The following is a 110773-nucleotide window of genomic DNA, read 5'->3' as shown; positions in this document are numbered from 1 at the left end:
TTCATCTTTCTATAGAACGGGGATGGGAAGGCAACGGAAGGAGCCCCGCGCGGCGGCGGGGCCCCGGCAAAAGTAGGGCCCCCAGCGAGCCGCCGCCCCGGGGCCCTAAAAACGCGGCTTCGTACAGCGCCAGGTGAAAAAACGGTGTCTTTTACGCCTAACTTGCCGGCAACATTCACAGTTTCTCATTCTTTCTTCTGATGATGCAAAAAAGACTCTGGCTGATGGGCCTGGGTACGGCGCTGGCCCTGCAGCCGGCCGCCGCCCAAACCAAAAAATCGCCCACCGCCAAGCCCAAGACCGTGGTGGCCGCCAAGCCCACCGCCACCGGTGCCCGGCTGGTCGAAACCGTGACGCGCAAGCCCGGGGCCCTCACCATCCCCTACAGCAAGTACGTGCTGCCCAACGGCTTGACCGTGGTGGTGAGCGAGGACCACTCCGATCCGCTGGTGCACGTGGACGTGACCTACCACGTAGGTTCGGCCCGCGAGCAAATCGGCAAGTCAGGCTTTGCCCACTTCTTCGAGCACATGATGTTCCAGGGCTCCGACCACGTGGGCGACCAGCAGCACTTCAAGATTGTGACGGCCGCCGGCGGCACCCTCAACGGCAGCACCAACCAGGACCGCACCAACTACTACGAGACGGTGCCGAGCAACCAGGTGGAAACCGCGCTGTGGCTCGAAGCCGACCGCATGGGCTTCCTGCTGGACGCCGTGAGCCAGAAGAAGTTTGAAATTCAGCGCTCGACGGTGAAAAACGAGCGCGGCCAGAACTACGACAACCGCCCCTACGGCCTGGCCAGCGAGTACGTGGCCAAAACGCTCTACCCCTATGGCCACCCCTACTCGTGGCTGACCATCGGCTACCTCAAGGACCTCGACGCCTCGAACGTCAACGACCTCAAGAACTTCTTCCTGCGCTGGTACGGCCCCAACAACGCCACCCTGACCGTGGGCGGCGACGTGAAAACGGCCGACGTGATTAAGTACGCCGAGAAGTACTTCGGGCCCATTAAGCGGGGCCCCGCCGTGCAAAACCAGCACCTGCCCGAGCCCGTGCTCACCGCCGACCGCTACGTGAGCTACGAGGACAACGTGCGCTTCCCGCTGGTGGAGCTGGTGTTCCCGACCGTGCCACAGAACACGCCCGACGAAATTGCGCTCGACGCGCTGGCCGAAATCATCGGCCAGGGCAATAACTCGATTATCTATAAAAACCTGGTCAAAACCCAGAAGGCCGTGGCCGCCGCGGCCTACAGCAGCACCTCGGAGCTGGCCGGCGAGTTCATCGTGCAAGCCCGCGCCTTTCCCGGCAAAGGCCTGGACAGCACCGAAGTAAGCCTGCGCAACAGCTTGGCTGAGTTCGAGAAAACCGGCGTGAGCGACGCCGCCCTCCAGCGCTTCAAGGCCAGCCGCGAAGCCCAGGTGGTGAACGGCCTGGCCAGCGTGCAGGGCAAGGTGAGCCAGCTGGCCGCCTACCAAACCTACACCGGCAACCCCAACTACCTGGCCGTGGAGCTGCAGCGCCTGCGGGCCCTCACCAAGGCCGACGTGCAGCGCGTGTACGACAAGTACCTCAAGGGCAAGCACGCCGTCATCCTGAGCGTGGTGCCCAAGGGCAAGCCCGAAATGGTGGCCAAAAAGGACAACTACACCGTGGACCCTTCGGGCTACCAGGCCCCCAAGGACCAGTACACGGGCCTGACCTACGTGAAGGCCCAGGACACGTTTGACCGCAACGTGCAGCCCAAGAGCAGCGGCAACCCCGTGGTGAAGGTGCCCACGCTGTACGAAACCACGTTTGACAACGGCCTGAAAGTGGTGGGCACCCGCAACACCGAAATTCCGGCCGTGACGATGCTGCTCACCATCCGCGGCGGGCACCGGCTGGAGCAGGCCAACCCGGGCAAGGCCGGCGTGGCCGCCCTCACGGCCGCCATGCTGAACGAAGGCACTCAGAAGTACACCAGCGAGGAAGTGGAAGCCGCCCTCGACAAGCTGGGCAGTGCCGTGCGGGTGGGCGCCGGCGACGAAAACACGACCGTGTACATCCAGTCGCTGACCAAGAACATCCCCGCCACCCTGGCCATCGTGCAGGAGGTGCTGCTGCACCCGCGCTTCGACGCCGCCGATTTTGCCCGCCTCAAAAAGCAAACCCTGGAGGGCATTGCCAACCAGGTGACGCTGCCAGTGGCCATTGCCAACAACACCTACAGCCGCCTGCTGTACGGCCCCAACAGCATCATGAGCGTGCCCAACAACGGCACCACGGCGTCGGTAACGAGCATCACGCTCGACGACGTGAAGGCCTTCTACGCCGCCAACTACGCGCCCAACGTGGCGTCGCTGGTGGTGGTGGGCGACGTGGCCGAGGCCGACGTGCTACCCCAGCTGGGCTTCCTGAAGACCTGGGCCAAGAAGGACGTGGTGGTGCCGCCCACGGTGGCCGCCATTGCGCAGCCCGACAAAACCCGCGTGTACTTCGTGGACAAGCCCGGCGCGGCGCAGTCGGAAATCCGGGTGGGCTACCTCACCGCCCTGCCCTACGACGCCACCGGCGACTACTACAAGGCCTACCTGACCAACTACGTGCTGGGCGGCGCCTTCAACTCGCGCATCAACCTGAACCTGCGCGAGAACAAGGGCTACACCTACGGGGCCCGCTCGGGCTTCCAGAGCACGCGCAACCCGGGGCCCTTCACGGCCCAGGCCGGCGTGCGCGCCGACGCCACCGCCGCCTCGGTGAAGGAATTCATGAGCGAGCTGACCGGCTACCGCACCGGCATCACCGACGAGGAACTGGCCTTCCTGCAATCATCAGTAGGCCAGAGTGACGCGCTGAAGTACGAAACCGGCGGCCAGAAAGCGGCCTTCCTCGCCCGCCTGGTGGAGTACGACCTCAAGCCCGACTACGTAACGCAGCAGGCCAGCATCCTGAAAAACCTGACCCGCGCCGACGTGCAAGCCGCCGCCCAGAAAGACCTGCCCGACAACATGTACATCGTGGTGGTGGGCGACAAAAAGCAGTTGCCCGCCGTGCAGGCCCTGGGCTACGAAGTGGTAGAGTTAGACGCCGACGGCAAGCCCGTGGCCGCCGCCGCCCCCGCCCCTACCGCCGCGGCCCCGGCCCCCATGCCCGAGCCCGCCCCCACGGGCAAGGTGAAGCGCAAAACCAAGGACGCTGACGGCAAAACTACCAAGGAGAAAATGCGGCCGACTGACACTAAGTAGGGCCACTAACCCGTTCACTAAAAAGCCCCCGCCGGATGTTCCGGCGGGGGCTTTTTTTGTGATTAAAGGAAGCCGTTTAGGGGCCCCGGCTACCGCATTACTACCGCATCGGGCGTGGCGGCGCGGGTGAGGGTGCGGAAGGCATGGGCGCTGTCGCCCTGCACGTTGCGCAGCTCCTCGTCGGAGAGCTGGCGGATTTTGGTTTGGTAGTCCTGGTAGTAGGCCACGAACACGGCCAGCTCCAGGGCCCTATTTTCAAAGGGCACCATGTTCTCGATGACCTGCGTGAACAGGTGCGGGCTGTGGGTGGTGATGAAAAACTGGTTGCCGCTGCCGCCCACGATGCGGCGCACCAGCTCGGTGGCGTAGTCGGGGTAGAGGTGGGCTTCGGGCTCTTCGAGCAGCAGCACGGCCCGGCGGTTCGATTCGAGCACGGCCAGCAGGAAGCCGTAGTGGCGCAGCGCGTCGCCGGTGCCCTGGTAGGGGTAGGCGTAGCTCAGGCCGTCGAGTTCCTTGGTGATTTCCAGCCGGCCCGCGTCCACGCGCACGCGCAACGACAAGCCCTGGGCAGCAAACAGGCCCATGAACTCGCGGCGCAGGTCGGCGTTGGTTTCCAGCACCCGCACCAGGTTGTCGCCGTGGGGCGGAAACAGGGCCGAGCCCGGCCGGGCCACGGCCAGCTTGCCCCCGCTGCGGAAGCGGTAGGCCTTCACCGCCTGCGGGTACCAGGGCGAGCCCGACGACAGGTAGCGGGCCTCAGCGGGGGCCCCCAGGCCGGGGCGGCCGCGCTTGTCGAGCTCGGTGTAGTAGTAGCCGCCGGGGGTGGGCGGGGCCCCGGCGCGCAGCAGGTAGGGCCCCAGGCGGTCGAGCAGGGCCCCGTCGTCGCCGGCGCGCGAGAGGTGACCGCCGGCCAGGGGCGTGCCCATTTGGGTGCGCAGCTCGCGGTAGGCCTCCTGGCTAAAGCTGGCGTAGCGGTAGCCGGGGCCCTGGCTGCTTTTGCCCAGCAGGCACAGGTCGCGGTCGGTTTCGATGCGGACGGGGCTGCCCGTCAGGTTGTCGTGGAACAGCTGGCGGGGCTTGTCGTAGCGCACGAAGCTGCCCACGAACTTGTCCTGCTGCTCGTAGGGCACGCTGCCCAGCAGACTCATGGCCTCCAGCACCGTCGACTTGCCGGCGTTGGGCTGCCCGATGATGAGGTTTACCCGCCGCGGGTGCAGCAACGCGCTGCGAATCGACTTAAAATTCTGGATGTGCAGCGTGTTGATGGCGGAGTCCATGCAAGGGCAGGCGGTGACTTGGGCGACAGGAAGCCGGGCTGCCCCTTACGCGAAAAACAGGGCGCTAGACTTCACAGCAAGCCGACAAACATACTACCTGAACAATGAAATAATTGAATCTTTAAGCTTCTCCTTCAACGCCTTAGCATCCTAATGTTCAAATACTTGCAGCCAATGGTATTCCTCCGCCCAGCCCCTTGAAACCCTCCTATTTATCCCTAAAAAAAGCCACAAAAAAGCCCCGGCCGAATCGGCCGGGGCTTGCTGCTGGGGGCCCTGGGGCCCTATTCCTGCCCGATGGGGTAGAAGGATTTGCGGCCGTCGGGGTACACGCCTTCGACGAGGGCTCCCGAGTTGTCGCGGGCCTGGTCGAGGTAGGCCTGCACGTCGGCGGGCTTGCGCACCAGGTTCTTGTCGATGCGGGTGATGATGAAGCCGTCGGCCATGCCGGTCTCGCGGAAATTGCTCCCCTTGATGCCCGTGATGACGGCCCCGCCTTTGATGTCGAGCTTGTTTTGGAGCTGCGTGGGCACCACCGAGAGGGTGGCGCCTTCGTACTTCACACTGGCGGCCAAGGCGGGCTCGCGCACCACGGCCGTGGTGCCGGTGGCGTTGCGCAGGGTGGCCGTCACGGTAGTGGGCGTGGTGCCGCGCAGGTAGGTCACCTTAATCTGGTCGCCGGGGCGGAAGCGGGCTACTTGCTCCTGCAGCTGCGACGACGTGTTGACGGCCAAGCCGTTGATATCGGTGATGATGTCGCCTTCCTTGAGGCCGGCGGCGGCGGCGGCGCTGTTGGGCGTGAGGCCGGCCACGTACAGGCCGTTCAGGTTGGCCAGCTTTTTCTCCGAGGCCAGGGTGGCGTCCACTTCGCGCATTTGCACGCCGAGCAGGGCGCGCTGCACCACTTTGTACTTCAGCAGGTCGGCCACCACCTTGCTCACCAGCGCGCTGGGAATGGCGAAGGAGTAGCCCTCGTAGCTGCCCGTGTGCGAGGCAATGGCCGAGTTGATGCCCACCAGGTCGCCGCGCAGGTTCACCAGGGCCCCGCCCGAGTTGCCAGGGTTCACCACGGCGTCGGTCTGGATGAACGACTCGATGCCCATGCCGTCTTCACGGCGCAAAATGTTGATGTTGCGGCCCTTGGCCGAAATGATGCCGGCCGTCACGGTCGAGTTGAGGCTGAACGGGTTGCCCACGGCCAGTACCCACTCGCCCACCTTCACGTCGTCGGAATTGCCGTACTTCACGAAGGGCAGGTTGTCGGCTTTCACCTTCAGCACGGCCAGGTCGGTGTTGGGGTCGGCGCCCACCAGCTCGGCCTCGTAGCGGCGCTTGTCGTCCATCACCACCGTGATTTTCGAAGCCTTGTCAATCACGTGGTTGTTGGTGACGATGTAGCCGTTGGCAGCAATGATGACGCCCGAGCCCGAGCCTTCGCCCCCGCCGCGCGGCTCCCGCTCTTCGCCCTGGCCCTCACCCCCGTCGCCAAAGAACTGGCGCAGGAAGGGGTCCATCTGCATGCGGCGGCGCTGCTGGCTTTGCGGCGCGGCGGCGTACTCGGTCATCACGTGCACCACGGCGGGCGTCACGGCGGCCGCGGCAGCCACAAAGTTTAGGCCCTCGGGGGCGGCGTAGGTGCTGCTGCGCATGGCCGACGTGTAGCGCACGTTCGGGTCAGCCGCCACCACGGTTTGCGTAGGGAGGGGCGCGGGTTCCAAAAGCTTGTACCCGCCCACGGCCACGCCCCCGCCCAGAATGGCGGAACCGAACAGGCCGAGCATCATTTGTTTTGCTTGCATGGTTGGTAAAGAGGAAGTTAGTTGAATAGAAAACGAAGCCAGCCGGCCCAAACGCGCCGCCCGCCGGGGGCCCCACAACGCACACAAGAGTCGAATTCGTGTGGCGGGGTGGCCTGCTTACTAAAGCAAATTGGGCCCCCAATGGTTCGGCCCCGCAGGTACCAGCTCCGGCCCACCAAACTACAATACTTGGGCCAATAAAAAAAGCACCCCGGCGGGGTGCCTTTTTTACCGATATGCAACGAATAGGGCCCCGGCGGGCGGCAACTTCGTCAGGCCGCGGCCGGACCCAACCTAGTGCTGGGTAGGCAGTTGCTGGCGCTCGGCCGCGCCCCGGCCCGCCCCAAAGGTGTAGCGTAGGTCGAGGCCCAGCAGCGGGGTGCGCTGGTTGACGTTGCCGCCCGCCGTTTGCTGGCCCATGTTGTCGTACTGGGGCAGCGTGGCCAGGTAGTCGGCGCCGTAGGCAAACCAGGGCGTGAGGTCGAAGCCAGGGCCCGTGCGCACCCCCACTTCGGCCCGCAGGCTGGTGTACTGGATGAAGCGCTCGTCGGGGTCGGCGGCGTCTTTTTGCAGGCGCAAGTGGGTGGCGGCTTCGAAGCTGACGCGCGGGCGCAGGGCCAGGCCGGTGGCCGGGTCGGCCCCACCGAGGGGGATAATCTTCTCTAAATCGAGCCGCAGCCGCACCCAGTTTTGGTTGGAGGAAGGCGAGAAGTTGCCGGTGTAGAAGCGCCGCTCCAGGCCCAGGCGCTGCCCGAAGGTGAGGGGCCCCAGGGCCGAGCGGTGGCGCAGCAGCACCTCGGGCACCAACGCCGAGCTGCCGCTGCCGTAGCGCAGGGCCATGGCGCGGCCGCCCCAGCTCCACTTGGGGCCCCAGAAGTGCTCGTAGGCCACAGCGGCGAAGGTTTGATTTTGGTAATTAGCGCTCGTGAACTGGGCCGTGCCCACGTTCAGGAGCAGGTAGTCGCCGTTGCGCAGGGCCAGCTCGGCCTGGGCGGCGGGCACCAGGGCCAGGGGGGTGGTGGTGCGGGTGGTTTGGGCGCGGGCGGGCAGCAGGGCCCCCACGAGGGGCAACGTTAGTAATAGTAAGCGGTGCATAAAAGGGATAATAATTGGGATAGAATAAGGGCTATTTACAAATAAAACCGCACGAATAAAGAACGTCAGGCAGGGCGCAGCGAAGCATCTTTCCCGCAGCAGTCATCAGAGCTAATTACGTGGAAAAGATGCTTCGCTGCGCCCTGCCTGACGGCCCAAGATATTCTCCAAATATCCTAAAGCTACTGCCCGGCCAGCGCTTGCAGCTCGCGCACGGCCAGCCAGGCCATCAGGCCGGGGCCCACAGCGAGGGCTTTTTCGTCGATGTCGAAGGTGGGCGTGTGCACCGAGGCGGCGAAGCGGCCATCAGGGGCCCGGGTGCCGAGGCGGTAGAAGCAGGCCGGGGCCGCCTGCGAGAAGTAGGCAAAGTCCTCGGCTGCCATCCACTGGTCGAGTTCCACCACGTTTTCGGGGCCCAAGTAGGCTTCGGCGGCGGTACGGGTGCGGGCCGTGAGAGCGGGCTCGTTTTCGAGGTACGGGTAGCCGCGGCGGATTTCCAGCTCGCACACCGCGCCCATGCTGGCGGCCAGGCCCTCGCAGAGCTGGCGCAGGTGCTGGTGGGCCTCGTTGCGCCACTCCTCGTTCAGGGTGCGGAAGGTACCCTCGATGTACACCTCGTTGGGGATGACGTTGGTGGCGCCGTTGGCGATGACTTTGCCAAAGGAGAGCACGGAGGGCAGCTTGGGGTTGGCGCGGCGGCTCACAATTTGCTGGGCCGCCACGATGATGTGGGCGGCCACCAGCACGGGGTCCAGGTTTTGCTCGGGCATGGCCCCGTGGCCGCCCTTGCCCTTGATGGTGAGGTACAGCTCGTCGGTGCTGGCCATGTAGCGGCCGGGGCGCAGGCCGATTTTGCCGGCCGGCAGCTGCGGAAACACGTGCTGCCCGAGCACGCTGCCGGGCGCAGGGTTTTCCAGCACGCCCTCTTCAATCATTAGCGAAGCGCCGCCCGGCAGGCGCTCCTCGCCGGGCTGAAACAGCAGCTTCACGGTACCGGGCAGCTGGCCGGCGTCCTTCAGGGCCACAAAAATGCGCGCCGCGCCCAGCAGCGAGGCCGTGTGCACGTCGTGCCCACAGGCGTGCATCACGCCGGGGTTCTGCGATTTATAATCGACCTCGTTTAGCTCTTGGATGGGCAGCGCGTCCATGTCGGCGCGCAGGGCCACGGTGGGGGCCCCGGCGGGGCCCTCCACCAGGGCCACCAGGCCGGTGCCGGCCACGGGCTGCGGGTTGAGGCCCAGCTTGCGCAGCTCGGCGGCTACGTAGGCGGCGGTGGCGGTTTCCTCAAACGAAAGCTCGGGGTGGGCGTGCAGGTGCCGGCGCACGGCCACGGTATCGGCGGCGTGGGCGGCGGCGAGGCGCTGGATTGTCTGCACCACGGATTTATCGGATTGGTCGGATTGCACGGGTTTCAGGGACGATTTAAGGACGATGCTTTTCAGGTATTAGCCAATTTATCGAAAAGCAGCTGTTGTATAAAATGAACAAAAGTTACTTGGCACAACGGCTACGCAAATGAATGCCCCAGCATAATTGTCCCCAAAATCCGGGCAATCCGATAAATCCGTGGTTCAGACAATTACAAATTCTTGTTCAATATCACCTGCGTGGCTTCTACCTCGGCGCGCTGGGTGAGGCCGCGCAGGCGGGACTTGGCGCGGGCCGCCTCCAGCCGCGTGAGGTAATCACCCACGTAGAGGCGGTACACGGGGGCCTTAAAGGTGAGGTAATCCGTCTCGTCGGGGTAGCGCCCGATGACGGCCCGGCGGATGGCCATGGCCTGGTCGCGCTCCAGGCCCAGGTACACCAACAGGCGGTAGCCCTGGGCATACTTCACGTTCTGGTTGGTGAAGGCTTGGTCGCGCAGTCGCTGCTCGGCCTGGGCATTCACGTGGGCGGTGGGCAGCGGGGCGGGGCGGGCGGGCACGGGCGCGGCCGGCCGCGCCCCGGGGGCCCCGGCGGGGGCCGGCGGCACGGGCAGGCGGTAGGCGCGCAGGTCGTCGGCGGGCATGGGCGCGGCCTTGGCCACGGGCACAGTATCGGCCGCGGCGGTGGCGCGGGGGCCCCCGGGGGCCGTGCTGGCGCAGGCCCCCAGCCACAGCATGAGCGGAACGGCCAGCACGTTAACGGGGCGTATTTTCATCATCCACGAGCAAAGTCAAGCTATTGGAGGCCCCCAAACGGTCAGCCCCAGCGGCCACCAGCGCCAGCGCCGCCGCCCGCGTGCGGATGCCACCCGAGGCCTTGATGCGGACGCCGGCCGGCAGCACCCGGCGCAGCAATTCCACGTCGGCCACCGACGCGCCGCGGCTGGCAAAGCCGGTCGAGGTTTTCACGAAGTCGGCCTCGGCGGCGGCGCACAAGCCGGCGGCCACGGTTATCTCGTCGTCGGTGAGCAGCGCTGTTTCGATGATGACCTTCAGCAGGGCCCCGTGCAAATGGGCCAGGTCGGCCAGGTCCTCCACTTCCTCTTGCACGGCGGCCGTCTCGCCCGATTTCAGGGCCGACACGTTCAGCACCATGTCCAGCTCGTCGGCCCCGTCGGCCAGGGCGGCCTCGGCCTCGCGGTACTTCACCAGGCGCGTCGAATACCCCAGCGGGAAGCCGATGACCGTGCACACGGCCACGCCGCTGCCCTCCAGCAGCCCGGCGGCCAGGGCCACGTAGCAGGGCGGCACGCAGGCGCTGGCGAAGCCGTGGTCGCGGGCCTCCTGGCACAGCTGCCGGATTTCGGCCGCCGTGCAGTCGGGCCGCAGCAGGGTGTGGTCGAGGTAAGGAGCAAGGTTCATGGGGCAAAGGTAACGGGTGGCGGGGGCCCCACTGGCCAAAGAAAAACCCGTTGGCGCGGGGCCAACGGGTTTTCCGGTTTCAGCTTCTTGGTGCGGTTAGTCCACCAGCACGCAGCGCTGCTCCAGCACGTCCTGCTCCACGGTTTTGTATTTCACGTCGCGCACCACGCGGCCGTCCATGTACTGCACGCTCACTTTATCGTTGCGGTTGGCCACTTTCTGGCTGCGGGCCGGGGCCTGCTTTTCGGCCACGGCGGGGGCATCGGGGCCCATGTCCTCGGGGCCCGCGCCGAGCGAGTCGAGCATCGACTCCTTCGTTTCAGTCAGCTTGGGCTGGGGCAGCTCGTCTTCGTAGTAGAATTCGGCGTCGTGGTTGGTGCCCACGGCTTCCTCCTGCACCGGCACGTCGGCGTGGAACAGGAAGGTCGACGTCTCCTCGTTCACCTTGCCAATCATGCGCTTGAACAGCTCAAACGACTCGAATTTGTACACCAGCAGCGGGTCTTTCTGCTCGTACACGGCGTTTTGCACCACCTGCTTCAGGTCGTCCATCTGGCGCAAGTGCTGCGTCCAAGCCGTGTCGATGGTGCCGAGCACGGCTACCTTCTCCATGCCGCGCAGGATGTCGTGGCCGCCCGTGGCCTGGGCCCGGCGCAGGTTGGCCAGCGCCGTAATGTGCTTGCGCCCGTCGGTAAAGGGCACGGCAATGTTCTCGTAGGCGTCGGGCTGGCTAAGCAGCTCGTTCACCATCGGCAGGGCATTGGCGGCAATGTGCTCGTTCTTGCTTTCGAAATAGGCCAGGGCCTCGTCGTAGAGCTTCTGGGTGAGCTGGGGCCCCTGCAGGGCCCCCAGCTGGCCGGCCGTGATTTCGGTGTCGTAGCCGAACGTTTTAATGACGGACAGCTTGAAGTCGGCGTGGTCGCCGGTTTGCTTGTGGCCCAGGGCGATGTCCTCGGCCACGTCGTAGATCATGTTCAGAATGTCGACCTCCATGCGGTCGCCGTGCAAGGCGTTGCGGCGGCGCTTGTACACCACCTCACGCTGGGCGTTCATCACGTCGTCGTACTCCAGCAGGCGCTTACGGGTGCCGAAGTTGTTCTCCTCCACCTTCTTCTGGGCGCGCTCGATGCTGTTGGTAATCATCGAGTGCTGAATTACTTCGCCCTCTTCCATCCCCATCTTGTCCATGAGGTTGGCAATGCGGTCGGAGCCGAACAAGCGCATGAGGTTGTCCTCCAGGCTCACGAAGAACTGCGAAGTGCCCGGGTCGCCCTGGCGGCCGGCGCGGCCCCGCAGCTGGCGGTCCACGCGGCGGCTCTCGTGGCGCTCGGTGCCGATGATGGCCAGGCCCCCGGCGGCGCGTGAGGTGTCGCGCAGCTTGATGTCGGTGCCGCGGCCGGCCATGTTGGTGGCGATGGTCACGGTGCCGGGGTAGCCGGCGGCGGCCACAATCTCGGCCTCGCGCTGGTTCTGCTTGGCGTTCAGCACCTGGTGCGGAATGCCCTTAAACTTCAGCATGCGGCTCACCAGTTCGCTGATTTCCACGCTCGTGGTGCCCACTAGCACCGGGCGGCCGGCTTCCACCAGCTTCTGGATTTCGAGGGCCACGGCGTTGTACTTCTCACGCACCGTTTTGTACACCTGATCGTGGGCGTCCTGGCGCGAAATGACGCGATTGGTGGGAATTACCACCACGTCGAGCTTGTAGATTTCCCAGAACTCGCCGGCCTCAGTTTCGGCCGTACCGGTCATGCCGCACAGCTTGTGGTACATGCGGAAGTAGTTCTGCAAGGTCACCGTAGCGTAGGTCTGGGTGGCGTCTTCCACGCGCACGTTTTCCTTCGCCTCAATGGCCTGGTGCAGGCCGTCGGAGTAGCGGCGGCCCTCCATCACGCGGCCGGTTTGCTCGTCCACAATCTTCACCTTGCCGTCGTCGGTGAGGATGTACTGGTCGTCCTTCTCAAACAGCGTGTAGGCCTTAAGTAGCTGGTTCACCGTATGGACGCGCTCCGATTTCTCGTTGTAGTCCTGCATCAGCTGCTCCTTGCGCTGGAGCTTTTCCTCGGCGCTGAGGCCGGGGGTTTTCTCGATGGCAGCAATTTCCATCCCGATGTCGGGCATGATGAACAGGTGCGGATCTTCGCCCTGGGCCGTAATCAGGTCGATGCCCTTTTCGGTCAACTCGATCTGGTTGTTCTTCTCGTCGATGGTGAAGAACAGGGGCTCGTCGGCCTTGGGCATCTGGCGCGAGTTGTCCTGCAAGTAGAAGTTTTCCGTCTTCAGCAGCACGGCGCGGTTGCCGGTTTCGGAGAGGTACTTGATGAGCGGCTTGCTCTTGGGCAGGCCGCGGGCGGCGCGCAGCAGCAGCAGGCCGCCGTTGCCGTTCTTGTCGTCGTCTTCGGGACCGTCTTTTCCTTCGGCGATGAGCTTACGGGCCTGCACCAAGTAGTTCTGCACGAGCTTCTTTTGCTCGTCCACCAAGCGCTGGATGCGCGGCTTGAGCTGGTAGAACTCGTGCACGTCGCCGCGGGGCACGGGGCCCGAGATGATGAGCGGCGTCCGGGCGTCGTCAATCAGCACCGAGTCCACTTCGTCGACCATCGCGAAGTGGTGCTTGCGCTGCACCAGCTCCTCGGGGTCGCGGGCCATGTTGTCGCGCAGGTAGTCGAAGCCAAACTCGTTGTTGGTGCCGTAGGTGATGTCGGCGGCGTAGGCGGCGCGGCGGGCGTCGGTGTTGGGCTGGTGCTTGTCGATGCAGTCCACGGTCAGGCCGTGGAACTCGAACAGCGGCGCGTTCCATTCGGAGTCGCGCTTGGCCAGGTAGTCGTTCACCGTTACGAGGTGCACGCCGCGGCGCGAGAGGGCGTTGAGGAACGAAGGGAGCGTCGAAACCAGCGTTTTGCCTTCGCCGGTGGCCATTTCGGCAATCTTGCCCTGGTGCAGCACCACGCCACCGATGAGCTGCACGTCGTAGTGCACCATGTCCCAGGTGATTTCGGCGCCGCCGGCCAGCCACTTGTTGGACCACACCGCCTGGTTGCCCTGGATGACGACGTTGCCCTTGCGGGTAGCAATCTCGCGGTCGAAGTCGGTGGCGGTCACCGTCAGCTGGCCATTTTCCTTGTAGCGGCGAGCGGTTTCCTTCACAATAGCGAAGGCCGACGGTAGTACCTCGAGCAGCACAGCTTCGAGATCTTTGTTGCGCTGCTTTTCCAGGGCGTCAATCTTCTCGAAGCGCACTTCCTTCTGGGCCACGTCCATCGTGGGGGCATCGGCCATCTGCTGTTGCAGGGCCCCAATCTGCCCGTCGATGCCGGCCAGGCGCTCGTCAATGCGGTTGCGCACGGCCTGGGTCTGCTCGCGCAGCTGGTCGTCGGTCAGGCCGGCCAGTTTGGCATATTCGGCATTGATCAGGCCCACGTAGGGCACGATTTCCTTCAGGTCACGCTCCGATTTGGAGCCGAATAGCTTGGCGACGGTCTTGCCGAGAAAATCTAACATCGGGTAGTTTTTTTAACGAATAGGCGCCGGGGCGCTCCCCAAATTTACGGCTTCTTAGCCAAAACCGCCCCAAACAAAAAGCTCCGCCAGATTGGCGGAGCTTTTTGGCAGCAGTGAATTAGGGCCCCAGAGGCCCCGGCGGGCTATGCTTTGGGGGCGCGGCTCACCAGCTTATCCACCAGGGCAGTGCTGCCCGATATGGCGGGGCGGGCGGGCTTGCTGGCTTCCTCCTTTTCTGTCAGGCGCTTGTATAGCGTCAGGGCCTGGGCCACTACTTGGTCCATGTTGTAGTACTTGTAGGTGGCGAGGCGGCCCACGAAGTGCACGTTGGGGGTTTCGTCGGCCAGCTTCTTGTACTTGTTGTACAGCTCGGCGTTTTCGGGCTGGGGCACGGGGTAGTAGGGGTCGCCCTCGGCCTGCGGGTACTCGTACACGATGGCCGTTTTGCTGTGCTCCTGGCCGGTGAGGGCCTTAAACTCGGTGATGCGGGTGTATGCGTGCTCGTTGGGGTAGTTCACCACGGGAGCCACCAAATGCTTCTCCTTGCTCAGGGTTTCGTGCTTGAACTCGAGCGAGCGGTAGGGGAGCTTGCCGAACTGGAAGTCGAAGTACTCGTCCACGGGGCCCGTGAAAATCATTTCCTTGAAGGGAATGAAGTCCATGATTTCGTGGTAATCCGTGTTCAGCATCACCTTGATGTTCGGGTGGTCGAGCATCTTCTCAAACATCCGGGTGTAGCCGTGCAGCGGCATGGCCTGGAACGTGTCGGTGAAGTAACGGTCGTCGCGGTTGGTGCGGGTGGGCACGCGGCTGGTCACGCTCTTGTCCAGCTGCGAGGGGTCGAGGCCCCACTGCTTGTTGGTGTAGTTCTTGAAGAATTTATTGTAGAGCTCGCGGCCAACTTTGCTCACCACCACGTCTTCCGACGTTTTGATAACCGGCACGTCCTCAGCTACCGACTCGAAAAATTGGTCCAGTTCGAAGCTATTGAGCTTCAGGCCGTACAGCGAGTTGATGGTATCCAAGTTGATGGGCATCGGCACGAATTGGCCATCAACCGAGGCGAGCACGCGGTGCTCGTAGGGACGCCAGTCGGTGAAGTTGCCCAGGTAATCAAACACATCCTTCGAGTTGGTGTGGAAGATGTGGGGGCCGTACTTGTGGATCAGGATGCCGTCCTCGTTGTAGTGGTCGTAGGCGTTGCCGCCGATGTGGTTGCGCTTGTCGATGACGAGCACCTTCTTGTTGCTGCGGGTGGCCAGCCGCTCGGCCAGCACGCTACCGGCAAATCCGGCCCCTACTATGAGGTAATCAAACATACGGAGAGTAGAAAAGAGGGAGGATTATAGAGGAAAATACGTGTTTTGAGGTACTGTGCGGCTGCTTATGCCACGGTTGCAGCAGCCATGCCAACGGGCGCTGAAGCCTTGGCAGCCAGGCGGTTTTGCATCAGGTCCACCATTTGCTGCCAGGTCTGGTCCCACGAGATGGTGGCCAGGTATTCATCGGTGCGGCGGCGCCAGTCGGCGTCGTCGCGCTGGGTGAGGGCCCGGCCGATGGCCGCGCCAAAGGCGTCGGCATCGGCAGCGATCTGCACCAAGCCAAGGTCTCCGTAAGGACGCACCACATCGCGAATGGGCGTGCTCACCACGGGGTTGCCAGCGGCCAGGTACTCAGGGGTTTTGGTGGGCGAGATAAACTTGGTGCTTTCGTTGTCGGCGAATAGCAGCGTCGCCACATCCCAACCCTTTAAGTAGGCCGGAAGTTCTAAATAATCCTTGCCGCCCAAGTAATGCACGTTGGCTGGGCGTGGCAGGATGGCAGGGTCAATCTTTACCACCGGCCCAATGATGACAAATTGCCACTCGGGGTGGGCAGCGGCCAGTTGGCCCAGCAGCTCAATATCCAGCCGCTCGTCTACCACGCCGAAGAAGCCGACGCGCGGGTGGGCAATGCCGGCCTGGTCGGCGGGCTCGGCCATGGGGCCCCGGGCCTGCCCGAAGTGGGCCTTGTCGATGCTGCTGGGAAAGGGGTGCGCGTCGGGGTGTTGCTCGCGCTTAGCTTCGTAGATGGTCATGCCGCCGGTGAAAACCAGGTCGGCGCGCTCGAACAGCTCCTGCTCGCGCTGGCGTAGCTCGGGCGGGGCAAACTTGAAAGCCGCCAGCTCGTCCATGCAGTCGTACACCGTCAACACGGGCTTGAAGTGACGCGACTTGTTCAAGGCCATCGGCGTGTAGTACCAGAACACGTAGCGGCTAATGCCCTGCTCGGCGAAGTACTGGCTCAGCAGCCCGGCTTGGATTTCGTCGGCCTCGGCTGCCGACAGGCCGGCCGGCAAGTGGGCCACCACCACGCGCAGGCCGTTTTGGCGCTCCTTAATTTCGAGGTGCGGCGCTACCTGGTCGGGGTGGTAAAAGGCATCCTCAACGTAGAACACGCGGCCGTGCTGGGCAAAGCGCGAGAGCAAGTGCTGGGGGCGCTGCCACACGAAATCCCAGTGCAAGTGCGCAAAGCACACGAGGTCGGGCAGGGCGTAGGGGGTTACGGTAGGGGCAGCAGCAGCCTGCGGCAGCGCGGCGGGGCGTGCAGCAACCTCCGCCAAAGCAGCGTGGGGCATGGGAAACGACAAGAAGAAGATGCGGAACTGCGAATAATATAATTGCCGATAACCGGCCTAGCGTGCAGCGTTGCTTTATTATACGGGCCCCGGGGTCAAAAGGATACGCCCGGCGGGCGGCGGCGCGGGGGGGCCGGCTCAGCCGGCGGGCGACAACACGAGCTGTAGCTCCACGGCATCGAGCCACTGGCCCGGCGCGGGGCCCCGCAGCCAGGCCCGCCGGGTGCCCACCCGCCGAAACCCCGCCGCCCGGAACAGCCCCAGGCTGGCGCGGTTAGCTGCCGCTACGGTGCAGTGCAGCTGGTGCAGGTGCAGCACGTCGCGGGCGTGGGCCACCAGCAGCGCGAGGGCGTGCTGGGCGTAGCCCTGCCGCCGCGCGGGGCCCAAAATAATTATGCCGACGGCCGCCCGCTGGTGCAGAGGCTCGAAGTTGAACAGGTCGACCACCCCCACCTGCTGCCCCCAATCGTACGAATCGGCGACGAGGCGCAGCTGGCGCACCTCGTGGAAGTCGGCGGTGGCGTGCTTGAGGTACTCGCGCAGGGCGTGGCGCGACACGGGGGCCAGCGTGTCGGACACGGCCCACACGGCGGGGTCGTTTTCCAGGGCGTAGAGGAACTCGAGGTCGTCGGGCTCCAGGGCCCGCAGCACCACCCGGGGCCCCGCCGCGGGCCCGGGCCCGGCAAGTGCGGCGGCCACTACAGGCTGATTTCGCCGCCGAACACGCGCACGGCGGGCCCGCTCAGCCACACGTCGGCGAAGCCACCGCCGGGCTGCGCCTGGAAGGCTACTTCGAGCAGGCCCCCGGGGGTTTGGAGGCGCACGGGCGAGGCCGCACCGCGCTGCGAGGCGGCCAGGGCCACGGCCGTGACGCCGGTGCCGCAGCTCAGGGTTTCATTTTCCACGCCGCGCTCGTAGGTGCGCACCGGCCAGGGATGGGCGGGGTCGGCGGGCACCTCCACGAAGTTCACGTTCACGCCGGCCGGGTCGTAGGCCTGATCGTAGCGGATGTCGTGGCCCGCGCCGTACACGTCGAACTCGGCCAGCGTGTAGCCCTCCTCGGCGTCGAGGAAGTGCACGTGGTGGGGTGAGCCGGTGTGCACAAACACGTCCGCCTCCCCTACTTCGGCCAGCTGCGGGGCGGCGGCGTCAATCATCTTCAGGCGCACGGTGCCGTCGGCTTCCACGCGGGCGGCGTGGGGCCCGTCCACGGCCAGAAAGTAGGCGTCGTCGGCGACGACGCCCAGGTACTTGGCGAAGGCCACCAGGCAGCGGCCGCCGTTGCCGCACATGGTGCTAGGGTGGCCGTCGGCGTTGAAGTACACCATCTCAAAATCGTAGCCTTCGCGGTTGCGCAGCAGCATCAGCCCATCGGCCCCAATGCCAAAGCGGCGGTCGCAAAGCCGTGCAATGCGGGCGTGGTCGGCGGTGTCGAACTGCGCGGCGCGGTCGTCGAAGATGACGAAGTCGTTGCCGGTGCCTTGGTATTTATGGAACGTGAGGGTCATGGGGCCGGGGTTTGCACAAATTTCGGCAAGCCGGGCCAATGTTGCGCACTCGTTACGCAAGTATTGGCACGAGTACCAGCACAAAGCTTACGGCCGGGGCCCCTAACGTCAAGTGCTGCACCGGGCCACGGCCCAGGCCACACCCGCCACGGCCAGCAGCGTGCCCAGCCGCAGCACTAAAAACACCCACGCGGGCAGTTCCGGGTCTTTGCGAATGCCAAACATACTGGCTTATACGGGCCCCGCGGCCAAGCCGACGGGAACGCTACCGGCCTTCGGGCGCGGCCACCGGAGGCACGGCAATCGGCGGCACCACCGGCGCGGGCGGCGGGCGCTTGCGGCCCAGGCGGTGCGCCAGCTCGTAGGACCGGCCGCGGTACTGCATGCGGCGCTCCCAGCGCTTGCGGCGGGGGGCAATGCTGCCGCGCAGGTATTTCTCGATGACCAGGGCGGCGCAGGGGGCCGCGGCGGTGGCCCCGAAGCCGGCGTTTTCGAGGTACACGGCCACCGCGATTTTGGGGTTTTGGGCGGGGGCGAAGGCCACGAATGTGGCGTGGTCGTCGCCTTCATCGTTCTGCACGGTGCCCGTTTTGCCGGCGATGGTGATGCCCACATCGGCCAGGCTGGAGGCCTCGGCGGTGCCGCCGCGGTGCATCACGGCCAGCATGCCGGGTACCAGGGCCTCGAGGTTGGCGCTGTCGACGAGGGTGTGGTGCTTTACCAAAAAGCGCGGCAGGGGGCCCCCGGTGCCCACGCCGCGCACAAAATGCGGCGTGTAGTACCAACCCCGATTGGCGATGATGGCCACCATGTTGGCCATTTGCAGGCCCGTGAGGTTGATTTCGCCCTGCCCCACGCTGAGCGAGTAGATGGAGCGAAACCGCCAGTTGCGGGTGTGCCGCGCCTTATCGTAATAAGCCGGCGTGGGCAGAAAACCGGCCTGCTCGCGGGGCAGGTCCACACCGAGCAGCGTGTCGAGCCCAAACGACTGGGCGTAGCGCTGCCACTGGGCCAGGTTGGCGTGGCGGGCCCCCACGGTGTCGGCCACCAAGCTGTCGGGCACGTGGTCAATCACGGCCCGCATGGTTTGGTAGAAGTACGGGTTGCAGCTGTATTGCAGGCCCAGGGTGAGGGTGCGGGCCTCCGGGTGGTGGTGCACGCAGCTGATGAGCGACTGGTCGCACGGGAACCCGGTGCCGGGCGTGATGGCCCCGAGCTGCAAGGCAATAGCGGCGTTAACGAGCTTGAACACCGAGCCGGGCGGATTGGCCAGCACGGCAGGCCGGTTCAGCAGGGGCAGGTCTTCGTTTTCGAGCAGTTGGCGGCGCACGCCGGCCTGGTCGGGGGCGGTGAGGGCAGCCGGCGCGTAGGTGGGGGCCGACACCGAGCAGAGGATTTCGCCGGTGCGCGGGTCGAGAGCCACGAGGTAGCCCTTGCGGCCGCCCAGCAGGCTTTCGGCGTAGGCCTGCAGCTTGGCGTCGAGGGCCAGGTGCAGGTCCTGCCCGTCCTGGAAGGCCGTGTCGGGGGCCCAGCTGCCGTGGCGCCCGCCGGCCGCGTCCACCAGCGGGTGCAGGTAGCCGCGGTGGCCGGTCAGCAGGCCGTTGTAGTAGGTTTCGACGCCGCCGTTGCGCAGGCGGTAAAACCGGCCGCGCCGGTACTTTACTATCTGGTTGATAAAGGGTTGGGCGTTAGCGGCCTGGTAGCCCAGTACCGGGGCGGCCGTGCCCACGGTGTAGGTGCGGCGCTCGGCTTCGGCCAGGGCCAGCTCGGGCCACTCGGCCTGGTGGCTGCGCACGCGCTCGGCCTCGGCCGGGGTGAGCACGAGCTGGATGGGCCCCGGGGTGCGGGCCCCGGGGTAGGGCCGGGCCTCGGCCAGGCGGCGCACCAAGGTGCTATCGGGCCAGCCCAGCAGGTCGTTCAGGGCCACGGTGGTGGCCGAATCGAGGCCCGGGCGCTGCGGCACGGCCAGCAGGTAGTTCAGCCGGGTGTCCACCAGCACCGAGTCGTGGCGGTCGAGGATGCGGCCGCGATGGGTGGGTGCGGCGGTTACCTCGCGGCGGCGGGCGTAGGTTTCGGCGGCTTCGTCGGCGGCCGGGCCGGAGGGCGACGAGCACGCACCCAGCCCAAGCCCCGCGAGCACTAGCCAGCCACAAACCGTTATCAGCCAATTTTTTCCAGCCATTTTCTAAAGTTACGCCCCCTTTCGCTCGACTTACGCACCAGTTCGGTGAATGAGGCCCAGCGCCTTACGAGTGGCCCCCGGTAACGGATAAAGCGGCCGGAGGTTTTTTCGACACCGTTTTGCCAGGAACCCCACTACATACGAGGAGCCGCGCCGAATAGCTTGACCCGGGCGGCGCTGGGGCCCCGGGGGTCCGCCCCTACCTTTGCGGCCTGCTTATGTACGACTTCCTCACCACCTCGCCCTGGCCCGACTACGAGCTGATTGATTCCGGTAATTTCCAGAAGCTGGAGCGCTTCGGCCCCTACGTGCTGGCCCGGCCCGAGCCCCAGGCCATCTGGGACCCGCACCTGCCGCTGAGCGAATGGGAACGGGCCGACGCCGCCTTTGCTAGGGCCCCCGGCAGCACCGAAAAGGGCCAGTGGCGCCTCAAGCCCGCCATGCCCGAGCAATGGGTAATTGCCTACGAGCGGCCCGACGGCTTGCGGCTCAAGTTTCGGCTGGGCCTCTCGTCGTTCAAGCACGTGGGGCTATTTCCGGAGCAGGACCCCAACTGGCAATTTATTTACAACCAGACCAAAGCGCGCCGCGCCGCCCAGCCGCGGGTGCTGAACCTGTTTGCCTACACCGGGGCCGCCACCCTGGCCGCCCGCGCCGCCGGGGCCGACGTGACGCACCTCGACTCGGTGAAGCAGGTGAACTTCTGGGCCCGCGACAACATGGAGGCCAGCCGGCTCGACGGCGTGCGCTGGCTGGTGGAAGACGCCATGAAGTACGTGCGCCGCGAGGTGAAGCGCGGCAGCAAGTACCAGGGCCTCATCCTCGACCCGCCCGCCTACGGCCGGGGCCCCAACGGCGAGAAGTGGCAGCTGGAGGACGAACTCAACGAGCTGCTCAAACTCAGCCAGCAGCTGCTCGACCCCGCCGACCACTTCTTCGTGGTGAACCTGTACTCGCTGGGCTTCTCGGCGCTGATTTTGGACAACCTGACCACGGCCATCTTCCCGGGGCCCAAAGCGGTGCGCGAGCTGGGCGAAATTTACCTGCACGACGCCGGCCAGCGCAAGCTGCCGCTGGGCACGTTCTGCCGGTTCGCGAATTAGCCGTTCTAGTCCGGGGCCCCCGGGGGCCCCGGCGGACGGTTCAGCCAGTAGTGGAAGCCCAGGGTGCCGGCCGCGTAGGCTAGCACGTCGAGCGGGTCGGCCACGGCCCGGGCCGACCACAGCGGCAGCAGGCCCTCGAACCACACCGATACGCCGAGCCACGCGCCCACCAGCCACGCGCCAGGCAAAGTGCCGCGCGGGGCGATGAGCCAGCGGTGCGCCGCTAGCGCCAGGCCCAGCATAAGGGGCAGGGCCAACAGATCGGCCAGGTGCGCGGTAATCAGGGCGGGCAGCGGCCAGTGCAGCCAGTGCCTATTCAGCCACAGCCCCCCGTAGAGGCCGGCCGCGCCCAGCAGCAGCGGGTGGCGCAGCGCTGGGGCCCCACCCACGGCTAGGCGGCGATGGCCGTGGCCACCCACACAAAAAACGAGAGCAGCGCGATGAACAGCAGCTGCCCGCCCCGCCCAATCCACTTAAAAAAGGACAGCACGGGGCCGTCTTCGGGCCGAATTTCGATGAGGCGCACGGCCGATTTCTGCTGCTGCGCCGCCACCACGGCGGCGGCTTCGGCGCGCTGGTGGGCCTGCGGGTCGAGCAGGTGGCCGCAGTGCGTGCAGCGGTCGGTGGGCCGCAGCCCCCACTCGGACCACTGCTGGCAAAAGGGGCACTTTTTGGTGGAAACGAGCGGAGTAGCGGCCATTGCGAGGGCATACGCAGGCGGCCAAAGGGGCGTTGCGTGCCGCTAGCCGGCTTACTTTGCGCCTGCCCGCCGCCGGGCCCCTATTCTGCACCGCATGCCCACGCCCCGCCGCCTCGCCCTCATCGACATGGGCACCAACACGTTTCACCTGCTGATTGTGGAGCTGCCCGCCGCACCCGGCCAGTCGCCCCGCGAGCTGCTGCGCACCAAGGCCGGCGTGCGCCTGGGCGAGGGCGGCATCAGCAAGGGCGAAATTGCGCCCGCGCCCTACGCCCGCGCCCTGCACACGCTGGCCGGCTTCAAGGAAGAAATGGAGCTGCACGGCGTGACGCAAGTGCGCGCCACGGCCACCAGCGCCATGCGCGTGGCCCGCAACGGCCCGGCCCTGGTGCGTGAAATTGCCGACCAGTTCGGCATTGAGGTAGAGGTGATTGCCGGCGGGCGCGAGGCCGAACTGATTTGGAAAGGCGTGCGCCAGGCCGTGCCCCTGGGGCCCCAGCGCCAGCTGATTATGGACATCGGCGGCGGCTCGGTGGAGTTCATCATCGCCAACGACCACGAGATTTTCTGGAAGCAGAGCTTCGAGCTGGGGGCCCAGCGCCTGCTCGACCAGTTCTTTCCCGACCCCAGCGGCGTGCTGCCCGCCGCGGCCGTGGCCGCCGAGCAAGCGTATTTTGATACCGTGCTGGGGCCCCTGGTGGCGGCCGTGAACGAGCTGAAACCCGTGGGCCTGGTGGGCGCCTCGGGCAGCTTCGACAGCCTGGCCGACATGCAGCTCGGCCGCCTGCGCACGGAGAAGGAGCTGCCGCCCCGCACCGAATTGGCCCTCAGCAGCTTCCAGCACAGCTACGCCCAAATGCTGAGTCGCGACCACGCCCAGCGCCTGGAGCTGCCCGGCATCCTGCCCATGCGGGCCGACATGCTGGTGGTGGCCGCTGTGCTCATCGATTGGGTACTGGGCATCAGCGGCATCACGCAAATCCAAACCTCGGCCTTCGCCCTGAAGGAAGGACTACTGGCCGAGATGCTGGAGGCGAAGTAGACCGTAGCGTGGACGCTGCGAGTCCGCGGCTCTCGCTTCGTCCTGCCGATTAATAGTTGGGCGACCGGGCAGCGCCGCGGACTACAAAGTCCGCGCTACAGTACTGGCGCTACCCGGCCTTGGCGGCGCGGCAGACCCTGTGGATGAACGCCAGCTTGGGCACCACCGCCGGGCCGATGACGAACGGGTACGGGTCGGGCTGGCCCATGCTGCGGTTGAGGCTGTTCATGGCGAAGGTGAGGGGCAGCCACGCGGCCATGATGGGCTCGAATTCCTCCTCCGAGTACGGGTCGGGGATGGTGGCGCGCAGGTGCAGCTCGGGATCTACGCCGCGCGGGGCCACGCGCAGGCCGTAGGCGTGGGCGGTTTCCAGCGTGTCCATGATGTGCAGGTAGTGGGCCCAGGTTTCGGCCCAGTCTTCCCAGGGGTGGGTGGTGGCGTAGGCGCTGATGTGGGTGGCCATCCAGTCGGGCGGGGGGCCCTGGGCGTAGTGCTTTTTCAGGGCCTCGGCGTAGTCCTCCCGGTCGTCGCCGAACAGCGCGCGGCACTCCTTTAAGAAGGGCGTTTTGTCAATCAGCCGGTCCCAGTAGTAGTGGCCCACCTCGTGGCGGAAGTGGCCGAGCAGCGTGCGGTAGAGCTCGTCCATCGACTTGCGGGCCATTTCGCGCTCGATGTCGTCAGCCTCGGCGATATTGATGGTAATCAGGCCATTGTCGTGGCCGGTGAGGATGCGCTTGTCGGGCTCGGGGCCCTCGTCGGCCTTGAAGTCGAACCAGAGGCCGGTTTTGGGCGCCACGTGCTTGCTCACCACCGGCAGGCCCAGGCGCAACAGGCTGTACACCAGGCGGTGCTTGGCCACCTCCAGGCGCTGCCAGCGGCCCAGGTACTCGGGCTGGCTTAGGTCGGGGATGGTGCGGTTGAGGGCGCAGGCCGCGCAAAACGGCGTAGGGGCCCCCACCGGCACCAGCCAGTTGCAGGCCTGGTAGCCGTGGTTGGCGCAGTACACGTAGCCCGGGGCCGCGGGCGGCGCGCCGTAGAGGTGCACCGTGCCCTCGGTGGGGGCCCCGGGCGTGGCCACTAGCGGCTCCAAGGCCAGCTTCTCGGCCTGGAAGCCCAGCGGGTAGTGGCACTTTTCGCACCGGTTGTTTTCGAGGTAGAGCAGCTGGCCGCAGTGGCGGCAGGTAAAAAGTTTCATGGCAAGGCGGGGGAAGGGGGGCGCGGGGCCCGGTGCGCTTACGTTTTTGGGCCGGGGCCCGCCGGGGCCGGTGGCCATTTTGCGTTATTTTATTTTTTTTAAGCTGGGCCATCATTTTAGGGGCCCCGGCCGTAATTATTACATCTTTTCCTGGCCCAGCCCATTTTATTTTGGGGCCCTTGGCGAATTACTGGCCAGTCGTCGCTAGTTTGCCCCTCCGCTGGGCCCCATTTGGCCTGGCGCCCTTGCTTTAACTAACCCGCCCCACTTATGTCGGCCAACGCGCTGCTTCGCTCTTACCAGGAACAGGCCCACGTGTGGGACGAGATGTTCAGCGCCGGGGGCATCCGGCCCGAGTACCGGCAATTTGTGGCCGCCCTCGAAACCCTGGAAAGCCAGGAAATGACCCACAAAGACGAGCTGGCCAAAAAGCTCTTCATGAGCCAGGGCATCACCTTCACGGTGTACAGTGACGGCGAGGGCATCGAGAAAATCTTCCCCTTCGACATCATTCCGCGCATCATCAAGCACGCCGAGTGGACGACCATCGAGGCCGGCATCAAGCAGCGGCTCAAGGCGTTGAACATTTTCCTGAAGGACATTTACCACCAGCAGTTCATCATCAAGGACGGCATCATTCCGGCGGCGCTGGTGTACTCGTGCCCGCAGTTTTTGCGCGAGATGGTGAACGTGCACGTGCCGCACGACGTGTACACCCACGTGGCCGGCGTGGACCTGATCCGCGACCACGACGGCGAATTTTACGTGCTGGAGGACAACCTGCGCACGCCGTCGGGCGTGTCGTACATGCTCGAAAACCGGAGCATCACCTACCGCATCTTCCCCGACCTGCTGCCTAAAAACAACGTGCAGCCGGTGAAGGACTACCCCGACCTGCTGCTGCGCAACCTGCTGGCCCTGGCCGACCGCCAGGTGAGCGAGCCTACGGTGGTGCTGCTCTCGCCGGGCATTTTCAACTCGGCGTACTTCGAGCACAGCACGCTGGCCCGCCTCATGGGCATCCGGCTGGTGGAGGGGCGCGACTTGCTGGTGCACAACCACTTCGTGTACATGAAAACCACCAAGGGCCTGGCCCGGGTGGACGTCATTTACCGGCGCGTGGACGACGAGTTTCTCGACCCGCTGGTGTTCCGGCCCGACAGCACCCTGGGCGTGCCCGGCCTGTACTGGGCCCACCGCAAGGGCAACGTGGCCATCGTGAACGCCATGGGCAACGGCGTGGCCGACGACAAGGCCGTGTACTGCTACGTGCCCGACATGATCCGCTACTACCTCAACGAGGAGCCCATCCTTAAGAACGTGCCCACCCACCAGATGGCCGACGCCGACGCCCGCCAGCACGTGTTCGAGCGCATGGACCGCATGGTGATCAAACGCACCAACGAGAGCGGCGGCTATGGCATGCTCATCGGCAGCGCGGCCACCGAGGAGCAGATGGACGACTTCCGCCAGGCCATCATCGCCGACCCGCGCAGCTTCATTGCCCAGCCCATCATCAGCCTCTCGGCCACGCCATGCTACATCAACGGGGCCCTGCAGCCGCGGCGCGTAGACCTGCGCCCCTTCGCGCTGTGCGGCCCCTCGGGCATCGACATCGTGCCCGGGGGCCTCACGCGGGTGGCCCTGCGCGAAGGCTCGCTGGTGGTGAACTCCTCGCAGGGCGGCGGCAGCAAAGACACCTGGGTGCTGGGGCCCGAAAACCACTAAGCGAACCGCCGGGGCCCCGGGGGCCGTTGGTTTTTGTTCGTTTTCACCGTTGATTATCAAGCACTAATGCTAAGCCGCGTTGCCGAAACCATTTACTGGCTGGCCCGCTACATGGAGCGCACCCACACCATGTTGCAGGTCGTCCGCATCCACTACATCGCCAAGCAGGACGAGCAGCACTACCCCGGCTGGCAAGCCCTGCTGCACAACTACGGCGACTTGAGCGACGCGGAAATTGAGGCCGTGGCGCCCTACACGGCGCGGGTGCTGCACCACTTGCTGCTCGACAAGGGCAACGGCGCCTCGGCCTTCAACGCCATTGGGCAGGGGCGCGAAAACGCCCGCGCCGTGCAGGACCACATCAGCAAGGAGGTGTGGCAGAGCCTGAACGACTTCTACCACGTCATTCGCCAGCCCGAAATCGCCCAGCAAATTCTGGCCGACGACCCCGTGTCGGGCATCGACGCGCTGCTGCGCCAAAACGTCATCTACGTCGGCACGGTGCAGAACGCCATGCCGCGCGACGAGGGCTACACGTTTCTGAGCCTGGGCAAATTTTTGGAGCGGGCCCTGCAAACGGTGGCCATCCTGCAGCTGCACCGCGCCGCCCTGATGCCCGACGCCGCCGAGGCCGCCGGGGGCCCCCAGGTGCGCTACCTGCTGCTGAGCCTCTACGGCTACGAGCAGTACGTGAAGACTTACAAGGGCCAGTTCAGCCCGGCCCACGCGCTGCAGTTTGCGGTGCACGACCCCGATTTCCCGCACTCACTGGCCTACGCCCTGGGCCAGCTCGTACGCTTCGGCGAGCGGCTGCTGGGCCGCACCGTGCCCGAGCACTACGAGCAGGTGCGCTTCCTGCTGGGCCGGGTGAAAACCAACGTGGAGTACCACCGCTTTGCCCCCGGCGACGCGCCCGCCCTCGACGCCTTTTTGCAGCAAACCCGCCAGGAGCTGCTCGACGTGGCCGCCGCCTTCGGCACGTATTACTTCGGCCACAGCTAATTTGCCCGCGCCATGCCTTCCTATAAAATCAAGCACCTGACGCGCTACGCCTACGGGGCCCCCGTGACCGACTGCACCAACCAGCTCATGATCTATCCGCTGGCCGATGACCGGCTGGAGGTGAAGAGCCAGGAGGTGGCCGTGACCGGCAGCCCCGACGTGGCCCTGTTCACCGATTACTTCGGCAACCAGGTGGGCGTGTTTTCGCTGGTGGCGCCCCACGCCGAGCTGCGCATCGAGTCGAACGTGGCCGTGGTGACGCACGCCATCCAGTTTCCGATGGACGAGGCCGACGCCCCCACCCAGTGGCGGCACCTGGCCGAGGTGGCGCACGAGGCGGCGTTCATCGACTTCCTGTACGTGGACAACCCGGCGCTGCAAGCCGAAATCCGGGGGGCCCTGGCGGGCGTGATTGACCTGAACGACAAGCCGCTGAAGAACGCGCTGGTGCTCTCGGAGTACGTGAACGAGCACTTCCAGTACGAGAAGGGCGTGACGAGCGTGGAAACCCCGACCGAGGAAATCTGGCGCCTGCGGGCCGGCGTCTGCCAGGATTTCACCCACCTGCTGCTGTTTTTGCTGCGCATGCACGGCATCCCGGCGCGCTACGTGAGCGGCTACGTGTGCCCCAAGGACGAGGGCGTGCGCGGCACCGGTGCCACCCACGCCTGGGTGGAGGCCTACATCCCGTTCTACGGCTGGCTGGGGCTGGACCCCACCAACAACTGCATCGTGAACGACGGGCACGTGCGCATGGCCCTCGGCCGCCACTTCGCCGACTGCACCCCCGTGAAGGGCACTTACAAGGGCACCGGGGCCCATACGCTGGAGGTGTCGGTGCACATCGAAAACGGCCACCCCCTCCCCACCGACGACTTCCCCGAAATGCCCGTGTACGTGCAGCAGGCCCCCCTGCCCAAAATCGCCGTCAACTCCTACCGCAAGTACACCGACTGGGAACAGCAGCAGCAACAACAGCAGCAATAGGGCCCCCAGCCCACCCAAAAGTTATCCACAAAACCTATGTGGATAACTGGATAACTTCCTAAAAGCCGGGCCCCGGCGCTGCGCAGCGCCGGGGCCCGGTTGGTTTTCTACCAGCGCCGCCGGCTTACGGCTGCCGTTCGAATTTGATGGGCACGGTGAAACTTACGTTCACCGGGATGCCGTCTTGGCGGCCGGGCAGGAAAGCGGGTAACTTAGTGACGGCCGTCACCACAGCCGCGTCGTAGGCGGGCCCCAGGCCTTTGATTATTTTGGGTTCTTTCACGGCGCCGTCTTTGGTCACAACGAAGGAAACGAATACCCGGCCGTCCTTTTGGTCGGCCGCGGCGAGTGTGGGGTACTGAATACTTTCCTGAATAGCCGTCACGATGCCGGCAACGCCATTCCCACTGGGCAGATGCGGCATTTCCTCCACGTACTGGTAAACCTTAGAGCCACCACTCAACTCGTTCAGGTGCGCTTGAGCGTCTGACGAGGCAACGGGCGGTGAGGGCGGCGGCACCATACCGGCCGGCGTTTGGACATCAGCGGCGGGCTGGCAGGCTACGGCCAGCAGGCCCGCCACAACGGGCAGGGCCAGCCACTGCTTCCAGCGGCGCACGGGGTGGGACGACTTTAACATGGCAATGCGGGTAAGGGTGAGGGAATGGGTGAAGGAATGCAGCAGCGGCAGCGGCGCCTCGGGCAGCGTGATGCGGCGGGTGGCCAGCCGGGCCAGCAGCGTGGCGTAGGCCGTGGGCCCAGGCTGGGGCCCTGCGGCGGCGGGTGCGTTGGTTTCGGCTAGCGCAGCGCGGTCGGCCAGCAGCTCGTGGGTGAGGGCCAGGGCACGTACCAGCGGGTAGATGAAGGGGTTGAACCAGAGCACGGCGCGCCAGCTTTCCAGCCAGAGCACGTCGTAGGTGTGGCCCTGGCGCACGTGGGCCGCCTCGTGGGCCAGCACCTGGGCGGCCTCGGCGGGCGCGAGGGCGGCCGTATCGTCCCAAAAAATGGTGCGCCCGAACGAACTGGTGGGCAGCCGGCCGCCAGTGTGGGCCAGCGCGTAGTCCGGCCCCGCGGTGCGGGGCAGGCCGCGGGTGGCCCGGTGCAACCGCCCCAGCCGCCACGCCAGGCGGCCCAGGCCCAGCGCCACGCCGGCCGCGTACAGCCACACCAGCGGCGAAACCCCGCCCCAGTCCGCCGCCCAGCCGCTGGCCTGCACGTGCAGCGTAGGCAACACAAATGCCGGCGCGGCCCCAGCCGCCGTGGGGGCCCCGGGGGCCGGGGCGCTGGCCAGCCACCCCAGCGCGGGGCGCGGCAGCAGCGGCAGCCCGGCCGCCACCAGCGGCGCCAGCAGCAGGAACACGCGGTTGTAGCCGAAGCAGCGCTCGGCGCGCAGGGCCCCGCGGTACAGGGCCCAGGCGGCGCCGAGCCCCAGCACGGAGCCCAGCATCCAGGTCAGCAAGTCGTTCATGGTTGCGGAGCGTTAGGGGTGGCAGCAGAATCTGGAGCGGCGGGCGTATCGTCGTCGTCAGCCCCACCGGCCTGGGCTTGGCGGAGCAAGGCGTCGAGGGCGGCGGCGTCGAGGTTTTCCTCTTGGGCAAAAAAGGAGAGCAGCCGGCTGAACGAGCCGCCGAAGTGCCCGCCCAGCAGCTTGCGCAGCGAAAAGCGGCGGTAGTCGTCCTGCCCTACTAGGGCGTGGTAGCGGTGCGTGCGCCCAAAGGCCTCGTAGCCCACGAAGCCCTTTTGCTCCAGGATGCGCACGATGGTGGACACCGTGGTGATAGCCGGCGCCGGGGCCGGTAGGGCCCCCTGCACGTCCTTGACGTAGCTGGGGCCCTCGCGCCAGAGGATTTGCATCACCTGCTCCTCGGCGCGGGTAAGTTCGGGAAAGGAAGGGTTCATGGACAGCAGGAATCAGTATGAAAGCAAATATCAACTAATATTTTAGTTAATTAACTAAAATATTAGTTGATATAGTTAAATAGCTGACCTACAGCAAATAAATTTTCAACTCTGCTGGTATATGGGCGCAATTATTCGACCGACGCCACCACGCTGCCGCCCGGTGTCACCGTCACTGGGGCCCCTTAGGCCGCGTCGGGCAGCTCCCGCTGGAAGTGCTGCTGGAGCAGGGCGTTGATTTTGGCCCGGGTCAGGGGCTTGCTGATGAGGCCGGACACGGCCTGCGACTGCTGCAAGTCGCCCAGGTCGCGGCCGAGCAGCGTGGTGGTGAGCAGGATGATGACGATTTTCGAAGCCGGCGGGTCGGGCTGGAACGCCTCCAGGAAATCAATGCCGTTCATCACGGGCATGTTCACGTCCAGCAGAATAAGCGCGGGGCACGCCGCCCCGACGGGTGCGCAGGTGCGGGCCAGCACCTCCAGGGCCTCCGCGCCGTTAGTGGCCACCAGGCACTCCTCCGTTACGCCCAGGGTGCGCAGTAAGTGCTCGTTGAGGAAATTGGTGGTGGGGTCGTCGTCGACCAACAAAACGCTGGGTAGCTTCTGCATAAACACACGTACTGGGGCCCGGGGCAGCGGGAAGTCCACTATATAGATAAATGGTACTATCCGGGGCAAGATACGGTAAATAGGGAATCGACGCCAGCGTTCCCCAGGAACAGGACCAACGGTGTTGTCTGCCCCCTGCTCTGCCCCGTAATACCCGCTGCCCAGGCCCAGCGCAGACGTGCGGGCCGCGCTGGTAGCCCGCCTCGCCGCCCTGGATGTCTAAAAAGACCTGGATCCACGGTTGCGGCAAACGCCTAAAAAGCTGTTTGAGCTATTTAAGAACGGTCATACAGAGCGCAGCGCAGCACGACCGTTTCAGGCGAGATTTCCACCAACTCAAACAGCTTCTAAACGCCGGTCTGCTGGCGCCGCGGGGCCGCCCCGGTGTTCCCGAGCCGTCCGGCACGCTGGGCGAAACGGGCGCGGCCCCGGGGCCCCAGCCGGCCGCGCAACGGCCCTCGGGGCCGCATCTTTGCGGGGCACCGCCCACCCGGGCGTGCCCCTTCACCATGCCCACTTTTGCCTACAACGAGCTTTTTGCGTTCACCGAGCGCGTATTCCAGGCCATCGGCTGCCCCGAGGCCGACGCCACCCTGGCCACTGAAACCCTGCTGGCGGCCGACCTGCGGGGCGTCGATTCGCACGGCGTGGCCCGGCTGGTGGGCTACGTGCGCCTCTGGGAAGCCGGCCGCATCAACGCCGCGCCGCGCGTGGCCGTTAGCTACGAAACGCCCAGCACGGCGGTGGTAGACGGCGACGGCGGCCTGGGCCTGGTGGTGGGGCCCCGGGCCATGCGCGTGGCCATCGAGAAGGCCCAGCAAGTGGGCACCGGCTGGGTGTCGGTGAAGAACTCCAACCACTTCGGCATTGCCGGCTACCACGCCATGCTGGCCCTGGCCCACGACATGATCGGGGTGGCCATGACCAACGCCTCGCCCCTGGTGGCCCCCACCTACTCGCTCGACCGGCTGCTGGGCACCAACCCCATTGCCGTGGCCGTGCCCGCCGGCGAGCAACCCGATTTTGTGCTCGACATGGCCACCACCACCGCCGCCAACGGCAAGCTCGAAATTGCGCAGCGCAAGGGCCTGCCCCTGCCCGAGGGCTGGGCCCAAACCGCCGACGGCCGCCCCAGCACCGACGCCAACGCCGTGAAGGACGGCGGGGCCCTGCTGCCGCTGGGCGGCGCCACCGGCTCGCACAAGGGCTACGGCCTGGGCGCGGTGGTCGACATTTTTTCGGCCGTGCTAAGCGGGGCCAACTACGGGCCCTGGGTGCCGCCGTTTGTGGCGTTTTTGCAGCCCTCGGCCAACCCGGTGGGTCAGGGCCTGGGCCACTTTTTTGGGGCCATGCGGGTCGATGCGTTCCGGCCAGCCGATGAATTTAAAGCGCACATGGACAACTGGATAACCACCTTCCGCCAGGCCCACGCCGTGGAAGGCAAGCAAGTGCTCATCCCCGGCGACCCCGAGCGCGACACCGCCGCCCACCGCCTGCTCGACGGCATCCCACTGCTCGACGCCGTGGTGCAGGACCTGCAAGGCGTGGGCGTCAAATTTGGCGTGAAGCTATAGGGCCCCAAGGCGGCCCGTAACAACAGAAAAGAGGCCTTGCGCACGGTGCGCAAGGCCTCTTTTCTGTTGTCTATTGTTGCTAACCGGCTGGCTCTACACCTGCGGCGCGGCGGCCGTCAAGGCTTGCATGGCCACGTGCTGGTTGAGGAATTTCGAGTTGTAGCCAGCGTTCGACTTATTGATGAACAAGCACGTGCCGCCGTTCACGGCGTCGATGATCTGGGCGTACTGGTCCATGGGCAGCGCGGGGCAGCCGAGGCTGCGGCCCAGGCGGCCGTTCTGGCGAATGAAGTCTTCGCTCACGTATTCCGCGCCGTGCATCACCACTGAGCGCATGGCGGCGTTCGTGTTGAAGCCTTCGTCGAGGCCCTGGAGGCGCAACGAGTGGCCGTGCTTGCCCTGGTACTCGCTGCCCGTCACATAGAAGCCGAGGCTGCTCATGTTGCTGGCGTCGGTGTTCGAGAAGTTGGTGGCCTGGTTCTCGCCCGAGTTGTGGCCGTGGGCCACCAGGGTGTGGAAAATGATTTGCTGGCTGGCCAGGTTCACCACCCACAGGCGCTTTTCAGTACTGGGTAGGTCGAAGTCCACCACCGTCAGTAGCTGCTTGTTATCAGCCAAGCGGCCGCCTTCTTTCAGGTTGAGGTAACCGGTCATGGCTTTCTCAAACACCTCAAACTTCAGGCCCTGGGCCTGGGCCCCGAGGGCGTCGTAGGTTTCGTGCAGCTTTAGGTCAAACAGCAGCGCTTTGGTGGGCGCCACGCGGGCGGTCTGGTGCGTGCTCACGATGGTATTGCCCGCCAGCGAACGGCTCACGGGGCCCGCTACGGGCGTGGCGAGGAACAGCGCGGCCAAGAAGGGCAACACGCGCCGCACGGCGCGCTTGGTGCGCCGGTAGCGGCGCTGGCGCAGAACAACGCTAACATGATGCTTTTCCATAGACGAATGCAATCTGTTGAATAACAAGGACGAATTGATAAGCAAATTAGCCCGAAAAGGCTAACCAGTAGCAAGTCATCCAAGGCATATACGCAAAAAAAGCGGCGGTGGAGGAATGCAGATTTAGGTAAACCCCAAAATCAGCCAAAACATTCCCGGTGGAGTACCGGCCAGGCCCCTAACCCCAGCCGCGGGCCAGATAACGGCGGGTGGCCACGGGCCCATCCAGCCAACGCGAGTGCAGCCCCGGGCCACTTAGCAGCAGCGTGGTGCCGCCCTGCACGGTGCTGATGATGGCCTTGAATTGCTCGGGCGGCAGGGCCGGGCAGCCGCGGCTGTAGCCCAGGTGGCCGTGCTGGCGCACGTAGGCGGGGCTGGCGTAGTCGGCGGCGTGCAGCACCACGTAGCGGTTGTAAGCGTTGGCATTTTCGCCTTTGTCGAGCCCCTCCAGGCGGCGCGAGTAGCCGTGGATGCCGTCGTAGCTGCCCGCCGTGCGGTAGAAGCCCAGCGACGTGCACGCCGATGCCTCTTTATTAGAAAAGCGGCGCGCGCGCAGGTGGCCCGAGCCTTCGCCGTGGGCCACCAGGCTGCGGTGCAACACTTTGGCATTTTTCAGGTCGAGCACCCACAGGCGCTCCTCGGTGTTGGGCAGGTCCATGTCGGCCACGGCCAGCAGGCCAGCGCGAAAGCTGGGGTCGGTGCGGCGCAGGGTAAGGTAGCCCACGCAGGCCTGCTCGAGCACGGCGGGGCGCAGGGCGGCGGCCTGGGGCCCCAGGGCCGCGTGCAGCTGGGCAATGGCCCGGCGCAGGGTGTCGGGCACGTCGGCCACGGCGGGCACGGGCGTGAGCACCAGCGAGTCGGGCAGCGCGGCCGGGGCCCCCAGGGGCAGCACCGCCGGGGGCCCGGCCGCGGCGGCGGCTTGCAGCGCCACGATGGCCGGCGGCACCGCGGTGGCGGGCACATCGGTGGGCCGCTGGCAGCCGGCGGCGCCCAAAAACACGGCCAGGGCCGCGCCGGTTAGCAAAGCGGGAAAGTGCATCATATCCCGAAACTACGGCTCCCCGGCAGGAAAACCGGCGGCGGGGCGCTAGTTTTTCTTGCTTTCATGCAACGGGACCGGCCGCCGCCAACCCCAGCCCGGGCCGCGCCGTTGGACTAGGGGCCCGGCCCCGCCCGCGGCGCCGGGCGTATTTTTGGGCCCGCCCCGGCCGACGCCGGGCCGCTTGCTTCTTCGCTTTTTTTCGTGCCGCCTCCGCTGCGGCGTTTTGCTCTTATGGCCAAAGTCGCCATCAACCTCGCCACCGGGGCCCTCCAGCAGGAGGAGCTCATTGTCGGCATCGACCTAGGCACCACCAACAGCCTGGTGGCCTACGTGCACCCCGAAACCCGCCAGCCGCTGGCCATCAACGACCTGGGCCGCGGCACCATCGTGCCCTCGGTGGTGCACTTCCCCGCCGACGGCCACGACCCGGTGGTGGGCACCGACGCCAAGGAATTCCTGCTCACCGATCCGCAGCGCACCATTTACTCGGTGAAGCGCCTGCTGGGCAAAAGCTACCGCGACCTGGGGCCCCACGCCGGCCAGCTGGGCTACAAGGTGATTGACGACAACGCCGAGGGCTTGGTAAAAATCCGCGTCGCCGACCGCTTCTACTCGCCCATCGAGCTGTCGGCCGACATCCTGCGCGAGCTGCGCGCCCGCGCCGAGCACGCCCTCAAAACGCCCGTCAACCGCGCCGTTATTACTGTGCCGGCGTACTTCAACGACTCGCAGCGCCAGGCCACGCGCGACGCCGGCCGCCTCGCCGGCCTGGAGGTGCTGCGCATCGTGAACGAGCCCACCGCCGCCGCCCTGGCCTACGGCATCGGCCTGAGCCCCGACGAGGAAAAAACCGTGGCCGTGTACGACCTCGGCGGCGGCACGTTCGACGTGAGCATCTTGCGCATCCAGCAGGGCATTTTTGAGGTATTGAGCACCAACGGCGACACGTACCTGGGCGGCGACGACTTCGACCGCGCCATTGCCGAGCACTGGCAGGCCACGGCCGGCCTGCCCGCCGCCTTCGCCACCGACCCGCACTTGCAGCAGCAGCTGCGCCTGGCCGCCGAAATGGCCAAGCGCTACCTCAGCCAGCACGACGACTTTACGACCCAGCTCACCGACGCGGCCGGCGCGGTGCTCCCAGTCACGCTCACCAAGGCGCAGTTCAACGAGCTGGTGGGGCCCCTGGTGGCGCGTACCATCGCCGCCTGCCGCCAGGCCGTGGCCGACGCCCAGCTGGACCTGGGGGCCCTGGACGCGGTGCTGCTCGTGGGCGGCTCGACGCGCGTGCCGCTGGTGTTCGACGAGGTATCGAAGTTCTTTGGCCAGCCGGCCAACAACTCGCTGAATCCCGACGAAGTGGTGGCGCTGGGCGCGGCCATCCAGGCCGACATCCTGGCCGGCAACCGGCGCGACGTGCTGCTGCTCGACGTGACGCCGCTCACGCTGGGCATCGAGACGCTGGGCGGCCTGCTCGACCCCATCATTCCGCGCAACTCGAAGATTCCGACTAAAGCCGGGCGCCAGTACACGACGAGCATCGACGGGCAGGTGAACCTGAAAATTGGCGTGTACCAGGGCGAGCGGGACTTGGTGAGCCAGAACCGCAAGCTGGGCGAGTTCATTTTGAGCGGTATCCCGGCCATGCCCGCCGGCTTGCCCAAGGTGGACGTGAACTTCCTGCTCAACGCCGACGGCATCCTGCAGGTGGAGGCCATCGAGCTGCGCTCGAACACGCGCCAGCAGGTCGAAATCAAGCCCCAGTACGGCCTTACCGACGAGCAGGTGGAGCAGATGCTGATGGACTCGCTGGTGAACGCCAAGGACGACGTGGCCGCGCGCCTGCTCATCGAGGCCCGCACCGCGGCCGAGCAGCTGCTTTACCAGGTCGAGAACTTCACCCGCAAAAACCGCGCGCACCTCACCGAGGAGGAGCTGGCCGCCACCGGGGCCCAAGTGGAGCGCGTGCGCGAAGCCCTGGCCGGCACCGAGCGCGACCCCATCCTGAAGCGCATGGACGAGCTGGACGAGCTGACGCGGCCCTACGCCGAGCGGGTGATGAACATTTCCATCCAGCAGGCCATGGCGGGCAAGAAGATCGGGTAGCAGCGCGGTTGGCCGGCGGTGTGCTTTCTTGCGGCTCGCTGGCCGTGCCCGCGCCCCGTTTTAATCCTTGCCGCCCGATTATCGACATGATTTCTCCGCGTTTTCGCTCGCTGCTGCTGGGGCTGTTCTATGCTGCCCTGGCCAGTTTGCCGCTGTCCGTCAACTGGCTTTCGCCCTGGGGGCATTTCGGGCTAATGGTGGCCGCCGAGCCCCTGATGGTGGTGGCCGTGGGCCTGGCGGGCCTGGGCGTGCTGGCCGGGTGGGTGGCCCGGCCGGGGTCCCTCTCGTTGCTTGATAAGCTGGTGGGGCTGCACCTGGGGGCCCTGCTGCTGGCCACGGCTTGCTCGAGCGACGTGCGGGTATCGGCCAAATACGTGGCCACGGTGCTGGTGTTTGTGGGCTTTGGCTACGGCGTGCCACGGGTGCTGCGCCTGGGCCGCCGCGAGTGGCAGCGGGCGGGGGCGGCGCTGGGCGCGGGCACTGCCGCGCTGGCGCTGTTTGTGCTGGCGCGCCACGTGCAGCTGGGCATCTCGTACGCGCTGTCCTACGCCATTGCGCAGCCGTTTTTGCCGCACGGCCACACCAACCTGACGGTGCTGCTCGAGCCCCTGGTGCTGGCCCTGAGCCTGGGGCTGCTGCTGCTGCCCCGGGCCCAGGCCCCCCGCGGCCGCCTGCTGGCCACGGCCCTGCTCGCCGCCGTGCTGATGGTGGTGGCGTTTTCCTACTCGCGGGCTTCTTACGTGTCGCTGGCGGTGCAGGCGGTGCTGCTGCTGGTGCTGCTGGGCCGCCCGGCCGTGGCGCGGCTGTGGCTGCCCTGGGCGGTGGCCGGGGCCCTGGTGCTCGGCGCGTGGCAGGGCATTACGTGGCGGCTGGCCCCGTCTGCGCCGGCCCCCGTGGCGGTAGCCAAGGGCCCCGGCGCGGGGCCTCTGGCGGACCCAGACAAGCCCCCCACCCTACTGCACGAGCTGGGCTCGGTGAGCGACTTCACGCCCGCCAACGAGTCGAACGCCGAGCGCCTCAACCGCTGGAAGTACGGCTTGGTGATGTACCAGCAGACCCCGGTGCTGGGCATCGGGCCCGGTACGTTTCCCGACCGCTACCTCGATTTCATGACCCGCACGACCGCCCACGACCGGCGGCACCCCACCTTCTTCTACACCACTTTCCGCCGCATGAACGTGCACAACCTCTACCTCGGCTGGCTGATCGAGGCCGGGGCCCTGGGGCTGCTCACGGGCCTGCTGGTGCTGGGCTACGCGGTGGTGCGCCAGCTGCGCCGCGTGTGGCACGGCGAGCGGTCGGCGCTGGACGTGGGCCTGGCCCTGTACTTCGTCTTCTTTTTATTGCATTCCTTTGCCCAGGATTTCTGGCAGGAGCCGCGGGTGATTGTGGTGTTTTGGCTGGCCGTGAGCTTGCAATGCTACGCCGCCCGCGCCGCTAGGGCCCCCGCCGAGGCTCCCCTACAAGCGTAGCGGAATTGCTGGCCTTGTGCTTAAAGCTTGTGAGTTAAAACACTGTTTGCATGAGCCTTAACCTCTGACTCTCAACTCTTAACTCCCACTAGAGCCCCCGGCGGACGCAGCGGTGGGCAAGCCCCGATGCCGGCCAGCAGCACAAGCGGGCACAAAACTCCTTTTGTACTTCCCCAAAGGTTCTTAAAGGCGCAAGAATGAACGCAGCTATTGCCCGCCTCTGCCACCTGGCCCAGCAACCTAGCCGCCGCATCGTGGGGCTGATGTCGGGCACCTCGCTCGACGGGCTCGACGTGGCGCTGTGCCGCCTCACGGGGCACGGGGCGGCCACGCAGCTGGTGCTGGAGCACTTTGCCACGGTGCCGTACGGCGACGACGTGCGCCGGCGCATCCGGCAGGTGTTTGCCCGCGAGCAAGTAAGCCTGGAGTACCTAACCCTACTGAACCCCTGGCTGGGCCGCCTGCACGCCGGCATGGTGCTGGATTGCCTGCGCACCTGGCAAGTGGCCCCGGCCGCCGTGGACCTGGTGGCCAGCCACGGCCAAACCGTGTACCACGCCCCCGCCCACCAGCACAGCCAGGCCGATTTTGCGGGCCTGAACGCCACCTTGCAGCTCGGCGACGGCGACCACGTGGCCCAGGGCACGGGCATTATCACCGTCAGCGACTTTCGCCAGAAGCACCTGGCCGCCGGCGGCGAAGGGGCCCCCCTGGCCACCTACGGCGACTACCTGCTGCTGAGCAGCCCCGCCGAGGCGCGCCTGCTGCTCAACCTGGGCGGCATCGCCAACTTCACCTACCTGCCCCGCGCCGGGGCCGACGCCAGCGCCGCCTTCAGCACCGACACCGGCCCCGGCAATACGTTGCTCGACGCCGCCGTGCGGGCCCACCGGCCGGGCTTGCAATACGACGAAGGCGGCCGCCTGGCCCGGGCCGGCCGCGTACACGCGGGCCTGCTGGGGGCCCTGCTCGGCCACCCGTTTTTCGCCGCCGCCCTGCCCAAAACCACCGGGCCCGAGCTGTTCGGCCCCGCCTACCTGGCCGCCGCGCAAGCCGCCACCGGCACCACCGCCCTGGGCCTGGAGGACCTACTGGCCACGCTGGTGGAGCTAAGCGCCGTGGGCGTGGCGCGGGCCGTGCAGCAGGTGTTCGGGCCCGGGGCCCCGCTGCCGGCCGTGTACACCAGCGGCGGCGGGGCCCACAACCCAGCCCTGCTGGGGGCCCTGCGCCGCCACCTGCCGGGCGCGGCCTTTGCCAGCACCGCCGCGCTGGGCGTGCCGCCCGATGCCAAGGAGGCCATCCTGTTTGCGGTGCTGGCCAACGAGGCGGTGGCCGGCCAGCCGGTGGCGCTGGGCGCCGGGCGGCAGCGCGTGCCGGCCGTCACGATGGGCAAAATCTCGTGGCCGGGGTAGTTGGGGCCGGCAATCAGCAGCCGCTGGGGCAAATGGATTGAGCGGGCCCACTGGGCGGCCACCTGCTGCATTCGCAAGCCTTGCAAAACTGCTTATTGGGGCCCTAGCGCCTGATTGCCATTAGCGCAGTGCCCGTTTACTACCTATCCGGGGCCCCATTTCGGCTGAAATAGGGCCCCGGGCGGTTGGGCTTGATGCTCGGCTATGGCGCGGTGTGCACCTTGATGAAGCAGCCGGCGGGCGCGGTGGTGGTGGCCCCGCCCATCAGCAGGGCATCGGTGCTCGACCAGGCCACGAATTTGTCGCCGCCCACTTCGGTGGCCGTGCCCACGGCCTGCACCCGGCTGCGGCTGCTGTTGCCCGGGACAGCGCTCCAAACGGGGCCCGGCTCCTGCGCGACCCACAAAAAAGCGGGCAGGTAATGCAGCGCCAACGTGCGCGCAACGGTAGGGGGTACAGTTGTTTTCATAAAAAATTTGGGGAAGTACAGGGCTGTGCCAGCCGCTCGGTTAAAACTATGCACTACACAAAGTTTCCCCTGAATTAAGGTTCTAGCAATACCTACTTATGGGTAATTTTTGGGGCCCCGGGCCGCTGCCTACAGGCCGTGCTCGTGGGCGAAGCGCACCAGCTCGGCCACGCCGTGCAGGCCTAGCTTCTGCATCAGGTTGCGGCGGTGGGTGGCCACGGTGGCCTCAGCCAGCGAGAGGCGGGCGGCAATGGCCCGGCTGGGCAGGCCGGCGCAGACGAGACCGATGATTTCGCGCTCGCGCGTGGAGAGCTGGTGGAGGCGCAGCAGGGCCTCGGCGGCAGGCTGGGGGGCGGCGGCCCGGGGCCCCGGGCGGGCCGGAAACACCTGCTGCCCCGCGTGTACGGCCCGGATGGCGGCCAGCAAATCGGGGGCCTCGGCCGATTTATCGAGGAAGCCTTGGGCCCCGGCCGCCCGGGCCTGCGCCACCAGCCCGGGCGAAATGGCGCTGCTGAACACCAGCACCCGCAGCCCCGGCCACTGGCGGCGCAGGCGCGGCAGCAGGTCTAGGCCGTCGTGGGGCGGCGGCAGGTGCAGGTCCAGCAGCAGCACGTCGGCCGGCAGCGCGGGGGCCCCTTCCAGAAACGCCAGCAGGGCCCCGCCGGTGGCAAACTGCCCGTGCACCGCCAGGTCCGGCTCTTGGTTGAACAGCGCGGCCAGGCCCCGGGTCAGGGCCGGGTGGTCGTCCACGAGCAGTAAGCGACAGATCATAGGCAGGAAAAGGGTAATAATCAGCAATAAAGGCCAGGATTATTGATTTCCCAAGGCCCAGCTTGGCGCTAAAACACCGGCAGCTCGACGGTGACGACCGTGCCCTGGCCGGGCTGGCTGCTGATTAGTACCTGGCCGCGCAAGTAGCCGGCGCGGGCCTGCACGCCGCGCAGGCCCAGGCCGCCGCGGCCCACCAGGGCCGGGCCGTGGGGGTCGAAGCCCCGGCCGTCGTCGGCCACGGTGATGCGCAGGCCGGTGTGGTGGCAGCGCACGCCCACTCGCACGTAGCTGGCCTGGGCGTGGCGCAGGGCGTTGTGCAGCAGCTCAGCCACAATGCGGTAGGCGGCCTGGGCCAGGGGCGCGGGCAGGCCGTCGGCGTCGGCATCGCACTGGGCCGTCACGCGGGGGCCGTCGTCGGTCAGGGCCAGGGTTTCGACGAGCAGGGCCAGGGCGGCGGGCAGGGGCGGCAGCTCATCGGCCGGAATGGGCAGCAGCACGTGGCTGAGGGTGCGCACGTCGTGGCGCAGCTGGCGCAGCAGGGCCTCGGTGTGGGCGTGGGCCTCGGCCAGCAGCGGGGGCCCCTGGGCCAGGGCCTGGCGCACCAGCCGCCCCTGCCAGGCCAGGTGCAGGGCGGTGAGGCCGGGGGCCAGGGCGTCGTGCAGCTCGCGGGCCAGGGCGGCGCGCTCCTCCTCCTGGGCCCCGATGAGGCGCTGGCCGGCCACCGCCCGCTCGCGCAGCTGGCGCACGCGCAGCTCGGCGTTCTGGCGCAGGGTGTGGCGGAAGCGGCCCGTGAGCAGGGCGCTGAGGGCGAGCAGCTCCAGGGCCAGGCCCCAGGCCAGGGCGTTGGGGTTGGCGAGGTGGATGTTGGTGAGGCCCGAGCGGTTCAGCAAAAAGTTGGCGCAGCCCGCAAAAAAGCAAGCGTAGGTGAGGCCGTAGAGCGCCGCCAGCCGCCGCTGGGGCGGCCGCCCCCGCACGCCCACCACGGCCAGCACCCCCACGCCCGCGGCCAGCAGCGCCCACAGCAACGCCTCGCGGGTGCCGTTCAGCCAGGCCAGGCCCCCGGGGCCCTGCGCCAGCACCGGCCCAAATAGCACGGCGTAGGCCCCAGCGCACGCAGCAGCGCCCACGCTCAGCCCCGCGCTGAAGCGGTACAGGCGCGGCCAGCCCTGCCGCAGCCGCACAAACAGCCCCATGATGCGCAGCCCACAGGCCAGGGCCAGCAGCAGCACGCTGTATTGCCCCAGCCGCCAGCCCAGCCCGTAGGCCCACGGCGGCAGCAGCCAGGCATCGATGCCGTCTTCCATCAGCAAAAACCAGGTGCTGAAGAACACGTAGGCCCCGTACCAGAGGTGGATGCGGTCGCGCAGAAACGCATATAGGATGAGGTTGAACAGGGCGCTGCTCAGGTACACGCCCAGCAGCCACACCCAGTTCTTGGTCATGAAAAACCCCGATTCGTAGGCCAGGTAGTCCTCGGCCGTCGTGAGGTCGGTGGGCAGGTACAGGGCCCCGGTGTGGCTGTCCACGCGCAGGTACACCACGGCCTGGGCGTGGGCCTCCAGCCAAAACGGCAAGCAGCTGGCCCGCGCCGGAAACCCGCGCTGCGTGGCCACCACCCGCCCACTGGTGGCCGCCACGAAGCGCGGCGCCCCCCGCCCGCCGGGCTGCACATATAGCGTGGCACTGTCCACAAACGTGTACAGGCTCCACACGAAGCGGGTGCGCTGGGGCAGGGTGTTCACCACGGTGGCCCGCAGCCACAGCCGGTCCTGGGTGTAGCCCACCTGGAACACGCGCCCCGGCGGCATCCCCCGAAACCGCCCGGCGGCCCACAGCGCCGCCGCTTCGGCCCCGTTGTTAGGCCGGGCGCAGTCGTCGAGGCAGTAGGCGAAGTAGTGGTTCCAGGGCCCGTCGTTGACGGCTTTTAGGAACAGCGTGTCGGCTGGGGGCCCCGGGTGGGCCCCGGCCGGTCCCGCCAGCAGCCCGGCCCACCCCAACCAGCTAAGCAGCACGAAAAAACGCATGGGGCAGTGGCCGCCGCTGGTTGACGCGCGGGCCCCACAATATAGAACAAAGTTTTTTTATTAATTTCCCAAGCGCCGCACCACCACCCCAAACCCCAGCGGCCGGGTGGCCAGCGAGTCCCGAAACGTGACGTCGAGCACCGCGTGGGGCCCCGGACGGGCCGAGTCGGCGGCAAACCGGAACTGGTAGAACAGCAGCGCCGGCTGCCCCTCGGGCAGGCGCCAGCCCAGCTTGTAGAGCTCGATGGCGGGGCCCCAGCGCCGGGCCTGCGCCCGCAGCGCCGCCACCTGGGCCGCCGCCTGCGGGGCCGTGAGCGCCGCCCCGGCCGCTAGCGCGGCGTGCGCGGCGCGGGGCCGGCCGGCCAGGGCTTTCAACAGAAATTGCCGGGCCAGGTAGGCCTGCGGGGGCCGCGCCGCGGGGGCCCCCAGGCCGGCCGCGGCCCAGGCCAACAGGCCAAACAGGGCCCCGGGGGCCCTGCTCACTTGCCGTCGGCGTCCTCGGGCACCATAATGAATAGGTCTTCGCCGGGGCGCTTCATCAGGTATTTTTCGCGGGCAAATTTCTCCAGTAGCGCGGGGCTGCTCATCAGCTCGGCGCGGTCTTCCTTCACCGTTTTGATGTTGTCGAGGTAGTACTGCTTCTCGCCGAGCAGGTCCTGGTACTTGCGGTAAATGTCGAACTGCTTGCCCAGGTCGTTGGCGTCGAACACCAGCATCCACACCAGAAAGGCCCCGCCCACGAGGAAGTAAAAGCTGCGCACCACGCGCAGCACCGGCACCAGGAATCGGGGTATTGTCATCGGTCGTTCGCCGTTTAGGGGCCCCTAAAGCTACGCAAAAGCCCCCGCTGTTTGGCACAGCGGGGGCTTTTTCAGTTGGTAAAACGTTCACGGGCGCGGACTTACCCCGCCCGCGCCGCCCTACATCTTGCGGCCGGGGAAGTAGGCAACTTCGCCCAGCTCTTCCTCGATGCGCAGCAATTGGTTGTACTTGGCCATGCGGTCGGAGCGCGAGGCCGAGCCGGTTTTGATCTGGCCGGTGTTCAGGGCCACAGCCAGGTCGGCGATGGTCGAGTCCTCGGTTTCGCCCGAGCGGTGGCTCATGATGGACTTGTAGCCGTTGCGGCGGCCCAGGTTCACGGCGTCAATCGTTTCGGTGAGGGTACCGATCTGGTTGACTTTGATGAGGATGGCGTTGGCGATGTGCTCGTCGATGCCGCGCTGCAGGCGCTCCACGTTGGTTACGAACAAGTCGTCGCCCACGAGCTGGATGTCCTTGCCCACCTGGTCGGTGATGCTTTTCCAACCCGCCCAATCGTCCTCGGCCAGGCCGTCTTCGATGCTGATGATGGGGTACTTCTTGGTCCAGTCCACCCAATAGCTCACCATCTGCTCGGGCGTCAGCTTGTCGCCGGTGCTCTTTTTGAAGTGGTAGTGGCCGTCCGAGAAGAACTCCGACGCGGCGGGGTCGAGGGCAATCATCACCTGCTCGCCGGGCTTGTAGCCGGCCTGCTCGATGGCTTGCAGCACAATCTGGATGGCCTCCTCGTTGCTCTGGATGTCGGGGGCAAAGCCGCCTTCGTCACCCACGTTGGTGCTGTAGCCCTTCTTCTTCAGCACCGTTTTCAGGGTGTGGAAGATGTCGGTGCCCCAGCGCAGCGCCTCGCTGAACGAGCTAGCGCCCACGGGCATCACCATGAATTCCTGGAAATCAATCTTGTTGTCGGCGTGCGAGCCGCCGTTCAGGATGTTCATCATCGGCACGGGCAGCGTGGTGGCGCCCACGCCGCCCACGTAGCGGTAGAGCGGCATGCCGGCGTCCTGGGCGGCGGCGCGGGCCGCGGCCAGGCTCACGCCCAGGATGGCGTTGGCCCCGAGGTTGCCCTTGTTGGGGGTGCCGTCGAGCTCACGCATGATTTTGTCGATCAGTCCCTGCTCGTACACCGAGAAGCCCACCAGCTCTTCGGCGATGGTGGTATTCACGTTTTCAACCGCCTTGAGCACGCCCTTGCCCTGGTACATGGCCTTGTCGCCGTCGCGCAGCTCCACGGCCTCGTGCACGCCCGTGCTAGCCCCGCTGGGCACAGCGGCGCGGCCGGTGGCCCCGCTGTCGGTGGTCACGTCCACTTCGATGGTGGGGTTGCCGCGCGAATCAAAAATCTGGCGGGCGTGAATTTGCGAAATGATGCTCATTGAAAATGAGGTTTGGTTGGGGAGGAAATTTTCAAAAGCGCACCCCGGCGGCCCCAATGCCCGCCGCGGCGCGTTGTGGCGGCAAGGTACTCATTCCGTTTTTTAGCACCCGCCGCCGTCCAGCAAAACACGGTAAAATAATACGCGCCGGGCCCCTACCCTTCCAACCAGCGCCGGAACTCGGGCGTTTGGGCGGCGCTGGTGGTGAGCACCGCCGCGGGCTGGGTGCGCAGCTGCACCACCAGCCGGTTGTTGAAGTAGGCTTCCACGCACCCCACGAAGGCAATGTTCACCAGCTCGGAGCGGTTGAGGCGGCCGAAGTGAGCGGGGTCGAGCTGGCGCTCCACCTCGGCCAGGGTGCCGGCCAGCGGGTAGCGTGCGCCGGCCGCGTCTACGGCGAAGGCCACACCCGCGTCGGCCTGCACGTAGGCCACATTGGCCTCCGGCAGCACGTAGAGGCCGTTGCGCATCCGAACCGAAAACCGCTGCTTGTCCTGGGGCCCCGGCGGCGGGTGCAGGGCCTGGACCAGCACGCGCAGTACCTCGGGCCCCAGCGCGAGGGCCCCGGCGCCGGCCGCGGGGCCCCCGGCCAGCAACTGGTACTTGTCCAGGGCTTCGCGAAATTGGGCGTAGTCGAAAGGCTTGAGCAAGTAGGCAATGCCGTTGCCCCGGAACGCGGGCAGCAGAAACTGGTCGTAGGCGGTGGTGAAAATGACCGGGCACGTCACCCGAAACTGCTCGTACAGCGCAAACACGTTGCCGTCGAGCAGCTCGATGTCGGAGAAAATCAGGTCCGGCATGGGGTGCGTTTCCAGCCAGGCCAGGGCCTTGGCCACGCTGCGCAGCACGGGCGGGGCCGGCGGCGCCAGCCCGGCGCGGGCCAGGAAATCCACAGTTTGGCGGCCAGCTCCTCGTCTTCCAAAATCAAAATGTTCATCGCACAACGGGCTTGGGGGCCCCGGAGCCAGCGCCACCAGCGGCACGGCCACGGCAAAGGTGGCGGCGGTGGCCGTCATGGCAATTTCCTGACCGGCTAGCAGCCGGTACCGCTCGCGCAGGTTGGCCAACCCCGTGCCCAGCGAGTCCACGGCCGCGTGGTACTTGGGCCGGCGCGGGTGGGCCACAGCAAGGGCCCCAGCGGCGGCCCCGATGGTGACAACGAGCGCGTCGTCGTCGTCACCGGCGTTGTGCTTAATTGCGTTTTCGACCAGCGGCTGCACCGTACCACTAGCAGCCGACGCAGCTCGGCCGCCGCGGGCAGCTCCTGCCGGAACCCGTAGGCCGCCCCGAAGCGGTGACGCAGCAGGTACACGTATTCGTACACAAATTGCAGCTCCTCGGCCAGCGTTACAAAGTCGTCGTCCTTGTGCCGGATCAGGAAGCGGTAGAGGTTAGCAAAGCGGTTCAGGTACGCGTGGGCCTCAGCCGGGTCGTGCTGAATGAGGCCCCGCAGCACGTTGAGGTTATTGAACAGAAAGTGCGAGTCGATCTGGGCCCGCAGTTGGCGCAGCTCGCTTTCGGTCTGGGACTGCCGCAGCTGTGCCACCTTTTGCTGGGCCTAGAAGTAGCGCTTACCCGTGAGCAGCACCGCTAGGCCGTAGCTTTTGGCATGGACCACCGCCCCCAGCACCAGCCGCGCCCCCGACAGCGGCCCCCCATGCCCCAGCAGGGCCCCGTAGAGGCAGACGTAGGACCAGCCATTCAGCAGCAAAACAGGGGCAGTAACGCCAGGCCCAGCCAGTACCGGCGGCTCATAAACAGCGGCAGCAGCCCACCCATACGCCTTGGCGCAATCCACTTCTGCCGCGTAGGTGCGCACCCCTGCCCGGGCATTCAGGTACTTCAGCAGGGCAAAATCAACGTCCTGGGGCCCCGCACCTCGTGCGCCTCGCCCAGCAAAAACAACTGGTTAGTGTAAAACTCCTTGTCAAGCAGCACAGATGCTTCCTTTCTCACCTCAATGCTTTCCAGTGGGGCCCCATCAAATACCGACTCCGGCCTGGCAGCTTGCGCCCGGGCCCCTGGGGCCCCCAGCAGCAGCAGCGTAACCCAAAGCAAGGTGCAACGCAAGCGTGGAACGAGTTTCATAACGCAAAGCAGCTTGGACGTACAAAGGGTGATGGAATACTTCAAAGCACGCCTCCCCCGCCATTACCCCCACTCCGCTACCCATCAATCCACTGAAAATTCCGTTGAGCTGCCGCAAAAATTCCACGAGCTTTTTTGCCCAAAACCCAATAAAAAAAGGGATGCCCCTTACAGAGCATCCCTCTTTTTATTGGGTTTCGAAAGCTTACGCGTCAGCCTTGGCTTCGTCGCGGCTCTCGCCATCCTTCACCGTTTCGGTGGGGGTGTCTTCCGGGGCCGACTGCTGCACAGTAGCATTAGGAACCACGGCCTCACCTGTCACTTCGGTAGCCGAAGTCACAGCGGCGTCACCAGTAGCCGGCGTAGCACCACCCGAACGGCGGCGCGAACGGCGCGTCGTAGTAGCTTTCTCAGCAGTAGCGTTTTTGGCTTCCAGCAGGGTGTCATTGTAGTCCACCAACTCAATCACGCACATATCGGCGTTGTCACCGAGGCGCGAAGCACTCAGTTTGATAATGCGGGTGTAACCGCCGGGGCGATTGGCAATTTTGCCTGCCACTTCACCGAACAATTCCTTGATGGCCTCTTTCTCCTGCAACTGAGCAAACACCAAGCGGCGCGAGTGCGTCGTGTCTTCTTTCGACTTGGTGAGCAGCGGCTCTACGTACTGGCGCAGGGCCTTGGCCTTGGCGACGGTCGTAGTCACGCGCTTGTGCATGATGAGCGATGTTGCCATGTTCGACAGCATTGCGTGGCGGTGGGCGGTAGTCCGGCCCAAATGGTTAATCTTTTTTCCGTGCCGCATGGACTGAAAAGTAAGTGTGCGCTTGCGGGTAGCGACCACGGCGGGTCAAAACCTCATTAGAACCGCTGCCCCTCGGGCGCACTGGTTGAAAATGTGAAAAACAAAAAAAGTGGAGCAGTACCGCAGTGGCTACCCACTGTCGCACTGCTCCACAGCATTACTAGTCTTCTTCGAGGCGATACTTGCCAAGGTCCATACCGAACTCCAGGCCGCGCTCCTCTACCAGGTTTTCCAGCTCGGTCAAGCTCTTCTTGCCGAAGTTGCGGAACTTCATCATGTCGGCAATCTCCAAGGTCACCAGCTCACCCATCGTCTTGATGTCGGCCGCTTTGAGGCAGTTTTTAGCACGCACGCTGAGCTCCATGTCTTCCAACGGAGTTTTCAGCATTTTGCGCATCTGCATGGTTTCCTCGTCGATGGGCTCATCTTCTACCACACGGGCCCCTACGGTAGCCATCGTGCTGTCCGAAAACAGCATGAAGTGCTGAATCAGGATGTTAGCCGCGCCCTTCAGCGCCTCCTCCGGGTGGATAGAGCCGTCGGTCTGAATTTCGAGAACAAGTTTCTCGTAATCAGTCTTTTGCTCCACACGAGTGTTTTCAATGCTGTATTTCACGTTTTTGATGGGCGTGTAAATAGCATCGATAGCAATCTGACCAAATACTTGGTCAGTCTGCTTGTTTTCATCAGCCGGTACGTAGCCACGACCACGGTTGATGGTAAACTCAAACTCCAACTCCTTGCTCGGGTCAACGTGGCAAATCACGTGGTCCGGGTTCAGTACCTGAAAGCCACTGGCAAACTTGCTGATATCAGCGCCCGAAAAGGTATCCTGGCCTTTCACGCGCACCGTAATTTTATCCGGGATAGCATCGCTCACTTTCTTGAAGCGTACCATTTTCAGATTCAGAATGATTTCGGACATGTCCTCAATCACCCCCTCAATCGTCGAGAACTCGTGCAGCACGCTGTTGGTGCGTACCGACGTAATGGCAAAACCTTCCAGCGACGACAGCAGAATGCGACGTAGCGCATTGCCAATGGTCACGCCGTAGCCCTTCTCGAGCGGTTTAAATTCAAACGTCCCGGTGAAGTCGTCGGATTTCTCCATCACTACTTTCTCCGGCATCTGAAAAGCTAAGATTGACATAGATGAGGCGTTAAAAACTAAAAAAAGATGAGGGAGGCATTACGCACGAATGCGGCCCGGCAAATTGCCGGGCCGCACCCTATCGGCGCTATGCAGATTACTTCGAATACAGTTCGACGATGAGCTGCTCCGTGATTTTCTCCGGAATCAGCTCGCGCGAAGGCGCATTCACAAATTTGCCAGCCAACTCCTTGCCATCCCACTCCAGCCACGAGAACTGACGCGAGTTGCGAACCGAAAGGCTCGTAGCAATAGCTTCCAACGACTTCGACTTCTCACGCACGGCAACAACGTCGCCAGCACGCAAGTGGTAAGAAGGAATGTTAACCACTTCGCCGTTTACAGTGATGTGCTTGTGACCTACCAACTGGCGTGCAGCACGGCGAGTCGAAGCAATGCCCAATCGGTAAACCGTGTTGTCGAGGCGGGCCTCCAGCAAGCTCAGCAAGTTGTCGCCAGTGATGCCAGGCAAGCTAGCTGCTTTATGAAACAGGTTCTCGAATTGCTTTTCGAGCATCCCGTACATATACTTCACTTTCTGTTTCTCCATCAGCTGCACAGCGTATTCTGACTGCTTCTTACGGCGGCCGCGGCCGTGCTGGCCCGGAGGGTAATTCTTTTTATTGAGCGCCTTGTCCGGGCCGAAAATCGGCTCGGCAAAGCGACGGGCAATTTTGGACGTGGGGCCGGTATAACGTGCCATGTTGTTATAAAATCAGAGGTGAATAATCAGACGCGACGGCGCTTAGGCGGGCGGCAGCCGTTGTGCGGCAGCGGCGTTACGTCGCGGATGGTCGTCACTTCAATGCCCACATTACCCAAGGCGCGAATAGCCGATTCACGGCCCGAACCGGGTCCCTTCACGAATACTTCGGCTTTACGCATACCCAAGTCGTGAGCAACTTTACCGCAATCGCTCATCGCCATTTGGGCGGCGTAAGGCGTGTTCTTCTTTGAACCGCGGAAGCCCATTTTGCCAGCCGAGGCCCACGAAATTACTTGCCCGTTGTTATTAGTGATAGAGATAATGATGTTGTTGAACGATGCACGAATGTGCACTTGGCCAATCTGCTCCACCACGACAACGCGCTTCTTGGCTTTGTCTTTTCTTTTTTGTGCCATTTGGTTATCGCGAAAAATGTGGGAGGTGTTGGTTTTGATAGCTTAAGTACATTACCAGTAGCCACCAGCGCCGATTCCCACTAATGTTTATTTCGTTGCCTTCTTCTTGCCGGCTACGGTCTTACGCTTGCCCTTACGGGTACGTGAGTTGTTTTTAGTGCGCTGGCCACGCACAGGCAGCCCTTTGCGGTGGCGCAAACCACGGTAGCAACCAATATCCATCAAACGCTTGATGTTCGTGGTTACCTCTGAACGCAACACACCCTCAGTTTTATGCTCAGCAGCAATAATGGCGCGAATAGCACCGGACTCTTCTTCAGTCCAGTCCTTCACTTTTTTATTGATGTCAACACCTGCTTTCACCAGAATTTTCTGGGAGTTGCTCCGGCCAATGCCGAAAATATAAGTCAGGGCGATTTCGCCGCGCTTGTTGTCCGGGATATCAACCCCTGCGATACGAGCCATGTGGTTTTATTATGTGTTTGCGGACAGAAGCCCGGCAGCATCTTGGAAGGCGACCATCATGATGGTCAGTACCCAAGGCTCCGGGATTCCTAAAAAGGTTGATTAACCCTGACGCTGTTTGTAGCGGGGGTTCTTCTTGTTGATGACGTACAGCTTGCCATTGCGGCGGACGAGTTTACAGTCCACGCTGCGTTTTTTCACCGAGGTCTTGACTTTCATGACGAGGTTATTTGTAACGGTATTTAATTCGGCCCTTCGACAAGTCGTAAGGTGACATTTCCAGCTTCACTTTATCCCCAGGCAGAATTTTAATATAGTGCATCCGCATCTTACCCGAAATGTGGGCAATTAGCTGGTGACCGTTTTCCAACTCCACGCGAAACATAGCGTTGGAAAGGGCTTCGAGGATGGTACCGTCCTGCTCAATAGAGGCTTGTTTGGCCATAAGGGGCTACTGCAATGCTTTTTCGATGTATTCAAAAGACGTGAGAATCTCCGCCTTATCTTTTCTAACAACAACTGTATGCTCAAAGTGCGCTGAAGGCTTACGGTCTTTTGTGCGAATAGTCCAGCCATCCGCTTCCTGCACCACGTCCTTCCTCCCCAAATTTACCATTGGCTCAATAGCCAATACTAAACCTGTCTGGAGAATAGGGCCGGATCCCCGCTTACCGTAATTCGGCACCTCTGGTTTCTCATGCAATTTCGCTCCTACGCCGTGTCCGACTAACTCGCGCACCACGCCGTAGCCTAAAGGACTTACGTGGTTCTGTATTGCGTAGCTAATATCACCGACGCGATTACCACTTACTGCTTTCTCAATTCCTTTATATAAGCTTGCCTTAGTTTCCTTGAGCAATAGGAGCACGTCTGGATGCACATCGCCTATTGGGTAAGTGTAAGCACTATCAGCGTGGTATCCATTCAGAAAAACACCACAATCAACAGAAATAATATCTCCACTTTGCAGCGGGACGTCAGTAGCAAAGCCATGGACTACTACTGAATTAGGTGAGAGGCAAAGGCTAAACGGAAACTTATTATATCCTTTGAAAGAAGGTATTCCACCATTATCTCGGATAAATTCCTCAGCTCTTTGATCTAACTGACATGTAGTTACGCCTTCCTTTATTAAGGTCGCAACTTCACCATGGGCCCTAGCCAACAAATGAGCGCTGGTTCGGATAAGATCAATCTCCTCTTCTGTTTTATATTGAATGCTAGCGCTTGCCATGATAAGATCCTACGAAGCTAAAGCTACGTTTTGCGATCGACCACGTACACGACCAGACTTCATCATACCATCGTAATGCTGCATTAGTAAATAGCTCTGCACTTGATTAACAGTGTCAAGTACTACCCCAACCATAATGATAAGCGACGTACCACCGTAAAATGCTGAGAACGGACGAGTAACGCCCATTAGCAATGCGATGGCAGGAAAAATGGCTATGGCAGCAAGTGCCACTGCACCTGGAAGTGTAATACGGGTCAAGATTTCATCTATGAATTCCGAGGTATCACGACCAGGCTTGACGCCAGGAACAAATCCACCACTGCGCTTTAAGTCATCAGCGATTTGATTAGGATTAACACTAATTGCCGTATAGAAGTAAGTGAATACGATAATTAGAATCCCAAATGTCAAATTGTATTGCCACGAAGTATAATCCGAAAATTTTACTCCGATGTAACTTGCAAAATCGCTTTTGTTTTGCCAAACAGAAGCAGCAATTGCTGGGACAAACATCAACGACTGAGCAAATATGATTGGCATTACGCCAGCAGCATTCACTTTTAACGGTATGAACTGACGTTGGGCATCAAGTTGAGTAGTACCGCCGACTTGTTTAGCATACTGGACTGCAATGCGGCGTACCGCTTGAGTTAGTACAATTACTGCCATTACAACTAAGAAGAGAACGACTAATTCAAGGAGAAAAATCAACGATTTATTCACTCCTTTAGCAGCTGCCTCACCAATCATTGCACCAGGTAATCGTGATACAATACCTATCATGATAATCATGGAGATACCATTGCCGATTCCTTTATCTGTAATCTTTTCACCGAGCCACATGCAAAACAGCGTTCCAGCCGTAATGATGAGCATAGTTGAAACAGTGAAAAAAGTACCTGGATTTGTAATTGCCTCTGCGTTAATAGTGGCGATAAAACCTACAGACTGAGCTAAAACAATAGGTATTGTTAGTATCCGAGTATATTGGTTTATCTTTTTACGGCCTGACTCACCCTCTTTTTGTAATTTCTGAAAATAAGGTACTGCAATTGTAAGAAGTTGCAAAACAATACTAGCAGAGATATAGGGCATTATACCCAACGCGAAAATAGAGGCATGACTAAATGCTCCACCAAGCAATGTATCCAGTATACCAAATAAACCAGCTGCACCCGTCTTCAAACGGGTAGGGTCAACTCCTGGAAGTACTACATAAGAGCCCAGCCGATATATAGCAATGAAAAAAAGCGTATTGAGGATTCGCGTACGCAAATCCTCAATCGCAAAAATGTTCTTTATCGCAGTGATAAACTTATTCATTGCTTAAATTAAGCTTTAGAGCGTTACCGCTTTGCCGCCCGCCTTTTCAATAGCTTCAATAGCTGATTTAGAAAAAGCGTGAGCATGAACTTCTAGAGCCGTGGTGATTTCACCGCGTCCTAATACCTTAATCTTTGCGTTCTTAGATACTAACCCACTTGCTACAAAATAGGCAGCATCTAAAGTACTGTCTTGCGTACCTTCAACTAACGAAGCCAATACGTCCAAATTAATGGCTTTGTACTCGATCCGATTAATGTTTGTAAAACCAAATTTAGGCACCCGGCGCTGTAGCGGCATCTGACCACCTTCGAAACCAGATTTACGCTTATAGCCTGAACGTGACTTTGCACCCTTATGACCACGAGTCGATGTGCCACCACGGGTAGAGCCTTCGCCCCGGCCAATCCTCTTTTGGTTCTTTGTAGAGCCAACGGCAGGTTTTAGATTGCTAAGATTCATAACGTTTAAAGGACTACAGTTCGGTTACTTGCACCAAATGCTGCACGCTCTTGACCATACCAAGGATGGCAGGGTTTAATTCGTGCTGAACAGTGCTATTCATTTTACCCAGACCCAACGACTTTACAGTACGCTTCTGGCGCTCAGGGCGGTCAATGACACTGCGCACGAGCTTTACTTGAATTTGTGCCATCGTCAATTAACCGTTAAAAACACGAGACAAGGAGATACCACGTGCCTGAGCGATTTGCAATGGGTCACGCATTTTAGCCAGAGCATCAAAAGTAGCTTTTACAACGTTGTGAGGATTTGATGATCCTTTTGACTTAGCCAAAACGTCCTTTATACCTGCGCTTTCGAATACAGCACGCATAGCACCGCCAGCAATTACACCGGTACCGGCTGCAGCTGGCTGTACCAATACAAAACCACCACTGTATTTACCCTGCATTACATGAGGCACAGTGTGTTTGTACATGGGTACTTTAACTAAATTCTTTTTAGCATCATCGATACCTTTTGCGATAGCATCAGTTACTTCGTTGGCTTTGCCAAGACCATAACCTACAGTACCATTACCATCGCCTACAACCACAATAGCGGAGAAGCTAAAACGACGGCCACCCTTAACCACTTTTGCTACACGGTTGATAGCAACGACCTTCTCTTTGAAGTCGGAATCCGGGCCCATACGGCTGGCTTCTTTGTTGCGGTCCCGGTCGTTGCTGCGCTGACGATCTCCGCCAGGACGATTGTTGTCGCGTTCTTGCGCCATGATAATTTAGAAATTGAGGCCGCCTTCGCGGGCTCCTTCTGCCAATGATTTTACGCGGCCATGGTATAGGTAACCCGAACGGTCGAACACCACTTTCGAAATACCTTTTTCCTGAGCTACCACTGCCAACTGCCGGCCAACAGCAGCAGCCAGAGCCACACCGTTACCACCTTCAGCAGTCACTTGTTTCGAAGAGGCGGAAGCAAGAGTGCGACCAGCCGTATCATCGATAATCTGAGCGTAGATGCCCGTATTACTACGGAACACCGACAACCGCGGCCGCTCGGACGTGCCAGACACCTTTGTTCGGATGATGCGCTGGATCCGCTTTCTGCGGGTTGCTTTATCAAAAGCCATGATGCAAAATTATTTAGAGGCTGTTTTACCAGCTTTGCGACGGATAATCTCGCCCACGAAGCGTACGCCTTTGCCTTTGTATGGCTCAACTTTACGCAGCGAACGAATCTTGGCGGCTACCTGGCCTAGCAGTTGGTTATCAATGCTGGTCAATGTAACAATCGGGTTTTTACCTTTTTCCGTAACTGCCGTAGCTGTTACTTCTTTTGGCAAAGCGATATACACATTGTGCGAATAACCAAGCGCTAGTTCTAAGGTAGTACCAGCTAGTGTAGCCTTATAACCTACCCCTACCAATTCCAACTGCTTAGTGAAGCCGTTACTAACTCCAACTACCATGTTGTTAATGAGCGAACGATACAAGCCGTGCATGGCTTTATGACGCTTTTGCTCGGTAGGACGGGTTACGGTGAGAGTACCTTCTTCAACTGCAACGGCAATATCGCGGTCCACTTGCGTGGTCAGCGAGCCTTTGGGGCCCTTTACCGTCACTGCGTTGTCCTTATCAACCGAAATGTCGACCCCAGTGGGAACAGCAATCGGTAATTTACCAATACGTGACATAGTTCTATTATCTAAGCAGGTTCCGAATTAGTATACGAAGCACAATACCTCGCCACCCACATTCTCAGTTTTTGCTTCTTTCTCCGTCATCACGCCTTTAGAAGTCGAAATGATGGCGATGCCTAAACCACTGAGTACACGCGGCAAGTTATCAGCTGCAACATATTGACGCAGGCCTGGTGTCGAAACACGCTGGAGCTTGGTAATTGCCGGAGCTTTAGTAGTAGGATTGTATTTGAGCGCGATTTTAATCGTACCCTGTACTGCCGTATCATCAAAGCGGTAACTCTGAATGTAGCCTTTGTGGTAGAGCACTTTCGTGATTTCCTTCTTGATGTTGCTGGCCGGAATTTCTACCACCCGGTGATTTGCCTTAATGGCGTTACGCACCCGAGTCAGGTAGTCGGCGATTGGATCAGTATTCATTGAGTGCTAAGTACGTCCGCTTTTTTCGGACCGCAAAGATAAGAAAATTTCGCCGGCCCCTCAATGGGACCAACGAAATTTCGGTTAAGACTACTTGGCTTGTCCAGCGGTGGTACAGCCAATGGTTTCTTTCGGCAACCTGCCAAAGTGTTTAGGATCTCTCCCAGCTTTTCGGAGTGCAAAGGTAGTCAAGGATCGGAACTTATGCAATCATTTTAAACATGTTTAACCAATAGAGCACTTGTTACAAGCACTTGCCTTATGCGTTCACTTACCCTTGGATGAATCATCAGTGATAAACATCTAAGAAGGGAATCACTCATTTTTAACAGACATCATACTAACAAAAAAATCCCGGGCTAAAGTCTAGATAGACTTTAGCCCGGGATTCAAAGTTACCGAGAGGTTAAACTTACCAACTCGACTTAGTTACGCCGGGAATTTTCCCGGCCAAGGCCATTTCGCGAAAGCGTACGCGGCTAATGCCAAACTTACGCATGTAACCGCGAGGGCGACCGTCAATCATGTCCCGGTTGTGCAGACGCACTGGCGAGGCATTCTTAGGCAACTTATCGAGACCTTCGTAGTCGCCTGCAGCTTTCAAAGCCTTACGCTTTTCAGCGTAGCGGGCCACGGTGGCAATGCGCTTGCGCTCCCGTGCTTTGATTGATTCTTTAGCCATAGATTCGGGAGATTAAGCTTCTTTCTTAGCGTTAGCGAATGGCATACCGAATGCTTTGAGCAACTCGTAGCTTTGCTCGTCATTCTCGGCAGTAGTCACAAAAGTGATATCCATGCCCGAAATACTCTTTATTTTATCAATAGAGATTTCAGGAAAGATGATCTGCTCTTTTATACCTAGCGTATAGTTACCACGGCCATCAAAACCTTTATCATTGATGCCTTTAAAGTCACGCACGCGGGGCAAAGCTACCGTTAGCAGGCGGTCCATAAACTCGTACATTCGCTCACCGCGCAAAGTCACTTTCGCGCCAATGGGCATGCCTTCACGAAGTTTAAAGTTAGAAACTGAACGTTTGGCAATTGTAGGAACAGCTTTCTGACCAGTGATAGTCGTTAGCTCTTCTACACCGTTGTCTACCAGTTTCTTATCAGCAACAGCCGCGCCAATACCGCGGTTGATGCAAATTTTGGAGATACGTGGTACCTGCATGATGCTCTTAAACTGGAATTTCTCCTGAAGAGCCGGTACCACATCCTTTTGATATATATCTTTCAGTCGGGCCATGATGCGAGGGGCTAATTAAGCCTGTTTGGTGGCCGATACGCTTTTGCGGACCCGCTCACCAGTTTTTGGATCAACAGCCTGCACATTGCTTACGTGCATAGGCGCCTCCATCTTGGTAATGCCACCCTGCGGTGACTTGGCGCTCGGCTTGTTGTGCTTAGTCACCAAGTTAAGACCATCAACGATTACGCGCTGGGTCACTCGGTTCACTGATTTGATGACACCGGTTTTGCCGCGCTCATCACCGGCAATCACCTTTACGGTGTCTCCCGATTTTACGTGCAGCTTAACGGGCAATTCTTTCTTGATAGCCATGGCTTACAGTACTTCGGGGGCCAGAGATACAATTTTCATAAACTGGCGCTCACGCAATTCACGGGCTACGGGCCCAAAGATGCGCGTGCCGCGCGGTTCGTCGTTGTTGTTGAGCAATACGGCAGCATTATCGTCGAAACGAATGTAGCTACCATCTTTGCGGCGTACCTCTTTTTTGGTCCGCACAACTACGGCTTTGCTTACGGTGCCTTTTTTAGCGTTACCGGAAGGAATAGCCGACTTAATGGCTACCACAATCTTATCGCCAACACTGGCGTATTTCTTGCCCGTGCCACCCAGAACGCGGATGCAGAGCACTTCCTTGGCACCGCTATTGTCGGCCACCGTCAGGCGGGATTCTTGCTGGATCATCGGTCTGGATTATTTAGCGCGTTCAATGATTTCGACCAAGCGCCACCGCTTAATCTTGCTCAGCGGACGGGTACTCATGATGCGCACCGTATCGCCTTCGCCACACTCATTCTTTTCGTCATGAGCGTGAAACTTCGTAGTCTTTGTCACAAACTTCCCGTATTTGGGATGTTTCTGCTTTTCGACTACAGCTACCGTGATGGACTTTTCCATCTTACTGCTAGTCACTTTACCAACGATTTCCTTGCGCGCATTGCGATCAGAAGCAGGATCGTGGACAGGCAACAATTTTTCTTGAGTTGGTTCCATTATTGAGCGGGGTTAGTGGCCTGCTCGTTATTGCGGCGAGCTTGCTCAGTAAGCAAACGGGCAACACTTTTGCGGCTAGCCTTCAAACGGGAAGGGTTTTCGAGCGGCGATATGGCGTGGGCGAAACGCAATTGTTGGCCCTGAGCACGCTCGGTTTTAATTTGCTCTTTCAGCGCATCTGCGGAAAGGCCTTTGAGGTCGGTCTTGTTTTTCATACTATGCAGCGGCTTCAACGTAATCGCGGCGTACCACGAATGTCGTCCGAACCGGCAATTTTTGAGAAGCCAAGCGGAGCGACTCCTTCGCTACCTCCAGCGTCACACCATCCGATTCAAACATAATCTGACCTGGTTTCACGCAGGCTACCCAATACTCGGGCGAACCTTTGCCCTTGCCCATTCGCACTTCAGCAGGCTTCTTGGTGATAGGCTTATCTGGGAAAATTCGGATCCATACTTGCCCTTCGCGTTTCATGGCGCGGGTCATGGCAATACGAGCTGCTTCAATTTGACGAGCCGTAATCCAAGACGTTTCCAGCGACTTAATAGCGAACGAACCGAAGTCTATGGAGCTGCCGCGGTAGGCTAGGCCAGTCACGCGACCCTTTTGCATCTTGCGATACTTGGTCCTTTTCGGTTGTAACATGAGAAATTAAGTAAAAAAAGATTAATAGGGATATGCGGATTATATCCGCAAAAAGTCCATTTCGAAATGTTAAGCCAAAAGAGCTAACATTTCGAAATGGTCTCTTATTCTGCGAAACTAGCGACGAGGGCCACGAGCGGCTCCACCACCTTGAGCGGGACCGTTACGACGAGGACCATTGCTGTCGCCACGGCCAGCACCACCAGCAGGAGCACCACCAGCGGGGTTACCGCCACGGTCACGGCGTGGACCACGATCACCGCCACGGTCTCCGCGCTCACCGCGAGGACCACGATCATCACGACGTCCACCTGCATCACCGCCTGGATTTGTTTGCTGCTGGTTGGGCGACAAGTCGGGCTTACCAAAAACTTCACCACGCATTACCCACACTTTAATGCCGATTTTGCCATATACCGTCTGAGCTTCAGACAAGGCATAGTCAATATCAGCGCGCAAGGTATGCAACGGAGTACGTCCCTCCTTGTACTGCTCTGAGCGGGCAATTTCAGCACCGCCCAAACGACCTCCGCACTGAATTTTGATGCCCTCAGCACCAACCCGCATAGCAGCTTGGATAGACATCTTCATAGCACGACGGAACGAGATACGAGCAGCTAATTGCTGAGCGATGCTTTCACCCACCAATTTAGCATCCAGTTCGGGACGCTTGATTTCAAAGATGTTGATCTGAACATCCTTGTTGGTGATTTGCTTCAGTTCATCTTTAATCTTATCAACTTCCTGACCTCCTTTACCAATCACTACACCTGGACGAGCCGTGTTGATGGTAATGGTGATTCGCTTCAGGGTGCGCTCAATCACAATGCGGCTGATGCCACCTTTCTGAATACGGGCATTGATGTACTTACGGATTTTTTCATCCTCCACCAGTTTCTCGGCGAAGTCTTTGCCGCCATACCAGTTCGAGTCCCAGCCTTTGATGACTCCCAAACGGAAACCAACCGGATTTACTTTCTGTCCCATACGATTTATGAGTTGGCCTCGGCCTGATTTTCGGTGGTGGTGGAATTGGCAACCTGCGCTTGCGCAGCTTTGCTACCAGCCTTTTCAATCATCGTGTCGATTTTCAGCGTCACGTGGTTGCTACGCTTGCGGATGCGGTGGCCACGGCCTTGGGGGGCTGGGCGCAGACGCTTTAATTGCCGACCTTCATCAACAAAAATTTCGCTGATGTAGAGATTTGCCTCTTCAATACGCTGATCTTCGTTGTGCTGCTGCCAGTTGGCTAAGGCCGAAAGGAGCAGTTTCTCTATTTTCTCGGCACCGCTATTAGCTTCAAAGCGGAGCAGGCCTAAGGCGCGCGTCACTTTTTGGCCGCGCACCAAGTTGGCTACCAAGCGCATTTTGCGCGGCGAGGTAGGCACATTGCGGAGTTTTGCTACTGCTTCCATCTTAGCGCTTGCCTTTATCTTTTTTGGCGACGTGACCACGGAAGTTGCGCGTCGGGGCAAATTCGCCCAGTTTGTGCCCTACCATGTTCTCGGTCACATACACCGGGATGAACTTATTGCCGTTGTGAACAGCGAAGGTGTGGCCCACGAAATCTGGCGAAATCATCGAGCGGCGCGACCAAGTCTTTACCACTGATTTTTTACCAGCCGTTTCGAGTGCCGTGACTTTCTTTTCCAGCCGGAAGTCAATGTACGGCCCTTTTTTGAGTGAACGTGCCATATATTACTTCTTGCCTTTGCGGCTCACAATCAGGTTCTCCGAATACTTGTTCTTGTCGCGGGTTTTGTAGCCTTTCGACAACAGACCATTGCGGCTACGCGGGTGACCACCCGACGATTTGCCTTCACCGCCACCCATTGGGTGATCAACAGGGTTCATAGCCACACCACGAACACGGGGACGACGACCAGCCCAACGATTCCGGCCAGCTTTGCCCATGCGCACGTTCATGTGGTCGCCGTTTGAGACGGTACCCACGGTGGCCATGCAGGTAACAAGTACCATACGCATTTCACCCGAAGGCAATTTCAATGTGGCGTAGCGCTCTTCGCGGGCCACAATCTGTGCGTAAGTACCAGCCGAGCGAGCCATAGCTGCACCTTGACCAGGCTGTAACTCAATGTTGTGAACAATGGTACCAAGAGGAATCTCGCGTAGCGGCAACGTATTGCCAACTTCTGGAGCTACCCCGGGACCCGAAACCACTTGCGTACCAACCGTGAGACCGGCCGGTGCAATGATATAACGCTTCTCACCATCGGCATAGCCAAGCAATGCGATGCGAGCGGTACGATTAGGGTCGTACTCAATTGTCTTAACCGTTGCAGGCACACCGGCCTTATCACGCTTAAAATCAACGATACGGTATTGGGTCTTATGTCCACCACCAATATAGCGGTTTGACATTTTACCGGAAGAGTTCCGGCCACCCGATTTTTTGAGGGAAGTCATCAAAGACTTCTCCGGGGTTGACGTCGTTAGCTCGTCAAACGCCGGCGCAACGCGGAAGCGCTGCCCTGGGGTTGTTGGTCTGAGTTTTTTAAGTGCCATTACTAGCTAGTTGTGCTTTTGCGGCGGATATTGCTACAGGTTACCGTAGAAGTCGATAATATCGCCTTCTTTAACGGTTACAATGGCTTTTTTGCCATGTGCGCGGCGGCCAGTGGCTTGGCCACTGCGAGTAGCCTTCGATTTCATTTTACCAATGGTGCGCATCGTGTTGATATCGGTCACCGTCACGCCGTACAACGCTTCGATGTCCTTCTTGATCTGCACTTTATTGGCAGTACGCTCCACTTCAAAAGTGTAGCGACCTTTCTCGTTAAGGCCCGTGGCCTTTTCGGTAACGATGGGACGTTTCAGCGTGCTCATTATTCAGCGGTGCTATAGAGTTGAACCAACGAAGCCATGCCGTCTTCCGAAATCAACAGCGTATCCGTGTTGAGCAGATCGTGAGTGTTAAGGCCAATAGGCGTCGACACTTTCACTTTCTGCAAGTTACGGGCACTGAGGATAACATTCTTGTTTACATCAGCGGTGACAAGCATCGTTTTCTTACCATTGTTCAGCTTAAGGCCGGCCATTATGGCAACAAAATCCTTAGTACGGGGGGCATCCATAGCAATGTTCTCCACAAGGGAGATCTTGCCATCTTTGGCCAAGCTTGACAGCGCCGAGAGACGGGCTACGCGCTTGGTTTTCTTGTTAAGTTTAAAGTTGTAATCGCGGGGCTGAGGACCAAACATACGGCCACCACCTACGAAAACGCCTGACTTCATACTACCAGCACGGGCACCGCCCGTACCTTTTTGCTTTTTGAGTTTTTTCGTGGTGCCGTGCACCTCGTTGCGCTGCTTAGACTTGTGGGTACCCTGGCGCTGATTAGCGAGGTACTGCTTTACGTCCAGGTACATCACGTGCTCGTTAACCTCGAGTCCGAAGATGTCGTCCGACAACGTAACCTTACGGCCCGTGTCTTCGCCTTTGATGCTATATACTGCGAGTTCCATTGCTACGTCGGGTTATTTCTCCAGGACCACGTAAGAATTCTTGGCACCGGGTATCGAACCGCTTACCAGAATCAGATTCTTATCGGCTACTACGCGCATCACCTTCAGATTTTGAATCTTGACGCGGTCGCTGCCCATGCGGCCACCCATCCGCATTCCTTTGAATACACGGGAAGGCCACGAGCAGGCCCCAATAGAACCAGGGTGACGTAAGCGATTGTGCTGGCCGTGGGTCTGACCACCAACACCCTGAAAGTTATAGCGTTTCACTACACCTTGAAAGCCTTTGCCTTTCGAGGTACCAACGACATCGACAAATTCGCCCTCTGCGAAAAGCGAGGCGTCGATAGTAGCACCAGCAGCGTAGGTCGATTCCGCATCGAGGCGGAATTCAACAAGCTTTTTCTTGGGAGTTGTACCAGCTTTAGCGAAGTGACCAGCCAAGGCTTTAGTCGTATTCTTCGCCTTTTTTTCGCCGTATCCAATCTGAACGGCAGTGTAGCCGTCGTTGGCGATAGTCTTAACCTGCGTCACTACGCACGGACCCGCCTCGATGAGCGTGCAGGGAATATTTTTCCCGTCCGGAGTGAAGAGGCTTGTCATACCGATTTTCTTACCGATGATGCCAGGCATTCTATGGAGATTTATGAACACAAAAAGAAAACGACCGAGTGCCGTTTTCGCTAAGGGAGTGCAAAGATAGAATTAAAGTCCGAATTTTCCCAATATGGCGTACAAATAATTTCCAAATGAGGCAGTTAGCTTTTGGCAAATCCATTTTGTTTATAAGATACTTATAATAAATTCTAATAAAAAGCCCCGTTGCGATTGATCGCAACGGGGCTTTTTTAATACAGCAAGTCCGGTCCTCAGACTTTGATTTCCACATCAACGCCGCTAGGCAGTTCCAGTTTCATCAGAGCATCTACGGTTTTCGACGAAGTCGAGAAGATATCCACCAAGCGCTTGTAAGTGCAAAGTTGAAATTGCTCCCGGCTCTTCTTGTTTACGTGGGGTGAGCGCAACACGGTGAATTTTTCCTTTTGAGTTGGCAAAGGAATTGGACCGCTAACGATGGCGCCGGTAGCCTTTACGGCTTTCACGATTTTCTCAGCCGATTTGTCTACGAGGTTGTGATCGTAAGACTTGAGTTTGATGCGAATTTTCTGGTTCATTGAGATTTTGGTCCGATTGACCAAGTTAGTGACCGGTATTATGGGGTATTATTTGGAACCTTTTACTTTAGCAATAATGGCATCTGCCATGTTGCTGGGTACTTGCTCGTAGTGCGAGAACGTAAGCGAAGCTGAAGCGCGACCCGACGAGATAGTGCGCAAAGCTGTTACGTAGCCGAACAACTCCGACAATGGCACATCGGCCTTGATTAGCTGGGCACCACCTTTGGTATCCATACCTTTCATAAGGCCACGACGACGGTTCAAGTCACCCGTGACCGGGCCGGTGTATTCGTCGGGGCAAACCACTTCTACGCTCATAATGGGCTCGAGCAATTTTGGACCGGCTTGGCGAGCGGCCTCCCGGAAACCGCCGCGAGCAGCCAATTCGAATGACAGTGCATCCGAGTCAACATCGTGGAAAGAACCGTGGTAGAGACGCACTTTCATGCCTTCAATTGGGAAGCCAGCCAAGGGGCCCTGCTTCATCGCCTCCTCAAAGCCCTTCTGGATCGGGGCAATGAATTCGCGCGGGATGACGCCACCAACAATGGCATTGTCAAACTCGAAGCCTGGCTTCTCAGGATCAGTTTCTTTCGGACCGAGTTCAAACACGATGTCGCCGAATTTACCACGGCCACCGGTCTGCTTCTTGTACGTTTCGCGATGGTCGACCTTCTTGGTGAGAATCTCCTTATAAGCCACCTGCGGGGCCCCCTGGTTGATTTCCACTTTAAATTCCCGACGCATCCGGTCAATGATAATTTCCAAGTGAAGTTCGCCCATACCGCGCAACACCGTCTGACCCGTTTCAGGGTCGGTGTTTACCTTCAGCGTGGGGTCTTCTTCAATGAGTTTGGCGATAGCCATACCCATTTTATCAACATCAGCTTGCGTCTTCGGCTCGATGGCGTAACCAATTACCGGCTCGGGGAAGCTCATCGACTCAAGCACGATAGGGTGCTTTTCTTCGCTCAGCGTATCACCGGTTTTAATATCTTTAAAACCAACACCAGCCGCAATGTCACCCGCTTGAATTTTATCAATCGGGTTCTGCTTGTTGGAGTGCATCTGCATGAGGCGCGAGATACGCTCTTTCTTGCCGGTGCGGTTATTCAACACGTAAGAGCCAGCATCCAACACCCCGCTATAGCAACGGAAGAAGCACAAACGACCTACGAACGGATCAGTAGCGATTTTAAACGCCAAAGCAGTGAACGGCTCCGAGTTATCAGGGTGACGCTCAATTTCTACGCCAGTCTCAGGGTCAGTACCCATGATAGCGGGCATATCCAACGGCGACGGCAGGTAAGCCATGACGGCATCCAGCATAGTCTGTACGCCTTTGTTTTTGAAAGCTGAGCCGCACATTACGGGCGAGAATTTCATGTCGATAACCGCTTTGCGGATAACAACCATCATCTCTTCACGGGTAATGGAGTCCGGATCATCGAAGAACTTTTCCATCAGCTCGTCGTCGTATTCAGCAACGCTTTCCACAAGCTTCTGGCGCCATTCGGCTACAGTATCTACCAAATCCTCAGGCACGGGAATTTCGCTATACGACTTACCCTCGGTAGCATCATCCCACACGATGGCTTTGCCGGTCAGCAAGTCTACAACACCTTTGAAAGTATCTTCTGCACCAATAGGGATCTGGAGCGGCACGGGGTTAGCCCCAAGTTTGTCCTTGATTTCGGCAACTGCTTTGAAAAAGTCAGCACCGGCACGGTCCATCTTGTTAACAAAGCAAATGCGGGGCACTTGGTATTTGTCAGCTTGACGCCACACAGTTTCCGACTGCGGCTCTACGCCCGACACAGCACAAAACAGAGCTACTGCTCCATCAAGCACGCGCAACGAGCGCTCCACTTCCACCGTGAAGTCCACGTGGCCGGGGGTATCGATCAGGTTGATTTTGTACTGATGCGTATCGGCAATCGGGTCGCCTTTGATATCAGTCGGGTAGTTCCAGAACGTCGTGGTGGCAGCCGAAGTAATCGTGATACCCCGCTCCTGCTCCTGCTCCATCCAGTCCATCGTGGCAGCGCCGTCGTGCACTTCCCCGATTTTGTGGGTTTTCCCGGTATAATACAGAATACGCTCCGAAGTCGTGGTCTTACCGGCGTCGATGTGCGCCATAATCCCGATGTTGCGGAGGTATTGGAGTTCTTTGTTAACGGCCATGATTATGTTTAGGGTCTTAGGAATGAGGGGCCCCAAGGGCTTGGTTGTTCAACGTCAGATTGCGTCAAAAAAATCCAAGTCCCCTGGGGCCCCAAATGCCGGACAACCAATTTAGAATCGGAAGTGCGAGAAAGCTTTGTTGGCTTCTGCCATGCGGTGCGTATCGTCTTTTTTCTTGACGGCAGCGCCTTCACCTTTGGCGGCAGCGATAATTTCGCCGGCCAATTTGTCTTTCATCGTTTTCTCACCGCGGCGGCGAGCGTACTGAATCATCCACTTGGCGCCTACCGAAATGCGGCGGTCAGCGCGCACTTCAATCGGCACTTGGAAGGTAGCACCACCTACGCGGCGGCTCTTCACCTCCACGGTTGGCATTACGTTATTCAGTGCTTTGCGCCACATTTCGAGGCCGCTTTCCTTGGTGCGCTGCTCCACTAGGTCGCAAGCATCGTAGAAAATGGTGTACGCCAGGTTTTTCTTCCCATCGTACATCATGTAGTTCACGAAACGCGTCACCAGCGTCTCTTTGTACTTAGGATCGGGAAGCAGAATGCGCTTCTTCGGTTTCGACTTTCTCATTGTAGTTTTTGGTATTGGGTAGTCGGTAGTCAGCAATTGAAGCCAGTGCCTATCTGAGCCCAGGGGCCCGAATGCTGACTACCAACCACCAACTACTCAATCACTATTTTTTCTTGCCAGGTGCGGCTTTTCCGCCTTTACCAGCGGCTGCGGCAGGCTGACCGGGTTTAGGACGTTTGGCACCATATTTCGAGCGGCGCTGCGTCCGGCCACTCACACCAGCGGTGTCAAGGGCACCGCGGATGATGTGGTAACGCACACCCGGCAAGTCTTTTACCCGGCCCCCACGAATCAGCACAATGCTGTGCTCTTGGAGGTTGTGGCCTTCACCGGGAATGTATGCGTTTACTTCCTTACCGTTGGTAAGGCGCACACGGGCCACTTTGCGCATAGCCGAGTTCGGCTTCTTAGGCGTGGTGGTGTACACACGGGTGCACACGCCCCGACGCTGCGGGCACGAGTCTAGCGCAGGCGACTTTGACTTTGTGGTCAAAGCCTCACGGCCTTTTCGTACTAATTGGTTGATAGTTGGCATTTAGCGAATGATTAGTAGGAGCCGTTTGCCCCCAATTTTTGGCTTGCAAAGGTAAGTTTATTTCCTTACAATAGCAAACTACGTGAGTTGGTTAATTTTAAGTAGCCGCTGGGGCCCTATGCCTCACCCACTGCGCCGCCGAAACTTATCGGGTAATTAGGCGCATCGCTGTGCACCTTAATATGGCCGAATGATTGCTCATAGCGCTCCACATTTTCAGCCAATGCCGCGAGCAAACGCTTGGCATGTTCAGGTGTTACCACGATGCGCGATTTGACTTTAGCCTTCTGCATTCCTGGCATCATCCGGATAAAATCAATTACAAATTCGCTGTTGCTGTGGGCTATCAAGGCTAAATTGGCGTACTCTCCTTCAGCCATTTCCTCCGATAGCTCGATATTGATGGCGTTAGGATCTGGCGTTTGTTCGGGCTGCATAGGATCGTTTTTTTGGCGTTGTACTCAAGAAGGCTTGCCAGTTACTGGGCAAAGTAAAAGCCGACCGGCTCACACCGGTCGGCTTTTACTTTACTCAATGCATAGCCAAATTATTCGGCTACAGTTTCCCGCTTGCCAGCGCGCGAGGGGCGCTTAGCAGGCGTTGCCTCCTCGGCAGCCTTAGCTGCCTGTTGGGCTTCCACTTCGTCTTTCGTTTGCACGATCTGACGGGTATACTCCAGCAAGCCAGTACCGGCCGGGATTAGGTGGCCAACAATCACGTTTTCCTTCAAACCCAACAGTTCGTCGGCTTTGCCACGAATGGCAGCTTCCGACAGCACTTTAGTCGTTTCCTGGAACGAAGCGGCCGAGATGAACGACTGTGTACCCAGGGATGCTTGCGTGATGCCTTGCAGTGTGGGACGTGATACCGAGGGTTGCGCCTCGCGCACTTGCACCAGCTGCAGGTCACGGCGCTTCAGGCTACTGTTCTCGTCGCGGAGGCGGCGAGCGGTCACAATCTGGCCGGGCTTCATGGAGGCCGAATCGCCGGCTTCCGTCACCACCTTCATATCAATGATGGTGTCGTTTTCCTCCATGAACAGGATCTTGTTGATTACCTGGTTCTCGAGGAAAGAGGTATCGCCAGCATCCAAGATCACCACTTTCTGCATCATCTGGCGGACTACCACCTCGATGTGTTTATCGTTGATCTTTACACCCTGCAAGCGGTATACTTCCTGAATCTCGTTCACGAGGTACTCCTGCACGGCCCCGGGGCCCTGAATACTCAGGATATCGGAAGGTGTGATAGCACCATCCGACAACGGCATGCCAGCACGGATAAAGTCGTTGTCTTGCACGAGAATGTGCTTCGACAGCGGCACCATGTATTTCTTCTTCACGCCGTCTTTCGACTCAACGAAGATTTCACGGTTACCACGCTTTACCGAACCGTAGGTCACTACGCCGTCAATTTCCGATACAACGGCTGGGTTCGACGGGTTACGGGCTTCGAACAATTCCACCACACGCGGCAGACCACCGGTAATATCCCGGGTTTTGCCCACCATACGCGGGATCTTGGCCAAGATGTCACCGGCCTTAATCTTCGCGTTGTTCTCGATGTTGATGTGCGAGCCCACGGGCAGGCTATAAGAACGCTGAGCATCAGGGTCAGCCTTTTTACCACCCTTCACAATGATGGACGGGTTTTGAGCCTTGTCTTTGCTTTCAATAACTACCTTCTCACGGTGACCGGTCTGTTCATCCGACTCCTCACGGTAGGTGATACCTTCCGTGATGGCATCGTACTGCACGGTACCATCGTACTCGGCCAGAATAACGGCGTTGTATGGGTCCCAGGTGCACAACTCATGGCCTTTTTCTACCTGCTGGCCTTCCTGCACGAGTAGGAAAGAGCCGTAGGGCACGTGGTTCGAAAGCAACACTTTGCCGGTGCCAGCCTCTACAACTCGGATTTCACCCGAGCGGCCCATTACTACGCCCACGGCTTCGCCGTCGGTATTAGTGCTGGCTACAGTGCGGATGTCTTCAAACTCAACCACCCCGGCGAATTTTGCCTTGATGCCGGCCTCTACGGCAATGTTGGAAGCAGTACCGCCCACATGGAAGGTGCGCAGCGTGAGCTGGGTACCCGGCTCACCAATCGATTGGGCTGCGATAACGCCTACTGCCTCGCCGCGCTGGACCATACGGCCCGACGACAGGTTACGGCCGTAGCACTTACCGCAGATGCCCCGTTTCGATTCGCAGGTCAGTACTGAACGAATCTCTACCGACTCAATGGTCGTTTGATCAACGCGACGGGTAATTTCTTCAGTAATTTCACCACCGGCAACCAAGATCATTTCGTCAGTCAGCGGATCTACGATATCGTGAACCGCTACCCGGCCGAGGATACGCTCAGCCAACGGCTCCACGATGTCCTCGTTGTCCTTCAAAGCGAAGGTTTCGATGCCCCGAAGGGTACCGCAGTCGCTCTGAGTCACGATAACGTCCTGCGCCACGTCATGCAAACGACGGGTTAGGTAGCCGGCATCAGCCGTTTTCATGGCCGTATCGGCAAGACCTTTACGGGCACCGTGCGTCGAGATAAAGTACTCGATTACGTCCAGACCTTCTTTGAAGTTAGACAAAATCGGGTTTTCGATAATCTCGCCCACCGAGCCTTGCAGTGATTTCTGGGGCTTGGCCATCAGGCCACGCATCCCACCAAGCTGGCGAATCTGCTCACGCGAGCCACGGGCCCCCGAGTGCATCATCATGTAGATGGAGTTGAAGCCCTGGTCTTCCTTCTCCAGGCGGCCCATTAGGGTCTCCGTGATCTGGTTGTTGATGCGCGTCCAGATATCAATAACTTGGTTGTAACGCTCGTTATTGGTAATCAGACCCATCTGGTAGTTCTGCGTCACCGCGGCTACGTCAGCTTGGGCTTGCGCAATCAACTCGTCCTTCTCCTTGGGAATATTGATATCACCAAGACCCATGCTCAAGCCGCCTTTGTAGGCCGACTGGAAGCCAAGCGTTTTGATATCGTCTAGGAACTGCGCTGTACGGGCCATGCCCGTGCGCTTAAACACCAACGAAATAATTTGCTGGAGTTTTTTCTTGGTCAGCAACTCATCCACAAAGCCCACCTCAGCAGGCACCATTTGGTTGAATAGCACGCGGCCAGCCACCGTCTCGATCACTTTCGTCACCAAGTCGTCGTTCTCGTCGCGGATGATCGTACGCACCTTGATGTAGGCGTGCTTCGATAGCTTGTTCTCATTCAAGGCAATCACCACTTCCTCATCTGAGTAGAACACACGGCCTTCGCCTTCGATCTTCTCGTTTTCGGTGCTGCGTTTGCCTTTAGTCACATAGTACAGTCCGAGCACCATGTCCTGCGAAGGCACCGCGATGGGGGCCCCGTTGGCTGGGTTCAGGATGTTGTGCGAAGCCAGCATCAGCATAGAGGCTTCCAAAATGGCGGCCGGGCCCAGGGGCACGTGCACAGCCATCTGGTCACCGTCAAAGTCAGCGTTGAAGGCAGTACAAACCAGCGGGTGCAGTTGGATAGCCTTGCCCTCAATTAGGCGCGGCTGGAACGCCTGGATACCCAAGCGGTGCAACGTAGGGGCCCTGTTAAGCAACACGGGGTGGCCCTTTAGCACGTTCTCCAAGATATCCCAGACAACGGCGTCTTTGCGGTCCACAATTTTCTTGGCCGATTTCACCGTTTTCACAATACCGCGCTCAATAAGCTTGCGGATGATGAACGGCTTGAATAGCTCAGCAGCCATGTTTTTGGGCAAGCCGCACTCATGCAATTTGAGCTCGGGGCCCACTACGATAACCGAACGGCCTGAATAGTCCACACGCTTACCAAGCAGGTTCTGACGGAAGCGACCCTGCTTGCCTTTCAGCATATCGGAAAGCGACTTCAAAGCCCGGTTGCCTTCGGCGCGCACAGCATTCACCTTACGCGAGTTGTCGAAGAGCGAATCGACAGCTTCCTGCAGCATACGCTTCTCGTTCCGCAGAATCACCTCCGGGGCCTTAATCTCAATTAGGCGCTTGAGGCGGTTGTTACGGATGATAACGCGACGATACAGGTCGTTCAAGTCCGAAGTAGCGAAGCGACCACCATCGAGCGGCACCAATGGGCGTAGCTCAGGCGGAATCACCGGCACCATGCGGATCACCATCCACTCGGGCTTGTTTTCTACGCGGGTAGCTGCATCGCGGAACGCCTCTACCACGCGTAGGCGCTTCAAAGCCTCGGCCTTACGCTGCTGCGAGGTTTCATGCGCAGCCGAGTCACGGAGCGAGTAGCTAAGCTCATCAAGATTGATGCGCTCCAACAGCATCTGCAAAGCGTCGGCCCCCATCTTGGCGATGAATTTGTTGGGGTCTTCGTTCGGCAGCATCTGGTTTTCGCGGGGCAGCTTATCGATTACGTCCAGATACTCATCCTCCGTCATGAAGTCGAGTTGCTGCACGCCTTCTTCAGCCATTGCACCGGGCTGCACCACTACATAGCGTTCGTAGTAGATAATCTGGTCAAGCTTCTTAGTGGGCAAACCCAGCAAGTAGCCGATTTTGTTAGGCAGCGATTTGAAGTACCAAATGTGCGCAACGGGCACCACTAATTCAATGTGGCCCATCCGCTCACGGCGGACTTTCTTTTCGGTCACTTCTACGCCGCACCGGTCACAGATAATGCCTTTGTAACGAATGCGCTTGTATTTGCCGCAGTGACATTCCCAGTCCTTCACAGGGCCGAAAATGCGCTCGCAAAATAGACCACCCATCTCGGGCTTGTAAGTGCGGTAGTTGATGGTTTCAGGCTTCACCACTTCCCCCGTCGAGCGCTCCAGAATCACTTCCGGCGACGCGAGCGAAATAGTAACCTTGGAGAAGTCTTGGACTAACTTCTTATTTTTTGCGAAAGCCATTAGGTATGTGTTAAGCTTTTAGCTGTTTGGCTTTAACTGCCAGAGTCTTCTCTAACAGTTTGACGCTACGAAAAGTGCTCTACGGGTCAGACAGGTACGCCGCGTAGTAGATCTTCGTCAGGTCTTCTCTTTATCTGCAAACTATAAGCGGTCGGTTCCTCTACTGCCCTGACCTGTCTCGGGACAGCTGTTTCGTACTGACCACTCTTCAACCAAGCGATAGACTGACAAGGCAAGTGCCCTGTATCTTATTAAATTTTATTGAGGGTTAGCCACAGTAAGCAGCTAACCCCCAACAGAAACTTATTCCAGCGTGATTTCCAGTGCCAAGCCACGCAACTCGTGGATCAGCACGTTGAACGACTCGGGAATGTTCGGCTTGGGCAATACATCGCCTTTCACAATGGCTTCGTAAGCTTTAGCACGGCCCACCACGTCGTCCGATTTCACGGTCAGGATTTCCTGGAGCACGTTGGAAGCACCGAAGGCTTCCAAGGCCCAAACTTCCATTTCACCAAAACGCTGGCCACCGAACTGTGCCTTACCACCCAGCGGCTGCTGCGTGATGAGCGAGTACGGCCCAATGGAACGGGCGTGCATCTTGTCATCAACCAAGTGACCCAACTTGAGCATGTAAATCACACCCACAGTCACTGGCTGGTCAAACTGCTGTCCGGTCAGGCCATCGTGCAGGTAGGTGCGGCCGAAGTGCGGCAGACCAGCTTCCGTCAGTTCTTTCGATACTTCTGCTTCCGTAGCACCGTCAAAAATCGGCGTCGAATAACGACGGCCCATTTTCAGACCGGCCCAGCCAAGCACAGTTTCATAGATCTGGCCAATGTTCATCCGGCTTGGTACACCCAATGGGTTCAGCACAATGTCCATCGGCGTACCATCGGCCAAGAAGGGCATGTCCTCATCGCGCACGATGCGTGCCACAACCCCTTTGTTGCCGTGGCGGCCAGCCATTTTATCACCTACTTTCAGCTTACGCTTCTTGGCTATATAAACCTTGGCCAGTTGCACAATGCCAGCGGGCAATTCATCACCCACTTCCAGCGTGAAACGGTTGCGCTTAAAATGCGCCGTGATGGTGTTGCGGCGCTTGGCGTAGTTCTTCACCAACGTCAGCAGCATGGCGTTCACGCGGGCGTCAGCCGTCCAGCCTTCCAGAATTAGGTCTTTGAAAAGATTTACCTCTTCCGGTACGGCGTAGTTGCTTTCATCCTTATAAGGATTCTTTTCGGGGAAAAGGCCCTCGTTGATGTTTTTGCGGTTGAACTTAACACCCTTCGCAATCATCTCCTCGCCAAAGCGGTGCTTGATACCCTGCGACGTTTTGCCTTCGAGCAATTGCACCAGCTTGTCGACCATAATGGCCTTGATGCCGCGCAGCTCGTGTGCGTACTTGTCTTTCAGGTCTTCCACTTCCTTCTTCGACTTAGCCCGCAGGTTTTTGTCTTTCTTAGGACGCGAAAACAGTTTGGTGCCAATCACCACACCCTGTAAAGAGGGCGGCGCTTTGAGCGAAGCATCTTTAACATCGCCGGCCTTATCACCGAAGATAGCGCGGAGTAGCTTCTCTTCCGGAGTTGGGTCCGTCTCACCCTTGGGCGTGATTTTACCAATCAGAATATCACCTTCGCGTACCTCAGCACCCAAACGGATAATACCGTTGTCGTCAAGGTTGCGGACGGCCTCTTCGCTCACGTTAGGAATTTCCGAAGTCAGCTCTTCCTCACCACGCTTGGTTTCGCGTACTTCCAACTCAAATTCCTCGATGTGAATTGAGGTGAAAATATCGTCGCGAACTACGCGCTCTGAGATGACGATGGCATCCTCGAAGTTATAACCTTGCCAAGGCATAAAGGCTACCTGCATGTTACGTCCCAAAGCAAGTTCGCCTTGGTTAGTACCATAGCCTTCGCACAATGGCTGCCCCTTGCTCACCCGCTCGCCGCGTTTTACCAACGGCGTTAGGTTGAGGCAAGTATCTTGGTTGGTACGGCGGAATTTGATAAGGTCATAAGTGATGCGCTCAGCATCGAAGCTTATCATTACCTCGTCTTCTGACAAGTCGTATTTAACGATGATCTTGTTGGCGTCCACGTAATCAATTACGCCTTCACCCTCCGACACCACCAGCGTGCGCGAGTCAGTAGCGATGCGACCTTCCAAGCCGGTACCCACAATAGGGGCCTCGGGACGAACCAACGGCACGGCCTGGCGCTGCATGTTCGAACCCATCAGGGCCCGGTTAGCATCGTCATGCTCCAGGAAAGGAATCAGCGAAGCAGCTACCGACACAATCTGGTTCGGGGCCACGTCCATGTAAGAGTACTCCTCAGGGTTTACAACTGGAAAGTCACCTTCGAAACGGCCCTTCACCAATTCTTGGGTCAGTTTGCCATCGTTATCAAGCAAAGAGTTGGCCTGGGCAATGTGGTGGGTATCCTCCTCCTCAGCAGTCAGGAACTTCACATTGGAGCTCATATCCACCTTGCCGTCTTTTACATCGCGGTAAGGTGTCTCGATAAAGCCCATCGAGTTAACGCGGGCGTGAACGCAAAGCGATGAAATCAGGCCAATGTTAGGGCCCTCCGGGGTTTCAATGGTGCAAAGACGACCATAGTGCGTGTAGTGCACGTCACGTACTTCGAAACCAGCACGCTCACGCGACAGACCTCCTGGTCCGAGAGCCGATACGCGACGCTTATGCGTTACCTCGGCTAACGGGTTGGTTTGGTCCATAAACTGCGACAACTGGTTCGTACCGAAGAACGAGTTGATCACGCTGGACAGCGTCCGGGCGTTAATCAAGTCGACAGGCTTAAAATCCTCGTTATCGCGCACGTTCATGCGCTCTTTAATAGTACGAGCCATACGGGCCAGTCCTACGCCGAATTGCGCATAAAGCTGCTCACCCACCGTGCGTACGCGGCGGTTGCTCAAGTGGTCAATATCATCAACAATGGCCTTTGAGTTAATCAAGCCAATCAGGTACTTCACGATCAAAACAATGTCCTGATTGGTCAACACCCGTGAAGCTTGGCTCATGTCAATGGCCAGCTTCTTATTAATGCGGTAACGGCCTACTTCCCCGAGGTCGTAGCGCTTGTCCGAGAAGAACAGCTTCTGGATGATGTCGCGGGCAGTCTCTTCGTCAGGGGCCTCCGTGTTACGGAGCTGGCGATAAATCTGCTCCACAGCCTCTTTCTCCGAATTGGAGTTGTCCTTCTGAAGCGTATTATAGATAATGGCAAAATCCGCGATGTTTACGTTCTCGCGGTGCAGAATAACCGATTTTGCCCCAGCCTCTAGGATGGTATCAATATCAGCCTCCTCAATCATTGAGTCACGCTCCAGCAGCACTTCGTTCCGATCGATGGAGACCACCTCACCGGTATCTTCGTCCACGAAGTCTTCCGTCCAAGTACGCAGCACCCGGGCAGCCAACTTACGGCCAACTGCTTTTTTGAGGTTTTTCTTATCGGCTTTTACTTCCTCCGATAGCCCAAACAGGTCGAGAATATCTTTGTCAGTACCGTAACCGATGGCGCGGAGCAGCGTCGTAACTGGAAACTTCTTTTTACGGTCGATGTAAGCATACATCACGTTATTCACGTCCGTGGCAAATTCAATCCACGATCCTTTGAACGGAATAATGCGTGCTGAATAAAGCTTGGTACCATTGGTGTGCTTGCTCTGAGCAAAAAACACCCCTGGTGAACGGTGCAACTGCGATACGATAACCCGCTCGGCACCGTTGATAACAAACGAACCCTTTTCGGTCATGTAAGGGATGTTACCCAAAAACACTTCCTGTTCGATTGTCTCAAAATCTTCATTATCCTTATCATTGCAGATAAGGCGCAACTTAGCCTTTAGGGGCACAGAATACGTTAGGCCCCGGTCAATACACTCATCAACCGAATATTTAGGCGGGTCAACGTGATAATCTATAAAGTTCAGTACGAAATTTTCGCGCGAATCGGAAATAGGGAAGTTCTCGGCGAATACCTTGAACAAACCTTCGTTTGACCGATTCTCAGCGGCAGTTTCCAACTGAAAGAAATCCTGGAACGACTGCACTTGCACGTCCAAAAAGTCCGGATATTCAATAACCTTTCTAATCTTAGCGAAACTGATTCGCTCAGCGGCGGCCGATTTCTGGAGCGCGGCCGTTTTTGCTTTCGGTGTAGCCAATGCGGAGGGGATTAAAAGATGGACACGGAAGCGTAAAAGTGGGAGCCACCTAGTAAAGTGGATGTTCAACTCTGCCAACCTATTGGTTTACAGCCCAAAACAATTCCGTAAAACAGAACTGTATGTTGACACAACGAAGCGCAAACCAAGTGGCCCGCGCTCCGGCAATACTACAAACAGGAAAAGACCTGGCTAAGTTGCCAGGTCTAATCCTTATTCGAAGCAAGTTAAGTACAGCTTCAGGAGCTGCAATTACTTCACCTCTACTTCGGCACCAGCTTCTTCCAACTGCTTCTTCAGCGTGTCGGCTTCGTCTTTAGTTACGCCTTCTTTCAGGGGCTTGGGAGCGCCATCAACCAGCTCTTTGGCTTCCTTCAGGCCGAGGCCGGTCAGGTCTTTCACCAATTTTACTACGGCCAGTTTAGCACCACCGGCAGCTTTCAAGATAACGTCAAACGACGTCTTCTCCTCAGGAGCCTCTTCAGCAGCGCCGCCGCCACCGCCAGCCATCATTACAGGAGCAGCAGCAGCGGGCTCGATGCCATACTCGTCCTTCAGGATACCAGCCAGTTCGTTTACTTCTTTCACCGTCAGGTTTACGAGCTGCTCAGCGAATGCTTTCAAATCTGCCATTTCAGTAGATTGTTAAAAAAAGGTGTTGTTGAAAATAATATTGAAGTGCGAGAATTCAGCAGGTACTTAAACTGCCTCTTTCTCGGAAAGCGTTTTGAGGATACCAGCCAGCTTGTTACCGCCGCTTTGTAGCGCAGAGATAACATTCTTAGCAGGCGACTGCAGAAGGCCGATGAGTTCACCGAGCAATTCTTGCTTGCCTTTAATGGTAATCAGACCTTCTAGCTGATTAGAGCCAAGATAGATGCTTGCATCTACATAGGCACCTTTCAGCACAGGTTTAGGTGTTACGTTACGGCCATAAGCCTGCGACTTGTAAAAGTCACGCAACAGCTTAGCCGGAGCCGAGCCACTCTCTTGCGAGAACAGTACACCTGATTGGCCTTTCAGCGCGGCATCCATCTCCGAAGTATCGTGGCCTAAGGTATCAAGTGCCTTGCGAATAAAGGTATTCTTGTACACCTTATATTCCATGCCGCGGTTGAAGCATAGACGACGAAATTCGTTGATTTTCGCTACTGACATCACCGAAGCATCGACGATGTAGAACGAGTTGTGCGATTGAAACTTCTCGCTCAACTCGTCCACTAGGGTTTGCTTTTCTTCCCTGTTCATGGGTGAGTCGTTTAATTAGTTAGCGGAAGTAACCTGGCTATCAACCGGCACACCGGGCGACATTGTGCTGCTCAAGGTAATGCTCTTGATGTAAGTACCTTTCGAAGAAGAAGGCTTCAGGCGACCCAATGTTTGGATGATTTCCAATGCATTTTCAGCCAGTTTACTTTCGTCAAATGATACTTTACCTACTGAACAATGAATAATACCAGTTTTATCGACTTTGAAGTCAATTTTACCAGCTTTTACTTCTTGCACAGCTTTGGCAACATCGGTTGTTACCGTACCCGATTTGGGGTTCGGCATTAGGCCACGGGGGCCCAATACACGGCCCAAACGACCTACTTTAGCCATTACAGCCGGCATGGTGATGATAACGTCGATGTCGGTCCAACCTTTCTCTATTTTCGAGATATAGTCATCCAAACCTACAAAATCGGCACCAGCGGCAAGGGCTTCAGCCTCCTTATCAGGAGTCACAAGCGCCAAAACACGTACTGTTTTACCAGTACCGTGGGGCAGCGTTGCTACACCGCGCACCATTTGGTCAGCTTTGCGGGGATCAACGCCCAAGCGAACGTCAATGTCAACCGAAGAATCAAACTTAGTGTAGGAAATGTCCTTCACTACTTTTGCAGCTTCAAGAAGGCTACGCACCTCCGTCAGGTCATATTTGGCAAGGGCATCCTTGCGCTTTTTAGTGATCTTTGCCATTTGCTTTTCTCCGTTTAATTATTCTGCAAAGGGAGAATCGCCCTTGACGGTGATGCCCATGCTGCGGGCCGTACCGGCCACTTGCTTCATGGCCGACTCTACCTTAAAGGCATTCAAGTCGGGCATCTTCGTTTCGGCAATGGTACGGATCTGATCCCACGTAACCGAACCTACCTTATTACGGTTGGGCTCTTTCGAACCACTCTGCAACTTGGCTGCCTCCATTAGGAGCACCGGTGCGGGAGCAGTCTTCACCACAAAGTCAAAAGACTTATCGGTGTACATGGTAATCAGTACGGGACAGATTTGGCCGGCCTTATCCTGGGTGCGCGCATTAAACTGCTTGCAGAACTCCATGATGTTAAGGCCTTTGCTACCAAGTGCAGGTCCTACCGGCGGCGATGGGTTCGCTGAGCCTCCCTTTATCTGCAAGCGCAGATAACCTCTAATTTCCTTGGCCATTTGATTTGTAAGGCTGTGGTTTTTGCGTCGTAACTCGCAATTGCCTCAGTTAGTAGTATACTCCTATTTGGAAGCCCAGCCGACCCGGAGCCAATGGTCGACATGGTATAATTAGGGCTCTAGGCCTCTTTTTCTACCTGGGTGTAATTCAATTCCATTGGCTGCGAACGGCCAAATATTTTTACGATTACGTTGAGTTTTTTGCGCTCTTCAAAAATTTCCGACACGGTGCCCGACATACCAGCAAAACCACCGTCGGTAATTTTCACCAATTCGCCTACTACGTACGGCTTATCAAGCGTTGCAACCTGCTCTTCGGCTTCGTCTACGATGCCGAGTATACGATTGACCTCAGTGATATGCAAGGGAACAGGCTTATTGTTAGCAGCATCCTTCTTGTCCTTATCACCTAAGAACCCTATCACACCAGGGGTGCTGGTTATGATGTGGTCCACTTCTCCATGACCTAGATCAGCATGAATGATGATATAGCCGGGGTAAAGATTACGCTCACGAACGCGCTTTTTACCATTACGCATCTCAAATACCTTTTCCACTGGAATCAGTACTTGCGGAACCAACTCGGTTAGGTTGTGGCGACCAAGCTCAGTTTCAAGGTAATTTTTGGCTTTTTTTTCCTGGCCACTCACTGAGCGTACCACGTACCATTTCAATTCGCCCATCTTTTATTACTGATTAGCGAAACGACTGATAAAAAGCCGTCAGGCTTTTATTGAATGCAACGTCCATTACACCCACGACTGCGGCGAACACCAACGAACCGATAAGTACCAGTCCAGCGCTCTTTTGCAATTCAATGGCTGTGGGCCACGTCACGCTATAACGCATTTCCTCGGCAGTAGCACGGAAATAATTGGTTAGCTTGTTCATTGCAGAAGGGACTGGCTGAGCCAGCAAAAATGAACCGAATGCGAGGCAACCGCCTCAGAATGCACGAGTGGAGAGATTCGAACTCCCATCAAAGGTTTTGGAGACCTCTATTCTACCCTTGAACTACACTCGTAAAGAACACTCCCGTGGACAATATTTTACCAACGGGAGTGCAAAGGTACTAAAACTTGGTGACAAAACAAATCCGCTCCTGCGGAGGCAGGAGCGGATTTGTTTTAATCGATCGAACTAGTCGAGTACTTCCGTTACCTGACCGGCACCTACCGTACGGCCACCCTCGCGGATAGCGAAGCGGAGGCCTTTCTCCATCGCCACTTTGCTGATCAACTCAACAGTGATGGTGATGTTGTCGCCGGGCATTACCATCTCCACGCCCTCGGGCAGGGTGATAATACCGGTAACGTCGGTGGTACGCAGATAGAACTGCGGACGGTAGTTGTTGAAGAACGGAGTATGGCGGCCGCCTTCCTCTTTCGAGAGAACGTACACCTCAGCCTTAAACTTCTGGTGGGGAGTTACCGAGCCGGGCTTGCAGATTACCATGCCACGACGGATATCGTCCTTTTCAATGCCACGAAGCAGCAGACCAACGTTGTCGCCAGCTTCGCCACGGTCCAGGATTTTGCGGAACATCTCCACACCCGTTACCGTCGACTTAAGGCCTTGCTTAGCACCCATGCCGAGGATATCAACTTGCTCACCCGAGTTGATGATGCCGCGCTCGATACGACCGGTGGCTACAGTGCCACGGCCGGTGATCGAAAACACGTCCTCAACAGGCATCAGGAAGGGCAGGTCGGTCAGACGAGCAGGAATCGGAATGAACGAGTCAACCGCGTCCATCAGCTCGTTGATTTTCGGCACCCAGTTACCGTCGCCGTTCAAACCACCGAGGGCCGAACCTTGGATAATCGGAATGTTATCACCGTCGAAGTCGTAGAACGAAAGCAGCTCACGGATTTCCATCTCCACCAGCTCGAGGAGCTCGGGATCATCCACCATGTCCACTTTGTTCATAAACACCACCAGCTGGGGCACACCTACTTGACGGGCAAGCAGGATGTGCTCACGGGTCTGGGGCATAGGGCCATCGGTAGCAGCTACCACAAGGATAGCACCGTCCATCTGAGCAGCACCGGTTACCATGTTCTTCACATAGTCGGCGTGGCCGGGGCAGTCCACGTGAGCATAGTGACGGTTGGCCGTCGAGTACTCTACGTGCGAGGTGTTGATGGTGATACCACGCTCTTTTTCCTCGGGAGCGTTGTCGATCGAGGAGAAGTCACGCTTTTCGGCCAGGCCCTGGTTTGCCAACACCATCGTGATAGCAGCGGTCAGGGTCGTTTTGCCGTGGTCCACGTGGCCGATGGTGCCGATGTTAACGTGCGGCTTGGACCGGTCGAAATTTTCTTTAGCCATTGTAAAGATTGAAAAAAGAGGGTGGTGAATTTTAAAAAATAGGGCCCTACGGCAAGAAAGCGAAACTCAGCCCCCAAAAGTTCAGGAAAACTGCGCGTCGCTTACTTCTTGTGGAGCTTGCCAATGGCGGGTGAGCCAATCGGACTTGTAAATAATATGAGCCATTTATGGGATTTGAACCCATGACCTCTTCCTTACCAAGGAAGTGCTCTACCACTGAGCTAAAACGGCTTATTCTGTTTGAAATGAGCGGGAGACGAGGTTCGAACCCGCGACCTGCAGCTTGGAAGGCTGCCGCTCTACCAACTGAGCTACTCCCGCAGGTGGCAATCAATATTTATAAAAGTGGGGGTAACAGGACTCGAACCTATGAACCCGAAGGAGGTGAGTTACAGTCACCCGCAATTGCCGCTATGCGATACCCCCAAATTTGGCGCTAGCCGGCCGATTACCTGCAAGCATTCCTTTCGATTCACTAATTACTGTGTAGTAGTAGTGTTTCGTAAGGAAGCGCAAAATTACGGTTTTTCTTTTACGGGGCAAGGGTTGGGCTCAAAAAAGCCATTCTTTTTTTGGGTATAAAAGGCAACTGGTTCTACATCAAATTGTAAAATGCTTTGAGCCGCTGGTCGGTTTCCTGCTCGCGGATGCTTTGGAGGGTGGCTTTGAGGCTGGGGGTACTGGGTTGGAGCAGGGCCAATCCTTTGTAGGCCCCCAGCCGGACATCGTAGCGCGGGGCGTGGCGGGCGTACTCTTCCAGTAGCTGCTGGCCTTTGTCGCGCTCGACGGGCGGGATGTTAACCATTAGGGCCCCGAAGGCTTGCAGGTAGCGGTACAGGCCGCCGTCGGGCACGTCGGGCAGGCGGCGCAGGAACCACGCGTACTGGTTGAGCGCTCCGTTCTGGGCGTAGTAATCGGCCAGAGAAAGTAAGAGCACGCTGCTGGCCGTGTTGTCGAGGGCGGCTACCGGGGCCTGGACGCCGCTACCAGGAATTTTGGCTACGGCGGCCAAGGCCGCTGCGGCTACGGTGTAGGAACTATCGTTGAGGGCAGCGAGGAAGGTGCCGCGGTAGGCATTGTCGGGGAAGCTGGCCAGGGTGGCCAGGGCTTGGGCGCGCACCTGCGGGTTAGGGTCAGCGGTAGCTACGCGCAGCACGGCCTGGCGCACTGCGCCACCTTCGGGGCCCCGGTAGCGGCGCAAGTGCTCAAGGGCGGTGCGGCGGATGGCCCAGAATTTATCGTCCAGGGCCCCGCGGTACAGGGCGCTGATGGGCAGGTCGCCAGTTTTGTTCTGAAGTAACTCCAGCACTTCGGCACGCTGTAAGTAACCACGGGCGTGGTCGAATTGAAAAATCAACTCACTCGGGGTCCGGTCTTCGTCGATTTGGGCCAGCAACTGGCCCTCGCTGTCGAATTTGACCAAGCTGGGCGTTTCCACGGCGGGGAACGAGAAGGTTTGGTCGGTTTTGCTGACGGTGATGCGGTAGTCGGTCGGCCGGTCTTTCTGCCACACGGTGACGGTTACCGGCAGGCGGTACACGGGCTGGTAGACGGTATCCTGCGTTTGCTGCACACGCAGGGACAGGGCCCCGGCGGCGTAGCTGTGGGTGATGTGCAGCTCGGGGTGCCCGCGCTGCAAAAACCACTGGTTGAAAAACCACATCAGGTCTTCGCCCGTGGTTTCTTCGAAAGCTGTACGCAGCTTGGATATCTCTACCGCCGACTGCTTGTTCTGCACCAAGTAGCGGTTCAGGGCGGCGAAAAAGGCGTCGTCGCCCACGTACTTACGCAGCATGTGCAGCACCCGCCCACCCTTGGCGTAGGAATGGCGGTCAAACATGTCCTCCCGCTCGTTGTAGTGGTAGCGAATCAGGGGTTCGCGCTTGGCCTGGGCTTCTTCGAGGTAGCTGACCAGCTTGGCTTCCTGCACTAGGGCGGCCTCATCGGGGCCGTACTTGCGCTCAGCCCAGAGGTACTCGCCGTAGTCGGCCAGAGACTCGTTCAGGGGCAGGTTACTCCAGCTTTCGCAGGTCACGTAGTCGCCGAACCAGTGGTGCACCAGTTCGTGGGCAATGATGGACTCGTTGCCGGCGTAGGTAGCGTCGAGCAGCTCACGGCGCGTTACCTGCACGTTGGTGCCGTGCGTGACGGCGGTGGTGTTTTCCATGGCCCCACTCACATAGTCGCGCACCGCTACTTGGGCGTATTTGTCCCACGGGTAATCCACGCCCAGCTTTTTCGAGAAAAACTCCAGCATTTCGGGCGTGTGGCCGAACACGGCCTTGGCGGTACCGGCGTAAGGCGGCTCCACGTAGTACTCCACCGCTTTGCCGCGCCATACGTCGCTTACCACGGCGTAATCGCCCACCACGATGCTGGTCAGGTACGGTGGCTGGGGCTGGCTTTGGCGCCACAGGTCGGTGCGGGTGCCGTCAGGGTTGATTTTGGAAGAAATGAGTGAGCCGTTGGACAGTGTTTTAAACTGGTTTTCTACAGTCAGGCTGATTTCCTGCGTCATGCGCTGGTTGGGCCGGTCGATGGTGGGAAACCAGCACGAGTTAGACTCCGTTTCGCCCTGGGTCCAGATTTGGCGGGGCTTATTTTTCTCCAGGCCCAGCGGGTTGATGAAGTAGAGGCCCTTGGCGGCCGTGATGGCCGCCGAACCGCCAGCGGGCAGCTCGTTGGGCTTGGCTACGTACACGATGCGCACCTGGTAGGCCTCAGTACGCGGGTAGGCCCGGTCAAGGGTGAGGGTGAGCTGGCGCTTGTCGTAGGTGTACACCAGCGGCTTCACCTTGCGCTCGCCCACCAGCTCCACTTTTTGCACATCAAAGCCTTTGGCGTCGAGCACCACTTGGCTTTGGGGGTAGAAGTGCGAGCGCAGCGTGAGGATGGCCGTACCGAGCAAATATTGCTTTTGGTAATCGAAGCGGGCGTCGAGCTTGGTATTCGTGACCTCGGTGAGGATGGTGGCAGCCGGCTGCAAAGGCCCTTCCGAAAGCAGCCACGAGGGCACCACCAGCGGCGCCGCCACGGGGGCCCCAGCGGCGGCCGCGGCGCCCTTGTGGCGCTGCGCCGTGCGGCTGGCAGGCGCAGGGGCCCCAGGCCGGGCCTTTTGGGCCCAAAGGCCTAGCGGACTGGCCAATAGCAGCCCGCAAAGGCCCGTTAGCAAATAATTCATAGCGGCGATAAGGGACGAAAAATCGCTGGAATTTCCGAAATAATTTGGGAATTGGGCTACCTTTAACCCCACTCCTGCCCCACCCACTCCGTTCCCCATGCTCCAAATCAGCACCGGCCCCGACCGTTTTTGGGAGGTTGACTACCGCGCCGCCGACGACCTGCGCCTCAACGGCGAAGCTTTTGCCTGGGACGTGGCCGCAGGGGGCCCCGGCCGGTTTCAGGTGCTGCACAGCGGCCGGTCGTACGACGTGGAAGTGGTGAGCGCCGATTACGCCACCAAGCAATTCGTGTTGAAAATCAACGGCCAGCGGATGGAGCTGCACGCCAAAGACCGGTTCGACCAGCTGCTGGAGCGCCTGGGCCTAAGCAATGCCGCGGCCGTGCAAGTTAACGAGCTGAAGGCCCCCATGCCCGGCCTCATCGTGGACGTGCGGGTGCAGCCCGGCCAGGCCGTGCAGAAGGGCGACCCGCTGCTGGTGCTGGAGGCCATGAAGATGGAAAATATCCTCAAGGCCCCGGCCGACGGCACGGTGAGCGCCATCAAAGTGGGCCTGCGCGACAACGTGCAGAAAGGCCAGCTACTCGTGCAGTTCAGCTAGGGCCCCCGGGGCCCTAGCACCCAATTCATTATTCTCTTTACCTCTTACCAACGCTTCGCATTTTGAACTACCACCGTATTCTTCTCAAACTCAGCGGCGAAGCCCTGATGGGCCAGCAGCAGTACGGCATCGACGCCGAGCGGCTGATGCAGTACGCCTCCGAAATTAAGGCTGTGGCCGCCACGGGCGTGCAAGTGGCCGTGGTGATTGGCGGTGGCAACATTTACCGGGGCGTGCAGGCCGAAGCCTTTGGCCTCGACCGCGTGCAGGGCGATTACATGGGCATGCTGGCCACGGTCATCAACTCGATGGCCCTGCAAAGCGCCCTCGAAAAGCTCGACGTGAGCACCCGCTTGCTCTCGGGCCTCACCATCCAGAAGGTGTGCGAGCCCTACATCCGCCGCCGGGCGGTGCGCCACTTGGAGAAAGGCCGCGTGGTGATTTTTGGGGCCGGCATCGGCTCGCCCTACTTCACCACCGATTCGGCCGCCTCGCTGCGGGCCATCGAGATTGAGGCCGACGTGGTGCTGAAAGGCACCCGCGTGGACGGCATCTACTCGGCCGACCCGGAGAAAAACCCCGACGCCGTGCGCTTCCCTTCCATCACCTTTGACGAGGTGATTGCCAAAAACCTAAACGTGATGGACATGACGGCCTTCACGCTCTGCAAGGAGAACAACTTGCCCATCATCGTTTTCGACATGAATACCTCCGGCAACCTGGCGCGCCTGCTGAACGGCGAGCCCATGGGCACCCTGGTGAGCATGGACGGCACTGCCACCGCCCGCCACGGCAAAGCCGCGCTGCCCGATGCCAAGCATAGCTCCCTACAGCCCGCGGTGGGCCCCCAGCCGGAGCAAGCCTAAAAATTCAGTGCGCAATTATCAATGAACAGTGAGCAATTTTGTGGCTGAATATGCACAAGCTCCGTTCGGGTAATTGTTCACTGCTCACTGTTAATTGTTAATTGTTAATTGCTTTAAAAAGATGGACGAAGAAATTCAGTTCTACCTCGACGACGCGGTAGAGTCGATGGGCAAAGCCCTGGCCCACGTGGGCGTCGAAATGGGCCGCATCAGGGCCGGCAAAGCCTCGCCGGCCATGCTCGAAGGCCTCAAGGTAGATTACTACGGCACCCCCACGCCCATCGGCCAAGTGGCCAACATTTCGGCTCCCGATGCCCGCTCGCTGCTCATCAAGCCGTGGGAGAAAAACATGGTGAGCGAAGTAGCCAAAGCCATCAAGGCCAGTGACTTGGGCCTAAACCCCGTTTCAGACGCCGACGGCGTGCGGCTCAACATCCCGGCCATGACCGAGGAGCGCCGCCGCGACCTGGTGAAGCAAGCCAAGAATGAATCGGAAGCCGGTAAAATCCGGATGCGCGGCATCCGCAAAGACGTGAATGAGGCCCTGCGCAAGCTGCTGAAAGACGGCGCTTCGGAGGATGCCATCAAGAGCGCCGAGGAGAAAGTACAGAAAGCCACCGACAGCTACATTATGGAAGTGGAGAAGTCGCTGAGCAAAAAGGAATCGGAGATTATGACCATCTGATGCCTTTTCCGTCATCAAAAAAAGCCCCGACTGCGCGTAGCAGCCGGGGCTTTTTTGTGGGCCACTGGAGGCCCCACTTGCCGCTTGTACTGAGCTGGGGCCCCTACTTGCACAACTCCTCAACCCAGCGGTGGAACTTGGAAATCGAGGGCAGCTAGTGCTTCTTCCACCGCGGGCGGCACCAGGTAGCGGATGCTGTGACCGGCGCGCAGGCACTGCCGAATGTATGTACCCGAAATGTCTAGGAGCGGCGCTTCGAGTACCTGCACGCGCGGAAAGGCCGCTAGGGCGGGCGCAGGGGCCCCAGGCCGGGGGTACACGTAGATGTCGGTGTCGGCGAGCAGGCGGCCGGCCTCGCGCCACTGCGGTACACCCGGCAGGTTGTCGGCCCCCATCAGCAGCACAAACTCGGTGGCGGGGTGGCGCAGACGCAGGGCGTCGAGCGTGGCGATGGTGTAGCTGGGCCGCGGTAGCTCAAACTCAACGGCTTCGGCCCGCAGGCGCGGGTTGTCGGCCACAGCTAGCGCCACCCAGCGCAGGCGCTCGGCTTCGGGCAGCAGGCCGCTAGCGGCCTTAAAAGGGTTGTGGGGCGTAACGACCAGCCAAACCTCGGCCAGATCGGTGCGGGTAGCAAAATGCTCGGCCAAGATGAGGTGGCCGGTGTGCACGGGGTTGAACGAGCCGAAGAGCAAGCCCACGCGACGGCTCATACGGCGTCGGGAGCAGCTTGAATGAAGTCGCGCACGAGTTTTTCGGCCTCGTCCGAAGCCTGGTCCAAGTCGTCGTTAACCACCGTCACATCGAACCGATCCTCGAAAGCCAGCTCAAACGCGGCCTTGTAGAGGCGCGAGGAAATGCTGGACTGCGAATCGGTGGCGCGGGCTTGCAACCGCTCGCCCAACGCCTCGATGGACGGTGGGCGTACGAACACGGCCAGGGCCCTATCCTTATAGAACTCCTTGATGCTGAGACCACCTTTCACGTCAACGTCGAGAATGGCGTGCTGGCCGTTGGCCCAGATGCGCTCAATCTCAGACTTTAGCGTACCGTAGAAGGCACCCTCGTACACCTCTTCCCACTCCACGAACTCGTCGTGGCGAATTTTCTCCTGAAAATCCTGGGGCGTGATGAAGTGGTAGTCTTTTCCGTTGACTTCCGACCGGCCGCGGCGGTCGCGGGTACAGGCCGAAATGGAAAAACTGAGCCCAGCCACCCGCTGCATGAGCCGGTGAACGATGGTGGTTTTGCCGGCCCCAGAAGGGGCGGAAAAGACGATAATTTTGCCTTGCATCGCGCAAAGCTAGCCGCTTTTACGCCATTTCAGCGTGCACGCGGGCCATGATGGACTGCGTCAATCCAGCCGGCGTGGGCTTGCGGCCCAGGCGCGAATTCAGAAACTCGATGAAGACGTGCTGCTTGCCGATGCCATCAAAGCAGGGCGAGCAATCGGTGCCATGGTCGTAGAGGTAATCCTCGTCTTCGGCCGTAATGACTTGGCCTTCGGCCAGTTGGTCCAGAACAGTGTTCACGCGTTCGCAGTCGGTGCCGCCATCGGGCAGTGAGGCGGGGGCCGACGTATTGGTGGAAGTAGTAGCGGCTGGGATCATAGCGGGAAATGGGGGAAGCTGGTGATAAGAAGATAGTTGCTAGTTGGGAGGCTAATCATTCTCATCGTCGGGAAGTTCCGCCGTAGCACGCAATTCGTCGTGGCCGTAGCCCATCGACTGGGCATAACGCTCTAATTTATCCTTTAGAAAGTTGCGGGCCCGGTGCAGACGCGAGCGTACCGTACCAATCGGAATGTCAAGCACTTTGGCCATTTCCTCGTAGGTAAAACCTTCCAGGTCGCAGAGGATGATGACGGTGCGAAAATCGACGGGTAAAGAATTGAGGGCCCCAGCCACTTCGTCGCCAATTAAATCGCGCGCCGACTGCTGGCGCAAGTCGGACGACGAGGCGCCTACTTCGCCCTCGGCCTCCACGTCGTCGGGGTTGTAGTAGCCCTCAATCTCGCTGTAATCGACCTTGGCGGGCTGCTTGCTCTTCTTCCGAAAATCGTTGATGAACGAGTTTTTGAGGATGCGGAACAGCCAAGCCTTGGCGTTGGTGCCAGGCTCGAAGTACTCAAAAAAGCGGTAGGCCTTGAGGTAAGTCTCCTGAACCAAGTCGTTGGCGTCGTCCTCGTCCAGCGTCAGGCGGTAGGCAAAGTTGTAGAGCGGGTCGATGATGGGCATCAGCTCGGCCTGGAAGCGTCGGTCTTTTTCCTCTTTGCTCAGTTTGACCCGTTCGGGAGAATCGCTCATAGTGATGGGGCGGAGAATATAATAGGGTGCAACCTACAAAAGGGCAAGCGTAAGTGGCCGTGGTCCTTGCATAAGCGCCAACGGGCCGTAAAGTTGCGGCCGGGGGCTCTAATCAAATTGCCGGGGCCGCACGCCGGCAGCTACTGTGGCGGTAATCCGCCACTCAACACCGCGCCGCGCTTGGCCCCAACGGGCAGATGTACGGAGGGTGACGGGCCGCGGGTTGCACCGGCGGCCACGAATCCGGCGGCGTAGCTAGCGGTTGAGGGAAAGCGGAGTATTGTGGCGGGGCCCCTACCCTTCGCCCGGAACGATGGGCTGCCACGCCTGCACACGCGCCGCTACGGCGGCCGCCTCCAAGGCCCGGATGCAGGTGCAGGCCGCGGGCTGGGTGCGGCAGTCCTGGCAGTTGGGCCGGTCGAAGACCAGGTACTCGGCCCGGGGCCCCAGGGGCCCCCAGCGGCCGGGGTGCATGGGCCGGATGGGCGGGTACAGCCCCAGCGCGTGGCGGCCCAGCGCGGCGGCCAGGTGCAGGGGCCCCGTGCTGCCCGCCACAATGCCATCGGCCGCGGCCAGAAAGGCCAGGAACTGCGGCATGGCCAGCTGTCCGGTGAGGTCGGCGGCCAGGTAGGGGCCGTATTCCACCAGCCAGCCGGCCAGCTCAGCCCCCTCGGCGGCCGTGCCGGTGACGAACACGCGGTGGCCGGCGGCGTGCAGCAGCTGCGCCAAGCGGCCAAAATTGTCGAGACCCCACTCGCGGGCGCTGCCGCGGCTGCGCGGGTGCAGCACCACATTCAGCTGGCCGGATTGGCGCTGGGCCAGCAACTCCTGCCACGGGGGCCCCAGCGGCGCGGGAGCGCGCAGGCGCACCAGGTCGGCCACGGCGGGGAGGGCCAGGGCCTCGGTGCCGCCCAGGGGCCCCAGGAGCTGGAGGTTGAGCTGGGCCTCGTGCAGGGGCGAGTGGCGGCGGCTGAGGGCCACCAGGCGGTTGCAGCTCAGCCAGTGCCACCAGCGGTTGCGGGTACCGATGCGCACCGGGATGCGCGCCCGCCGGGCCAGGATGGCCAGGGCCCGGTTGGGGAATACGTGGACGATGGCCAGGGCCCCGTACGCCCGCAGGGCCCCCACCTGCGCGGCCACGGGCAACTTTTGCAGCGCGTCGAAGTCGAGCACTTCGTCCACCCAGGGGCAGGCGGCGGCCACCGGCGCCGTGTAGGCGCGGCCGATGAATACCACCCGGCACCCGGGAAACAGCTGCTTGAGGCGGCCGGCCACGGGCAGGGTCAGCACCACGTCGCCGATGGCGTCGGTGCGGGAAACGAGGAAGGTGGGGGTCATGCTTCGGCGCGTTCGGTGCGGGTTTTCAGCTTCGCAAATTTCAGGAACACGCCCCAGGCCGAGATGCCGGCGATGCACAGTCCGGCAAACCCATCGAGAAAGCCCAGCCGCAGAAAGTAGCCGTGGACGAACTTCCAGAGGGGCTTGAGCAGCAGGTGAAAGAGCGTGACGCGGGTGCGGCCCTTTAGGGCCAACTCCTGGGCCGTGATGCTGGTGAATTTATTCAACTGGCTGACGTGCTGCGCGATGGAGTGGTAGGAATAGTGCAGCGCATCACCGGCCAGGGCCCCGGTGGTGTGGCCGGGGCCCACCTCGTAGTGCTCGTGCAGCAGCAGGCCCTCCCAGCGGCCGAGGCGGCGGTCGTAGAGGCGCAGCTTGCGGTCGGGGTACCAGCCGCCGTGGCGCACCCAATGGCCGCAGTAGTTGGTAAGGCGGGCCAGGGCGTAGGCCGCGTGCTGCCAATTAGCCTTCGCCTGCTGGATGCTCTGGCGCAGCTCGTCGGTGAGCACCTCGTCGGCATCGAGTTGGAGCACGTGGTCGAAGCAGGCCTGGGCGGTGGCGAAGTTTTTCTGTTCGACGTAGCCAGCGAAGGCGTTTTGCACCACCCGGGCGCCGCGGGCTTGGCAGATGGCCACCGTATCGTCTGTCGAGAACGAATCCACCACCAGCACTTCGTCGGCTACATCGCCTAGCGCATCCAGGCAGCGGCCGATGTTGGCGGCTTCGTTAAAGGTGATGACGACGACGGAAAGCGAAACCACGGCGGGTAGACAAAAGGATAAGCGCAAAGGTCAGGTTCGGGGCCCTAGGCAGCGGGCAGCTGGTTGGCATAGCCGCGAAACTCGCGCGTCCAATGGTAGGCCCCGTAGGCCGCCACGGCGCAGAACACGGCGTACTCGATGCCCACGAACTTGATGCCCTTCAAGAAGTACACGTAAGTTAAAACCACGTCGGTAAGGAGCCACACGTACCAGCTTTCCACCTTTTTGCGCATCAGCAGGAAGGTGGCGGCAATGCTGAGCACCGTGGTAAACGAATCGAGGTATGGGAAGGCGCTGGGTTTGCTGAACACCAGCGGCAGCCACTGGTGCAGGCGTTGGGCCAGGGCCCCTAGCAGCGCGGTGGCGGCCAGGGCCCCGATGCTGCCCAGCAGCAGCACTAAGCGCGGGGTGTAGGTAATGCGCAGCTCCTCCTTTTGGTCGGCCTCGCGCGGGGCAGGGTGCGTCCACTGCCACCAGCCAATGAGGCTGGTCGCGAAGAAGAACACTTGCAAAAAAGTGTCGGGGTAGAGCTGCACCTGGAAGAACAGGAAGAACGAGAGCACGATGCCCACCAGGCTCAGCGGCCAGCTCCACACATTGGCCCGGGCCGAGAGCCATACGGCCACGGCCCCCGTCAGCACCCCGAAGAATTCGAGGTAGCTCATGGGGTAGCCGAGCACAGTAAAAAAGATGGTTTCGACGCGCAAAAAATCGGGCATGGGGCAAAGTAAACACGGCCCCGGCGCCTGGGGCCCTAAAATATTCGGTACCGCGGGCCGTCGTGGCGCGTATTAGGGCCCAGTACTTTTCCTTTTCTCCTCCCCATGGCTGACTTAAAAGACCAAATTATTCTCATCACCGGGGCTACCTCGGGCATTGGCAAGGTCACGGCCGAGGCGCTGGCCCGGCAAGGGGCCCACGTTATTCTGCTGGGCCGCAACCGCCTGAAAACCGAACGCACCCGGCAGGAAATCATCGACGCCACCGGCAACCAGCGGGTAGACATGGCCTTGGCCGACCTCTCCTCGCTGCAAGAAGTGCGCGACGTGGCCGCCGAAATCAATGCACAGTACCCGCGTCTTGACGTGCTCCTCAACAACGCCGGCCTGATGCTAGGGGCCGAGCGCGAAGTATCAGCCGATGGCTACGAATTGACGCTGGCCACCAACCACCTGGGGCCCTTCCTGCTCACGAGCCTGTTGCTCGACCTCCTGCGTAAAAGCCCGGCCGCCCGCATTGTGAACGTGGCTTCAATGGCCTACCGCTTCTCCAAGCCCACGCTCGACGACATCCAGTCGGAGCGCAGCTACAGCGCCATGTGGGAGTACGGCACCACCAAGCTCTGGAACATCATGTTCACCCAGGAGCTGGCCCGGCGGCTGCGCACCCACGGCATTACCAACGTAACTACCAACTCGCTGCACCCCGGCGCGGTGGCCACCGGCTACGGCCAGCAATCGGGCGGCTGGCTGTCGGCGGTGCTTGCCCTGGGCCGGCCCTTCATGCTTTCGCCCGAGAAAGGCGCCGAAACCAGCATCTTCTTGGCGTCTGACCCCAGCGTGGCCGCGGTCAGCGGCGGCTTCTACAGCAAGAAGAAGCCCGAACCCGTGAAAAGCAGCTTTAACACGCTGGCCAACAGCCAGCGCCTCTGGAATATAAGCGAACAATTGACGGGCACACAGTTCCTAGACTAGCACGCGTTCTGTTGCTTCGGTAAACGCAAAAAGCCTCGCCAACAGCTGTTGGCGAGGCTTTTTGCAAAAGGCTGGGGCCCTAGTAGCGGTACAGGTCCGATTTGAAGGGGCCCTCCACGGGCACCTTGATGTAGTCGGCCTGGCGGGGCGTCAACTCGTCCAGTTCCACACCGATTTTGGCGAGGTGCAAGCGGGCTACTTTCTCGTCCAAGTGCTTGGGCAAGGTGTACACCTGGTGCTCGTACTGGGCAGCGTTCTGCCATAGCTCCAACTGGGCCAGCGTCTGGTTGGTGAAGGAGTTCGACATCACGAACGAGGGATGGCCAGTAGCGCAGCCCAGGTTCACGAGGCGACCTTCAGCGAGGATGATGACCTCTTTGCCGTCGATGTTGTAGATGTCCACCTGCGGCTTCACCGTGTCTTTGGTGTGGCCGTAGTTGCCGTTCAGCCAAGCCATGTCAATCTCGTCATCGAAGTGGCCGATGTTGCACACAATGGCTTTGTCCTTTAGGCTGCGGAAGTGCTCCTCGGTAAGGATGTCGCAGTTGCCGGTGGCCGTCACCACAATGTCGGCTTCCTTCACGGCGTTGGTCAGCTTCTTCACGGCGTAACCGTCCATGGCCGCTTGCAGGGCGCAAATGGGGTCAATTTCCGTCACGATGACGCGGGCGCCGGCGCCGCTCAGCGAGGCGGCGGTGCCTTTTCCTACGTCGCCGTAGCCGGCTACCACAGCAATTTTGCCGGCCATCATCACGTCGGTAGCCCGGCGGATGGCGTCTACGGCCGACTCTTTGCAGCCGTACTTGTTGTCAAACTTCGACTTCGTCACCGAGTCGTTCACGTTGATGGCGGGGAAAGCCAACGTACCGTTTTTCACGCGCTCGTAGAGGCGCAGCACACCGGTAGTCGTCTCTTCCGACACGCCTTTGATGCCAGCGGCCAGCTCAGGGTACTCGTTCAACACCATGTTGGTGAGGTCGCCGCCGTCGTCAAGGATCATGTTCAGCGGCTGCTTGTCTTCGCCGAAGAACAGCGTTTGCTCGATGCACCAGTTGAACTCTTCCTCGTTCATGCCCTTCCAGGCATATACCGGGATGCCAGCGGCGGCGATGGCCGCGGCGGCGTGGTCCTGGGTCGAGAAGATGTTGCACGACGACCACGTCACCTCAGCGCCCAAGGCCTTCAGGGTCTCGATGAGCACGGCGGTTTGGATGGTCATGTGCAGGCAGCCGGCAATGCGGGCACCTTTGAAGGGCTGGGCAGCGCCGAACTCTTCGCGCAGGGCCATCAGGCCGGGCATCTCGGCTTCGGCGAGGCGAATCTCCTTGCGGCCCCACTCGGCCAGCGACATGTCTTTTACCTTGTAGGGAACGTAGGTGTTCGTTTTGGTTTCCACCATGATAGGGTCTTGGTTGGTATGGTCGGGTTCAACCACAAAGATACGGCAATTGTTTTGGGGCCCCGGCCGCGAAAGGCCGCCGTTTTGTGGGTGTGAAGCCCCGTATCTTTACTTCATGCACCATTCTATTCCGGCTGTAGATACAGCCCGTTGCCTATCCTTTAGCGTGTTTTTAGTGGCTTTGGCCGTGGGGGCCCCGCGCCTGGCCGCCGCCCAGGCGGCCCCCGCCACCATCCGGCTCCAGCCCGACGATGCGGCGCGTGGCCTCAGCGGCCCCCAGCACAACTTCTACTTCCTGCCCCCCGGCAAAACAGGCGAGGACTACCAGAACGCCGGTTTTTTCGGCCAGAAGCTGCGCCCCTACCTGGGCACCAACGCCGAAGCCCTGAACCACTTGGCCGACTACCGCCGCCAGAAAACCCTGTTCCTGGCCGACCGCCTAGTAGCGGTGGGGGCCCTGGGCTTGTACGGCAGCCAGGTGTTTGCCAAGGATGGTGACCAGCAATATTTCAACGGCACCCAACAGGTGGCAGCAGGTTTGTTTGTGGCCAGCTTGTTGGCTACCATTCCCATCAACCGTCACACCAACGAGCACTTGCAGCAGGCCTTAACGGCTTACAACAGCGGCCTGACGGGGGCCCACGGCACTTGGTGGCAGCGGTACTCGCCCAGCACGGCGGGCCTGCGCCTGGGGCCCCAGCGCACGCCGTTGCTAGCTCTGGCCTGGGGCCTGCGCTAGGCCGCGGGGCACTATTTGTGCTGTCCGCGGCGTTTTTCCCGTATACCCGCTTACATGGAATTCCCTTTGCCCGAGGCGGCCCGTCGCTACGTGGCCGCGCATTTGCACGACGACCCCGCCCACTTGGCCTTACAAGCCCGCCGCCACCCCGGCCTGCCCGTGCCCGAGCTGGTGCGCCAAATCCAGGCCCGCCAGAAAGCCCAGGGTAAGCTGCCGACCTGGGCCGCTAACCCCGACCTCGCCTTTCCGCCCGCCCTGTCGGTCGAGCAGGCGTCGTCGGAGCGCACGGCCACCTTCAAGGCCAGCTTAGTAGACGGCGCGCGGCTGGCCGACCTCACCGGCGGCTTTGGGGCCGATGCGGCGCACTTCGCCGCCCGCGTGGCCCAGGTCGATTACGTGGAGCGCAGCCCGCAGTTGGCGGCCGTGGTGCGCTACAATTTCCGGCTGCTTGGCATTGAGAACGTGGCGGTGCACAACGCCGACGCCCTGGCCTTCCTCAAGGAAACACCCCACCACTACGACTGGATTTACCTCGACCCGGCCCGGCGCGACACGGCTTCGCGCAAGATTTTCCGGCTGGCCGACTGCGAGCCCGACGTGCTGCACCTCGTGCCGCTGCTGCTGCATAAAGCCGACCGCGTATTGCTGAAAACCTCGCCCATGCTCGACATCGAGCAGGCCGTGCAGGAGCTCAAGCACGTGCGCCGCCTCTGGGTGCTGGCCCTGGATAATGAGGTGAAGGAGGTGCTCTACGAACTGGGCCCCGAGCCTGCCGTAGATCCCGAGCGCTTCGCCCTAAACCTGCGTCGCGACGGCACCCGGCAGGAATTTCGCCTCAACCGAGCCCGCGAGGCCCGCGCCGTGCCGCGCTACGCCGAGGCCCAGCAGTTTCTCTACGAGCCCAACGCGGCCGTGCTCAAGGCGGGGGCCTTCCGCAGCATCGGCACTGCTTTTGAGCTATTAAAGCTGCACCAGCACAGCCACTTATACACGTCGGCCACGCTGCGGGCCGATTTCCCGGGGCGCATTTTCCGGGTGCTGGCGGTGGAGAAAGCCGACGGCGCGGCCCTTAAGGCTCATTTGGGCCCCGAGGCCCGCGCCCACGTCACAACCCGCAACTTCCCCGATTCGGTGGCCGATTTCCGGCTGCGCACCGGCATCCGCGAGGGCGGCGATACGTATTTGTTCGCCACCACCGACCTGCGCGGCCGGCCCGTGGTACTGGTTTGCGAGAAAGCCGTACTGCCCAGTTTAGCCGATGCCGACGCGGGGGGCCCCGCGCCTTCGGGCGGCGTGGCGTAGTTTTGCCGTTCGCCCACGCGGTGGCCTTGACCGCGTAAGCGGTTGGTTTTTTTGCTTTTTATTGCTTCTCTTCCCGTTTTATGCCCTACCTGTTCACCTCCGAATCGGTTTCGGAAGGCCACCCCGATAAAGTTGCGGACCAGATTTCCGACGCCATCCTGGACGAATACCTACGGCAGGACCCGGCCGCCAAAGTGGCCTGCGAAACCCTGGTGACCACCGATTTCGCGCTAGTGGCCGGCGAGATTAAATCGACCGCCCGCGTGGACGCCGAGCCCCTCATCCGGGCCACCATCCGCCGCATCGGCTACGACAAGCCCGAGTATCTCTTCAACGCCGACACCTGCGAGGTGATGAACCGCCTGCACGAGCAGTCGCCCGACATTAACCAGGGCGTGGTGCGCGCCACGGCCGAAGACCAGGGCGCCGGCGACCAGGGCATGATGTTCGGCTACGCCACCCGCGAGAGCGCCAACTACATGCCCCTGGCCCTCGACCTCTCGCACCGCCTGTTGCAGGAACTGGCTGCCATCCGGCGCGAGGCCCGCGACATGCCCTACCTGCGCCCCGACGCCAAGAGCCAAGTCACGATTCGCTACGCCGACAACGGTACGCCGGAGGCCATTGACACGATTGTGGTGAGCACCCAGCACGACGAGTTTGACGCCGACGAGGCCACCATGCTGGCCAAAATCAAGGCCGATGTGCAAACCATCCTCGTGCCGCGCGTGCTGGCCGGCCTGGGCCCCGAGGTGCAGAAGCTCTTTACCGACCAGATCACCTACCACATCAACCCCACGGGCAAGTTCGTGATTGGGGGGCCCCACGGCGACTCCGGCCTCACCGGCCGTAAGATCATCGTGGACACCTACGGCGGCAAAGGGGCCCATGGCGGCGGTGCCTTCTCGGGCAAAGACTCGAGCAAAGTGGACCGCTCGGCGGCCTACGCCACCCGCCACATCGCCAAAAACCTGGTGGCCGCCGGCGTAGCCGACCATGCCCTCGTGCAAGTGGCCTACGCCATCGGCGTGGCCGAGCCGGTGGGCGTGTTCGTGGATACCTACGGCAGCACCCGGGCCCTGAGCCCCGACGGCCAGCCGCTGTCCAACGGCGCCATTGCCAGCAAAGTGAAGGAGCTGTTCGACCTGCGTCCCTACGCCATTGTGCAGCGCCTGGGCCTGCAAAACCCCATTTTTGGCGAAACCGCGGCCTATGGCCATATGGGCCGCACGCCCGGTACCAAGCAGGTCACCATGCCCGGCGGCGAGGTGAAAACCTTCGAAACCTTCACCTGGGAAAAGCTCGACTACGTGCCTAAAATAAAGGAAGCCTTTGGCTTGTAAGGCCTACTGCTGATTTTGTGGCAACGCAAGGGGCCCCGACTGATTACTCAGTCGGGGCCCCTTTTTATATGGAAAGCCGGCAGCCAACAGCCGCCAGCCACTCGGTCGATACTAGTGGGTTAGCAAGGTTTTCTCCTTGTGCTTCACGATTTGGCGGCGCAGGTTTTCGGTAGCAGCGTCAGTGGCGGCTTCAAATGAAGTGGCGTCTTCTTCGCTGAACAAGGTGCCGCCGGGTACAAGTAGCTTTATTTCGACGGTTTTGTTGGCCGCGCCGTCTTTGTTGTTAACACGCAAAATAACTTCTCCGCCGGTCACTTTGTCGTAAAAAGTTTCCAGCTTATTGAGCCGCTGCTGGATAAAATCGAGCAGCTTTTGGTCGGCAGTGAAATGCACCGCATTCATCTGAACTTTCATAGGGCGAAGAAGGAATTAAGGGTGAATAGATTAACAAATCCCGCGTTTATGCCCGCGGGTGGGCTTGATCAAATACGGATTTTAGGCGGTCGACGGACATGTGGGTGTATACCTGGGTGGCCGCCAGGCTGGCGTGGCCCAGCAATTCCTTGATGGCGTTGAGGTCGGCGCCCTTACCCAGCAGGTGTGTGGCAAAGGCGTGGCGCAGCGCGTGCGGATGCTGTTGCGCCGCCGACGTGGTGACGGTGCTCAAATACTGCTTCACGGTGCGGTACACATGCTTTTCGTAGAGTGGCGCGCCCTTGTCGGTGAGCAGCAGGGGCCCCGGCTGGGCCCCAAATTCGTGGGCGCGGCGGGCCTGGTACTTGGCTAATACTTGCAGCAACGTGGGATTAAGCGGTACGAGGCGCTGCTTATTGCCCTTGCCCGTGACGCGCACCGTACCGCCGGGCAGGCTCACGTCGGCCGCCTCCATGCCCAGCAGCTCCGAGAGGCGAATGCCCGTGCCGTAGAGCATCTCCAGCACCAGCTGGTCGCGCTGCCCAGCAAACGAGTCCTCGAACTGAAATGAGTTCAGCATGCCGTTCAGGGCTGCCTCGGGCACAAACTCGGGCAGCTTCTTGGCCATTTTGGGGGCCTTGATGCGCAGCATGGGGTTGGCCGCAATGGCGTTGGTGCGCAGCAGAAACTTGTAGTACGAGCGCAGGCAGGCCACTTTGCGGTTCACAGTGCGCGGGTCTAGGTCCTGCTGCATCAGGGCCACCACCCAGCCCCGGATGGTGTGGTGCGTGGCCTGCTGGGGGCCCTCCGCGTCGCCCTCGGCTAGCAGATAGGCGGCAAACTGGCCCAGGTCGGTACGGTACGAAAGCACGGTGTGCGGGCTGTAGCGCCGCTCGAACTGCAAAAAATCAAAAAAAGCCTCCATGCACACCACAAAAAAACCCGGCCTGCGGGGCCGGGCGTCCAAAGTACCATTTTTTTATTTCCCCGCAACGTTTGGTTCTAGCGGACGCGAAAAAACCGGCTGGGGGCACTAATATGCCCACCAGCCGGTTTTTTATCCGCAAAACAGGAGCCTATTCGTTGGGCGTGCCGTAGGTGGCCAGCTTGTACACAGCCTTCTGCTTCAGCTTGCGGTCCGTCACGCTCGGCTTCTGGAAGAACGTGCGGCGACGCAGCTCTTTCAGCACACCGGTGCGCTCGAATTTCTTTTTGAAGCGTTTCAGGGCGCGGTCAACCGACTCGTTGTCTTTGATTTGGATGATGATCATATCGGGGATTTCGAAAAAATGTCAGGCGGGAAGCCGAGTAAATCGGGCCGCAAAGATAATCACTGATTAGTAATGATTAACCGTGATTACGGTGATTTTTTTCAAAGGGCTAGGCCGGAGCCATTGCTAAGCGAAAAAAATCAGCGTAATCACAGTTAGCCAAGCAAAATCAGTAATCTTACTTTAGCAACGTGCGTGCAATCACCAGCTTCTGAATTTCGCTGGTGCCTTCGCCAATGGTGCACAGCTTGGCGTCGCGGTAAAATTTCTCCACCGGGTAATCCTTGGTATAGCCGTAGCCGCCAAAAATCTGCACCGCTTCGTTGGCCACGCGCACGCTCACCTCGGAGGCGTAGAGCTTGGCCATGGCCGATTCGCGGTTCACGTTCAGGCCGGCGTCTTTCATCTCCGCAGCGCGGTAGGTGAGCAGGCGAGCGGCCTCAATCTCGGTGGCCATGTCGGCCAGCTTAAAGGCGATGCCTTGGAACTGGCTGATGGGCTGGTTGAACTGCTGACGCTCCTTGCTGTACTGGAGGGCCGCGTCCAGGGCCCCCTGGGCGATGCCCAGGCTGAGGGCCGCAATGCTGATGCGCCCGCCGTCGAGCACCTTCAGCGACTGCACAAAGCCCTCCCCCACCGCGCCGATGACGTTGGCTACTGGCACGCGGCAATCAGTAAAAATCATCTCCGTGGTTTCGGAGGCGCGCATGCCCAGCTTGTTTTCCTTGCGCCCGGCGGCAAAGCCCGGCGTGCCGCGCTCCACAATGAAAGCCGTCATGCCGTGCGAGTCGCCCACCTCGCCGGTGCGGGCAATGACCACGGCCACGTCGCCGGATTTGCCGTGGGTGATGAAGTTTTTGGCTCCGTTCAGCACAAAGTCGTCGCCGTCGCGCACGGCCGTGGTGCGCATGTTGCCAGCGTCAGAGCCCGTGTTGGGCTCGGTGAGGCCCCAGGCCCCCAGCCACTCGCCCGAAGCCAGGCGAGGCAGGTACTGCTGCTTCTGGGCCTCGGAGGCATGCTGCAAGATGTGGCCTGTGCAAAGCGAGTTGTGCGCCGCCATGCTCAAGCCAATGCTGCCGTCGATGCGCGAAAGCTCGGCAATAGCCGTCACGTACTCGGGGTAGCCAAAGCCGGCCCCACCATACTCGGTGGGCACCAGCACGCCCATCAGCCCCAGCTCGCCCAACCGGCGGAACACGTCGCGGGGAAACTCCTGGCTTTCGTCCCACTCCATGATGTGGGGCTGGATGTACTGGGCTCCGAAGTCGCGCACCATTTGCGCAATCAGGGCTTGGTTTTCGGTTGCTACGGCTTCCATAAGGCGGGGGTGGGTGGGAACAGAATAAGAAAAATCGAGGCTAAGATATACGGCTAACTAACGCTAGTTCGTGCCAGGCAAAAGTACAGCTTTAACAATTGAAAATCTTAGGGTTGCCGGTGCTATATAACGCATGCCATCGGCAGCATGCAGCAAACGTGTTACTTTTGAGGCTTTTCGGGAGCAATCCAACCATTGCGCGCAGGCGTTTCGGCGCATTACTCCTATTATTCAGCACCTTTTCGGTCTGCATGTTCCCTTCTACTTTCGGCCGTTTCGGGCAAATACTCTTTAGCTGCCTGCTGACCGCGCTGCTATTTTCATCGTGCGCATCCACGCGCTATTACAACCAGCGCACTATGTTCCGCCTTACCGACGACAGCGGCCGGGCTATCGACACGGCCAGGCTTCGGGTAGCGGTGAACCGCACGGCGCGCAACTACCTCATTCAGCCCAACGACTACCTCGAAGTAAGCGTCAACACAAACAAGGGCGAACGGATTCTAGACCCCAACGGGGAGTTGCAGTTTGGGGGCAGCACGGGTGGGGCCCCTATTGCTCGGCCCACCACCGGCAGCACGGGCACGATGGGTAGTATGGGGTCGACGGGCAGCGGGCGAACGGGCTCGGGGGCTACGTTCCTAGTGCAGGCCGACGGCACCGTGCGTCTGCCGATGGTGAACCAAGTGCGGTTGAGCGGCCTCTCGCTGCTCCAAGCCGACAGTGTGTTACAGGTGCAATACAGCAAGTTCTACATCGAGCCTTTTGTGCGAACGCGCGTCACCAACAACCGCATCATTTTGCTGGGGGCCCAGGGCGGCCGCGTCATCCCGCTCGAAAACGACAACATGAACCTGCTGGAAGTACTGGCCCTGGCCGGCGGCGTGGACGGCGGCGGCGGCGGCGGCGGCGGCAATGGATTGTACCGATACGGTGGACGGGCCGACAACATTCGTATCATCCGCGGCAACCTAAAATACCCCCGGATAGAGCAAATAAACCTAACGACGATTGCCGGCATGCGCCGCGCCAATTTACAGGTCGAGCCCAACGATGTCATTTATATTGATCCCATTCGCCGCCCTCTGTTGGAGGGCGTAACCGATTCGGCACCACTTCTTGGCCTTGCGGCGAGCATCACATCCCTAGTCGTGACCGTCGTTTACCTCATTATCAGGTGAGTGCTGCAATTTAGAACGCTTTCCTACTATTTATCTTAACTTATCGCTCTCCTTCGAGCGGCTCCTTATCAATTAAGTGCAATGGCTATAAATGAAAATGCGGAGCTGGAGTCCCTCATCCGCAACGCCATCGACGGCGGTGCGGAGCAGCCTGCTGCGGCAACCGCTGGTGGGGCCGCCGATGAAGAGGGAAGCGAAGGCTTGGACTTATCTACCTTGGCCCTGGTGGCACGGCGCAGCTTGCTATGGGTGCTGCTGCTGCTAGTGCTGGGCGGCTCGGCATCCTGGCTGTACCTGCGCTACACCAAGCCCGTGTACAAGTCCACGTCCCTGCTCAAAATAGACCAGCGTAGCGAGGCGGGCGTGGTGGGCCTGGGGGGCCAGATTGCTGCCGCGGGCCCCAGCGTCGGTGCTAGCAAACTAGCTGGCGAAGTGCAGCTTATCAAGTCCGAGATTATCTACAAGCAACTGCGCGACTCGCTGAACCTGAACGTAAATTATTACGTGCAGGGCACGGTGCTGGAGAGTGAGCTGTACGGCAATTCGCCGTTCCACATTGCGTACGTGGTTAGAGATAAAGAGCTCTACAACCAGAAAATCAGCCTGGTGTTTGTGAGCCCAACGCGCTATAGCATTGATTACAGTGGCACGGCCGCCACGTTGAGCGGTGAGTATGCCGTGGGGCAACAGGTCACGTTGCCCGGCCTTGACTTGACCGTTACCACGACGTCCTACTTTGGGCCGGCCACCCTGGGCGAAAAATACCATTTCACTATTCAGGACGAGGGCACGGTGAACGGCTACCTGGAGAAGAACCTGGCCGTAGACATTTCAAGTGCCGACGCCAACACCATCCAGATTTCCTTCACGGATTTCAACGCCAAAAAAGCCCAGCGCATAGTAAACAAGGTGGATACTGTGTACCAGCGGGCCAAAGTGCTGCGCGAGCAGGAAAACACGGCCCGCACGCTGCGTTACCTCGATCAGCAGCTAGACGTTAACTACGATAACTTGCAGCGCGCCGAAAACCGCTACCAGGGCTTCGTAGAAAAAACCAAGACGTACGATGTGAAGTCGGAGGTGGCCGACCTGGCCGCCAAGAGCGAAGACCTGGAGGAGCAGCGGCTGAAGCTGAACCAGAACATGGTGTTGCTGAATGACATTGCCCGCGTTGTGCAGCAGGCCCACATCACGCGTAATGAAAACGAGACCATTGAGCAGAGCATTCCGGGCCTGGGCGACATCAACGACCCGCTGCTGAGCCAGCTCCTGAGCCAGCTCAACGGGATGCAGTGGGACCAAGAGCGGGTGAGCCGCTCCTACACCGGCGCGACGGAGGCCATGCAGCAGAAGAATGCCCTAATGGCCTACACTCTCAGCAGCATTCTGCGGCAGATTACTCAGGCGCGCAAAACCCTGCTGAACAAGGTTGCGCTGCTCGATCGTCAGCAAAACCTCATCGATACCAAGCAGCAAGGGCTGCCCAGCCGCGCCACCGAACAGGCCCGCTTGCAGCGGCCGCTCGCCTTGGCCGAGGGCACTTACACCATGCTGATGGGCAAGAAGGTGGACTACAACATCCAGAAGGCTGGTACTACCGCCGACTTCCAGATTCTATTTCCTGCCTCGGAGCCGCGGGTGCCCATTTCGCCGGTGCGGCTATTGGTGTATGCCATTGGTTTGGCCGGGGGCCTGTTTCTGGGCCTGGGCCTGATTGCCGTGCGCTACCTGATGCACAACACCATCACAAATACCCGAGAGCTGGAGCGGAGCACGCAGGCCTCCGTACTAGGCGTGATTCCGACCTACGACAAGGAGAAGATGGAGGTGTCGCGCCTAGTGGTGAACGACAACCCCAAGTCGGCCATTTCCGAGGCCATCCGCTCCATCCGCACCAACCTGGACTTTATCAGTTCGGCCAAGAAAAAACGGCTGATTTCGGTGACGTCCACGATATCGGGCGAGGGCAAAACGTTCGTCACGGTCAACCTGGCGGGCATCATTGCTATGTCGGGGCAGCGCGTCATTGTGCTCGACCTGGACATGCGCAAGCCCAAGGTGAACCTGGCTTTTGGGGCCGAGAACGTGAAGGGAATCAGCACGATTCTGATTGACCGGCACTCGGTGGCAGAGTGCATCCAGCGCACGTCCATCGAGGCGCTACAATTCATCTCGGCGGGGCCCACCCCGCCCAACCCGTCCGAACTGATCCTCAGCCCCCGGTTCGACCAGATGCTGGCCGAGCTGTATGAGAGCTACGACGTGGTGATGATTGACACGCCGCCGGTGGGGCTAGTCACCGACGGCATTTTGATCATGCGGCGGGCCGACATTCCGATTTACATCGTGCGGGCCGACTACTCGCGCAAGGCCTTTATTAAGAACATGAACCGCCTGATGCGCGCCAACAACCTTACCCGCATGTGCACCATCCTCAACGATGCGCAGTCGAAGGGTGCCTACGGCTACGGCTATGGGTACGGCTACGGGTACGGCAGCGGCGGTGGCCAGGGCTACTACGAAGACCCGGGCGCGGCGGCACCTCCTACGCTAGCGCAGAAGCTGGGCCGCCTCTTCAAATAAGCCCTGCCGGGGCCCTGATTTACACTGATGGCTACTTTTTGGCAACGGCTTTTCGGCCCGGCCGCCGCACCCGTTGCTGCGGGCCCCGCGCCGGATGGGGCCCTGGCGGCGCTGGGCACCGACATGCATTCGCACTTGCTGCCGGGCCTCGACGACGGCGCGGCCACGCTGGAAGACGCGCTGGCCCTGCTGCGCGAGCTGCGCCGGCTGGGCTTCACACGGCTGGTGATGACGCCCCACATCATGGGCGATTTTTACAAGAACACGCCCGAAGGCATTAGGGAGGCCCTGGCGCTGCTACGCGCTGCTGCCGCCGCCGAGGGCCTGGGCAATGTGGTGCTGGAGTGCGCAGCCGAGTACTACCTCGACGAATTTCTGGGCCGCAAGCTGGCCGATGGCACCGAGATGCTCACCTTCGGCGGGGACCAGCGCTACTTGCTATTCGAGACGTCGTACCTCAACGAGCCGCTTAATTTGTTCGAAACCATCTTCGAACTGAAGGCGCAGGGCTACCAGCCCGTGCTGGCCCACCCCGAGCGCTACACCTACCTCTATGGGCGGCTGGCCGACATCGAGAAGCTGCGCCGCGACTACGGTGTGCTGCTGCAAATCAACCTGAATTCGCTGGCCGGCTACTACTCGCCCGCCGCGCAGAAGATTGCCGAACAACTAATTGACGCGCGGCTTGTGGACTTTGTGGGCACTGATACGCACCACCTGCGCCACACCTCCACGCTGGGCCGTAAGGTAGCGGCCTCCCCCTACTACCAGCGGCTGCTGGATTTGCCGCTGCTCAATAAAACGCTCTGATTCATGATTTTTGTCACGGGCGGCACCGGGCTGATTGGCTCTTTCCTGCTGCGGGCGTTGCGCGCCCGGGGGCTGGCCGTGCGCGCCCTGCACCGGGGCCCCATACCCGCCGATGGGGCCCCGGGCGTGGAATGGCTGGCCGGTGACCTGCTCGACACCGACCTGCTGCGGGCCGCCCTCACGCCCGACGTCACACACGTGTTTCACTGCGCCGGGCTGGTGTCGTACGCCCCGCAGGACGTGGAGTTGCTCCAGCGCGTGAACGTGGACGGCACGGCGGCCGTGGTGGATGCCTGCCTGGAGCGGCCGGGCATCCGGCTGGCGCACGTATCGTCGGTGGCGGCCCTGGGCACGCCCACTGCCCCGGGGCCCCAAACAGTGACCGAAACCGCCACCTGGGACCTCGGGGCCGCCCACCCCGCCTACGCCACCAGCAAGTACCTGGGCGAGCTGGAGGTGTGGCGCGGCGCGGCCGAGGGCCTCTCCACCGTCGTGGTGAACCCCTCGGTGGTACTGGGTCCCGGCGACTGGCACCGCAGCAGCACCCGCCTGCTGCGCTACGCCCACGAGCAGCACCGCTTCTATACGAGGGGCTTGGTCAACTTTGTGGATGTGCGCGACGTGGTGGCCCAGCTGCTGGCCCTGGCCCTGGACCTGCCCGCCGTGCGCGACCAGCGTTTCATCCTCAGCGCGGGGGCCCTGCCACTGGCCGATTTCTTTGGGCAAGCGGCGGCGGCGTTGGGCCGGCGGCCGCCCACGGTGGCCGTGCCCGACTGGGCCGCCGAGGGCATCTGGCGCTTCGAGCACCTGCGGTCGCTGCTAACGGGGGCCCGGCCACTCATCACCCGCGACACGGCCCGCGCCGGCCGCCACCCCATCACCTACGCCAGCGCGCGGGTGCAGCAGGTTACCGGCCTTCCCTTCAAATCCTTACCCGAAACCATTGCCTGGTGCGCGGCCAATTTGGTAGCAACCCCGGCGGCAACGTAGCTTTAGCTAATAATGGCTATCCCATCCGCGGCGCGTAGTTTTTTCGTTAATCGCACGGATTCTGGGGAATATTGTTAGTAATATTGGTTAACTCCCGGCGCCCACCGGTTGCACCGCGCCCGGCTCTGCGTTTAGCGCCCGGGCCGGGTCGCACCAGCCCCGGGGCTTAGCGGCGACACTATGCGAATGAACGAACATTATGAAAACCACCGGGCCGTGCTTGACACCGTCCGGCGCTTCGAGCAAATGCAGGCCCGCCAAGAGTCTGTTTTTTTCGACCTAGAAGACTTTGAATTAATCATTGACCACTACGTCACCAGCGCCCGTTTCGAGGAGGCGCTGCAGGCGTGCGAAGCCGCGCTCGGACAGTACCCTTTTTCCACCGAATTGCTCATCGACCGGGCCCAGGTGACGGCCATGCGCGGCGACTACTCCGAGGCCGAGCGCCAGATTGACCACGTGGCCACCATCGACCCCACCAACGCCGACGTGGCCGTGACGCGGGGCATCATCAGCACCCAGCGCGGGCAGTTTGCCGAGGCCGTGGCGTTTTTTCAAGTAGGGCTGGAGCAGGAGCCCGAGCGCGACGACATCCACTTCAACTTGGGCCTGGCCTACCAGAGCTGGCAGAAATTCAAGAGCGCCGCCAAGCACTACAAGCAGAGCCTGCGCCTGAACCCCGACAACGAAACCGGGGTGCAGGAGCTGCTGCACTGCCTCGACATCAGCGGGCGACTGGAGGAGCACCTGGAGTTCTTCCAGAAATTCACCGACGACGACCCCTACGCCGCCATGGCCTGGTACAACCTGGGCCAGTACTGGTACCGGCGCGAAGACTTTACGAAAGCCGCCGAGGCATTTGACTACGCCATCGTCATCAGCCCCGATTTTTACGACGCCCACCACTGGCTGGCCGACGCCTTTGTGTGCCAGGAGGAATTCCGCAAGGCCATTGCCGAGTTTGAGCTGAGCTACGCGCCCGGCGAGCCCACCGACGAGGCGCTGTGCAACATCGGCGAGTGCTACGAGAAGTTGCGCGAGTGGGACTCGGCTCGGCGCTTCTACCGCCAAGCGTTGGAATTGAACCCGGAAATGGACGAAGCCTGGTTTGGCCAGGGCGTGCTGATGCAAGAGCAGGAACGCTGGATGGAGGCCATCCACTTCTTCCGCAAGGCCACCGAGCTCTACGGCGAAAGCGGCGAGTACTGGGCGGCGCTGGGTGCGGCCGAAAACCAGGTGGGCAACGTGGTGAGCGCCCTGGAGGCCTACGAAAAAGCCACCGAAGTAGCCCCCGAGGAAGCCCAGGGCTGGGTGAACTGGAGCGCCATTCTCTACGAGCAGGGCCACTTTGGCGAGGCCGCGGCGCTGGTGCAGCACGCCGTGGAGCTGCACCCCCACGAGGCCCATTTCCACTACATGCGCTGCGCTTACTTGCTGGCCGACGGCCACTTGCGCGAGGCGTACCAGTCGCTGGAAACAGCCCTGGCCCTGAACTACGACCAGCACACGCTGCTCTTCGATTATTTCCCCGAGCTGCGCCGCCAGCCGGCCCTGCTGCGCCTCATCGACCAGCACCGGTCGTAGCGGTGGGGCCCCGGTTGTTATTTTTGCACCTGCCTGCCCTTCGGGGCGGGCAGGTTTTTTGTTTTTTGCCGCGCCTGCCGGTCCATTTCCCGCCTGTTTTTGCCCATGAATTACTCGATTAACCAACTTCCCGAACGCACTGCCAAGCCCCGCGAGCAAGGCTATACCATGGTGATGGACAAGGGCATGAGCCTGCGCGAAGTAGAAGACTTCCTGGAAGTGGGCGCCGCCTACACCGACGTGGTGAAGCTGGGCTGGGCCACCTCGTACGTAGTGCCCAACCTGAAGCGCAAGCTGGAAATTTACCGGGCGGCCGGCATCCCGGTGTACTTCGGGGGCACGCTGTTCGAGGCTTTTATCATCCGCAACCAGTTCGACGACTACCGCCGCCTGCTCGACCAGTACCAGATGGAGTACGCCGAGGTATCGGACGGCAGCATCGACCTGGCCCACGACCGCAAGTGCGAGTACATCCGCGACCTGAGCAAGGCGGTGCGGGTGCTGAGCGAGGTGGGCAGCAAGGATGCCGAGAAGATCATTCCGCCCTACAAGTGGATTTCGCAGATGGACGCCGAGCTATCCGCCGGGGCCATCAAGGTCATCGGCGAGGCCCGCGAAGGCGGCAACGTGGGCCTGTTCCGCAGCACCGGCGAGGTGCGCTCGGGCCTGGTAGAGGAGATTCTGACCAAGATTCCGGGCGAAAAAATCATCTGGGAGGCCCCGCAGAAAGCCCAGCAGGTGTGGTTCATCAAGCTGCTCGGCGCCAACGTGAACCTGGGCAACATTGCCCCCAATGAGGTGGTGAGCCTCGAAACCATCCGCCTGGGCCTGCGCGGCGACACGTTCACCCACTTCCTCGACATGGACGCGGTGGACCCCATGTTCCACCCGGCTGCCAAAACCGGCAAGCCCGGCACCTCCATGCCCCGCGGCTAGCCCGGGCCCCCCGGCGCATCGCCACCGAAACGCTGGTCTCTTGGCAGGGGCCAGCGTTTTGAGTATCCGGGCTTTGCTTCGGGGCCGTTTTCTTTGTCGTCTATACTTTTTGCGCCCCTGATGGAAATTATTAAGCACTTTTTCGACCTGCTGCTGCACCTCGACAAAACCCTCGTGAACGTGGTGCACGACTACGGCAGCCTCACCTACCTGATCCTGTTCCTAATCATATTCACCGAAACCGGGGTCATCGTTTTTCCCTTCCTGCCCGGCGATTCGCTGCTGTTTGTGGCCGGCACACTGGCGGCCCAGCAAAGCGCCTCCACCGGCGAGCCTCTGCTGCAAATCGGCTACCTCATCCCACTGCTGATTGCGGCCGCTTTTATCGGCGATAACCTCAACTATTTTGTGGGCGACTATTTGGGGCCCAAAGTATTCCAGCAAGACTTTCGTTTTCTGAAGCGCAAGTACCTGGAGCAGACGCAGGCGTTCTATGCCAAGCACGGGGGCAAAACCATCATCATGGCGCGCTTCGTGCCCATTGTGCGCACGTTTGCCCCGTTTGTGGCCGGCGTGGGCACCATGACGTACCGCTTCTTTGCCTCGTACAGCATCGTGGGAGCAGTGCTATGGGTGGTGTCGCTCACGCTGGCCGGGTACTTTCTGGGCTCGATTCCCGTGGTCAAGAACAACTTCACCTTCGTGATTTACGGCATCATCGCCCTGTCGGTGCTGCCGCCGCTGTGGTCGTTTTTGAAGAGCAAGCTGGGGGCCCAGGCCGGGGCCCCGGCGCAGTAGCCGCCCGTTTTAGCCCCGCCCCATGCGTGAGTTCGCCCTCATTGGCCGTTCGCTCAGCCACTCGTTTTCGCAAACCTATTTCACCCAGAAGTTCCGCGACCTGGGCCTGGCCGACTGCCGCTACAACCTGCACGAGCTGCCCACTGCCGCCGAGTTGCCGGCGCTGCTACGCGCCAACCCGGGCCTGCGCGGCCTGAATGTGACGGTGCCCTACAAGCAAGATGTGCTGCCGCTGCTGGACGAGGTGGTACCCGCCGCGGCCCGCATCGGGGCGGTTAACGTGATTGACGTGCGCCCCGACGGCCGCCTGGTGGGCCATAACACCGATTACATCGGGTTCCGCGAGTCGCTGCGCCGGTTTTTCCCCGGCGCGGGGCCCCACACCCCGGCCCTGGTGCTGGGCATGGGCGGTGCGGCCAAAGCCGTGGAAGCCGCCCTGCACGACCTTGGCATCCCGTACCAGCTGGTGGGCCGCCGCCCCGGGGGCCCCGGCCTAACCTATGCCGACCTCACGCCGGCCGTGCTGGCCGCCCACCCGCTCCTCATCAACGCCACGCCGGTGGGCACCTTCCCGCACGTAGACGAGGCCCCCGACCTGCCCTACGGGGCCCTGGGACCCGGCCACTACCTCTACGATTTAGTGTACAACCCCTCCGAAACCGCCTTCATGGCCCGCGGCCGAGCCGCCGGGGCCCAAGTGAAGAACGGCTACGAGATGCTGTGCCTCCAAGCCGAAGCCGCCTGGGATATTTGGAACCCACCAGCTTAAGGCCTTCCGACAGAAATAAAAAAGGGCAGCCCGTACGGGCTGCCCTTTTTTATTTCTCGTTCAGCGTAGCCTTACTTGACCAGTTTGCTGGCGATTTCGGCCGTGTGGCGGCCTTGGAAGCGGGCACCTTCCAGCTCGTTGGCGCTGGGCTGGCGCTCGCCCTGGCCGCCGGCCACGGTACTGGCGCCGTAGGGCGTGCCGCCGGTCACTTCCTCGTGGCCCATTTGGCCCTGCCAGGCGTAGGGCAGGCCCACGATGACGAAACCGTGGTGCAGCAGCTCGGTGTGGAAGTTGCGGATGGTTTCTTCCTGGCCGCCGTGCTGGGTGGCGGTGCTCACGAAAGCGCCGCCCACTTTGCCCACCAGTGCCCCCCGGCCCCAGAGGCCGCCGGTGCTGTCCATGTACGCCTGCATCTGGCCGCAGAGGTTGCCGTAGCGCGTGGGCGTGCCGAAGATGATGGCGTCATACTCCTCCAGTTCGTCGGGCGTAGCCACGGGCACGTGGGCGAAGGCCTGCTGGGCCCCCGTGGCGCCGGTTTTGTCGAGCACTTCCTTGGGCAGCGTTTCGGGCACGCGCTTCACTACTACTTCGTTGCCAGCTACTTGGCGGGCGCCTTCGGCTACGGCCTCGGCCAGCTTCCAGACGTGGCCGTAGGTGGAATAAAACAGAACCAGCGTTTTCATGGGGTTGGGGGTTGGGTGGAAAAAGTGAATGGAGCGCGGAGCGCGGCACTAATGTACATACATTAAACACACTGTCGTGGTTACGCAGAAATATTAGTTTCCGCTGTAATTAACTTATTTTAAGGGTGGCGGGCGCGCGTGCAACCTTTTCGGCGCGGCCGGCCTCCCGGGAATAGCCCACGGCTTTGCCAGTTCTACCCACCTCGCGCGCCCTTATGCCGGACTTTTCCTTTTCTACTCCCCCCACCGCTGGTCCCGCCGGGCACCGGGCCGGTTTTTGCCGCCGGCCCCGCGCATGAGCGCGGCCGCCTGGCCGGCCCACGGGGCCGACGAAGCCGCCTTGCCGCGCCTGACCGTGAGCCGCACCACTGCCGCCGCGCCCACCGAGGAGGAGCTCATCGACGGCTGCTTGGCTGGCCGCCAACTGGCCCAGAAGCAGCTCTACGACAAGTACGCGGCCCGCATGATGGCCGTGTGCCTGCGCTACGCCCAAACCACGTTTGAGGCCGAAGACGTGCTTCAGGAAGGTTTCCTGACCGTTTTCCGGACGCTGGGCAGCTTCCGGCGCGAGTGCCCGCTGGAGTTTTGGGTGCGCCGGGTGATGGTGAACGCCGCCCTGCGCCAGCACCGCCGCAACGCCCCGCTGGTGGCGGTGAGCGACGCCGAGTACCCGGCCGCGCTGGCCAGCCCCGAGTTCACGCTCAGCAACTACAGCTTCCAGGAGCTGCTGGGGCTGGTGCAGGAGTTGGCCCCGCGCTACCGCATGGTGTTCAACCTCTACGCCATCGAGGGCTACAACCACCGCGAAATCGGCGAGCTAATGGGCATCAGCGAGGGCACCAGCAAGTCGCAGTACTCGCGGGCCCGCGCCATTCTGCAAGCCAAAGTGGAGCGGCTGGGCACCCCGCCTCGCCACGATTCTTAACGATTATTTTAACTACGCAATCATTATGGCTTTTACCGATCCTGCTAGCCACGCCGACCACGACGCCGACCGGCCCCAGGGCAGCCTGGAAGACCTGTTCCGCCACCACCTGGCCCAAGCCGAGGCGCCCCCGCGCCCGATGCTGTGGGAGCAAATTGACACCGCACTGCTCGTGCACCAGAACGAAACGTACCGCCGCCGCCTCGCCGCTACCCGCTGGGTGGCGGCCGCCAGCCTGCTGCTGGCCACCCTGGCCGGCGGGGGGGCTTGGTGGGCGCACCAGGGCCCCCAGGGGCCCCCGGTAGCCGCCACGGCACCAGTGCCTGGGGCCCCCAGGGCCCGCGGCTGGGTGGCCACCGGGGCCCCGGGCACGAGCCGCGGCGGAGCCCCCGCCGCGGCCAGCCACCGCGGAGCGGTCGGTTCGGGTGCAGATAAAGGCGCGGATATGGGCGCGGGCTACTTAGCGGCCGGCCAGCAACTGGCGGCGGGGGCCCCAGGCAGTGCTTATGCCAATTATGCCAACGCGGCCAGCGGCCGCGGGGCGGGCTAC

General features: G+C 60.5%; 115 protein-coding genes and 4 tRNA genes (2 of these 119 only partly in view). 27 read left to right on the top strand and 92 right to left on the bottom strand.

The window, feature by feature from the left end:
• Positions 1-5, bottom strand: partial view of an aldehyde dehydrogenase family protein gene (locus tag EAH73_RS05205; protein ID WP_140465440.1) — the start only. Its footprint begins 1480 nt before the window's first position; 5 of the gene's 1485 nt are visible here — the first part of the coding sequence; its start codon is at positions 3-5; its stop codon lies off the left edge, out of view.
• Positions 6-200: 195 nt separating this feature from the next.
• Between EAH73_RS05205 and EAH73_RS05200 the strand changes: the two genes are divergently transcribed.
• The gene (locus EAH73_RS05200; protein WP_140465439.1) at positions 201-3233 is read left to right on the top strand and encodes a M16 family metallopeptidase; all 3033 of its coding nucleotides are present in this window, start codon (positions 201-203) and stop codon (positions 3231-3233) included.
• 89 nt (positions 3234-3322) lie between these two features.
• Here the strand turns inward: EAH73_RS05200 and EAH73_RS05195 are convergent, their stop codons facing one another.
• The 12 genes from EAH73_RS05195 to EAH73_RS05140 form a co-directional block, all read right to left on the bottom strand.
• Positions 3323-4510 carry an AAA family ATPase gene (locus EAH73_RS05195; protein WP_140465438.1) on the bottom strand — a complete coding sequence of 396 codons (1188 nt, stop codon included), beginning with the start codon at positions 4508-4510 and terminating at the stop codon, positions 3323-3325.
• A gap of 284 nt (positions 4511-4794) precedes the next feature.
• A complete protein-coding gene (locus EAH73_RS05190) occupies positions 4795-6309 on the bottom strand; it encodes a S1C family serine protease (RefSeq protein WP_240047149.1) in 1515 nt (504 codons plus the stop codon).
• 294 nt (positions 6310-6603) lie between these two features.
• Positions 6604-7404: a hypothetical protein gene (locus EAH73_RS05185; protein ID WP_140465437.1), complete on the bottom strand. Its 801-nt coding sequence runs from the start codon at positions 7402-7404 to the stop codon at positions 6604-6606.
• A 182-nt stretch (positions 7405-7586) separates the two neighbouring features.
• Positions 7587-8810, bottom strand: coding sequence for a M20 family metallopeptidase (locus EAH73_RS05180; RefSeq protein ID WP_240047148.1), 1224 nt, complete (start codon positions 8808-8810; stop codon positions 7587-7589).
• 173 nt (positions 8811-8983) lie between these two features.
• On the bottom strand, positions 8984-9550 hold the full coding sequence (locus EAH73_RS05175) for a hypothetical protein (RefSeq protein ID WP_140465436.1): 567 nt from the start codon (positions 9548-9550) through the stop codon (positions 8984-8986).
• The gene (gene deoC, locus EAH73_RS05170; RefSeq protein ID WP_140465435.1) at positions 9528-10193 is read right to left on the bottom strand and encodes a deoxyribose-phosphate aldolase; all 666 of its coding nucleotides are present in this window, start codon (positions 10191-10193) and stop codon (positions 9528-9530) included. The genes EAH73_RS05175 and deoC overlap by 23 nt, the downstream gene beginning before the upstream one ends.
• A 96-nt stretch (positions 10194-10289) precedes the next feature.
• Positions 10290-13694, bottom strand: coding sequence for a preprotein translocase subunit SecA (gene secA / locus EAH73_RS05165; protein WP_140465434.1), 3405 nt, complete (start codon positions 13692-13694; stop codon positions 10290-10292).
• Between the two features lie 143 nt (positions 13695-13837).
• Complete coding sequence (gene glf / locus EAH73_RS05160; RefSeq protein ID WP_140465433.1) at positions 13838-15013, bottom strand: UDP-galactopyranose mutase; 1176 nt, start codon at positions 15011-15013, stop codon at positions 13838-13840.
• 65 nt (positions 15014-15078) lie between these two features.
• Complete coding sequence (locus tag EAH73_RS05155) at positions 15079-16311, bottom strand: glycosyltransferase family 1 protein (protein ID WP_140465432.1); 1233 nt, start codon at positions 16309-16311, stop codon at positions 15079-15081.
• A 138-nt stretch (positions 16312-16449) separates the two neighbouring features.
• Positions 16450-17010 carry a GNAT family N-acetyltransferase gene (locus EAH73_RS05150; RefSeq protein ID WP_240047147.1) on the bottom strand — a complete coding sequence of 187 codons (561 nt, stop codon included), beginning with the start codon at positions 17008-17010 and terminating at the stop codon, positions 16450-16452.
• A complete protein-coding gene (dapF, locus tag EAH73_RS05145) occupies positions 17010-17819 on the bottom strand; it encodes a diaminopimelate epimerase (protein WP_140465431.1) in 810 nt (269 codons plus the stop codon). Before dapF ends, EAH73_RS05150 begins: the two co-directional genes overlap by 1 nt.
• Positions 17820-18084: 265 nt before the next feature.
• The gene (locus EAH73_RS05140; RefSeq protein ID WP_140465430.1) at positions 18085-20001 is read right to left on the bottom strand and encodes a peptidoglycan D,D-transpeptidase FtsI family protein; all 1917 of its coding nucleotides are present in this window, start codon (positions 19999-20001) and stop codon (positions 18085-18087) included.
• Positions 20002-20219: 218 nt separating this feature from the next.
• On the opposite strand from EAH73_RS05140, the gene EAH73_RS05135 reads away from it, so the two are divergent.
• Positions 20220-21104 carry a class I SAM-dependent methyltransferase gene (locus tag EAH73_RS05135; protein WP_140465429.1) on the top strand — a complete coding sequence of 295 codons (885 nt, stop codon included), beginning with the start codon at positions 20220-20222 and terminating at the stop codon, positions 21102-21104.
• A 5-nt stretch (positions 21105-21109) separates the two neighbouring features.
• On the opposite strand, the gene EAH73_RS05130 is transcribed toward EAH73_RS05135, so the two are convergent.
• Positions 21110-21523, bottom strand: a complete 414-nt coding sequence (locus EAH73_RS05130) for a hypothetical protein (RefSeq protein ID WP_140465428.1) — start codon at positions 21521-21523, stop codon at positions 21110-21112.
• Positions 21496-21804, bottom strand: a complete 309-nt coding sequence (locus EAH73_RS05125) for a hypothetical protein (protein ID WP_140465427.1) — start codon at positions 21802-21804, stop codon at positions 21496-21498. Before EAH73_RS05125 ends, EAH73_RS05130 begins: the two co-directional genes overlap by 28 nt.
• A 94-nt stretch (positions 21805-21898) precedes the next feature.
• On the opposite strand from EAH73_RS05125, the gene EAH73_RS05120 reads away from it, so the two are divergent.
• Positions 21899-22846 (top strand): phosphatase, encoded by a 948-nt coding sequence (locus EAH73_RS05120; protein ID WP_140465426.1) that lies wholly within the window; start codon positions 21899-21901, stop codon positions 22844-22846.
• Between the two features lie 109 nt (positions 22847-22955).
• Here EAH73_RS05120 and EAH73_RS05115 read toward each other — a convergent pair whose 3' ends face one another.
• Positions 22956-24041, bottom strand: coding sequence for a putative zinc-binding metallopeptidase (locus EAH73_RS05115; protein WP_140465425.1), 1086 nt, complete (start codon positions 24039-24041; stop codon positions 22956-22958).
• Positions 24042-24311: 270 nt separating this feature from the next.
• Here EAH73_RS05115 and EAH73_RS05110 point away from each other — a divergent pair, with 270 nt between their 5' ends.
• The 3 genes from EAH73_RS05110 (at position 24312) to EAH73_RS05100 (ending at position 27758) form a co-directional block, all read left to right on the top strand.
• Entirely contained in the window at positions 24312-25769 is a 1458-nt protein-coding gene (locus EAH73_RS05110) for a circularly permuted type 2 ATP-grasp protein (protein ID WP_140465424.1), read from the top strand.
• 66 nt (positions 25770-25835) lie between these two features.
• Entirely contained in the window at positions 25836-26771 is a 936-nt protein-coding gene (locus tag EAH73_RS05105) for an alpha-E domain-containing protein (RefSeq protein ID WP_140465423.1), read from the top strand.
• Between the two features lie 12 nt (positions 26772-26783).
• The gene (locus EAH73_RS05100) at positions 26784-27758 is read left to right on the top strand and encodes a transglutaminase domain-containing protein (RefSeq protein WP_140465422.1); all 975 of its coding nucleotides are present in this window, start codon (positions 26784-26786) and stop codon (positions 27756-27758) included.
• A 124-nt stretch (positions 27759-27882) separates the two neighbouring features.
• Here the strand turns inward: EAH73_RS05100 and EAH73_RS05095 are convergent, their stop codons facing one another.
• From EAH73_RS05095 to EAH73_RS05085, 3 genes are all read right to left on the bottom strand, one after another.
• The gene (locus EAH73_RS05095; protein WP_140465421.1) at positions 27883-29226 is read right to left on the bottom strand and encodes a M56 family metallopeptidase; all 1344 of its coding nucleotides are present in this window, start codon (positions 29224-29226) and stop codon (positions 27883-27885) included.
• Complete coding sequence (locus EAH73_RS05090; protein WP_140465420.1) at positions 29223-29657, bottom strand: BlaI/MecI/CopY family transcriptional regulator; 435 nt, start codon at positions 29655-29657, stop codon at positions 29223-29225. The genes EAH73_RS05095 and EAH73_RS05090 overlap by 4 nt, the downstream gene beginning before the upstream one ends.
• A 185-nt stretch (positions 29658-29842) precedes the next feature.
• Positions 29843-30265, bottom strand: coding sequence for a two-component system response regulator (locus EAH73_RS05085; protein ID WP_140465419.1), 423 nt, complete (start codon positions 30263-30265; stop codon positions 29843-29845).
• 509 nt (positions 30266-30774) lie between these two features.
• Here EAH73_RS05085 and EAH73_RS05080 point away from each other — a divergent pair.
• On the top strand, positions 30775-31839 hold the full coding sequence (locus EAH73_RS05080; protein WP_140465418.1) for an Ldh family oxidoreductase: 1065 nt from the start codon (positions 30775-30777) through the stop codon (positions 31837-31839).
• Positions 31840-31932: 93 nt separating this feature from the next.
• Here EAH73_RS05080 and EAH73_RS05075 read toward each other — a convergent pair whose 3' ends face one another.
• A complete protein-coding gene (locus tag EAH73_RS05075; protein ID WP_140465417.1) occupies positions 31933-32775 on the bottom strand; it encodes a murein L,D-transpeptidase catalytic domain family protein in 843 nt (280 codons plus the stop codon).
• A gap of 178 nt (positions 32776-32953) precedes the next feature.
• On the bottom strand, positions 32954-33817 hold the full coding sequence (locus tag EAH73_RS05070; RefSeq protein ID WP_140465416.1) for a murein L,D-transpeptidase catalytic domain family protein: 864 nt from the start codon (positions 33815-33817) through the stop codon (positions 32954-32956).
• A 231-nt stretch (positions 33818-34048) separates the two neighbouring features.
• On the opposite strand from EAH73_RS05070, the gene hscA reads away from it, so the two are divergent.
• The 3 genes from hscA (at position 34049) to EAH73_RS05055 (ending at position 38807) form a co-directional block, all read left to right on the top strand.
• Complete coding sequence (hscA, locus tag EAH73_RS05065) at positions 34049-35923, top strand: Fe-S protein assembly chaperone HscA (protein ID WP_140465415.1); 1875 nt, start codon at positions 34049-34051, stop codon at positions 35921-35923.
• Between the two features lie 86 nt (positions 35924-36009).
• On the top strand, positions 36010-37395 hold the full coding sequence (locus tag EAH73_RS05060) for an O-antigen ligase family protein (RefSeq protein WP_140465414.1): 1386 nt from the start codon (positions 36010-36012) through the stop codon (positions 37393-37395).
• A gap of 197 nt (positions 37396-37592) precedes the next feature.
• Entirely contained in the window at positions 37593-38807 is a 1215-nt protein-coding gene (locus EAH73_RS05055; protein ID WP_140465413.1) for an anhydro-N-acetylmuramic acid kinase, read from the top strand.
• A gap of 202 nt (positions 38808-39009) precedes the next feature.
• Here EAH73_RS05055 and EAH73_RS05050 read toward each other — a convergent pair whose 3' ends face one another.
• From EAH73_RS05050 to EAH73_RS04770, 58 genes are all read right to left on the bottom strand, one after another.
• Positions 39010-39276: a hypothetical protein gene (locus tag EAH73_RS05050; RefSeq protein ID WP_140465412.1), complete on the bottom strand. Its 267-nt coding sequence runs from the start codon at positions 39274-39276 to the stop codon at positions 39010-39012.
• Positions 39277-39405: 129 nt separating this feature from the next.
• Entirely contained in the window at positions 39406-40047 is a 642-nt protein-coding gene (locus tag EAH73_RS05045; protein WP_140465411.1) for a response regulator, read from the bottom strand.
• 68 nt (positions 40048-40115) lie between these two features.
• The gene (locus tag EAH73_RS05040) at positions 40116-42071 is read right to left on the bottom strand and encodes an ATP-binding protein (protein WP_140465410.1); all 1956 of its coding nucleotides are present in this window, start codon (positions 42069-42071) and stop codon (positions 40116-40118) included.
• 60 nt (positions 42072-42131) lie between these two features.
• Positions 42132-42554 (bottom strand): hypothetical protein, encoded by a 423-nt coding sequence (locus EAH73_RS05035; protein WP_140465409.1) that lies wholly within the window; start codon positions 42552-42554, stop codon positions 42132-42134.
• A complete protein-coding gene (locus tag EAH73_RS05030; protein WP_140465408.1) occupies positions 42551-42871 on the bottom strand; it encodes an FtsB family cell division protein in 321 nt (106 codons plus the stop codon). The genes EAH73_RS05035 and EAH73_RS05030 overlap by 4 nt, the downstream gene beginning before the upstream one ends.
• Positions 42872-42991: 120 nt before the next feature.
• Positions 42992-44263, bottom strand: a complete 1272-nt coding sequence (gene eno / locus EAH73_RS05025) for a phosphopyruvate hydratase (RefSeq protein WP_140465407.1) — start codon at positions 44261-44263, stop codon at positions 42992-42994.
• A gap of 155 nt (positions 44264-44418) precedes the next feature.
• A complete protein-coding gene (locus tag EAH73_RS05020) occupies positions 44419-45387 on the bottom strand; it encodes a LytR/AlgR family response regulator transcription factor (protein ID WP_140465406.1) in 969 nt (322 codons plus the stop codon).
• A complete protein-coding gene (locus tag EAH73_RS05015) occupies positions 45297-45809 on the bottom strand; it encodes a histidine kinase (protein WP_140465405.1) in 513 nt (170 codons plus the stop codon). The genes EAH73_RS05020 and EAH73_RS05015 overlap by 91 nt, the downstream gene beginning before the upstream one ends.
• 12 nt (positions 45810-45821) lie before the next feature.
• Positions 45822-45974 carry a hypothetical protein gene (locus EAH73_RS22990; protein ID WP_161599453.1) on the bottom strand — a complete coding sequence of 51 codons (153 nt, stop codon included), beginning with the start codon at positions 45972-45974 and terminating at the stop codon, positions 45822-45824.
• 131 nt (positions 45975-46105) lie between these two features.
• Positions 46106-46351 carry a hypothetical protein gene (locus EAH73_RS05010; protein WP_140465404.1) on the bottom strand — a complete coding sequence of 82 codons (246 nt, stop codon included), beginning with the start codon at positions 46349-46351 and terminating at the stop codon, positions 46106-46108.
• A 205-nt stretch (positions 46352-46556) separates the two neighbouring features.
• Positions 46557-47156 carry a 50S ribosomal protein L17 gene (gene rplQ / locus EAH73_RS05005; RefSeq protein ID WP_140465403.1) on the bottom strand — a complete coding sequence of 200 codons (600 nt, stop codon included), beginning with the start codon at positions 47154-47156 and terminating at the stop codon, positions 46557-46559.
• Between the two features lie 160 nt (positions 47157-47316).
• Positions 47317-48306: a DNA-directed RNA polymerase subunit alpha gene (locus tag EAH73_RS05000; protein ID WP_140465402.1), complete on the bottom strand. Its 990-nt coding sequence runs from the start codon at positions 48304-48306 to the stop codon at positions 47317-47319.
• 97 nt (positions 48307-48403) lie between these two features.
• The gene (gene rpsD / locus EAH73_RS04995; RefSeq protein WP_140465401.1) at positions 48404-49009 is read right to left on the bottom strand and encodes a 30S ribosomal protein S4; all 606 of its coding nucleotides are present in this window, start codon (positions 49007-49009) and stop codon (positions 48404-48406) included.
• Positions 49010-49035: 26 nt separating this feature from the next.
• A complete protein-coding gene (gene rpsK, locus EAH73_RS04990; protein WP_140465400.1) occupies positions 49036-49428 on the bottom strand; it encodes a 30S ribosomal protein S11 in 393 nt (130 codons plus the stop codon).
• 87 nt (positions 49429-49515) lie between these two features.
• Positions 49516-49893: a 30S ribosomal protein S13 gene (rpsM, locus tag EAH73_RS04985; RefSeq protein WP_068236362.1), complete on the bottom strand. Its 378-nt coding sequence runs from the start codon at positions 49891-49893 to the stop codon at positions 49516-49518.
• 102 nt (positions 49894-49995) lie between these two features.
• Positions 49996-50112: a 50S ribosomal protein L36 gene (gene rpmJ / locus EAH73_RS04980; protein WP_044016053.1), complete on the bottom strand. Its 117-nt coding sequence runs from the start codon at positions 50110-50112 to the stop codon at positions 49996-49998.
• A gap of 7 nt (positions 50113-50119) precedes the next feature.
• The gene (infA, locus tag EAH73_RS04975; RefSeq protein ID WP_035567874.1) at positions 50120-50338 is read right to left on the bottom strand and encodes a translation initiation factor IF-1; all 219 of its coding nucleotides are present in this window, start codon (positions 50336-50338) and stop codon (positions 50120-50122) included.
• 6 nt (positions 50339-50344) lie between these two features.
• A complete protein-coding gene (map, locus tag EAH73_RS04970) occupies positions 50345-51127 on the bottom strand; it encodes a type I methionyl aminopeptidase (RefSeq protein WP_140465399.1) in 783 nt (260 codons plus the stop codon).
• 9 nt (positions 51128-51136) lie between these two features.
• Positions 51137-52453, bottom strand: a complete 1317-nt coding sequence (secY, locus tag EAH73_RS04965; protein WP_140465398.1) for a preprotein translocase subunit SecY — start codon at positions 52451-52453, stop codon at positions 51137-51139.
• Positions 52454-52468: 15 nt separating this feature from the next.
• Positions 52469-52915, bottom strand: a complete 447-nt coding sequence (gene rplO / locus EAH73_RS04960) for a 50S ribosomal protein L15 (protein WP_140465397.1) — start codon at positions 52913-52915, stop codon at positions 52469-52471.
• Positions 52916-52928: 13 nt separating this feature from the next.
• Positions 52929-53108 (bottom strand): 50S ribosomal protein L30, encoded by a 180-nt coding sequence (rpmD, locus tag EAH73_RS04955; protein ID WP_140465396.1) that lies wholly within the window; start codon positions 53106-53108, stop codon positions 52929-52931.
• Positions 53109-53114: 6 nt separating this feature from the next.
• Positions 53115-53690 (bottom strand): 30S ribosomal protein S5, encoded by a 576-nt coding sequence (rpsE, locus tag EAH73_RS04950; RefSeq protein WP_380266650.1) that lies wholly within the window; start codon positions 53688-53690, stop codon positions 53115-53117.
• Between the two features lie 6 nt (positions 53691-53696).
• Positions 53697-54047, bottom strand: a complete 351-nt coding sequence (gene rplR / locus EAH73_RS04945; protein WP_140465395.1) for a 50S ribosomal protein L18 — start codon at positions 54045-54047, stop codon at positions 53697-53699.
• Positions 54048-54056: 9 nt separating this feature from the next.
• Complete coding sequence (gene rplF, locus EAH73_RS04940; protein WP_140465394.1) at positions 54057-54611, bottom strand: 50S ribosomal protein L6; 555 nt, start codon at positions 54609-54611, stop codon at positions 54057-54059.
• A gap of 27 nt (positions 54612-54638) precedes the next feature.
• Complete coding sequence (gene rpsH / locus EAH73_RS04935; RefSeq protein ID WP_140465393.1) at positions 54639-55037, bottom strand: 30S ribosomal protein S8; 399 nt, start codon at positions 55035-55037, stop codon at positions 54639-54641.
• A gap of 412 nt (positions 55038-55449) precedes the next feature.
• The gene (gene rpsN / locus EAH73_RS04930; RefSeq protein WP_035567891.1) at positions 55450-55719 is read right to left on the bottom strand and encodes a 30S ribosomal protein S14; all 270 of its coding nucleotides are present in this window, start codon (positions 55717-55719) and stop codon (positions 55450-55452) included.
• 12 nt (positions 55720-55731) lie between these two features.
• On the bottom strand, positions 55732-56286 hold the full coding sequence (gene rplE / locus EAH73_RS04925; protein WP_140465392.1) for a 50S ribosomal protein L5: 555 nt from the start codon (positions 56284-56286) through the stop codon (positions 55732-55734).
• A gap of 15 nt (positions 56287-56301) precedes the next feature.
• Complete coding sequence (gene rplX, locus EAH73_RS04920) at positions 56302-56601, bottom strand: 50S ribosomal protein L24 (protein ID WP_140465391.1); 300 nt, start codon at positions 56599-56601, stop codon at positions 56302-56304.
• Between the two features lie 3 nt (positions 56602-56604).
• Positions 56605-56973: a 50S ribosomal protein L14 gene (gene rplN / locus EAH73_RS04915; RefSeq protein WP_046246583.1), complete on the bottom strand. Its 369-nt coding sequence runs from the start codon at positions 56971-56973 to the stop codon at positions 56605-56607.
• Between the two features lie 9 nt (positions 56974-56982).
• Complete coding sequence (rpsQ, locus tag EAH73_RS04910; protein ID WP_140465390.1) at positions 56983-57282, bottom strand: 30S ribosomal protein S17; 300 nt, start codon at positions 57280-57282, stop codon at positions 56983-56985.
• Entirely contained in the window at positions 57282-57497 is a 216-nt protein-coding gene (rpmC, locus tag EAH73_RS04905; protein ID WP_140465389.1) for a 50S ribosomal protein L29, read from the bottom strand. Before rpmC ends, rpsQ begins: the two co-directional genes overlap by 1 nt.
• A gap of 1 nt (position 57498) precedes the next feature.
• Positions 57499-57927, bottom strand: a complete 429-nt coding sequence (gene rplP / locus EAH73_RS04900; protein ID WP_068236399.1) for a 50S ribosomal protein L16 — start codon at positions 57925-57927, stop codon at positions 57499-57501.
• Positions 57928-58044: 117 nt separating this feature from the next.
• Positions 58045-58914 (bottom strand): 30S ribosomal protein S3, encoded by an 870-nt coding sequence (rpsC, locus tag EAH73_RS04895; RefSeq protein ID WP_140465388.1) that lies wholly within the window; start codon positions 58912-58914, stop codon positions 58045-58047.
• Positions 58915-58919: 5 nt separating this feature from the next.
• Complete coding sequence (rplV, locus tag EAH73_RS04890) at positions 58920-59342, bottom strand: 50S ribosomal protein L22 (RefSeq protein WP_140465387.1); 423 nt, start codon at positions 59340-59342, stop codon at positions 58920-58922.
• Between the two features lies 1 nt (position 59343).
• On the bottom strand, positions 59344-59622 hold the full coding sequence (gene rpsS, locus EAH73_RS04885; RefSeq protein ID WP_068191730.1) for a 30S ribosomal protein S19: 279 nt from the start codon (positions 59620-59622) through the stop codon (positions 59344-59346).
• A gap of 3 nt (positions 59623-59625) precedes the next feature.
• Positions 59626-60453, bottom strand: a complete 828-nt coding sequence (gene rplB / locus EAH73_RS04880; protein ID WP_070744235.1) for a 50S ribosomal protein L2 — start codon at positions 60451-60453, stop codon at positions 59626-59628.
• A gap of 33 nt (positions 60454-60486) precedes the next feature.
• The gene (gene rplW, locus EAH73_RS04875) at positions 60487-60774 is read right to left on the bottom strand and encodes a 50S ribosomal protein L23 (protein WP_068236408.1); all 288 of its coding nucleotides are present in this window, start codon (positions 60772-60774) and stop codon (positions 60487-60489) included.
• Positions 60774-61412: a 50S ribosomal protein L4 gene (rplD, locus tag EAH73_RS04870; protein WP_140465386.1), complete on the bottom strand. Its 639-nt coding sequence runs from the start codon at positions 61410-61412 to the stop codon at positions 60774-60776. The genes rplW and rplD overlap by 1 nt, the downstream gene beginning before the upstream one ends.
• Before the next feature lie 12 nt (positions 61413-61424).
• On the bottom strand, positions 61425-62045 hold the full coding sequence (gene rplC / locus EAH73_RS04865) for a 50S ribosomal protein L3 (protein ID WP_140465385.1): 621 nt from the start codon (positions 62043-62045) through the stop codon (positions 61425-61427).
• 236 nt (positions 62046-62281) lie between these two features.
• Positions 62282-62587: a 30S ribosomal protein S10 gene (rpsJ, locus tag EAH73_RS04860; RefSeq protein ID WP_035567915.1), complete on the bottom strand. Its 306-nt coding sequence runs from the start codon at positions 62585-62587 to the stop codon at positions 62282-62284.
• 48 nt (positions 62588-62635) lie between these two features.
• A complete protein-coding gene (gene fusA / locus EAH73_RS04855) occupies positions 62636-64774 on the bottom strand; it encodes an elongation factor G (RefSeq protein WP_140465384.1) in 2139 nt (712 codons plus the stop codon).
• Positions 64775-64885: 111 nt separating this feature from the next.
• The gene (rpsG, locus tag EAH73_RS04850) at positions 64886-65353 is read right to left on the bottom strand and encodes a 30S ribosomal protein S7 (protein ID WP_035567919.1); all 468 of its coding nucleotides are present in this window, start codon (positions 65351-65353) and stop codon (positions 64886-64888) included.
• Positions 65354-65456: 103 nt separating this feature from the next.
• On the bottom strand, positions 65457-65888 hold the full coding sequence (gene rpsL, locus EAH73_RS04845; RefSeq protein WP_068236417.1) for a 30S ribosomal protein S12: 432 nt from the start codon (positions 65886-65888) through the stop codon (positions 65457-65459).
• Positions 65889-66004: 116 nt separating this feature from the next.
• Positions 66005-66325, bottom strand: coding sequence for a DUF3467 domain-containing protein (locus tag EAH73_RS04840; protein WP_140465383.1), 321 nt, complete (start codon positions 66323-66325; stop codon positions 66005-66007).
• A gap of 110 nt (positions 66326-66435) precedes the next feature.
• Positions 66436-70788, bottom strand: a complete 4353-nt coding sequence (rpoC, locus tag EAH73_RS04835) for a DNA-directed RNA polymerase subunit beta' (RefSeq protein ID WP_140465382.1) — start codon at positions 70786-70788, stop codon at positions 66436-66438.
• Positions 70789-71091: 303 nt separating this feature from the next.
• Positions 71092-74994 carry a DNA-directed RNA polymerase subunit beta gene (gene rpoB / locus EAH73_RS04830; protein WP_140465381.1) on the bottom strand — a complete coding sequence of 1301 codons (3903 nt, stop codon included), beginning with the start codon at positions 74992-74994 and terminating at the stop codon, positions 71092-71094.
• Positions 74995-75246: 252 nt separating this feature from the next.
• A complete protein-coding gene (rplL, locus tag EAH73_RS04825) occupies positions 75247-75627 on the bottom strand; it encodes a 50S ribosomal protein L7/L12 (protein ID WP_140465380.1) in 381 nt (126 codons plus the stop codon).
• 66 nt (positions 75628-75693) lie between these two features.
• Entirely contained in the window at positions 75694-76242 is a 549-nt protein-coding gene (gene rplJ, locus EAH73_RS04820) for a 50S ribosomal protein L10 (protein ID WP_140465379.1), read from the bottom strand.
• 15 nt (positions 76243-76257) lie between these two features.
• The gene (rplA, locus tag EAH73_RS04815) at positions 76258-76956 is read right to left on the bottom strand and encodes a 50S ribosomal protein L1 (RefSeq protein ID WP_140465378.1); all 699 of its coding nucleotides are present in this window, start codon (positions 76954-76956) and stop codon (positions 76258-76260) included.
• A gap of 18 nt (positions 76957-76974) precedes the next feature.
• Positions 76975-77418, bottom strand: coding sequence for a 50S ribosomal protein L11 (rplK, locus tag EAH73_RS04810; protein WP_070744219.1), 444 nt, complete (start codon positions 77416-77418; stop codon positions 76975-76977).
• Between the two features lie 119 nt (positions 77419-77537).
• Complete coding sequence (gene nusG, locus EAH73_RS04805) at positions 77538-78101, bottom strand: transcription termination/antitermination protein NusG (protein WP_140465377.1); 564 nt, start codon at positions 78099-78101, stop codon at positions 77538-77540.
• A gap of 13 nt (positions 78102-78114) precedes the next feature.
• Positions 78115-78309, bottom strand: coding sequence for a preprotein translocase subunit SecE (gene secE, locus EAH73_RS04800; protein WP_070744214.1), 195 nt, complete (start codon positions 78307-78309; stop codon positions 78115-78117).
• A 62-nt stretch (positions 78310-78371) separates the two neighbouring features.
• Positions 78372-78442 (bottom strand) — tRNA-Trp (locus EAH73_RS04795).
• Positions 78443-78558: 116 nt separating this feature from the next.
• A complete protein-coding gene (gene tuf / locus EAH73_RS04790; RefSeq protein ID WP_140465376.1) occupies positions 78559-79749 on the bottom strand; it encodes an elongation factor Tu in 1191 nt (396 codons plus the stop codon).
• Positions 79750-79908: 159 nt separating this feature from the next.
• Positions 79909-79980 (bottom strand) — tRNA-Thr (locus EAH73_RS04785).
• A gap of 17 nt (positions 79981-79997) precedes the next feature.
• Positions 79998-80070: transfer RNA gene (locus EAH73_RS04780), tRNA-Gly, on the bottom strand.
• Positions 80071-80095: 25 nt separating this feature from the next.
• Positions 80096-80175, bottom strand: a tRNA-Tyr gene (locus EAH73_RS04775).
• A gap of 169 nt (positions 80176-80344) precedes the next feature.
• Positions 80345-82930 (bottom strand): M1 family metallopeptidase, encoded by a 2586-nt coding sequence (locus EAH73_RS04770; RefSeq protein WP_140465375.1) that lies wholly within the window; start codon positions 82928-82930, stop codon positions 80345-80347.
• A gap of 97 nt (positions 82931-83027) precedes the next feature.
• Between EAH73_RS04770 and EAH73_RS04765 the strand changes: the two genes are divergently transcribed.
• The 3 genes from EAH73_RS04765 (at position 83028) to frr (ending at position 85082) form a co-directional block, all read left to right on the top strand.
• Positions 83028-83531 (top strand): biotin/lipoyl-containing protein, encoded by a 504-nt coding sequence (locus EAH73_RS04765; RefSeq protein ID WP_140465374.1) that lies wholly within the window; start codon positions 83028-83030, stop codon positions 83529-83531.
• A 62-nt stretch (positions 83532-83593) separates the two neighbouring features.
• A complete protein-coding gene (gene pyrH / locus EAH73_RS04760; RefSeq protein ID WP_140465373.1) occupies positions 83594-84397 on the top strand; it encodes a UMP kinase in 804 nt (267 codons plus the stop codon).
• Between the two features lie 121 nt (positions 84398-84518).
• Entirely contained in the window at positions 84519-85082 is a 564-nt protein-coding gene (gene frr, locus EAH73_RS04755; protein WP_140465372.1) for a ribosome recycling factor, read from the top strand.
• Positions 85083-85201: 119 nt separating this feature from the next.
• On the opposite strand, the gene nadD is transcribed toward frr, so the two are convergent.
• The 7 genes from nadD to pnuC form a co-directional block, all read right to left on the bottom strand.
• On the bottom strand, positions 85202-85792 hold the full coding sequence (gene nadD, locus EAH73_RS04750; RefSeq protein ID WP_140465371.1) for a nicotinate (nicotinamide) nucleotide adenylyltransferase: 591 nt from the start codon (positions 85790-85792) through the stop codon (positions 85202-85204).
• The gene (gene gmk, locus EAH73_RS04745; RefSeq protein ID WP_140465370.1) at positions 85789-86373 is read right to left on the bottom strand and encodes a guanylate kinase; all 585 of its coding nucleotides are present in this window, start codon (positions 86371-86373) and stop codon (positions 85789-85791) included. The genes nadD and gmk overlap by 4 nt, the downstream gene beginning before the upstream one ends.
• A gap of 19 nt (positions 86374-86392) precedes the next feature.
• Entirely contained in the window at positions 86393-86689 is a 297-nt protein-coding gene (locus EAH73_RS04740) for a hypothetical protein (RefSeq protein WP_140465369.1), read from the bottom strand.
• Between the two features lie 51 nt (positions 86690-86740).
• Complete coding sequence (locus EAH73_RS04735; protein WP_109656669.1) at positions 86741-87385, bottom strand: sigma-70 family RNA polymerase sigma factor; 645 nt, start codon at positions 87383-87385, stop codon at positions 86741-86743.
• 294 nt (positions 87386-87679) lie between these two features.
• On the bottom strand, positions 87680-88723 hold the full coding sequence (locus tag EAH73_RS04730; RefSeq protein ID WP_140465368.1) for a glycosyltransferase family 9 protein: 1044 nt from the start codon (positions 88721-88723) through the stop codon (positions 87680-87682).
• A complete protein-coding gene (locus tag EAH73_RS04725) occupies positions 88720-89484 on the bottom strand; it encodes a glycosyltransferase family 2 protein (RefSeq protein WP_140465367.1) in 765 nt (254 codons plus the stop codon). Before EAH73_RS04725 ends, EAH73_RS04730 begins: the two co-directional genes overlap by 4 nt.
• A 44-nt stretch (positions 89485-89528) precedes the next feature.
• The gene (gene pnuC, locus EAH73_RS04720) at positions 89529-90203 is read right to left on the bottom strand and encodes a nicotinamide riboside transporter PnuC (protein ID WP_140465366.1); all 675 of its coding nucleotides are present in this window, start codon (positions 90201-90203) and stop codon (positions 89529-89531) included.
• Positions 90204-90308: 105 nt separating this feature from the next.
• Between pnuC and EAH73_RS04715 the strand changes: the two genes are divergently transcribed.
• The gene (locus EAH73_RS04715; protein WP_140465365.1) at positions 90309-91178 is read left to right on the top strand and encodes an SDR family oxidoreductase; all 870 of its coding nucleotides are present in this window, start codon (positions 90309-90311) and stop codon (positions 91176-91178) included.
• Positions 91179-91257: 79 nt separating this feature from the next.
• Here the strand turns inward: EAH73_RS04715 and ahcY are convergent, their stop codons facing one another.
• Positions 91258-92577, bottom strand: a complete 1320-nt coding sequence (gene ahcY / locus EAH73_RS04710) for an adenosylhomocysteinase (protein WP_140465930.1) — start codon at positions 92575-92577, stop codon at positions 91258-91260.
• Between the two features lie 166 nt (positions 92578-92743).
• Between ahcY and EAH73_RS04705 the strand changes: the two genes are divergently transcribed.
• From EAH73_RS04705 to metK, 3 genes are all read left to right on the top strand, one after another.
• The gene (locus EAH73_RS04705) at positions 92744-93316 is read left to right on the top strand and encodes a hypothetical protein (RefSeq protein ID WP_140465364.1); all 573 of its coding nucleotides are present in this window, start codon (positions 92744-92746) and stop codon (positions 93314-93316) included.
• A gap of 54 nt (positions 93317-93370) precedes the next feature.
• Positions 93371-94618 (top strand): class I SAM-dependent methyltransferase, encoded by a 1248-nt coding sequence (locus EAH73_RS04700; protein WP_140465363.1) that lies wholly within the window; start codon positions 93371-93373, stop codon positions 94616-94618.
• A gap of 80 nt (positions 94619-94698) precedes the next feature.
• Positions 94699-95961 carry a methionine adenosyltransferase gene (gene metK / locus EAH73_RS04695; RefSeq protein ID WP_140465362.1) on the top strand — a complete coding sequence of 421 codons (1263 nt, stop codon included), beginning with the start codon at positions 94699-94701 and terminating at the stop codon, positions 95959-95961.
• Positions 95962-96072: 111 nt separating this feature from the next.
• On the opposite strand, the gene hpf is transcribed toward metK, so the two are convergent.
• The 4 genes from hpf to EAH73_RS04675 form a co-directional block, all read right to left on the bottom strand.
• Positions 96073-96375 (bottom strand): ribosome hibernation-promoting factor, HPF/YfiA family, encoded by a 303-nt coding sequence (hpf, locus tag EAH73_RS04690; protein WP_140465361.1) that lies wholly within the window; start codon positions 96373-96375, stop codon positions 96073-96075.
• Positions 96376-96421: 46 nt separating this feature from the next.
• Positions 96422-97300 carry a tyrosine-type recombinase/integrase gene (locus EAH73_RS04685; RefSeq protein ID WP_140465360.1) on the bottom strand — a complete coding sequence of 293 codons (879 nt, stop codon included), beginning with the start codon at positions 97298-97300 and terminating at the stop codon, positions 96422-96424.
• Positions 97301-97451: 151 nt separating this feature from the next.
• Positions 97452-97646 carry a 30S ribosomal protein S21 gene (rpsU, locus tag EAH73_RS04680; protein ID WP_068236499.1) on the bottom strand — a complete coding sequence of 65 codons (195 nt, stop codon included), beginning with the start codon at positions 97644-97646 and terminating at the stop codon, positions 97452-97454.
• Positions 97647-97824: 178 nt separating this feature from the next.
• Positions 97825-98964, bottom strand: a complete 1140-nt coding sequence (locus EAH73_RS04675) for an acyl-CoA dehydrogenase family protein (protein WP_140465359.1) — start codon at positions 98962-98964, stop codon at positions 97825-97827.
• 359 nt (positions 98965-99323) lie between these two features.
• Between EAH73_RS04675 and EAH73_RS04670 the strand changes: the two genes are divergently transcribed.
• From EAH73_RS04670 to EAH73_RS04635, 8 genes are all read left to right on the top strand, one after another.
• Positions 99324-100145, top strand: a complete 822-nt coding sequence (locus EAH73_RS04670) for a polysaccharide biosynthesis/export family protein (protein WP_240047145.1) — start codon at positions 99324-99326, stop codon at positions 100143-100145.
• Positions 100146-100226: 81 nt separating this feature from the next.
• Positions 100227-102728, top strand: coding sequence for a polysaccharide biosynthesis tyrosine autokinase (locus EAH73_RS04665; protein WP_140465357.1), 2502 nt, complete (start codon positions 100227-100229; stop codon positions 102726-102728).
• 27 nt (positions 102729-102755) lie between these two features.
• Positions 102756-103538, top strand: a complete 783-nt coding sequence (locus EAH73_RS04660; RefSeq protein WP_240047144.1) for a tyrosine-protein phosphatase — start codon at positions 102756-102758, stop codon at positions 103536-103538.
• Positions 103539-103541: 3 nt separating this feature from the next.
• Entirely contained in the window at positions 103542-104528 is a 987-nt protein-coding gene (locus EAH73_RS04655; protein ID WP_140465356.1) for an NAD-dependent epimerase/dehydratase family protein, read from the top strand.
• A 186-nt stretch (positions 104529-104714) separates the two neighbouring features.
• The gene (locus EAH73_RS04650) at positions 104715-106112 is read left to right on the top strand and encodes a tetratricopeptide repeat protein (protein WP_140465355.1); all 1398 of its coding nucleotides are present in this window, start codon (positions 104715-104717) and stop codon (positions 106110-106112) included.
• A gap of 105 nt (positions 106113-106217) precedes the next feature.
• On the top strand, positions 106218-107048 hold the full coding sequence (locus tag EAH73_RS04645; protein ID WP_140465354.1) for a phosphosulfolactate synthase: 831 nt from the start codon (positions 106218-106220) through the stop codon (positions 107046-107048).
• A 120-nt stretch (positions 107049-107168) separates the two neighbouring features.
• A complete protein-coding gene (locus tag EAH73_RS04640) occupies positions 107169-107846 on the top strand; it encodes a DedA family protein (protein WP_140465353.1) in 678 nt (225 codons plus the stop codon).
• A 22-nt stretch (positions 107847-107868) separates the two neighbouring features.
• Positions 107869-108615 carry a shikimate dehydrogenase family protein gene (locus EAH73_RS04635; RefSeq protein WP_140465352.1) on the top strand — a complete coding sequence of 249 codons (747 nt, stop codon included), beginning with the start codon at positions 107869-107871 and terminating at the stop codon, positions 108613-108615.
• A 71-nt stretch (positions 108616-108686) separates the two neighbouring features.
• Here EAH73_RS04635 and wrbA read toward each other — a convergent pair whose 3' ends face one another.
• Positions 108687-109298, bottom strand: coding sequence for an NAD(P)H:quinone oxidoreductase (wrbA, locus tag EAH73_RS04630; RefSeq protein WP_140465351.1), 612 nt, complete (start codon positions 109296-109298; stop codon positions 108687-108689).
• Positions 109299-109593: 295 nt separating this feature from the next.
• Between wrbA and EAH73_RS04625 the strand changes: the two genes are divergently transcribed.
• Both EAH73_RS04625 and EAH73_RS04620 read left to right on the top strand, forming a co-directional pair.
• Positions 109594-110223, top strand: coding sequence for an RNA polymerase sigma factor (locus tag EAH73_RS04625; RefSeq protein ID WP_140465350.1), 630 nt, complete (start codon positions 109594-109596; stop codon positions 110221-110223).
• Positions 110224-110248: 25 nt separating this feature from the next.
• Positions 110249-110773 carry the start of a PorT family protein gene (locus EAH73_RS04620; RefSeq protein WP_140465349.1) on the top strand. 1131 nt of this gene lie beyond the right edge of the window, so 525 of the gene's 1656 nt are visible here — the first part of the coding sequence; it begins with the start codon at positions 110249-110251; its stop codon lies off the right edge, out of view.

Source organism: Hymenobacter nivis, from assembly GCF_006439025.1.
In the GTDB taxonomy this organism is placed as follows: Bacteria; Bacteroidota; Bacteroidia; order Cytophagales; family Hymenobacteraceae; genus Hymenobacter; species Hymenobacter nivis_A.
This window is presented reverse-complemented; position numbering and strand designations above follow the sequence as displayed.

Excerpts from the sequence above, each read along its gene's own strand:
- EAH73_RS05200 (WP_140465439.1), top strand. The coding sequence starts at position 201 with ATGATGCAAAAAAGACTCTGGCTGATGGGCCTGGGTACGGCGCTGGCC.
- EAH73_RS05195 (WP_140465438.1), bottom strand. The coding sequence starts at position 4,510 with ATGGACTCCGCCATCAACACGCTGCACATCCAGAATTTTAAGTCGATT.
- EAH73_RS05190 (WP_240047149.1), bottom strand. The coding sequence starts at position 6,309 with ATGCAAGCAAAACAAATGATGCTCGGCCTGTTCGGTTCCGCCATTCTG.
- EAH73_RS05185 (WP_140465437.1), bottom strand. The coding sequence starts at position 7,404 with ATGCACCGCTTACTATTACTAACGTTGCCCCTCGTGGGGGCCCTGCTG.
- EAH73_RS05175 (WP_140465436.1), bottom strand. The coding sequence starts at position 9,550 with ATGATGAAAATACGCCCCGTTAACGTGCTGGCCGTTCCGCTCATGCTG.
- deoC (WP_140465435.1), bottom strand. The coding sequence starts at position 10,193 with ATGAACCTTGCTCCTTACCTCGACCACACCCTGCTGCGGCCCGACTGC.
- secA (WP_140465434.1), bottom strand. The coding sequence starts at position 13,694 with ATGTTAGATTTTCTCGGCAAGACCGTCGCCAAGCTATTCGGCTCCAAA.
- glf (WP_140465433.1), bottom strand. The coding sequence starts at position 15,013 with ATGTTTGATTACCTCATAGTAGGGGCCGGATTTGCCGGTAGCGTGCTG.
- EAH73_RS05155 (WP_140465432.1), bottom strand. The coding sequence starts at position 16,311 with ATGCCCCACGCTGCTTTGGCGGAGGTTGCTGCACGCCCCGCCGCGCTG.
- dapF (WP_140465431.1), bottom strand. The coding sequence starts at position 17,819 with ATGACCCTCACGTTCCATAAATACCAAGGCACCGGCAACGACTTCGTC.
- EAH73_RS05140 (WP_140465430.1), bottom strand. The coding sequence starts at position 20,001 with ATGGCTGGAAAAAATTGGCTGATAACGGTTTGTGGCTGGCTAGTGCTC.
- EAH73_RS05135 (WP_140465429.1), top strand. The coding sequence starts at position 20,220 with ATGTACGACTTCCTCACCACCTCGCCCTGGCCCGACTACGAGCTGATT.
- EAH73_RS05125 (WP_140465427.1), bottom strand. The coding sequence starts at position 21,804 with ATGGCCGCTACTCCGCTCGTTTCCACCAAAAAGTGCCCCTTTTGCCAG.
- EAH73_RS05120 (WP_140465426.1), top strand. The coding sequence starts at position 21,899 with ATGCCCACGCCCCGCCGCCTCGCCCTCATCGACATGGGCACCAACACG.
- EAH73_RS05115 (WP_140465425.1), bottom strand. The coding sequence starts at position 24,041 with ATGAAACTTTTTACCTGCCGCCACTGCGGCCAGCTGCTCTACCTCGAA.
- EAH73_RS05110 (WP_140465424.1), top strand. The coding sequence starts at position 24,312 with ATGTCGGCCAACGCGCTGCTTCGCTCTTACCAGGAACAGGCCCACGTG.
- EAH73_RS05105 (WP_140465423.1), top strand. The coding sequence starts at position 25,836 with ATGCTAAGCCGCGTTGCCGAAACCATTTACTGGCTGGCCCGCTACATG.
- EAH73_RS05100 (WP_140465422.1), top strand. The coding sequence starts at position 26,784 with ATGCCTTCCTATAAAATCAAGCACCTGACGCGCTACGCCTACGGGGCC.
- EAH73_RS05095 (WP_140465421.1), bottom strand. The coding sequence starts at position 29,226 with ATGAACGACTTGCTGACCTGGATGCTGGGCTCCGTGCTGGGGCTCGGC.
- EAH73_RS05090 (WP_140465420.1), bottom strand. The coding sequence starts at position 29,657 with ATGAACCCTTCCTTTCCCGAACTTACCCGCGCCGAGGAGCAGGTGATG.
- EAH73_RS05085 (WP_140465419.1), bottom strand. The coding sequence starts at position 30,265 with ATGCAGAAGCTACCCAGCGTTTTGTTGGTCGACGACGACCCCACCACC.
- EAH73_RS05080 (WP_140465418.1), top strand. The coding sequence starts at position 30,775 with ATGCCCACTTTTGCCTACAACGAGCTTTTTGCGTTCACCGAGCGCGTA.
- EAH73_RS05075 (WP_140465417.1), bottom strand. The coding sequence starts at position 32,775 with ATGGAAAAGCATCATGTTAGCGTTGTTCTGCGCCAGCGCCGCTACCGG.
- EAH73_RS05070 (WP_140465416.1), bottom strand. The coding sequence starts at position 33,817 with ATGATGCACTTTCCCGCTTTGCTAACCGGCGCGGCCCTGGCCGTGTTT.
- hscA (WP_140465415.1), top strand. The coding sequence starts at position 34,049 with ATGGCCAAAGTCGCCATCAACCTCGCCACCGGGGCCCTCCAGCAGGAG.
- EAH73_RS05060 (WP_140465414.1), top strand. The coding sequence starts at position 36,010 with ATGATTTCTCCGCGTTTTCGCTCGCTGCTGCTGGGGCTGTTCTATGCT.
- EAH73_RS05055 (WP_140465413.1), top strand. The coding sequence starts at position 37,593 with ATGAACGCAGCTATTGCCCGCCTCTGCCACCTGGCCCAGCAACCTAGC.
- EAH73_RS05050 (WP_140465412.1), bottom strand. The coding sequence starts at position 39,276 with ATGAAAACAACTGTACCCCCTACCGTTGCGCGCACGTTGGCGCTGCAT.
- EAH73_RS05045 (WP_140465411.1), bottom strand. The coding sequence starts at position 40,047 with ATGATCTGTCGCTTACTGCTCGTGGACGACCACCCGGCCCTGACCCGG.
- EAH73_RS05040 (WP_140465410.1), bottom strand. The coding sequence starts at position 42,071 with ATGCGTTTTTTCGTGCTGCTTAGCTGGTTGGGGTGGGCCGGGCTGCTG.
- EAH73_RS05030 (WP_140465408.1), bottom strand. The coding sequence starts at position 42,871 with ATGACAATACCCCGATTCCTGGTGCCGGTGCTGCGCGTGGTGCGCAGC.
- eno (WP_140465407.1), bottom strand. The coding sequence starts at position 44,263 with ATGAGCATCATTTCGCAAATTCACGCCCGCCAGATTTTTGATTCGCGC.
- EAH73_RS05010 (WP_140465404.1), bottom strand. The coding sequence starts at position 46,351 with ATGAAACTCGTTCCACGCTTGCGTTGCACCTTGCTTTGGGTTACGCTG.
- rplQ (WP_140465403.1), bottom strand. The coding sequence starts at position 47,156 with ATGCGGCACGGAAAAAAGATTAACCATTTGGGCCGGACTACCGCCCAC.
- EAH73_RS05000 (WP_140465402.1), bottom strand. The coding sequence starts at position 48,306 with ATGTCAATCTTAGCTTTTCAGATGCCGGAGAAAGTAGTGATGGAGAAA.
- rpsD (WP_140465401.1), bottom strand. The coding sequence starts at position 49,009 with ATGGCACGTTATACCGGCCCCACGTCCAAAATTGCCCGTCGCTTTGCC.
- rpsK (WP_140465400.1), bottom strand. The coding sequence starts at position 49,428 with ATGGCACAAAAAAGAAAAGACAAAGCCAAGAAGCGCGTTGTCGTGGTG.
- rpsM (WP_068236362.1), bottom strand. The coding sequence starts at position 49,893 with ATGGCTCGTATCGCAGGGGTTGATATCCCGGACAACAAGCGCGGCGAA.
- rpmJ (WP_044016053.1), bottom strand. The coding sequence starts at position 50,112 with ATGAAAGTCAAGACCTCGGTGAAAAAACGCAGCGTGGACTGTAAACTC.
- infA (WP_035567874.1), bottom strand. The coding sequence starts at position 50,338 with ATGGCCAAACAAGCCTCTATTGAGCAGGACGGTACCATCCTCGAAGCC.
- map (WP_140465399.1), bottom strand. The coding sequence starts at position 51,127 with ATGGCAAGCGCTAGCATTCAATATAAAACAGAAGAGGAGATTGATCTT.
- secY (WP_140465398.1), bottom strand. The coding sequence starts at position 52,453 with ATGAATAAGTTTATCACTGCGATAAAGAACATTTTTGCGATTGAGGAT.
- rplO (WP_140465397.1), bottom strand. The coding sequence starts at position 52,915 with ATGAATCTTAGCAATCTAAAACCTGCCGTTGGCTCTACAAAGAACCAA.
- rpmD (WP_140465396.1), bottom strand. The coding sequence starts at position 53,108 with ATGGCACAAATTCAAGTAAAGCTCGTGCGCAGTGTCATTGACCGCCCT.
- rpsE (WP_380266650.1), bottom strand. The coding sequence starts at position 53,690 with ATGGCGCAAGAACGCGACAACAATCGTCCTGGCGGAGATCGTCAGCGC.
- rplR (WP_140465395.1), bottom strand. The coding sequence starts at position 54,047 with ATGGCTTTTGATAAAGCAACCCGCAGAAAGCGGATCCAGCGCATCATC.
- rplF (WP_140465394.1), bottom strand. The coding sequence starts at position 54,611 with ATGTCACGTATTGGTAAATTACCGATTGCTGTTCCCACTGGGGTCGAC.
- rpsH (WP_140465393.1), bottom strand. The coding sequence starts at position 55,037 with ATGAATACTGATCCAATCGCCGACTACCTGACTCGGGTGCGTAACGCC.
- rpsN (WP_035567891.1), bottom strand. The coding sequence starts at position 55,719 with ATGGCTAAAGAATCAATCAAAGCACGGGAGCGCAAGCGCATTGCCACC.
- rplE (WP_140465392.1), bottom strand. The coding sequence starts at position 56,286 with ATGGCCCGACTGAAAGATATATATCAAAAGGATGTGGTACCGGCTCTT.
- rplX (WP_140465391.1), bottom strand. The coding sequence starts at position 56,601 with ATGGCTATCAAGAAAGAATTGCCCGTTAAGCTGCACGTAAAATCGGGA.
- rplN (WP_046246583.1), bottom strand. The coding sequence starts at position 56,973 with ATGATCCAGCAAGAATCCCGCCTGACGGTGGCCGACAATAGCGGTGCC.
- rpsQ (WP_140465390.1), bottom strand. The coding sequence starts at position 57,282 with ATGGAACCAACTCAAGAAAAATTGTTGCCTGTCCACGATCCTGCTTCT.
- rpmC (WP_140465389.1), bottom strand. The coding sequence starts at position 57,497 with ATGAAAAACAAGACCGACCTCAAAGGCCTTTCCGCAGATGCGCTGAAA.
- rplP (WP_068236399.1), bottom strand. The coding sequence starts at position 57,927 with ATGTTACAACCGAAAAGGACCAAGTATCGCAAGATGCAAAAGGGTCGC.
- rpsC (WP_140465388.1), bottom strand. The coding sequence starts at position 58,914 with ATGGGACAGAAAGTAAATCCGGTTGGTTTCCGTTTGGGAGTCATCAAA.
- rplV (WP_140465387.1), bottom strand. The coding sequence starts at position 59,342 with ATGGAAGCAGTAGCAAAACTCCGCAATGTGCCTACCTCGCCGCGCAAA.
- rpsS (WP_068191730.1), bottom strand. The coding sequence starts at position 59,622 with ATGGCACGTTCACTCAAAAAAGGGCCGTACATTGACTTCCGGCTGGAA.
- rplB (WP_070744235.1), bottom strand. The coding sequence starts at position 60,453 with ATGGCACTTAAAAAACTCAGACCAACAACCCCAGGGCAGCGCTTCCGC.
- rplW (WP_068236408.1), bottom strand. The coding sequence starts at position 60,774 with ATGAGCACGCTGAAACGTCCCATCGTTACCGAAAAGGCCACGGGCCTT.
- rplD (WP_140465386.1), bottom strand. The coding sequence starts at position 61,412 with ATGGAACTCGCAGTATATAGCATCAAAGGCGAAGACACGGGCCGTAAG.
- rplC (WP_140465385.1), bottom strand. The coding sequence starts at position 62,045 with ATGCCTGGCATCATCGGTAAGAAAATCGGTATGACAAGCCTCTTCACT.
- rpsJ (WP_035567915.1), bottom strand. The coding sequence starts at position 62,587 with ATGAACCAGAAAATTCGCATCAAACTCAAGTCTTACGATCACAACCTC.
- fusA (WP_140465384.1), bottom strand. The coding sequence starts at position 64,774 with ATGGCCGTTAACAAAGAACTCCAATACCTCCGCAACATCGGGATTATG.
- rpsG (WP_035567919.1), bottom strand. The coding sequence starts at position 65,353 with ATGAGAAAGTCGAAACCGAAGAAGCGCATTCTGCTTCCCGATCCTAAG.
- rpsL (WP_068236417.1), bottom strand. The coding sequence starts at position 65,888 with ATGCCAACTATCAACCAATTAGTACGAAAAGGCCGTGAGGCTTTGACC.
- EAH73_RS04840 (WP_140465383.1), bottom strand. The coding sequence starts at position 66,325 with ATGCAGCCCGAACAAACGCCAGATCCTAACGCCATCAATATCGAGCTA.
- rpoC (WP_140465382.1), bottom strand. The coding sequence starts at position 70,788 with ATGGCTTTCGCAAAAAATAAGAAGTTAGTCCAAGACTTCTCCAAGGTT.
- rplL (WP_140465380.1), bottom strand. The coding sequence starts at position 75,627 with ATGGCAGATTTGAAAGCATTCGCTGAGCAGCTCGTAAACCTGACGGTG.
- rplJ (WP_140465379.1), bottom strand. The coding sequence starts at position 76,242 with ATGAACAGGGAAGAAAAGCAAACCCTAGTGGACGAGTTGAGCGAGAAG.
- rplA (WP_140465378.1), bottom strand. The coding sequence starts at position 76,956 with ATGGCAAAGATCACTAAAAAGCGCAAGGATGCCCTTGCCAAATATGAC.
- rplK (WP_070744219.1), bottom strand. The coding sequence starts at position 77,418 with ATGGCCAAGGAAATTAGAGGTTATCTGCGCTTGCAGATAAAGGGAGGC.
- nusG (WP_140465377.1), bottom strand. The coding sequence starts at position 78,101 with ATGGGCGAATTGAAATGGTACGTGGTACGCTCAGTGAGTGGCCAGGAA.
- secE (WP_070744214.1), bottom strand. The coding sequence starts at position 78,309 with ATGAACAAGCTAACCAATTATTTCCGTGCTACTGCCGAGGAAATGCGT.
- tuf (WP_140465376.1), bottom strand. The coding sequence starts at position 79,749 with ATGGCTAAAGAAAATTTCGACCGGTCCAAGCCGCACGTTAACATCGGC.
- EAH73_RS04770 (WP_140465375.1), bottom strand. The coding sequence starts at position 82,930 with ATGAATTATTTGCTAACGGGCCTTTGCGGGCTGCTATTGGCCAGTCCG.
- EAH73_RS04765 (WP_140465374.1), top strand. The coding sequence starts at position 83,028 with ATGCTCCAAATCAGCACCGGCCCCGACCGTTTTTGGGAGGTTGACTAC.
- frr (WP_140465372.1), top strand. The coding sequence starts at position 84,519 with ATGGACGAAGAAATTCAGTTCTACCTCGACGACGCGGTAGAGTCGATG.
- nadD (WP_140465371.1), bottom strand. The coding sequence starts at position 85,792 with ATGAGCCGTCGCGTGGGCTTGCTCTTCGGCTCGTTCAACCCCGTGCAC.
- gmk (WP_140465370.1), bottom strand. The coding sequence starts at position 86,373 with ATGCAAGGCAAAATTATCGTCTTTTCCGCCCCTTCTGGGGCCGGCAAA.
- EAH73_RS04740 (WP_140465369.1), bottom strand. The coding sequence starts at position 86,689 with ATGATCCCAGCCGCTACTACTTCCACCAATACGTCGGCCCCCGCCTCA.
- EAH73_RS04735 (WP_109656669.1), bottom strand. The coding sequence starts at position 87,385 with ATGAGCGATTCTCCCGAACGGGTCAAACTGAGCAAAGAGGAAAAAGAC.
- EAH73_RS04730 (WP_140465368.1), bottom strand. The coding sequence starts at position 88,723 with ATGACCCCCACCTTCCTCGTTTCCCGCACCGACGCCATCGGCGACGTG.
- pnuC (WP_140465366.1), bottom strand. The coding sequence starts at position 90,203 with ATGCCCGATTTTTTGCGCGTCGAAACCATCTTTTTTACTGTGCTCGGC.
- EAH73_RS04715 (WP_140465365.1), top strand. The coding sequence starts at position 90,309 with ATGGCTGACTTAAAAGACCAAATTATTCTCATCACCGGGGCTACCTCG.
- ahcY (WP_140465930.1), bottom strand. The coding sequence starts at position 92,577 with ATGGTGGAAACCAAAACGAACACCTACGTTCCCTACAAGGTAAAAGAC.
- EAH73_RS04700 (WP_140465363.1), top strand. The coding sequence starts at position 93,371 with ATGGAATTCCCTTTGCCCGAGGCGGCCCGTCGCTACGTGGCCGCGCAT.
- metK (WP_140465362.1), top strand. The coding sequence starts at position 94,699 with ATGCCCTACCTGTTCACCTCCGAATCGGTTTCGGAAGGCCACCCCGAT.
- hpf (WP_140465361.1), bottom strand. The coding sequence starts at position 96,375 with ATGAAAGTTCAGATGAATGCGGTGCATTTCACTGCCGACCAAAAGCTG.
- EAH73_RS04685 (WP_140465360.1), bottom strand. The coding sequence starts at position 97,300 with ATGGAGGCTTTTTTTGATTTTTTGCAGTTCGAGCGGCGCTACAGCCCG.
- rpsU (WP_068236499.1), bottom strand. The coding sequence starts at position 97,646 with ATGATCATCATCCAAATCAAAGACAACGAGTCGGTTGACCGCGCCCTG.
- EAH73_RS04675 (WP_140465359.1), bottom strand. The coding sequence starts at position 98,964 with ATGGAAGCCGTAGCAACCGAAAACCAAGCCCTGATTGCGCAAATGGTG.
- EAH73_RS04670 (WP_240047145.1), top strand. The coding sequence starts at position 99,324 with ATGTTCCGCCTTACCGACGACAGCGGCCGGGCTATCGACACGGCCAGG.
- EAH73_RS04665 (WP_140465357.1), top strand. The coding sequence starts at position 100,227 with ATGGCTATAAATGAAAATGCGGAGCTGGAGTCCCTCATCCGCAACGCC.
- EAH73_RS04660 (WP_240047144.1), top strand. The coding sequence starts at position 102,756 with ATGGCTACTTTTTGGCAACGGCTTTTCGGCCCGGCCGCCGCACCCGTT.
- EAH73_RS04655 (WP_140465356.1), top strand. The coding sequence starts at position 103,542 with ATGATTTTTGTCACGGGCGGCACCGGGCTGATTGGCTCTTTCCTGCTG.
- EAH73_RS04650 (WP_140465355.1), top strand. The coding sequence starts at position 104,715 with ATGAACGAACATTATGAAAACCACCGGGCCGTGCTTGACACCGTCCGG.
- EAH73_RS04645 (WP_140465354.1), top strand. The coding sequence starts at position 106,218 with ATGAATTACTCGATTAACCAACTTCCCGAACGCACTGCCAAGCCCCGC.
- EAH73_RS04640 (WP_140465353.1), top strand. The coding sequence starts at position 107,169 with ATGGAAATTATTAAGCACTTTTTCGACCTGCTGCTGCACCTCGACAAA.
- EAH73_RS04635 (WP_140465352.1), top strand. The coding sequence starts at position 107,869 with ATGCGTGAGTTCGCCCTCATTGGCCGTTCGCTCAGCCACTCGTTTTCG.
- wrbA (WP_140465351.1), bottom strand. The coding sequence starts at position 109,298 with ATGAAAACGCTGGTTCTGTTTTATTCCACCTACGGCCACGTCTGGAAG.
- EAH73_RS04625 (WP_140465350.1), top strand. The coding sequence starts at position 109,594 with ATGAGCGCGGCCGCCTGGCCGGCCCACGGGGCCGACGAAGCCGCCTTG.